Raw genomic sequence first — 115,343 nt, forward strand, 5'->3', positions numbered from 1 at the left:
AAGATGGCTCACAAGAGTTAACAGTGCAGATTCATAAAGCTGGGGAACCTACAAATCCTTAAATTTAGCAAACAATTATAGCAAAATAAACCCGTTACGTTTTTATAACATAACGGGTTTATTCTTTACAGTAAACATACTTTTTTTGAAAACAAATATTTACATTTGGTCTTTATAAAAAAGGTTAAACAAAATTAATTTATGTCAGATAACAAAGTTATTTTAGGTAGTGAAGAATGGTGTTCTTTTCCAGAATTAGGAATTCCTACTATTAAAGCCCGAGTAGATTCGGGAGCGAAAACATCCGCTTTACATGCTATAAACATTGCTCCATTTATCAAAAATGAAAGCAACTGGGTAAAATTTGACATCAACCCGATACAAAATAATCTAAAAACGGTGATTCATTGTGAAGCACCTTTAATTGATAAACGCATCGTTAAAAGTTCCAGTGGTTTTAGAGAACAACGCTATGTTATTCAAACAAATCTTCAAATAGGAAGCTCAAAATGGCCTATTGAAATGACATTAACCAATCGGGATTCAATGGGTTTCCGAATGCTTTTAGGTCGAGAAGCCATGAGCGGAAGAGTTCTTGTTGATCCGGAACAGAAATATCTTTTGGGACAACCTACTTCTGACATCTTAAAAGAATTATATAAAAATTCTGAGAAAGCGAGCTCTGGTTTACGAATCGGACTTTTAGCCAGTAATCCTGAATTGTACAGCAACAAGCGTATTATGGAAGCAGGAGAAATGCGTGGTCACGAAATGCACTTTCTGAATATCAAGGAATGTTACATGAAACTGGATGCAAAAACACCTGAAATTCATTATCGTGGCGGTAAAATATTAAATCAATTTGACGCTATTATACCTAGAATCAGACCAAGCATTACTTTTTACGGTTGTGCTTTGACCAGACAATTTGAAGCCTTAAAAGTATATTGCTTAAATTCATCTAACGCCATTACGCAATCGCGTGACAAATTATATTCTTTGCAATTACTGTTGAATCACGGTGTAGAAATTCCTACAACTGGTTTTGCAAATTCTCCATTGGATACCGATGATTTGATAAAAATGGTCGGAGGCTCTCCTTTAATTGTAAAATTACTGGAAGGAACACAAGGAAAAGGTGTTGTACTGGCGGAAACAAAAAAAGCCGCAGAAAGCGTTATTAATGCTTTTAAAAGCTTAAATGCAAACATATTAGTCCAAGAATTCATCAAAGAAGCCAATGGAAAAGACATTCGTTGTTTTGTAATTGACGGAAAAGTTGTTGCTGCCATTCAGCGTGAAGCGATGCCTGGTGAATTTAGAGCTAACATTCATCTTGGAGGAACTGCATCAATCATAAAAGTAACTGCAGAAGAAAAGAAAATCGCCATAAAAGCAACTAAAGCAATGGACCTGAAAGTGGCAGGTGTTGATATTATTCGTTCTTCAAAAGGGCCTTTATTATTAGAGGTAAATTCATCCCCAGGATTGGAAGGAATTGAAGGTGCTACCAACAAAGACATTGCAGGTGAAATGATAAAAGCAATTGAGAAAAATTTTAAACTGAAATAGTTTTCTGTCTGCAGATAAATTTTAAACTTTTTACTTTAAACCAAAAAAATGAACGAATATCTTGATATAATTCTTCGAAGTACAGCCGTTTATTTTTTCATGGTTATTGCCTTGCGTCTTTTTGGTAAGAAAGAATTGTCTCAACTGAACACTGCCGACGTGATATTGATATTGCTCATAAGCAACTCCGTCCAAAATGCTATGGTTGGCAGTAACACGAGCCTTTATGGCGGAATAGCTGCAGCAACTGTATTGTTTACCATCAATTTTATTTTAAAGAAATTGATGTATAAATACCCTAAATTTGGTGATTTCATGCAGGAAAAACCCGAAATTCTAATCCATAACGGAAATCTGGATTTTAAAGCATTAAGCAAATTAAATATTTCTTCTGATGAATTAAAAGAAGCCATGCGCGAACATGGTGTCGAATATTTCAAAGATGTAAAACTGGCAATGCTTGAGATTGATGGCAACATTAGCATTATATCGGGTGATAATAACCTTAGGCAAACCCATTACAAACGCAGACGAATTCATAAAAATTTAGGAGGAATAAATTAAACCTAAACACTCAAAAAATAATTAAAGGAGTTTAAAACAACCAAATTGCACCAATAAAGTCCTGAAACAATTATGCTCGATTCTTTCAAAACATACTTTCAATCTAAAACAAATTTAACGGACGAGCAGTTTCTTTCGATTACGGATACATTGCAATCCAAAAAAGTTGAAAAAGGAACCATTCTGCTCCATCAGGGTGATATTTGTCATCATTCTTTTTTTGTATCCAAAGGACTATTGCGTTCCTATACCATAGACGAAACCGGAAAAGAACATATCATTCAGTTTGCGGCTGAGAATTGGATTATTTCGGACAGAAGCAGTTCTTATTTCAACGAACCTTCTGAATTGTTTATTGATGCCATTGAGGATACTGAAATTGTGTTTATCGATAAAAACTTCATTAATGCCGCTGCAGAAATCAGCGTTTCTTTTCGGGAGCAGGACAATACTGCGTTACACAATCACATTCGACAACTTCAAAAACGAGTGAACTTATTATTGGGAGCAAATGCTGAACAACGCTATTTAGATTTCATAACCATTTACCCAAGTCTTACTTTGCGTATTCCACAATGGATGATTGCTTCCTATTTAGGCATTACACCCGAAACCCTGAGCAGAGTTCGCAAGGAATTAGCTAAAAGAAATTTTAAGCCGTATTAGTTCTTCTAAAATCATTTCTTATCCTACATCAATGCATCTGATTTTAATCCATAGTAAATTTGTACTATAATTAAAATAAGACATCGCAATGAAAACAAAAAATATTGAATTAGTATTGGCTCCACCTCCACCACACATGGTAGGTGACGGATTTAGAGTACACAATTTTATCCCGAGCGGATATCATTTAGACATGAAAAGAATGAGTCCATTTATCATGATGGATTATAATTCAAAATTTTATTTTCCGCCTACAGACCAACCCAGAGGCGTAAGTGTTCATCCACACAGAGGTTTTGAAACCGTTACGATTGCTTATAAGGGAAAAGTAGCGCATCATGACAGTTCTGGAAACAGTGGCATTATTGGAGAAGGAGATATACAATGGATGACAGCCGCTTCGGGAATTTTACACAAAGAATACCATGAAGAAGAATTTAGCAAAAATGGTGGTGATTTTCAAATGGTACAGCTTTGGGTCAACCTTCCGGCAAAAGACAAAATGTCAACACCAAAATACCAAGGGATTACAAACGACCAAATCAATAAATTGGAACTTCCTGAAAATGGTGGAGTAATTGAAGTTATTGCTGGAGAATATGAAAATTTGAAAGGTTCTGCCTCTACTTTCACACCAGTACATTTACAAAATGCCAAATTGAATAAAGGAGCAAAAGCATCTTTCCATTTTCCGGCAAATTACAACACCGGTTTATTGGTAATTGAAGGAAGCATAAAAGTGAATGACAGCGAAAATGTTCCTGCAGATCATTTTGCATTATTTGAAAATGAAGGCGAAGAATTTATCATTGAAGCAACTGAAAATGCCATCGTTTTAATTTTAAGTGGAGAACCTATCAATGAACCTATTGCAGCGCACGGACCATTTGTAATGAATACCCAAGCAGAAATCATGCAAGCATTCAATGATGTGAATATGGGTAAATTCGGTTATTTAGAAGAATAATTTCTTATTTTTATATTTTAAAACCCCTAAAATGTCAAACATAAAACTGATTATAGAAGAACGCCCAAGCAATATTGGTAACTTTATGGTTGGGCGATTGCTTCCCTTTCGAGAAAAAAGAATGGTTGGACCATTTGCATTCATCGATCATATGGGACCTACCTGCATGAGCGAATACGAAAATTTAGATGTTCCGCCACATCCACACATTGGACTTTCCACTTTGACGTATTTGTTTGAAGGAAGTATTATGCACAAAGACAGTTTGGGAACTGAAATGGAAATCAAACCCGGACAGATCAATTGGATGACCGCTGGAAAAGGAATCGTTCACTCAGAACGAACACCTGAATATTTGCGTAGTTCAAACAAAATGTTGCACGGACTTCAAATTTGGGTAGCATTGCCGAAGGAATTAGAGGAAATGGAACCTTCGTTTTTTCACGTTCCTGAAAATCAAATTCCAGAATGGAAAACGGATAACATTGCTTTTAAACTTATAGCTGGCGAAGTACTTGGCAAGAAATCACCCGTTCCAGTTTACAGTCCGCTGTATTTATTAGAACTAAAAAGCACTTCGCGTCAAACAGTGACTTTAGGCGAGCATTTATTTGGCGAAAGCGCTTTATACATTCTAGAAGGCAGTATTGAAAGTGAAGGAAATGTTTTTGGTCCAAAGCAAATTTTGATTGCCAAAGACAGTAAACTCTGCACCTTCGATATGGCAGAAAACACCACTATTTACATTTTTGGTGGTGATCCTTTTCCGGAAGAACGAATTATCTATTGGAATTTTGTTGCTTCAACCAAAGAATTGATTGAAAAAGCAAAAGAAAAATGGTTGGCACAAACCTTTGATAAAGTTCCTGGTGAAACTGAATTTGTTCCACTTCCAGAGCAAAATAAAAGACAATAATATGGGTAAAATAACAGCAAGTATCGGCACTGAACTTTATAAAACAGAAATACAATCAGAAACTAATTTCATCATTTCTGATGAACCTGAAAGTAGCGGAGGAAAAGATTTAGGCTTTGCGCCAAAAGAATTACTCGCTTCTTCATTAGCAGCTTGCACCTGCATCACTTTACGCATGTATGCCAATAGAAAAGGCTGGAATTTAACCGATGTAAAAGTTGAAGTCACTTTTGAAACTGATTCAGTAGAAAATAAATTCAAAATAAATCGTAACATTCAATTATTCGGGGATCTAGACACTGATCAAAAAGCCCGATTAGTAAACATTGCAGATAAATGTCCGATACACAAAATTTTAAGCAACCCAATCGAAATAACAACAGCATTAAATTAGAAACACATGACAATTGAACAAATAAACGAAACAAAAAACGGCTACTTTAGAGCCGTTGATAATGACATCGAAGCCGGAAAAATGACATATACTTGGGCAGGAACCGATAAATTTATTATTGACCACACCGAAGTTAATCCTGATTTTGCAGGACAAAGTGTAGGCAAAAAATTAGTGATGGAAGCTGTACAATATGCACGGGAAAATAATCTCAAAATTTTACCATTATGTCCTTTCGCGAAAAGCGTATTTGATAAAACGAAGGAAATACAAGACCTACTGTTTTAAAAAAATTAATTTTAGAGCATAAAAAAACCATTCGTTGACGAATGGTTTTTTTATGATTTTTATTTTAGCATTAAATAAAAATACTAAAGATATAGTAAATGATTGCTGCTAATATTGCTGAAATTGGAATGGTTAAAACCCAAGCCCATAATAAGCTAACAGTCATTCCCCATCGTACTGCAGAAACTCTTTTAGTAAGTCCAACTCCAATTATAGATCCAGTAATAGTATGCGTTGTACTTACAGGCACTTTAAAATGCTCTGTAAAATATAATGTCAATGCTCCTGCAGTTTCTGCAGCTACACCTTCAAAAGAAGTCACTTTTGTAATTTTCGAACCCATTGTTTTCACAATTTTCCATCCTCCACTTAACGTTCCGGCTGCAATAGCAGAATAACAAGCTAAAGGAATCCAAGCCGGCATTTTAAATGCACCTTCATCATTTGGCAACACAACATCTAGCCAAGCAGGTAACGATTCTTGAGCAACACCACTGGTGTGAATATAAACCGCAACTGCTGCTGCAATAATACCCATTACTTTTTGAGAGTCATTTCCACCATGTCCTAAACTAAAAGCTGCTGAAGACAGTAATTGCATTTTTTTCAACCATGCCGTAGCTTGATTTAAATTTAAACTACTGAATATTAAACAGAATGTGCTTATTGACAGGATTATAAATGCAACTAAAAACCATTTGATATTATGCGCTTCAAAAGCAACACTCCAAAAAGGAGAATCGAAACGAGGTTTTTCAATTTGATCATAATAAATCATTTGGCTTTCTACAAACCAAACTGTCAATATCATTAAAGAAGCTGTAAAAATCTTTGGATAAATGCTCTTTTTGGACGCATTAAGAAGCCATATCGACATCAAGTAAGAAATCAAAGCTCCTAACAATGGTGCCAATATAATAAAGGCAACAATAATTAAAACTCCTGAAGGCATACCACCATCTTTTCCTGCTTTATACCAAGAAACCACGCCAAAACCTGCATGAGCAATTGCTGCTCCGGCAAAACCACCAATTAAGGTATGAGAAGAGCTGGAAGGAATTCCTTGCCACCAAGTAAATAAATTCCAAATAATAGCCGCTATTACACCAGCAAGGATTACAACTAAGTTGATATCCATGGTATTGGCTGTTTTAGCAACAGTATCTGCTACACCAAAACCAAAAACCCAATACGCCAAAAAGTTAAAGAATGCCGCCCAAACAACTGCTTGAAAAGGAGTTAATACTTTTGTGGCAACAACAGTTGCTATAGCATTGGCAGCATCATGAAAACCGTTGATGTAATCAAATATTAAAGCCAGGACTATAATAACTATAAGTAGAGTAAATTCCATAATTATAATTTCAGAATAAAACCGATTGAATTAAGAATGTTTTACAGAAATTGATTCTAAAACACTAGCCACACTTTTACATTTATCAGCAGCAGTTTCTAAAACTGATAATACTTCTTTGTACTTGATAATGTTTTTCGCATCCGTTTCGTTTTCGAATAAATCAAGAACTGCTTTATCATAAACATTATCTGATTTATTTTCTAACTTGTTAATTCTAACACAAGCATCAGTAATATTCTTGATTTTTTTCAAATCTCTTAATTCTCTTACCGCAACATCAATGTTTTGGCAAGCTTCAAGATTGATTTCAGTCAACTTTCTGATTGATTTTGTGATTTTATCTACTTGATATAACTTCATTCTACTTGCTGCACCGTGAAGGTTATCCGCAACGTTATCTATTGAAGTAATCAATGAGTGAATGTCTTCTCTATCAAATGGAGTAATGAAGTTTCTACTCAACTCTAAATTTGTTTGACGAGTAATATCTTCTCCTTTTTGCTCTAAAGCATCAATTTTTTGAAAAAGAACTTCACGTTCCTTCAAAGGAAGATTTACAGCTTCGTGTAAGTTTGTAGCAATTTCAATTAAATTACTAGAAGCTTCCTCAAAAAGAGGAAAGAACTTTTTGTCTTTAGGAACCAAAAATTGGAAAAAATTATTTATGTTCATTTCATTAAAATTTAGTTCGGCAAAATTACTGCATTATTTAACCCTAATGTTAAGCTAATATTAACAAATCGTTTTCTATTTGAAAAGTATTTAAAAATGAAACCGTATTCTCAATATCATAATGCAAAATTCGGTCTTCTTTTATCAATGGCACTTCCTCACGATATGCACTTAAAAACATTTCAATAAAATCACTCGATAGCAACGGTCGTCTGTACTCAATAGCTTGCGAAGCATTCATTAGTTCGATTGCTAAAATTCGTTCCAGATTATCCAAAACACGTAACGCTTTTGTAGCAGCATTTGCTCCCATACTTACATGATCTTCTTGTCCGTTACTCGAAACAATACTATCAATACTGGCAGGAGTTGCCAATTGTTTGTTTTGACTGGCAATACTGGCCGCTGTATATTGTGGAATCATCAAACCAGAATTTAACCCTGGATTATCCACTAAAAATGCAGGAAGATTACGCAAACCAGAAATCAACTGATAGGTTCTTCGTTCTGAAATACTTCCTAATTCTGCCAAGGCAATTGCCATAAAATCTAATGCCAATGCTAATGGTTGTCCATGAAAATTACCTCCAGAAATGATTTGGTCACTTTCAATAAATATATTTGGATTGTCCGTTACCGAATTGATTTCTGTTTTGAAAACTTTCTTTACATAATCAAATGCATCTTTTGATGCACCATGAACTTGCGGCATACATCTAAAAGAATACGGGTCTTGAACATGTGTTTTCACTTGTTCAATTATTTCGCTTCCTTCCAAAAATCCTTTTACACGATTTGCCGTTACAATTTGTCCTTTATGAGGTCTGATAAAATGAATCAATTCATGGAAAGGTTCTATTCTTCCATCAAAAGCTTCCAATGAAATTGTTCCGATTAAATCCGCCAAATAAGAAAATTTGCTGACTTTCATCAAAATATGCGCTCCATAAGCACTCATGAATTGGGTTCCGTTCAATAAAGCCAATCCTTCTTTAGACTGTAATACAATTGGTTTCCAATCAAAATGTTTCAAAACTTCACTGGAATGCACTTTTTTCCCTTCAAAATACACATCACCTTCACCTAATAAAGGCAACGATAAATGCGCCAAAGGAGCTAAATCTCCTGAAGCTCCAAGAGAACCTTGCGTATAAATTACCGGTAGAATATCATTATTATAAAATGCAATCAATCGCTCCACTGTTTGCAATTGGATTCCGGAGTGTCCATAGCTCAACGATTGAATTTTAAGCAACAACATCAATTTCACAATTTCAGTTGGTACTTCCTCACCCGTTCCGCAAGAATGTGATTTCACTAAGTTTTCTTGTAGCTTTGATAAGTTCTCATTTGATATTTTTACATTACAAAGCGAGCCAAATCCTGTATTTATACCATAAATAGGATCTGAATGAGAAGCCATTTTTTTATCTAAATAATCCCTGCATTTTTGAATATTAACTTTGGCTTCTTCAGACAATGCCAATAATTTACCATGAGAAATAATCTCTTCTAATGTTTCAAAACTGAGTAATTGCGTACTTATATAATGTGTATTGTCCATTTTTACTTTCTAATTAAAGGGTAAAATTCAATAAATCTATATTAATAAACAACATTTATTGACGATAATTTAAAATTCAAACCTAAAACCAAACTAACCTTAAGTTTTATGCATAAAAAGTTACAAATTAATTGACTTAAAATGTGAGACATAAAGCACTAAGATTTAGTGCGAGTGCTACAATAAATTTCGGAATTAGTTCCTAAAGCTACTCAAAACGGCTTTATTGCAGGAATTAATTATTTCTATAAAGCTATAAAACGAATTCCAATTCGTTTAATTTTTTCACTAAAAATACGAATAGCTTCAACATAGACCTTGAAAACTAAACAATGTTCAATATTCCCTTGAATGAAATTGAAATATTAAAATATTCGCAAAAACGAAATTAAAGGTTTCCGTTTTTATAAAAAACTGTACTTTTGAAAAATCAAATGATAAACAACAGAACAACATATCACTCTTCGATTACAACTCAACTTTGGGTTGCTTCTTCTGTTACATTTACTACAACAACTACTACCCCTTAGGGGTATACATTTTACATATAATCCTATTATTATATTTTTTTTCTAAAGAAAGAAAGTTCTTGGGTATATAAGAAACATTTGCATTTTTTACATAAAATAAACAAAAATGAAAGTATTAAAATTTGGTGGAACTTCGGTTGCCAATGCACAAAATATAAAACTGGTTTTAGATATCATTATCAATAAAGCAAAAGAAGAGAAATTAATTGTTGTGGTTTCTGCATTTAGCAAAATTACCGATTTGCTCCAACTTGCTTCTCAAAAAGCAGCTGCCGGCGACGAAAGCTTTAAAGAAATCCTTGCCGATTTAGAGAAAAAACATTTAGACGCTTTAAAAGAACTTATTCCTGTAAGCGAGCAAAGCAGCTTGTTAAGTCATATAAAAAGAATCGTCAATCATCTTGAAACTCTGTTGGATGGTTGCTATCTTTTGGGGGAATTATCTCCTAGAACTTCAGATACTATTTTAAGTTTTGGGGAATTATTGTCTTCTTATATTATTGCCGAAGCATTAAAACAAAATCTAAAAAACAGTAGTTATAAAGACAGTCGTGAACTAATCAAAACCGACAATCATTTTGGAAAAGCCACAGTAAACTTTGAAGTTTCAAATCAATTAATTGCTGAATTTTTTGATTCGAATGAAGATCAAGTGGTTGTAATGCCCGGATTTATTGCCGCATCAATGGACGGAATCAATACTACTTTAGGTCGTGGTGGTTCTGATTATACTGCCGCTATTCTCGCTGGAGCATTAAACGCAACTGACTTGGAAATTTGGACAGACGTTAATGGAATGTATACTGCCAATCCAAAAATTGTAAAACAAGCCCAACCTATCGCCTTTATTTCCTATCAGGAAGCAATGGAATTGTCTCATTTTGGTGCCAAAGTTTTATATCCGCCAACTATTCAGCCCGTGTTGAGAAAGAATATTCCAATTCTTATCAAAAACACTTTCGAACCGGAAGCCGAGGGAACTTATATTTCAAATCAGGAAATGGATCACACTAATCCTGTAAAAGGAATTAGCCATATCGATAATATCACTTTGATTACACTTGAAGGACCCGGAATGATTGGTGTTACCGGTTCTTCCAAAAGACTTTTTGAGGTATTGTCACATGAAAATATCAATGTGATTTTTATTACGCAAGCTTCATCGGAACATTCTATTTGTATCGGAATTCTAAACTCAGATGCTGATGTGGCAGAAGATGCTATCAACCGCGCTTTTGAAGTGGAGATTTTACAAAACAAAATCGATCCTTGTATCGTTGAAAAAAACCTGTGCATCATTGCTTTGGTTGGTGAGAACATGAAAAATCATCAAGGTTTAAGCGGTCGCATGTTTAGTACTTTGGGTAAAAACAACGTAAACATAAGAGCGATTGCGCAAGGTGCTTCCGAAAGAAATATTTCGGCAGTAATCAACGAAAGAGATGTGAAAAAAGCTTTGAATTCGCTGCATGAAAACTTTTTCGAAGAAAACACTAAACAGTTAAACCTATTTGTAATGGGTGTTGGAAATGTGGGAGAGAAATTCATCGAACAGATTTACCAACAAAATAAATTCCTAAAAGACAATCTGAAAATAAATGTACGCGTTATTGCTTTATCTAATTCCAGAAAGATGCATTTTGACGAGGACGGAATCTCCTTAAAAAATTGGCAATCTGCTTTAGAAAATGGCGAAGAGGCTAATAAAGAAAAGTTTCTTTATAATGTAAAAGAGCTCAATTTACGCAACAGTATTTTTGTTGATATTACTGCAAACGAAAGCGTGTCTAAAACGTATGAGCAGTATTTAAAACGCAATATTGCCGTAGTGACTTGTAACAAAATCGCCTGTGCATCAGAATACGATAATTATAAAAAACTAAAAAAACTATCCCGACAGTTCAATGCTCCGTTTCTATTTGAAACTAATGTTGGAGCTGGGTTACCAATTATTGATACCGTAAAAAATCTGATTGCTTCAGGAGACAAAGTGAATAAAATTCAAGCCGTTTTATCAGGAAGTTTGAACTTTATTTTTAATAATTTCAATGAAAACAATACTTTTCATGACGTTGTTAAAGAAGCTGGTGTACAAGGATTTACAGAACCGGACCCAAAAATTGATTTGAGCGGAATTGACGTTGCCAGAAAGATATTGATTTTAATACGAGAAAGCGGTTATAAAATGGAAATTGACGAGATTGTCAATGAATCTTTTATGCCTGCTGAATGTTTGGACACTACAAATAACGAAGCTTTTTTCAAATCTTTAATAGAACACGCAGCTCATTTTGAAACTATTTATAAAGAAGCGTTGAGCAAAGATTCCCGATTAAAATACGTAGCGCAATTTGAAAACGGGAAAGCAAATGTTGGATTGCGTTTTATCCCGAAAGACCATCCTTTTTACAATCTGGAAGGAAAAGACAATATCGTATTGTTTTTTACGGACCGTTATGTAGACCAACCTTTATTGATAAAAGGAGCCGGTGCCGGAGCTGCTGTTACCGCTTCAGGAATATTTGCTGATGTGATTAGAATTGGAAACGTATAAGAAATAGTTTAAAGTTTTCTTTGTTTAAAGTTTCAAGTTCTACAACTAGCAACAACTTTAAACCTGAAACTTTAAACCTGAAACAAAAAATTATGAATGAAATAAAAATATTTTGCCCCGCTACAATCGCTAATCTTTCTTGTGGATTTGATGTCCTTGGACTGTGTTTAGAAACTGCGGGGGACGAAATGATTATTAGAAAATCAGATATAAAAGGGATTCGCATCACTAAAATTGTGGGTGCCGACTTGCCTTTGGAAACCGAAAAAAATGTTGCTGGAGTTGCGGCTTTGGCGATGTTGGAAGCCATTGAAACCGAATTCGGATTCGAAATCGAAATCTACAAACACATCAAAGCCGGTAGCGGAATTGGAAGCAGTGCTGCAAGTTCAGCAGGAGCTGTTTTTGGAATCAATGAATTATTAGGCCGTCCATTTACACGCAAAGAATTGGTTTTATTTGCCATGCAAGGCGAAAAATTAGCCAGTGGAAACGCTCATGCTGATAACGTTGCTCCTGCCCTTTTAGGTGGCTTTACGTTGGTGCGAAGTTCAAATCCGTTGGATATTATCAAAATTGAAAGTCCGTCGGAATTGTACGCTACTGTCGTTCATCCTCAAATTGAGTTGAAAACTTCGGATGCGCGTTCGGTATTGAAACAAACTGTTTCCTTAAAAAGTGCTATTACGCAATGGGGAAATGTGGGCGGATTAGTGGCTGGATTGTACACCAAAGATTATGAGTTAATAGGCCGTTCACTTCACGACGAAATCGTAGAACCGTTGCGCTCTGTCTTGATTCCGGGATTTGATTTAATCAAAAAGACGGCGTACGAAAACGGAGCTTTAGGTTCCGGGATTTCGGGTTCTGGTCCTTCTATTTTTGCTTTAAGCAAAGGGGAAGCAACCGCTAATAAAATCGCCAAAGCCATGAGCGCTGTGTACGACGCCATGAATTTACCCTACGAAATTCACGTTTCGAAAGTGAATGATGAAGGGATAAAAATAATTTAAGAATTATGACTAACGATTTTTGACCCGAGCGTCAGCGAACTGGCGTAGCATTTCAGATGTAACCTATGTTGCGAAAAAAAATCAAAAATCAAAAATCAAAAATCGTTAATCTTCAATCAAAAATCATAATGAAATATTACAGTTTAAACCATAACGCACCCAAAGTTTCTTTTCAAGAAGCAGTAATACAAGGATTAGCCACTGATAAAGGATTGTATTTTCCGGAAACAATTACCCCTTTAGCTCCTGCTTTTTTTGATACTATCGAAAATTTAAGCAACGAGGAAATTGCTTTTGAAGCGATTCAACAATTTGTAGGTGACGAAATCCCAGAAGCCACATTAAAACAAATCATTGCTGAAACCTTATGCTTTGATTTCCCTGTGGTCGAAGTCGAAAAAGGTATTTATTCACTTGAATTGTTTCATGGTCCAACGATGGCTTTCAAGGACGTAGGTGCGCGATTCATGTCACGTTGTTTGGGTTACTTCAATAAAGACAACAAAGACAGTAAAAATACGGTTCTTGTAGCAACTTCCGGTGATACTGGTGGTGCTGTAGCCAGTGGTTTCCTTGGTGTAACAGGTGTCGAAGTGATTATCCTGTATCCATCCGGAAAAGTGAGCGATATTCAGGAACGACAATTGACTACTTTGGGACAAAACATCAAAGCGCTTGAAGTGGATGGCGTTTTTGATGATTGCCAGGATATGGTGAAGAAAGCTTTTCTTGACGAAAGTCTAAAACATAAAAACTTGACTTCGGCGAATTCGATAAATATTGCGCGCTGGTTGCCACAAATGTTTTATTTTTTCTTTGCGTATAAAGCATTAAAGAAACAAAACAAACCGTTAGTTTTCTCTTGCCCAAGTGGAAATTTTGGGAATATTTGTGCGGGTATCATTGCCAAAAAAATGGGATTACCTGTTGAACATTTTGTGGCTTCCACGAATGTAAATGATACAGTTCCAAGGTTTTTAGAAAATGGAATTTACGATCCAAAACCTTCTATAGCGACAATTTCGAATGCGATGGATGTGGGGAATCCAAGTAATTTCATCCGAATTCAGGAAATGTACCACAATGATTTGGAGCAGTTCAAAAAAGATTTTTCTTCATTTACATTCTCAGATGCCGAGACCTTAGAAGCGATGAAAACCATTTATAATACTGACGGATATATCTCAGAACCTCACGGAGCGGTTGGTTATCTTGGTTTGAAAAAAGAATTACAAAACCACCCTAATGCGATTGGGATTTTCTTAGAAACTGCCCACCCAATAAAGTTTTTGGATACGGTTGAACCAACATTAAACGTAAAATTACCGATTCCAACACAAATTGAAAGCGTTTTAGGAAAGGAAAAAGTGAGCACAAAAATTAAAACGTACGAGGAATTGAAAGCTTTCTTGGGATAGCATTTCATTATCCAGACAAAAATACAAACCGACTGAGAAGTTATTTTCAGTCGGTTTTTTTATAGGAATTAGTTTTCTGTAAGTAAAATCATTAAGTTTGAAAAGAATAATATTAGAAAGCACTATGCAACATGAATAAAGAATTAAATGGATATGTAATTTATTGCAAAGACACTAACTCAGAAGTTGCATTCGGGGTTGTTTCTGATGACTATGAATGCATAGCCAATTCAAACTACATTCCAAATCGGCTAAAACATTATTTAGTTCAAATTGAGGACAAACGTTTTTTTGAACATAAAGGAATCGATATACGAGGAATTTCAAGGGCATTTGTTGAAAATCTAAAAGCTGGAAAAATTATCCAAGGAGGAAGTACAATTTCTCAACAAGTTGCAAGAAACATATTAAAGGATAATAGAAAAACAATTTCAAGAAAATTACGAGAGACCATTAAAGCTATACAACTTGAGTCAAATTATTCAAAAGATGAAATATTAAATCTTTATTTTAACAATGTATATTTCGGTAAAAATTTAAGAGGAATTAGAACTGCAGGATTATATTATTTCGGAAAGGAATTAGATAAATTAAATCAAGCTGAACTATTATACTTACTAACAATATTAAGAGGCCCAAATTATTATCTTAAAAGACCAGACAAAGCAAGAGAAAGATACATTTTTTTAAGTAATACTCTATTTGAAACAAAATTGATATCAAAAAATAGAAATCAAAAAAACATTAAATCGCAATTAAGCTTTAAGAATAATCAATTACAACCAATTAAGAGCGCATCAATTCCTTACATTATTGAAAAAACAGACAATGAACAACAGAAACTGACATCAACTATTGATATCAAAATTCAGAGTTTTGCCAAACAATTTGTTTCGAAATCAAAATATCCCTTATCAATTATTGCAATAAAAAACAATAAAGTAGTCGCTTTTGCTAGTAGTTATGGAACTGATTATCCTTTCATTTCCAAATCGAATGTTGGCTCTACATTAAAACCTTTTTTATATTGTCAATTACGCGATAGCGGAATTTCACAATTAGAAAATTTTGATGCAGTTAAGAATTCTTTAAATTGGGATGTTAGAGAAGCAGGTTACTACAAATCATACTTAAACTTAAGTGAAGCTCTTTATTATTCAAACAACAATGTATTTATTAATGCAGCTAGTAAAAACAATATTGATAATTCAATAGCTTTTTTAGCTGATATTTTTAAAAGAGATAAGAGTGAATTTTACCCTTCAAGTATTTTGGGAGCAACTAAAAAAGGTATTTCTCTTTTTGAGCTAGCTTCTGCGTATTCTTCATTCTTTTCCCTTAAAAATTTAACTGATAGTAGAAAAGAATGTTTAATAATTTTAAATAAAATTTTCATTGATAAACTTGGGTTTACTGTTGAAAATGCATTTCTTAAAACAGGCACTACAAACGACAACAAAGAAAGGTTTGCCATTTTAGGTAACCCTGAATTAACTTTTGCCGTTCTTAGAAATGAAAACGCAATAAATGATGAATCAAAAGAAGGAGGATTTATGAAAGAAATTTCAAGAAATTTTTCTAAATTCTTTAAAATAAATAAAAATTACTTATGGATTTAAAGACAATCTTAAATAGTGCAAATCCAGATTTAATCATTTTTCTTCTGACAACATTGATTGCATTTTTTTCTTGGCTGGTGAAAAGTTTAGTAGAAAAACCAATTACGGAATCCAAAAACACATTTAATAAATTTCTTGAAAAGAGAATTGAGATACTTACTGAAGTAAAAAATAGGCTTCATTTTATAGCATATTTTCCTCTAGGTAAAGAAAATTTAAATTATAAAAATCAACTTCAAGAAATTATTCTCAAAGATGGCAAGACTGGTTACTTAAATAAAGATACTTTTGAATCTATTTTAAAAATTGCAATAGACAAAAAAACTAATGAAAAATTGTTATTAGAAACAATAACTAAAATAGATGAAGATTTATATATACAAATTTCTAAAATTCAAGATGAGATTAGTTTTTATAGAAGATTTTCAAATTATAACCCACTTAAACGTTTCGTAGGTTTTACACTACTATCATTTCAGTACATATTTTCTCTATCTTTAGTAATTTCTATTCTGTTTTTTTTGATATATATATTTTTAGAAGCAAATAATTTCTGCAGAGTTATAACAATAATCGCTTTAGGATCTGGATTATACCTAATTGATAAATGGCTTAAAAAATGAGAGGATAAGGAATATTCCCCGCTCGTGACCACTAACAAAAGGAAATAAGAGATTACTAATTAAATTATCGAACAATCCTAAAAAACAAAATAAGCTACTGACCTAAAAGGATGTAGCTTTTTTTATACCTTGGTGCTACAATAAAAACCAAATAGAAAAACGATGAACACAACAGAGCAAGTACCAAAGCAATCAAAGTTCAGTATCAAGAACATTTTTCTTCCAGACTACGAAAACTACGAAGGCGTACGCAGAATTAATATTTATGTAATGCGGCTTTTCTTCGCGTTAATGTTTGTTTTTGTTGCCACTGATTCCTGGACCGTTATTCTTACCCATCAAGGGGAATGGGATCCTACAAGAGCTGTAGCTTGGTGCTGTTGGGCGGCTTACTCCACACTAGCGCTTTTGGGTGTATTCCATACGTTGCGCATGTTACCCATTATGCTTTTTATGATTTTCTACAAAGGACTTTGGCTTATTGTTGTTGCTTATCCTTTATGGTCAGCAGGAACGCTCAAAGGTTCACCAGCCGAAGGAATGGCGTATATGTTCTCCGGAATTATTATCCCAATACTTTTCATGCCTTGGAAATACGTATTCAAAAAATACATTTTATTTGAGACGAAAAAGAAATAATTATAGCATTTCAATATACCTACTAAAAACAAAACGGCTGAGAAATTTTCTCAGCCGTTTTGTTTTTATCACAAGTTATTAAACTTAAACTTCTGTCCGCCAATCGATGCCTCGTACATGAGTCCGCCCTTTTGCATGGTGAACACCATCACGCCATCGGTATATTTTACATTTGCCGAAGCGCCTTCAGTTACGGCAACCGCTGAAGCTTGTGCGGAAAACTCGAATCGGCTCTCTTTAAAACGGTTCATTTCGTTTTTTGTTTCAAAAAATATCACCTCGCGATACGCTTGTCCGCCAGCCTGAAATCCTATGCTCAATTGCGTTAATTTTGCCATTCCTATTCGCTTGTTTTGCTCATAGACCACACCGTTACCGGCTGCTCCTCCAACACCGATTCCTCCCTTTCCAATATTAGGAAAAATAACATAACCGTAGGCTTTATCAAAAAGTGCTTTCATCAACGGGTCACTTTTAATGAACTCCGCTTTTGCTGTTTTGCTGTCAGCAATAATTTTATTCTTTTTAGCGGTTGATTGCCCCAATACAGGCGCTATGTTTAGCACACAAGCCATCAGTATTACCCAAAAAATATTTAAATTTTTCATAATTGTATGTATTAAATTGTTGTACAGTTTCTTTGCTCAAAGGTAAAAAAAAATTCTTGCTTAATAGTTAAACATACTGATTATCAATATTATATAAATAATTTATTAAAAAAAACGAGTGATTAATCCCTTTTTTCTACCTTTGAAAAACATAAAGCAATAACCTTAGAATAGAAGTATTTTCCATGATTACAAAAGCAACAATAGAAGACGTTTCCTTATTAAATACATTAATCAATTCAGCTTATCGCGGCGAATCTTCTAAAAAAGGATGGACCACTGAAGCGAACATTTTAGAAGGACTCAGAACCACTGAACAAGAACTGATAGAAACGATTCAAAACCCAAAAAATACGATTCTGAAATTTACAGAGAATAACCAGATTATAGGTTGCGTATTGTTGATTGAAAAAGAGCAACAATTGTATTTAGGAATGCTGACGGTTTCGCCAGAATTGCAAAATAGTGGCGTTGGAAAAAAATTATTGCAACAGGCAGAAATTCATGCTTCGGCAATGGGATTACCAAAAATTGTAATGACAGTAATAGCTGTTCGGGAAGAATTAATTGCTTGGTACAAACGCAACGGTTATGTGGATACGGGAGCAAGAGAACCATTTCCGGCAAGCGATGTTCATATTCCAATTACGGAAGTGCCTTTGGAATTTATTGTATTGGAGAAAAGGGTTTAGAACTAGTATAATCAATCTTAAATCGAAATAAAATGGCAACTAATAGCAAAACACTTGTTGTAAAAGATTTAGAAGAAAAAACAATTCTGGTTTCCAGAACATTTTCTGCGCCACTTGAAAAAGTCTGGCGTGCGTATACTGAAAGTGAATTATTGGAACAATGGTGGGCACCAAAACCTTGGAAAGCAGAAACCAAATCGATGCACTTTTCTGTTGGCGGTTATTGGTTGTACGCGATGGTGGGGCCCGAAAATGAAAAGCATTGGGGACGAATGGACTATACAGCCATAACACCCCATTTAAGTTTTGAAATTAAAGATAGTTTTTGTGACGAAGAGGGAACTGTAAACACTTCGTTGCCGGTTGCTACAGGAACTATTGTTTTTACGACTACAGAATCCGGTACTTTGGTTGAATTCAAGATGTTTTATTCTAATGAAAAAGAGATTGAAACCATGATTGAAATGGGATTTGAACAAGGTATTACCGCTTGTTTGGAACAATTGGAAGCGTTATTTCAAGAAAATAAAATCTAGCGATTACCAAAGATTCTATCCGTTTTCGGGATGTTCGCGTAAGGGATTGCGGCGGCATCCTTTATTTTTTTTCTTTAAAAAAATAAAGATAGAGCCAAAAGCCCGACCCCAAAGCTGCAGTTGCGGGAATGGAAAAGGGAATTTTGTGCTTTGGGGTTACGCCCAAATAAGATTTCATGGTTTGGAAATTACTATGCTGCTTTTTGTCACTCTATTAAAAAGCAATATATTAGTGCTGTCAAAATTATATCCGAAAAACGGTATTGAAATACCCCAAACCAATCTCATTTATGAAAAAAACAGTACTATCCTTGCTCTTCGTTGGATTTTTTACCGCTTTGCATGCCCAGCCTTCAAAAACACCTACAACTCCTACCGCTCCAAAAGAAGAAAGTTCAGCCGCAAATCTTACTTTCAATCCGGATTCGCAAGTGGTGACGGAACATACTACAACTATCAAAGGTCAAAAAGTACCTTACAAAGCCACCACTGGTACAATGCCGGTTTGGGATGAAGACGGAAAAGCTATAGCCGGTTTATTTTATACGTATTACGAACGCTCCGATGTAAAGGATCGTGCCGCCCGCCCTTTGGTTATCTCCTTTAATGGAGGTCCAGGTTCGGCTTCGGTTTGGATGCAGATTGCCTATACCGGTCCAAGTTTAATCAATATTGATGATGAAGGCTATCCGTTACAGCCTTATGGAATCAAGGAAAATCCATATTCAATTTTGGATGTTGCCGATATTGTTTTTGTAAATCCGGTTAATACCGCGTATTCAAGAGCAACGAGCAAAGAAATACCAACCACTAAATTCTTTGGTGTAAATGCTGACATTAAATACCTCGCCGATTGGATTAATGGATTTGTATCCAGAACCAATCGTTGGGCTTCACCAAAATATTTGATTGGTGAAAGCTACGGTACCACACGCGTTTCGGGATTGGCGCTAGAATTGCAAAACAGCGAATGGATGTATCTGAACGGTGTTATTCTCGTATCGCCAACTGAACTGGGAATCACTCGTGGAGTCGCTTCTGAAGCGGCACTGAAACTGCCTTATTTTGCGGCTACTGCTTGGTATCACAAAATGCTGCCTGCTGATTTACAGAACAAAGATTTAACAGCCATGTTACCTGAAGTGGAAGACTTCACCATCAATGAGCTACTGCCCGCAATGAGCAAAGGAGGCGCATTAGACGACCAAAAAAGAAAAGAAATGGCCGCTAAAATAGCACGTTATTCCGGACTTTCGGAAAAAGTGGTTTTGCAAAATAATTTAGACGTACCGTATGATTATTTCTGGAAAGAATTATTGCGCGATCAAGGTTTTACGGTAGGAAGATTAGATTCCCGCTACAAAGGAATTGACCGTAAAGCGGCTGGTGACGGGCCTGATTTCAATGCCGAACTTACTTCGTGGCTCCACTCCTTTACTCCTGCCATCAATATGTACTTGCGTAATAATCTAAACTACAAAACCGATTTCAAATACAATATGTTTGGCTCCGTGAGACCTTGGGATGATTCCAATGATAAAACCGGAGAAAACCTGCGTCAAGCCATGGCACAAAATCCATATTTGCATGTTATGGTTCAGTCTGGGTATTATGACGGAGCCTGCGATTATTTTAACTCAAAATACAACATGTGGCAAATGGACCCAAGCGGAAGACTTAAAGACAGAATGTCCTGGAAAGGCTATAGAAGCGGTCACATGATGTACTTACGAAAAGTAGATTTGGAAACTGCCAACGAAGATATCAGACAATTTATAAAACAATCCTTGCCTAAAGCTGGAGAATCGGCGAAATATTAGGTTTAGCATTATTTTTATAAAAAAGGCTGTTCAAAATGATTTTGGACAGCCTTTTTTTGCTTTACAAATACAATACCGAATATAAAAATCCATATCAGCGTTAATGGGTAAAACAAACCGTATTTTTGCAGCGTGAAGAAATCAGTTTCAATTATTGGAGGAGGTCCCGCAGCACTTATACTCGCTGCATTACTCGATTGTCAAAAATTTACCGTTACCATCTACGAAAAAAATAAAACACTAGGAAGAAAATTTCTGGTGGCGGGAAAAGGAGGATTTAACCTCACCCATTCAGAACCAATTGCTGAGTTGATTGCGCGCTATACGCCACCCCATTTTCTGGAAAAAGCACTCCTTGATTTTGACAACGACGATTTTCGGAAATGGATTGATTCTATCGGTATTCCAACCTACATCGGCAGCAGCAAACGGGTGTATCCTGAAAGTGGCATCAAACCCATAACAGTGCTCAAAGCAATTCTGGATGTTCTGACTAAACAAGGTGTTGCTATTCAATACCAACATACTTGGAAAGGTTGGACCAGCGACGATGCTATTATTTTCAATACGGATACAGCAATACAATCAGATTATACCATTTTTGCCTTGGGCGGTGGGAGCTGGAAAGTAACCGGTTCAGATGGCACTTGGCTTGACTTGTTCGAAAAGCAAGATATTGCTATCGTTCCGTTTCAATCATCCAATTGTGCGTATCGTGTGAACTGGCCGGAAGATTTTATTTTGGAACATGAAGGCAGTCCGCTTAAAAATATCGCCATAAGCTGTTTGAATAAAAGACAAAAAGGCGAAGCGGTAATCACACGTTTCGGTTTAGAAGGGAATGCGATTTATGCCCTGAGTCCACAGATTAGAAAGGAATTGGAAAGCCAACAAAAGGCAACAATTTTTCTGGATATGAAACCAACGTTACGGTATGATGATTTGCTTCAAAAGATCAAAAAATCAACCTTTAAAAAGACGAGCGAAACACTACAAAAAGAAATTAAATTGAGTGCTGCACAGGTTGGACTTTTGAAAAAATACCTTTCGAAAGAAACCTACCTAAATCCGGAATTATTGGCACAAAACATTAAAAAACTGAGTATCGAAATCACCGGCTCTGCCCTATTGAACGACGCAATATCAACAACAGGCGGTGTTCAACTGCATGCTGTGGATGAAAATTTCCAATTTAAAAACAAGAAAAGTCATTATTGTATTGGCGAAATGCTGGACTGGGATGCACCCACCGGAGGCTATCTTCTTCAGGCTTGCTTTAGTATGGGCATGCATCTTGCGCGTCACCTGAATAGTATTTCTTAATTTTTAATGTTCTAATGTTGACTCCAAAAGAGTGTTTTGTTTGCGAAATGACTTTCCAACAGTTTTTCTTTTTCAATTTATTTATAATACCATTTCTTCAAACAAGCGTTGCGTTGTTTTTTCCAAATCATCACACAATCCCGGATGCGGTCTTGAGGTTTGAATGGCAGAGCTGCGAAGTGCTGTCAACCAACGGAAACGCGATGGAATATCAAATTGTCCTATTGGTCCACCTGATTTTTCGCCATGCGCCACTTTCTCAAATGCTTGTAAGTTTAAATGCAATTGTTCTAGATCTAAATCGGCTGAAAATAGTTGCAGTTTGGCTTCGTTCATCGAGCAAAGCACTTTTATAAACTTCGCTTTTTTACAAAAGAGAATAATACCCACATTGAGGAATTCTTCGCGTTCTACCCTTGGCACAACCCGGATTACGGCATACTCATATAAGTGCTTCTCTTGCATTTTGTGCTTCGTTTATAAAAATTTCGGAATGGTTCAAACGTATGGATAAAAACTGGAAATAGACTTCTCGAATGGCTTCCGGAGTTTCATCGGTATCTTCCCAATGGAGCCATACTTCCGGAATCAGATTCACGATATTTTGCAATACCTCTTTCGTCAATATTTTTTTGAATATTTCATCCGTTTCTGGCAATAAGGAAGCTTGAGGCAACAATACATGGTCTTTTATCAATGCAAAAGGGCTTTGTGCGTGCTTTTCCCAATTGGTCCACGAATGATGAAAATAAAGACTTGCTCCGTGATCGATCAGCCATAATTCTTTATGCCAAATCAACATATTGGTGTTTCTAAACGTTCTGTCCACGTTTGTGATAAAAGCATCTAACCAAACAATTTGGGATGCTAATTTTGGATCAACCAAAGTGACAACAGGGTCAAAATTTATAGCTCCCGATAAATAATGCAAAGCCAAATTGAGTCCTTGACTGCCTTGAAGTAAATCTTGAATTTCTTCATCAGCTTCTGAACGTCCAAAAGCTTCGTCGAGATTTGCGAAAACGAGTTCCGGCATTTTTAATTTTAAAACACGGGCAATTTCTCCGCCTATTAATTCGGCAATCAAGGCTTTTACACCGTGTCCGGCACCTTTGAATTTCAATACATATTTAAAATCATCATCGGCTTCAGCGAGCGCAGGCAAAGAACCGCCTTCCCGCAAAGGAGTGATGTATCGCGTAACATTTACGGTTCTAAGATGGGGTGTTTTTTCCATAATCGAATTGGATAAAGCAATTTTGCTTGGATACAAACTTACAAATAAGTAGGATAAAATTCATTTATGAGTACTATTTACTCCAATTTTTCTAAACTCAAAAAGGCTTTCCCAATATTCGCAATAACATCTGAAGCGATAAAAGATTGATATCCGGTTTCGGGTAATGCAATATCGGCAGTTAATCCGTGAAGATATACTCCAAGAATTGCGGCACTAATGGGTTCGTAAGATTGTGCCAATAAACTGGTAATCATTCCCGTTAAAACATCGCCACTTCCAGCTGTTGCCAAAGCGGCATTTCCAGTGGTGTTTTCGAAGATTGTATCACCATCAATTATGTGTGTCGGTGCGCCTTTCATTACAATTATAACATCATACTGTTTTGAAAAGGAGATTGTTTTACTCCTTTTTTCCTCTTCGGAATGCCATTTTCCAATTAATCGCTCCAGTTCTTTGGGATGTGGCGTTAAGATTGTTTTAGGCGGTACAAAAGAAAGCCATTCTTTGTTTTGGGATACAATATTTAACGCATCGGCATCGATTACCAAAGAATTTTTATTTGTTTTTAAAAACTGATGCACTGCATTTTGGGTTTCAATTTCCTGACCTAAACCGGGACCAATTCCAATGGCTTGTGGTGTAATTTCGAAAGTGATATTAGAAATTTTTTCCTCTTGAATATCTGTAAGAACCATAACTTCGGGAATGGCGGTTTGCAGAATTGTGTAGCCGCATTTTGGAATAAAAACAGTGACTAATCCGCAACCGGTTTTCAAACAAGCTTTGGCAGACAAACTTACTGCTCCTATTTTTCCATAACTTCCGCCAATGATTAAAGCGTGTCCCTGAATTCCTTTGTGAGTATGCTTATCTGGCTGTTTGTAGCGTTTCAGGATTTCTTTTTGGTTGATGTAAATGGGATTCGTCATTGAAATTTGTTTGTTTAAAATTACGAATTTAATAGGAAACAAATTCGTTAATTGGACCTAAATTCCCTAGCCCTGATAAAAGCGGCATCCTTTATTTAAAGCTTCCAACCTCTTGAAGGGTGAAAGCTTTAAATAAAGATATAGCGAATAGCAGGAATTAGCTCCTAAAAATACTTATTATAAATCCTACAGTACAGATTGTTTCGAAAACGTTTGAAACTTTAAACTTTGCTTCGCTCCGCCTTTGTCACCCGAAATAAAATCAATAAATTAGCGACTTCAAATTTTATATTAAAACACAATGAAAAATACTGCGCTTACGCACATACACGAGAGTTTGGGAGCAAAAATGCTTCCGTTTGCCGGATACAATATGCCCATTTTATATGAAGGTGTGAATGCAGAACATGAAACGGTACGTAATGCCGTGGGTGTTTTTGACGTTTCTCACATGGGTGAATTCTTGCTTACGGGTCCAAATGCATTGGCTTTGATTCAAAAAGTGACTTCGAATGATGCTTCAACTTTGACAATAGGAAGAGCACAATATTCTTGTTTACCGAACAATGACGGTGGAATTGTAGACGATTTGATTGTTTATAAAATGAAAGAGGAGCAATATTTACTAGTGGTAAATGCTTCGAATATTGATAAGGATTGGGATTGGATTTCGGCTCATAATGATTTGGGTGTAGAGATGAGAAACCTATCTGATGATTATTCTTTATTGGCGATTCAAGGACCAAAAGCGGTTGAAGCGATGCAATCATTATCGTCAAAGGATTTATCAGCGATTCCGTATTATCATTTTGAAGTGGGTGATTTTGCCGGTATCGAAAACGTAATTATTTCGGCCACAGGATATACGGGTTCTGGAGGTTTTGAGATTTATTGTAAAAATTCAGAAGTAGAACAAATTTGGAATAAAGTTTTTGAAGCGGGTGCCCCTTTTGGCATCAAGCCAATTGGTCTTGCGGCTCGTGATACATTGCGATTAGAAATGGGTTTCTGTTTGTACGGAAATGACATCAACGATACGACATCGCCACTAGAAGCTGGTTTGGGATGGATTACGAAGTTCACTAAAGAATTCACGAATTCAGAAAATCTAAAAAAACAAAAAGAAGCAGGAGTTACTAAAAAATTAGTCGCTTTTGAAATGCAAGAACGTGCAGTGCCAAGACATGATTACGAAATTGTGGATGCTTCAGGAAATGTAATCGGAATTGTAACTTCGGGAACAATGTCTCCATCAATGAACAAAGGAATTGGTTTGGGTTATGTAACTGTTGAAAACAGTGCTTTGGAAAGTGACATTTTTATCAGAATCCGTAAAAATGATGTTCCTGCAAAAGTGGTGAAATTACCTTTTTACAAGAAATAATAATAAATGAAGAAACTTTCACTTGTATTGTTGCTGACTACATTTTCACTTTTGGGTCAAAATGATGCAAAAACTTGTGAAACACTTTCTAAAATAAATGCGTTAATACAACGCGAACATTACCAACCTAAACCGGTAGACGACAGTTTATCGGTTTTTGTTTTTGATAGCTTTTTGGATGTTTTGGACTCTAACCGAAACTTGTTTACCAAGATTGAATATCAAAAACTATGTGAGCATAGACTTCAACTGGACAATTATATTTTACAGAATAATTGTTCTTTTATGAGTGATTTTGTTGCTGTTTATAAATTGGCTTTAGTTAGAAAAAAGAAAATTTTAGAAAAAATACAACAGGAGACATTTGATTACAATACGAATGACTCCGTGAAATTTTCGAAGAAAAACTTCCCTTTCGATTTGGTTTTAACGGATATCGAAAGAGTTTGGAGAAAGAGAATTAAGTATGATATTCTTGAAGACATTTCTAAATTGAGTTCGAATTTAGATTCACTGACGCAGAATTTTTCAAAGCTCGAAAAAACTTCTAAAGCAAAAATATTTGACACCAACTTATGCAAAGTAAATAGCATTCTTGGAGACACTAACAGATTAGAAAATGACCTTCAAAATAATTTTTTGAATATTTTTTGCACCTATTTTGATCCTCATTCCAATTATTTTTCAATGGATGCTAAATCCAGTTTTATGTCGGGTTTATCAACGAGCAATCTTTCATTGGGTTTAAATATTGGATTTAATGAAAAAGAGGAAATTATCATCGAAGAAATTGTCCCTGGTGGTCCAGCAGCCAAAACGGATAAGTTTGAAAAAGATGATGTAATCCTGAAAGTATCTAATACCAAAGGAGATGCATATTCTGTTTCCTGTTCTTCCATAGAAAAAATTGGAGAATTGATTTTTTCTGATTCGAATATAGAAATTGAGTTGACCATTCAGAAAAAAAATGGAACAGTACAATCTGTACGCCTGAGAAAGCAAGTAATGAAAGCCACTGAAAATGCTGTTTTCAGTTATATTGCCGAAGCAGAAACTAAAATTGGGTACATCAACATTCCTAGTTTTTATTCTAATTTCGACGGATATTCTATTCAAGGTTGCGCTGATGATGTTGCCAAAGAAATTGTGAAACTTCAAAAAGACAATGTTGAAGGTTTAGTAATCGATCTTCAAGACAATGGCGGTGGATCAATGGAAGAAGCCATTAAATTAGCCGGAATGTTTTTAGATATTGGTCCAGTATCAGTTTTGGTAAATAATAAAAATAAACAAACTATTTTAAAAGACGGGAATCGTGGCAGCGCATACAATGGCCCAATTGTGCTGTTAATCAACGGAAATTCAGCATCTGCAAGCGAATTTTTTGCGGCCTCAATGCAGGATTATAACCGGGCAATCATCATTGGCAGTACATCGTTGGGGAAAGCTTCCATGCAAACTATTCTACCATTGGACGAAAACAATCAACAGGGTTTTGTAAAACTAACTATTGAAAAATTCTACAGAATTACTGGCGACAGCCACCAGATAAAAGGTATTGTTCCAGATATTGCGGTACCGGTTTTATTTGACAGCATCATTCAGCGAGAAATTAGTTTTAAAACAGCTTTGAAATATGATATGATTACCACAAAAGCAAGATTTAATCCGTTTTCAAAAACCTATTTCCCTAAAATAGTCGAATTAAGTAATTCAAGAGTGAAAAACGCCTCTCGTTTCAATGAAATTAGTTTGGCTAACAAGCAGATAAATGCACTTTATAACAATCCAAAAAAACCGACTCGATTAGTTTTTAAAGATGTATTCAACGATATTCATGAAATTGATTCGCTTTGGAAAAAAGTCAAAAAAATTGTGGAAAGCGAAAGTAACAGTACAATCTCGAATAATTCCTTTGATTTAGAGCAATTAAAATTTGATGTTTTTCAACAGGATATTAATCGCTATAAAATCAAAGAGGTAAAAAACAATCCTTATTTAGAAGAAGCAATTGCTATAATAAACGATTATAAGAATTTAAATAAATAACCAACCAAAAAAAAATGAAACTAACCTTTACTTCGTTCCTATTTTTAATTACAATTACCTTTTCTAATGCGCAAGAATTCAAAAATCCTGTTGACTATTTGAATTACATTGGTAAAGAAACTGATGCTATTTCTCGAACAACATGGAAATACACTTCGGCAGTTGCACATAGTAAAAATGCCCGAAGAATTGATGTAACGCGTAAAACATTGGTAAAAAGTATCCAAAATGCCACTAAAAAAATAGAAGCTTTAAAAGATGGATATAAAGGTGATGTTGAATATAAAGACCAACTACTAGCTTATTTATCAATTTCTGAAAAACAAATCAATCAGGAATATGAAAAAATCATAAACATGCAGGAAGTGGCCGAACAATCCTATGATTTTATGGAAGCTTTTATTTTGGCAAGAGACTTGGTCAATACTAAAATCAATGAAGAAGTGGATAAATTGAATGCCAACCAAAAAATATTTGCAACTAAATATGGAATCCAAATTGGAGAAGATAAAAGTGAATTGGGTAAAAAAATGAAAATCTCCAATGAAGTTTTTGAAAATCATACCCAATTATTTCTGATTTTTTTCAAAGTAAATTTTACAGAATCTCTTTTGATGAATGCCATTGCTGAAAACAATTTGAATGCTATTCAACAAAACAGTAATGCATTAGAACAATATTCGAATGAGGGTTTGGATAAACTAAAAACATTTAAAGCCTACAATAATGATTTAATACTGGTAAATGCTACCAAAAAAGTATTGGAATTCAGTAAAAAAGAAGCGTTAGAATTTAGTCCTAAAGTAGTTGCTTTTATGATGCTCAATCAGAAATTTCAAGAGACTAAAAAAATAATGGATAACAAATCAGTCGCTTCCAGATCAAAGGAAGAAGTGGATAATTTCAATAAATTGGTAAACGAGTTGAATAAAGAAGTTGGTAATTATAATGCTAACAATAATAAATTCAATTCAGAGCGTGCAAATACAATCAATTTTTGGAATGTAACCGGTGATAGTTTTATTTCAAAGCACGTGCCAATTGATTAATAAAAATTTTTGAAAAAATAACTAATAACTGTATTTTTGCAGTTCAAAATAAAAAATAGAAATGGGAAGAGCGTTTGAGTTTAGAAAAGGTAGAAAAATGAAACGTTGGTCAGCAATGGCCAAAGCATTTACCAGAATTGGTAAAGATATTGTAATGGCCGTAAAGGAAGGCGGACCAAATCCTGAAGCCAATTCAAGATTAAGAGCCGTAATCCAGAATTCAAAGGCAGTAAATATGCCAAAAGAAAATGTAGAACGTGCCATTAAAAAAGCTACTGATAAAGACACCGCCAACTATAAAGAAGTTTTATTTGAAGGATATGCGCCTCATGGAATTGCAATTCTAGTTGAAACAGCTACAGATAATAATAACAGAACTGTTGCTAATGTTAGAAGTTATTTTAACAAATGCAATGGAACTATGGGAACTCAAGGTTCTGTTGAATTTATGTTTGATCACACGTGTAATTTCAGAATTCCGGCAAACGGAATCGACCCTGAAGAATTAGAATTAGAATTAATCGATTTTGGTGCTGAAGAGATTTTTGAAGATGAAGATGGTATTTTAATATATGCTCCTTTTGGCAGTTTTGGAACCATTCAAAAAGAATTAGAAAATAGAGGACTTGAAATTCTTTCTTCCGGATTTGAAAGAATCCCTCAAATTACCAAAAAACTTACAGAAGCTGAAGTCGCTGATGTAGAAAAACTAATTGAAAAATTAGAGGAGGATGATGATGTGATGAACGTATATCATACTATGGAAGAGGAATAGATTTTGATACAATTATACTTTAAACTCTAGCTTTGGCTAGAGTTTTTTTTGTTTCACAATTTATGAACTAACAATATTACCTCTGTGAGTTATTGTTTAAAGTATTCTTTGAGTTATTTTTTAAAATCAGCTGAAAACATATTTATAAAACAAACCAAGTAGTTTCTTGGAATTATATGTTTCCCTAAGGCTTTTACCTTTTTCTAAAATTTTCAAGCAATAAGTCAATAGTATATAAATAAGTTTTTAAAAGACATTTGCCTCCAAATTATTTTATAAATACCGTTTAAATTATTGACTTTATCTAAAAATAGAAGATTTAGCAAACGAGTATTATTTAATATCTTTTATACTGCTACCAAGTTTCTTATATTTGCTGACTTTTGCGAAATGCTACGCCTTAAAAACAAGCGAAACATCAAACCGTTAGGAGCACAATTATTTTTTGTTATGATCTTCTACAAAAATATAGTCCCTGATTGAATGAGTTTAGTTAGCAATGTAAATTTCCAAATACAGAGTATCGTTCTAAAGAACGTTTTAAATTACAACATCTATGACAAACAACATTCTAATTGAAAATCAATATAAAAGAACCAGTTTATTTGAAAAAGAAAATGTGAACTATTTAGTGCGCATTTTAAAAAGATTCAATACCGTACCAAAGATAAATAACATCAATATTATCACTTCAACCAGTGAGCCTACTGTTTTTAAAATTGTACCCAACAAATCAATTATAATTGGTTCCTCATTTTTAGACAAACCCATTTTAGCGTTAGTCTATTTAAGATATGGAATCGAATGGCAGCTATGGTACAAAGCATTGAACGCCGAGAAAAAAGATGTTGTTTTATGTGATATTGCAGCTCTCGAAGTGATTCGAATTTTTTATAATTTACTACCGAAAGATGATAAGGAAAAATTAGAAAATCTTGATTATATTCTAATTAACTTAATTAAAAATGATGCCTCTTTAAATACTGAATCTTCATTAATAAACGACGAGCTTCAATCTTTTCATGGTTTAAAAAATGCAAACACTGAACTCAAAGAATCTTGGAAACCAATTGTCGAAAATCTTGCAAAACCGACAGAATACATGTTGATGTCTGGTGGTGATCTTCGATTGAATATCGATGAGATTCATTTGCTAAACAAATACGGATGCCGTCCATTCCCAAGACCTGATGCATTTACCTTTGCATCGTCTACGGCGTCAAGTGTTTCTAATTTTGCTTTTGATAAAACAGATAAAGTGAGAAGTATATTGATTAGAAATAGTCTTAAGAAAGGTTTTCAAAATACTACAATCGAGTTTTCTGAATTGCTAAAAAATAATCTTAGACATATCTTTAAATTAAATGAGGAAAGTGAAATAATTTTTTCACCATCAGGTACTGATTCTTCACTCCAAATAGCAGCCATAACACAAATTATTTCTGACAAAGAAATTACACATATTTTGGTGGCCTCTGATGAAACTGGTAGCGGTGTAGCTGCGGCCTTAAAAGGGTGTCATTTTGAAAACACTACAGCTTTAAATTATCCAATTAAAAAAGACACTAAAATTGAAGGTTTTAGAGATGTTGATTTAATACAAATCCCTTTTAGAGATCAAAATGGCGCATTAAAAACGTCTAATCAATTAGATCAGGAAGTATTTGATGCCGTTGTTAAGACCAGAAATGAAGGCAGACATATAGTATTACATACTATGGACCAATCAAAATTAGGATATCAATCTCCCAGCGACGAATTTATTAAAAAACTAAATACACTTGAAGATTTATCAATTCAAATAATTGTAGATGGTTCACAGCTAAGATTAGATCCAAAAGACATACAAAATTATTTAAATAAAGGCTATATTGTCACCATAACGGGGAGTAAATTCTTTACTGGTCCTCCATATTGCGGTGCATTAATTTTACCTAAAAATGTCAATAAATTAATTCAATCTGTAAAAAACACATTACCCAAAGGATTAAACCAATATTATAATCGTTCTGATTGGCCGACTTCCTGGTTTTGTTCCAATGAATTATCTGAAGGCTATAACTATGGTTCCTATATGCGCTGGAATGCTGCGGTGGTTGAAATGGACAGGTATTACAAAACACCTATTTTATATCGAAATATGGGTATTGAGATGTTTTGTAATTTTGTGGATGATTCCATAAAAGAGGCCACTTTTTTACAGCCTATTTACGGGGATGAAACAAAAACTAAGATTTACAGCAGTAAAGAATTTGGAATAAGAAATATTCGTACCATTTTTCCTTTCTTTATTTTTAAAAACAATGAGGTCTTATCTGTTGATAAAGTAAAAAAATTATATACTTTATTAAATTCTGATTTATCTGATCAGTTTGAAGGTTCTTCTTTAGAAATCATTCGACTTGCTGCCCAAAAATGTCATATTGGTCAAGCAGTTAATGTAAAATATACTACAGAAATTGAAAGTGCTATTTTAAGAATTAGTTTAGGCGCAAGAGTTATTTCTGAAAGTTGGGTCAATAGAGATATTAGTCTCTTTTTTAGAAATATAGAATTACAAATGAGTCAGATCACAATCACTATTAAAAAAATTGAATTGATACTTAATAATTCTGAATTATTGGATTAAATAAAAAGTATTCAAATTTAATATTCAATAAAAAAGTCCCATTTACTGAGGTAAATGGGACTTTTTTATTGAATATTAAATTTATTTTATAAATTCTATTTTTTGAACTTCTTCTTCGTTGATGCTGTCAAAGAAACCTTGTTCGTTCATCCAATCATCGCTAAATACTTTACTCATATAACGAGAACCATGATCCGGGAAAATTGCTATTACATTACTATTAGCGTCAAATTCACCTTCTTCTGCATATTGTCTAATCGCTTGCATCACTGCTCCTGAAGTATATCCAACAAATAAACCTTCTTTTCTGGTAATTTCTCGTGCAGCATGAGCGCTTTCCTCATCGGTAACTTTCATGAACTTATCAATAATATCAAAATCAGTTGCAGATGGAATTAAATTTTTTCCTAGACCTTCTATTCTATATGGATAAATTTCGTCATTATCAAATTCTCTAGTTTCATGATATTTTTTCAATACAGACCCAAAAGCATCCACTCCAAGAATTCTAATAGTAGGATTTTGTTCTTTTAAATATTTTGCAGTACCTGAAATAGTTCCGCCTGTTCCACTACAAGCAATTAAGTGTGTAATTGCTCCGCTAGTTTGTTTCCAAATCTCCGGACCGGTAGACTTATAATGCGCATCAACATTCAACTCATTAAAATACTGATTAATATAAATCGAACCTTTCGTTTCTTCATGCAAACGTTTAGCGACGTTATAATAAGAACGCTCATCATCAGCAGAAACATGCGCCGGACAAACATATACTTTAGCACCCAAGCTGCGAAGCATGTCAATTTTATCTTTAGATGATTTAGAACTAACAGCAAGAATACAGTTGTAGCCTTTTATAATACTGACCATTGCTAAACTAAAACCCGTATTACCGGAAGTTGTTTCAATTATGGTATCACCAGGAGATAAAATACCTCTCCTTTCAGCTTCTTCAATTATGTATAATGCTATTCTATCTTTTGAAGAATGTCCCGGATTAAAAGCTTCTACTTTAGCGTAAAAATTTCCTTCTAAATTTTCAGTAACTTTATTTAGCTTAATAAGTGGAGTATTACCTATTAATTCTAAGACATTATTATAAGCAGTTATTTCTTTTTTCATAAAAAAATAGTTAGTCGTGGCAATCTTTCACTAAACACGAATGTTACAAATTTAACAAAAAAATCTAATTAGTTTTTAATTTCTTCTAAATCTAATAGAAAACTATATTCTTTTGCTAATTCCTTTAGGGCTTCAAAACGCCCAGAAGCACCTCCGTGACCGGCATCCATATTTGTATTAAGATATAAAACAGTGTCATTTGTTTTTTGAGTTCGTAGCTTTGCAACCCACTTTGCAGGCTCCCAATATTGCACTTGAGAGTCATGAAGTCCAGTAGAAACAAACATATTAGGATATTTTTGAGCCTTTACATTATCATAAGGTGAATAAGACAACATATAATCGTAATATTTTTTCACGTTTGGATTACCCCATTCGTCATATTCTCCAGTTGTAAGCGGAATAGTGTCATCAAGCATCGTAGTAATTACATCCACAAAAGGAACTTGAGCAATCACTCCGTTGTATAATTCAGGTGCCATATTTACTACTGCTCCCATTAATAATCCTCCTGCTGAACCGCCTTCGGCATATAAATGTTTAGGTGACGTATATTTTTCCTGAATTAAAAACTTAGAGCAATCGATAAAATCAGTGAATGTATTTTTCTTTTTCAATAATTTTCCGTCTTCATACCATTGTCTACCTAAATCTTCTCCACCGCGAATGTGTGCTATTGCAAATACAAATCCTCTGTCCAGAATAGACAAGCGTGTCGATGAAAAGTAAGTATCCATTGTAACTCCATAAGAGCCATATGCATAAAGCAATAAAGGATTGTTACCGTCTTTCTTTAATCCTTTTCGGTATACCAAAGAAATAGGCACTTTTGTACCATCGGTAGCCGTGGCCCAAACGCGTTCTTCGATGTAATTATTTTTATCGAATTTGCCTCCAAGAACTTCTTGCTCTTTCTTGATTTCTTTCTCTTTGGTTTTCATGTTAAAATCAATAACCGAAGATGGTGTTGCTAATGATTGATAGCTGTAACGCAAAATATCCGTGTCAAAATCAACATTTGTAGTTGTATAGGCATTGTACGTTTCACTCCCAAAAGGCAAGTAATACTCTCCTGCTCCACTCCATGGCATAATCCTGATATGATTCAATCCATTCGAACGTTCTTCAACAACCAAATAGTTTCTGAAAATCTCGATATCTTCCAGCAAAACGTCTTTTCTATGGGCAATTATATCTTTCCAATTTTCTTTTGCAGTAGCGTTCTCAGGCGTTTTCATCAACTTGAAATTGGTCGCCTTATCTTTATTGGTAAGAATGTAAAAAGAATCTCCAAAATGAGAAATACTGTATTCTAAACCACGAACTCTTGGTTGAAAAACTACAAACTCACCGTCTGGAGTATCAGAATTAAGTATTCTATATTCAGTAGTCAATGTACTTCCGGAACCAATGACAATGTATTTTCTTGATTTTTCTTTACTCACCGAAACGTTGAACGTATCATCCTTTTCGTTAAAAACCAAAACATCATCGGCAGCATCAGTGGATAATTTATGTTTGAAAACTTTATCTGACCGCAAAGTAACTTTGTCTTGTCTGGTATAAAAAATAGTTTTATTATCGTTTGCCCAAACTGAGTTCCCTGTAGCATTTTCGATTTTATCCGAAAGGATTTCTCCCGTTTCAAGATTTTTTATCTGTATGGTGTAAATTCTTCTTCCAACAATGTCTATTCCAAAACTTGCAAATTTATTGTCCGGACTCACACTCAAACCTCCTAATTGAAAGTACGAATGCCCTTTGGCCAAATCATTGCAGTTGAATAAAATTTCTTCATTGGCAGAAAGACTTCCTTTTTTTCTCGAATAAATGGGATAATCCTGCCCTTTTTCAAAACGGGTGATGTAGTAATAGCCGTTGTATAAATAAGGAACTGACTGATCATCTTCCTTAATTCTTCCTTTCATTTCCTCAAACAATTCTTTTTGAAAATCTTTAGTATGAGCAGTCATTGCATCATAATATGTGTTTTCCTTATTCAGGTAATCAATAACTTCGGGATTTTCTCTGTCATTTAACCAGAAGTAATTATCAATTCTTGTTTCATTATGTTTTTCTAATGATTTAGGAATTATTTTAGCTACTGGAATTGGACTTTTTTTTAACATTTGTTGTGCTTTTGTATTAGTAAATGAAGTTACAAAAATAACACAAAGAGAAGTTATGATGAGTCTATTTTTCATGAATATTTTGTTGAATATGACTATGCAATATACTAATTTTGTAATTCAATTAATTTAAAAAAATTAAAACATGGATTTAATGGGAATGATGGGCAAACTTAAAGAAACCCAACAAAAGATAGAAGACACTAAAAAACGTTTAGACACAGTCCTTATAGATGAGCAAAGTACCGATGGTTTATTGAAAGTGACACTGACTGCCAATCGCTCCATTAAATCAATTACTATTGACGATTCTTTGCTGGAAGACAAAGAACAATTAGAAGATTATATGATTTTGGTACTAAACAAAGCTATCGAAAAAGCTACTAAAGTAAATGAAGCTGAACTTGATGCTGTTGCTAAAATGGATATGCCCATGATTCCTGGAATGGATAATCTTTTTAAATAAAAAAGTTTAAAGTTTAAGGTTTACTGTTTTTTCATCGCGATAAAAACGTTAAACCTTAAACTTTAAACAAATTTTCCAAACAGAATTATACTAATTTTTGGAGTGTTTCCAAAACATAAGTATGCATCACTTCTCTATAATCAAGATGCGTTACAATTCTCAATTTTCCATGTCCCATCGAGCTGATTGAAATGTTTTTTTGTTTTAAAACTTCAATTAAATTCTTCTCGTTACAATTTGGTACCAATGAAAAAATCAAAATATTAGTCTCAACTGGTTCTACAGAAGCTACCCAACTTAACTTTTTCAATACTTCGGCAATTTCTTTAGCTCTACGATGATCTTCAGCAAGGCGTTCTATGTTGTTATCCAAAGCATAAATTCCGGCTGCTGCCAAATATCCTACTTGACGCATTCCGCCACCAAATATTTTTCGAACACGCAACGCTCTGTGAATAGTCGCTTTATCAGCCAATAAAACAGAACCAATTGGTGCTCCCAATCCTTTGGATAAACAAACCGAAATCGTATCGAATAATTTTCCAAATGCTTTTGGATCTTGCTTTTTGGCTACCAATGCATTCCAAATTCGGGCGCCATCCATGTGAAATTTCAAATTATTAGCATCGCAAACCTGTTTTATTCTTTGCAAGTCTTCTAGTTCGTAACAAGCGCCTCCACCTTTATTGGTTGTGTTTTCCACACAAACTAAACTCGTCAAAGGACTGTGATAAAATTCAGGATCATTAATTGCTCCCGCTACTTGTTCGGCAGTTATCATTCCGCGGTTTCCGTCTAATAAACAACAAGAAACTCCGCTGTTAAAAGAAACTCCACCACCTTCATAATGATAAACGTGCGCGTATTTATCCGCTATTAATTGTTCGCCGGGCTGTGTATGCAATTTTATCGCTGCTTGATTGGCCATTGTTCCTGAAGGGAAGAAAAGTCCTGCCTCCATACCAAACATCGCTGCGACTTTTGCTTCTAATTCAATAACTGTAGGATCTTGTTTGTAAACATCATCACCTACAACTGCTTTGAACATATATTGCAACATTTCGTTGGAAGGCTTTGTGATGGTATCGCTAATTAAATTTATTTCCATATTTTTTTATTATCAGTACGGGCAATTCTCGAATTGTCCCTTCGTAAAATTTTTCTATTTTTGTGCCACAAATTTACATAATACCGTTTGTTAATTCAAACTAGTTCAGTTAAAACTAAACTAAATATATTACACAACGGAATTTTTTGTAAATATTGAAAACAGACCTATCAAATTAATATAATTTTATGACAACTACCGAACAAATTAAAGGTATTGTGGAGCGCCTTGGTGCGTTGAGGAGGTATCTTTGACGTTGATGCCAAGCTAATTGAGATTTCTAATGAAGAAGAGAAAACTTTTGCTCCCGACTTTTGGAACAATGCAAAAGAAGCGGAACTCATTGTAAAAAATCTTAGAAACAAGAAAAAATGGATTGAAGATTACAATAAAGCTGTCGAAATGACGGACGAATTGCAACTCGCCTATGATTTTTACAGAGAAGGAGAACTTACCGGAGAAGAATTAGACGAACATTACAACGCCACTCAAGCTCATATTGAAGCTATCGAATTCAAAAATATGCTTTCGGATGAAGGTGATACATTGAGTGCAGTTGTGCAAATAACTGCCGGTGCCGGTGGAACGGAAAGTTGTGATTGGGCCGAAATGCTAATGCGCATGTACATGATGTGGGGCGAAAAATACGGCTATAAAATCAAAGAACTGAATTTCCAGAAAGGTGAAGCAGCTGGAATAAAAACCGTAACACTCGAATTTGAAGGCGATTATTCCTTTGGCTATTTGAAAGGCGAAAACGGCGTACACCGATTGGTTCGAATATCACCTTTTGACAGTAATGCCAAGCGTCATACTTCGTTTGCATCCGTTTATGTGTATCCGCTTGTAGATGATAGTATCGAAATTGACATTAATCCCGCTGATATCGAAATTACCACTTCGCGATCCAGTGGTGCCGGAGGACAAAATGTTAATAAAGTAGAAACTAAAGTACAATTGTTTCACAAACCAACGGGGATTCAGATACAATGTTCTGAAACACGATCACAACAAGATAACAGACAACGTGCGATGCAAATGTTACGTTCTCAATTGTACGAAATTGAGTTAAAAAAGAAACAGGCACAACGCGCTGATATTGAAGCCGGGAAAATGAAAATAGAATGGGGTTCACAAATCAGAAATTACGTGATGCAACCCTATAAATTAGTCAAAGATGTTCGAACCGGTCATGAAACCAGCAATGTTGAAGGCGTAATGAATGGAGAAATCGATGAATTCCTTAAAGCATATCTCATGATGATGGGACAAAAAGAAGAGTAAAAATATTCTACTATTAAATTTAATCCTACAGTAAGCTAAAGCTATATTGTAGGATTTTTTTGTTACTTTTGTTCCAAAATCATCACGTTACCATGAAAAAATTACTTGTATTATTCGTTTTATTATCGTCCATAACTTTTTATGCACAGAAAAAAGTATATTTTACAGAAGATTTCAAAGAATTACCATCTGCAGATAATGCCACTTATTATACTATTTATGAAGAGAGTCCAGAAGGAACATTGCGAACAACTTACTACCTCGATAATTCTCTTTTTACCAAAGATCATTTTTCAAATTACAAAAGACGAATTTTAAACGGCACATCTGAAAAGTGGTATAAAAATGGCACTAAACAAATGCTGGCAATATATATTAAAGGCAAACAAGAAGGCGTTCAAACTCGATATTTTGAAAACGGTCAAGTAAAACGTACCGAAAATTTTAAAAATGGAGAATTTGTTGATGGAAAATGTTTTGATGAAAACGGAACTGAAATAGCGTTTTTTCCTTACTACGTAAAACCTGAATTCCCTGGAGGAATGAAAGCTTTTTATGATTATGTAGCAAATAATTTTAAATCTCCAAACAGTGGTAGAGGGGAAATAAGAATTGGATTTTATGTTGAATTAGACGGAACTTTAAACCACTTCGAAGTTGTAAAAAGTATCAATAAAGAGATGGATTTGTCAGCTATACGATTATTAGTTAATGGCCCAAGATGGACTCCAGGTAAAATAGATGGTAAAGAAACACGTGTGAAATTTGGCATACCAATTACCGTTCTGTAGATATTTTTAAGAATTGCTCCTTTAAAATTTAAAGCCATTCTATCAAGGAAACCCCTACTCCAATAGTAGTTTGTAAATTATTATAATCAATCAGCGTTTCACCATATCCATGAGAGATTAGCAAGTATCCCTTAAGATTATCTTTTATGGGATACGACCAGGAAAAGGATGAATTGCCTCTTGTTTTGGAATTAAAATTTAGATTATGGCTGCCAATAAAAGAAAATATATTACCATTTTTGGTATAAATCACATTTATATCACCACGCCCAACATATTCTGAAATATCCGGATTATCATCTTTCTCTGCAGGCAGACGAAACCAAGGCCTAAGATAAACTGTCCAATTTTTTCGTTCTAATCCTGCATGAAGAATAACTCTATTCCAACTTCTTGAAAAAGGTTCGCTCTTCCCGTTAGACTGGTGATTGAAAGCCACTCCAACTATTCTGGCTTTAAAACCCAAAAAATTAAATTTAACAGGAACATTCAAAATAAGTTCCGGCTCGTAATTCACTTCTCTAAAGGGTCTTGAAAGATCATTATTATAGATTTGCCAATGTGATATTTGTGTATAAGCAACCCATAAATCGCCATGTCCCCAAAAAATTCCCTGCAAGACTTTGGTCTTGAAACTCAATTGGAATTTAGCTTCTATATTATTATAATCAACTCCATCAGGAGCAACATAATCAGGATCTACATTTCCTGAAATAGGTTGTTCATTTGGATTATTTGTCCATCGAACCGGTAAAACATACATTGGTTTATAAGGAGTCACCAAAAATGTCCCTCTAACAGAAGTGGTGTCTAATTCCCAGCGTTCAGTCAAATCCCGGAGTTGTGTTTTACTGTTAAATAAAGCCTGAATTTGTGCATTTGCAGAAAAACCAGAAAAGAAAAGTATAAAAACTGAAAATTTTATTTGAAATGATTTCATCAGGTACAAGCATACATTAGACAACAAAATTAATTTTTTAAGACTCCCTTTTGTTGTGAATTTATTTTTATTACTTATATAAATAACACTTTTTTATCTTGTTAAAGAATTTATTAAGATTAGGAATTTTAACCCTAAATTCTTTTATTTGATAATTATTAAACAACCAAATCCAATATATACTTAATGAAATCCTACACAATTCAAGAAATAAATGAGATTCTAAAAGGAGAAATAGTCGGGAATACTTTTCAAAGTATTACTGCGCCTGAACAACTTGAAGCCGCTAATGAATCTGAAATTTCATTTATTGGAAACAAAAAATACGAGAAATTTTGGTCTGCATCCAAAGCTTGTGTAGCGGTAGTCAACGAAGATATATCTATAGAACCTGGTGAAGATAGGGCTTTCATAAAAGTAAAAAATGCTGATTTAGCAATGTCTCAGGTATTGGAACTTTTTGCACCTCCAACACCAATATTTACAATTGACATTCACCCAACAGCAGTAATTGATTCAACTGCAACCATTTGTAATGGTGCCCGAATTGGTGCAGGATGTTATATAGGACCTAAAGTTATAATTGGAGACAATGCAACTATTTATCCAAATGTGACTATACTTGACGAATGTACAATAGGTAAAAACACCGTGATTTGGTCAGGAACAGTTATTAGAGAACGATGTCATATTGGGAATGATTGTATTTTGCATCCCAATGCAACAATTGGTGCCGATGGTTTTGGTTTTCGTCCTGACCCACAAAGAGGTTTAGTGAAAATTCCACAAATTGGAAATGTTATTATTGGTAACAGTGTAGAAATTGGTGCTAACTCGTGTGTTGATAGAGGAAAATTCAGTTCAACGGTTTTAGGAGATGGTTGCAAAATTGATAATTTAGTTCAAATAGGTCATAATAGTAAATTGGGCAAATTCTGTATTATGGCTGGAAACAGTGGACTTGCAGGATCAGTAACATTAGGAAATGGTGTAATCATTGGCGGAAGCGCTTCGATAAAAGACCACACCACTATTGGCGATGGTGCCATTGTTGGCGCAGGTTCCGGTGTTACAGGAGATATTCCAGCGGGGAAAACCATGTTAGGATATCCAGCTATTGAAGCTCGTGATGCATTAAAACAATGGGCAATTTTGAAAAGACTTGTCAATGAGTCAAAAAAATAAACACTTACTTTTTTATTAAATTCATAAAAAAACAGAGATAAACTTCTGTTTTTTTGTTTTAATAGTAAACATATATTCGATTTTCATCAAAATCCAATTAAAATAATAAAATTTATTTAGTTGGATTTTGTATTTTAGCACAAAATTTTTTTAACACTATTTCATCATGGATTTGAACTTCAACAAAAACGAAGACCACAATAAACTTTTACTTTCAGCATTGCGACAAAAATTAAGCGTAGTCAAATTAGGAGGTGGTGAAAAACGCATCCAAAAATTACATGGTGAAGGCAAAATGACAGCACGCGAGCGTATTGATTATTTATTGGACCCAAAAGCAAAATGCATCGAAATTGGGGCGTTTGTTGGTGAAGGAATGTATGCAGAACATGGTGGCTGTCCATCTGGTGGAGTTGTTGTGAAAATAGGATATATCAGAGGAAAACAATGTATTGTTGTGGCCAATGATGCGACTGTAAAGGCGGGCGCTTGGTTTCCTATAACCGCAAAGAAAAATCTGCGTGCGCAAGAAATTGCAATGGAAAATCGTCTCCCAATCATCTATTTAGTGGATAGCGCAGGCGTTTATTTGCCTTTGCAAGATGAAATTTTCCCGGATAAAGAACATTTTGGTCGCATTTTTAGAAATAATGCTCAAATGAGCAGCATGGGAATTACCCAAATTGCAGCTGTAATGGGAAGTTGTGTTGCTGGTGGTGCTTATTTGCCAATTATGAGCGATGAAGCGATGATTGTGGATAAAACAGGAAGTATTTTCTTAGCCGGAAGTTATTTAGTAAAAGCTGCCATTGGCGAAAGCATCGATAACGAAACGTTAGGCGGAGCAACTACACATTGTGAAATTTCGGGTGTTACAGATTACAAAGCCAAAGATGATAAAGACGCATTAGATAAAATAAAAAATATTGTTGACAAAATAGGCGATTTTGATAAAGCTGGTTATAGCCGAATTAAATCAGAAAAACCCGCATTAGACGAAAAAGAAATTTACGGTGTTTTACCAAAAGCCCGAAATGAACAGTACGATATGATGGAAATCATCAATCGTCTGGTTGATAATTCCGAGTTTGAAGCCTATAAAGACGGTTATGGTCAAACCATTATTACCGGTTATGCCAGAATTGACGGTTGGGCAGTTGGAATTGTTGCCAACCAACGAAAAGTAGTAAAAACCAAAAATGGCGAAATGCAGTTTGGAGGCGTAATTTACTCTGATAGCGCTGATAAAGCCACCCGTTTTATCGCTAATTGCAACCAAAAGAAAATTCCTTTGGTATTCGTTCAAGATGTAACCGGTTTTATGGTTGGATCCAAATCTGAACATGGCGGAATTATTAAAGACGGTGCCAAAATGGTAAATGCTGTATCCAATTCAGTTGTACCAAAATTCACGGTTATCGTAGGAAATTCATACGGTGCAGGAAATTATGCCATGTGTGGAAAAGCGTATGACCCAAGATTAATTTTTGCTTGGCCTAGTGCTGAACTAGCCGTTATGGGCGGAACGCAAGCTGCGAAAGTATTAGCACAAATTGAAGCTTCTTCGCTTAAAGCAAAAGGCGAACTGGTTGACGAAAGCAAAGAGAAAGAATTGTTTGATAAAATCAAAGCTAGATATGACGAACAGGTTTCGCCTTATTATGCAGCATCACGATTATGGACTGATGCAATCATCGATCCTTTAGACACCAGAACCTGGATTTCTATGGGTATTGAAGCGGCAAACCACTCGCCTATTGAGAAAAAATTCAACTTAGGAGTAATTCAAGTTTAACCACTCATTTACAGTAATTTAACTCTATATTTTGTATATTTATAATGCTTTTAGGAACTATATTAATGGTTCCTAAAAGCAGTTATAATGCCCTAAAAAATCTTAACCTAATTCATTTAATTATCTAAAATTAAAAGAAATGAAAAAGATTTTTGTTTTACTAACAACACTTCTATTGTTAGTGGGGCAGTTTACATATGCACAAAATAAAACTGAAAATACTATTTTTTCAAAGGATAAGAAACCTTTTTATCTCGAAACAGGAATCAACGCATCGCTGCCTGTACACATACAAATGTATCGAAGTCATAGACTTGCTCTAGGCATAAATGCCAGAGCTGGAAAAATAATTTCTAGAAAATTAGAACTCGGAATCCGATTTGATTATGATTATAGATTCATAAAGAAAGGCAGTCGAATACTGACTCCCGAAAGCACATTGACAGAAAGAGCTTTACATAGTAATTTTAGTTTATTCAGCATTAAACCAAATGTTCAGTTCAATTTAAACTCAAATTATTTTTTGGGAGTCGAAACCGGTTTAGGATATGCCCTTTCTGATGAAGATAGTAAAATTGGATTGGGTTTTGTATCTGAATATGCCAGTGACCAACAATTTGGATTGTGTTCAGGTCTGTATTTTGGAAAATCATTTGACATTGGTTCTAATAAAGACAAAATCAGTTTATCTCTTAATTTTAGTCAATTTTTAGCTCTTGGTCATGCAGAAAACAGCCTTGGTTTGCGAATAAATTACCTGTTCCTAAAGTAAATGAAAGTATTTCAAATTATTAAAAATTACTCAATCCTTTTTAAAATTTAACTTCTCTACTCTCGCTGTACTTATAAATTAAGACACCATTATTAGTAATTTATTCGCAAAAGCTACCGTACAATTCTTTTGAAGGAAGAAAACATTCAAAGTTTAGTTTTCTTTAACAATTATAAATTATTTAATTAAAAATCAGTAACTTAGTACTACATTTTTAAAACTATAGTATTATGAACAGCGTCAAAAATTTAAACAAATGGGCAAATACGCACACTTATTTAACCGTGGATTTGGTACGAATAGCACTTGGAGTATTTTTGTTTATGAAAGGAATCTCTTTTATAACGAATATCCAATATTTAAATGATCTGATATCTCCAATTGACAGAATTGGCGGTGGAATGTTTCTCGTTCATTATATTGCTCCGGCGCACATGGTTGGTGGTATAATGATTGCTTTTGGTTTATTGACAAGATGGGCAATAATAGCACAACTTCCTATATTAATAGGTGCTATTGTAGTAAATTTTATGGGAGAAATGCATTCCCAAAATTTACTTTTGGCATTACTGATATTAGGAATTTGTATCTTTTTCTTATTCTACGGAAGTGGAAAAAATTCAGCTGATTATTACTTTAAAATGGAGCAATAATTAAATAAAAAAGCTTCCAAAAGTAACGGAAGCTTTTTTATTAAAACAATTTAAATACTTTCTATAATTTCTTTGCGTTTTATCTTCCCGTTTTCGGTTTCAGAAAATTTAGAAACATAAAAAACTTCTTTTGGTTTTTCATATTTGTCCAAACCATCAAAAATACTGTCGTCCAATATTTGTTGTTCCCCTTCAATAACAATAACTAATTTTTCACCTAAAACAGCATCTTGTTTTCCGGTTACAAAAAATCTTGAGTTAATTTTATCCGATAACTTATCTTCAATTTTTTCAGGAATCAATTTGATTCCACCACTGTTTATTACATTATCAATACGACCTAAAAAAAGAAATTGATTTTCGCCTACAAGTTCCACTAAATCATTTGTGACAATAGATTCATTAGAAATTTTTAAAGCACCAATCACCAGACAATTTCTATCATCTTGGCTAATTTTAATATTTGGCAAAATTGAAAAAGTCTCCTCTCCTATTTTCTTAGCTGCAATATGAGTAATCGTTTCCGTCATACCGTAGGTTTCATACACTTCCGTTTTCAATTTAGAAAGTCCTTTTTCAAGAGTATTGTTCATTTTTGCACCACCAACAATCATCTTTTTTACATTCTTCAACTCTGATAAAGAGTTTTGAGCTTGCAAAGGAACCATCGCTACAAAATCATATTTGGTATCGTTTTGCAACATAGGATGAGAACTTGGCGCAACAAAATCAACATCAAGACCCAGAATAAAACCCCTCACAAACATCATTTTTCCTGCTATATATTTAGTCGGTAAGCAATGTAATACTTTGTCTCCAGGTTTTAAATCGAAAAAATCACCGGTAGCAATTGCTGAATTGACCATCGCTTGTTTATCGACACGAATCAATTTTGGAGTTCCGGTAGTCCCGGAAGTATTCATTTCTATATACGATTTGTTATCAAACCAATCGAGTACAAAATCTCCCACTGATTTCTCGAATTCGTCTCCTTCTTTTATAAAACTGTACGCTACTCTGCATAAATCATTTCGATTCAGATGAAACCCGTTTAACTTAAAGAGGTTGTGGACATTATGATATGTTATTGTATCAATCATGATAGGTTTATTTTAAATTATTGAACAGTTTTAATGATTAAATATTTCCAGTTAGTTTTTCTTTCCAATTGGTCCAATTGTATTTTTTACTAAAGATAAATAAAAGTATTGGGTAAATAAGAACCACCGGCACTATAACATCTAATCCGGCTGACGGTTCCGAAATATCTTTAAAAACAGAATTGGTTTGAAATGCAGACCAATCAGAAGTAACAAGTAAAGCACCTACTAAATTATTGGCAGCATGAAATCCTAAAGCCAGCTCCATTCCTTCATCCATCAATGTAATAATTCCCAGTAAAAGCCCCGTTCCTATATAATATACAAGTACTATATACCCTATTTTAGCCACTTCAGGATTAAAAATATGCATTCCTCCAAAGATAACCGAAGTCATCAATAAGGGAAACCATTTATTCTTGGCAAGATTAGCAAATCCCTGCATTAAGTATCCTCTAAAAATATATTCTTCAGAACTGGTTTGAATTGGAATTAGCACTACACCAATTACGACTAAAATTGCAAATGGTACAGGTTTAAAATTGATTACAAAATCGTTGGGATTAGAAAAATAGAATAGCAAAGTGGATACAATTGTAAAAACGGACCAAACCATAAAAGAAAATCCAACTCTTTTCCAATCTATTTTAGCTCTTGATGTTGTTACAGAAAGCATCGTTTGTCCGTGTAAATTACGAACTACCAACACAATGCCTAGCATAATAAAAACGAACGAAATCAGTATTAAAAACAAAGTCAGATTTGAGTCAAAAAAACGCATTACCGATTCATTATCTGTTGGATAAGGTTTTCCATTGAAAATTGTTTCATACAATATTCCTATTAAAAGTGGCAACTGACCAACAAATGAAGCGCAAATTATTATTATTGAACCTAAAATATATTTCCAAAAATGATTCTCTGATTTTATTCCCTGTTCTATAAACATATAATTTTCGTTTTATTTTTATACTTAATTAGTTTAGCAAATGCTATTTTTGTTACATCAATACTAATCCTTCAAATACCCATTTATAATAACCCAATAGTATTAACTATGATACAAATATACCATAATTCACGCTGTGGAAAATCCAGAAATTGCCTCGCATTTGTGGAAAACTCAAAAAAAGAGTTTGAAATCATCAATTATTTGACAAATCCACCTTCATTTGAAGAGTTGTCAGCTATTATCCAAAAATTAAACATAAAACCCATTGAATTAGTTCGCCAAAAAGAAAAAATTTGGATAGAAAATTTTAAAGATCAAAAATTGAATGACGAACAAATTATTCAAGCCATGATCTCGCATCCAATTCTAATTGAAAGACCAATTGTAATCGATGGAAACTCGGCTATTATAGGACGTGATTTAGAAAAAGTGGCCTCTTTTATTTTATAAAAACCCGGTTGTTTTAATTAACATTTTTTTGTGATTTGTAGTATTAAACCAAATCCTACTTTTGCAATCTAAAGTTTGTAACCAAAGTTTTTAAAAAATGAAAAAAATGAAATCCGTTTTAATTCTTGTTCTCTTTTTTACGACCCTGTTCAGTTTTGCTCAAGCTCAACAAGCTCAACAAGGTCCTGCAGTTCCAAAAATTAAAATAACAGGTAAGGTAATTGAGAAAATAAGTAAACAACCTCTTGAATACGCTACAATTACTTTTTTAATTCCAAACAATCCAAAACCAGTTGCTGGTGGAATTACAAATCCAAATGGGGAATTTGAAATTGAAGTTAAACCGGGTGTTTATGATATAAAAATTGAATTTATATCTTTTAAAATAAACGAAATTAAACAAAAGAACCTTCAAAAAAGTACGAGTTTAGGTTTAATCAGTTTAGATGAAGATGCGAATCAATTGAATGAAGTTGTTATTCGTTCTGAAAAAACAACTGTTGAAATAAAATTAGACAAAAAAGTATACAACGTAGGGAATGACCTTATGGTAAAAGGAGGAACTGTTAGTGATGTTTTAGACAACATCCCTTCTGTTGCTGTTGATGTTGAAGGAAATGTAAGTCTTCGTGGAAATGAAAATGTAAGAGTTCTTATTGATGGAAAGCCTTCAAATGCTATTAATATTGCTGAGGCATTGCGATTAATTCCAGCCGATGCGATTGACAAAGTAGAAGTTATTACCAATCCATCTGCACGATATGATGCCGAAGGTGGTGGAGGTTTGTTAAATATTATCTTGAAAAAAGGTAAAAATCAAGGTTTAAACGGAACTTTTATAGCTTCAACCGGATATCCTGAAACATACGGTTTAAGCGGTACCTTAAACTATAAATCAAAAAACTTTAATCTTTTTACAACTCAAGGATACAATGACCGTAGTAATCCCGGAAATGCATTTACAGATTCAAGATATTTAAATGCTGATAATTCTACTCGAAATTATGTAAATGAAACTAGAGAAAACGAAAGAGATAATAAAGGGTATAATGGGAATTTTGGAATGGAATGGTATTTAAGTGAAAGCCTTTCTTGGACCAATACCTTTAACTATAGAAAAAGTAATGGTATCAACGTTGATAACGTTTTCCAAAATAATTATGATTCAGGATTTAATTATGACTATACCCGTAATCGTATCAATTTAGAAAATAGCGATAGTGAAAACGTAGAATTTGCAACAAACTTCACTAAGAAATTTAAAAAAGACGGTCATAAATTAACCATTGACGGTTCCTTTTCTACTAATGATGACATCAACGATGCGTTAATTACAGACACTGCTACAAATACAAGTGTGATAAAATTTGATAACACTATCAACAATCAAACTCAAAGCAGAAATTTACTTCAAATGGATTATGTTTTACCTATTGGAAAAGGAAGCCAGTTTGAAGCAGGATATCGTGGTGATTTCTCAGAATTACTTACTGATTACAGAGTAGAAAATGATGGAGTAATCAATAACAACTTCACAAATACATTAGAATACAAGGAGAAAGTTAATGCGCTTTACACTCAATATGGTGTAAAAATTAATAAATTCTCAGCCCTTTTCGGATTGCGTTTTGAGGATTCAAATATTGAAATCAATCAATTAGCAACTAATGATTTCAACACTAAAAAGTACAACAACTTTTTTCCAAGTGCTTTCTTCACTTATGAAATATCAGACAAAAGCAGCGCTTCTTTAAGCTATAGCCGAAGAATTCAAAGACCTAGAGGAAGAATGTTGAATCCGTTCAGCAACTTGTCGAGTAACATCAATATTTTTGTTGGAAATCCAGATTTAGATCCTGCATTTTCAGATGCTATTGATTTTGGTTACATCAAAAGATGGGAAAAATTAACCTTCAATACTTCCTTATACGTAAATAAAACAACAGATGTTTTTCAATTTGCAAGAAGAGAATCGGGAGATTTCGTTAACGGAACACCAATCTTAATCAGTTCTCCTATCAACTTGGCAACTGAATATAGAACAGGATTTGAATTTACATTAAACTATTCTCCATACAAATGGTGGAAATTAAACAGTAACTTCAATTTCTTCAGAAACGAAACGCAAGGAGATTTTACCTATATTGATTTCAACAATAATGAAATTGTACAAAATTTTGATAACGTAGCGACATCTTGGTCAACAAGACTAACTTCAAAAATCACATTGCCATACAAAATCGACTGGCAGACTAATGCAACCTATAACGGTCCGCAAAATAATGCACAAGGAAGAAGCTTAGGAATTTTTGCAGCAAACATAGCATTCAGTAAAGATGTATTAAAAGACAAAGGAACACTTTCATTCAACGTAAGTGATGTATTCAATTCCAGAAAAAGAATCATGGAAAGTAATCTTCCGGGAATTGTAAGTTCGTACAGCGAAATGCAATGGAGAGAAAGACAGTTTAGCTTATCGTTCACGTATCGTTTTAACAAACAGAAAAACGAAAGAGAACAACAACCTAAGCGAAATCAAAATGAAAATGAAGGTGATTTTCAAGGATAAAAAAATAAGGACTCGTGAAAACGGGTCCTTTTTCTTTTTAGACAAAAAGTAAAATAGCAGAGTATAAAGCATAAAAAAAAGGGCCCATAAAATGAGTCCTTTTTTTATTTAACAAAAAGTTTAAACTGATTGTTCTTTCTTCGCTTTTCTTTCTTTATATCTTTCCCATAAAGCTCCACCAATCCAATATTGAACGAAACCTACAAGAAAAAACATCAACCAAAATCCTATAGTAAGAATGGTTAAGAAAAGTAAAAAGCCTAAGTACTGTGAAAATTCAAACATGTTTTCCGGAATTTTTGAATGTAGCCACAAATGTAAGTTTAATTCCTTTTCGTACCAATAAAAAAACATAAAAACTACCAATCAATTTTTATAAAAAAGGAATTATCCGTATTTTTGAGCTCAGAATTTGGAGCTGTTTCCCGCTGTTCACTCTAATCTTTTCTTTTTGGCAGCAAAAAGAAAAGGATTTCTCCCGAAGCTTCGGGATCATCGGGGCTAAAACGTAATAAACGACATAATTATTTTTAAATAACAAGAAATGAAATTCAGAATAGAAAAAGACACCATGGGTGAAGTGCAGGTTCCAGCTGATAAATATTGGGGCGCACAAACAGAACGTTCAAGAAACAACTTCAAAATAGGTCCATCGGCTTCCATGCCAAAAGAAATTATTGAAGGTTTTGCATATCTTAAAAAAGCTGCGGCTTACGCCAATTGTGATTTAGGTGTTTTGCCAATCGAAAAACGCGATGCCATTGGTGCTGTTTGTGATGAAATTCTAGCTGGAAAATTAGATAACGAATTCCCATTGGTGATTTGGCAAACTGGTTCAGGTACACAAAGTAACATGAACGTGAATGAAGTAGTTGCAAATCGTGCGCAAGTACTAAAAGGATTCAACATTGGCGAAGGCGAACAATTCATCAAAGCCAATGATGATGTGAATAAATCACAATCTTCAAATGACACTTTCCCTACCGGAATGCACATTGCAGCGTATAAAGCAGTTGTAGAAGTTACGATTCCCGGAGTTGAAAAATTAAGAGATACACTTCATGCCAAAGCGGTTGAATTCAATAATGTGGTTAAAATAGGTCGTACGCATTTAATGGATGCTACGCCACTTACATTAGGACAGGAAATTTCAGGATATGTAGCGCAATTGAACTACGGTTTGAAAGCGGTTAAAAATACTTTGGCACACTTATCAGAAGTGGCTTTAGGTGGAACTGCAGTAGGAACAGGATTAAATACTCCAGAAGGATATGACGTAAAAGTAGCGGAATATATTGCTGAATTTACAGGACATCCGTTCGTAACTGCCGAAAACAAATTTGAAGCGCTGGCAGCACACGATGCTATCGTAGAAACACACGGTGCGTTAAAACAACTGGCGGTTTCATTGAATAAAATTGCCAATGATGTGCGTATGTTAGCATCTGGACCTCGTTCAGGAATTGGAGAAATCCTTATTCCGGAAAATGAGCCAGGATCTTCTATTATGCCAGGAAAAGTAAACCCAACACAGTGTGAAGCATTGACTATGGTTTGCGCACAAGTTATGGGGAATGATGTTGCAATCTCTGTTGGTGGAATGCAAGGTCATTATGAATTGAATGTTTTCAAACCATTAATGGCTGCAAACTTCTTGCAATCAGCTAGATTACTTGGTGATGCTTGTATGTCTTTTGACGAACATTGCGCACAAGGTATTGAACCTAACTATAAACGTATCAAAGAATTGGTTGACAATTCGTTGATGTTAGTTACGGCTTTGAATACTAAAATTGGGTACTACAAATCAGCTGAAATTGCTCAAACTGCACACAGAAACGGGACAACGCTCAAAGAAGAAGCAGTTCGTTTAGGATATGTAACTCCTGAAGATTTTGATGCTTGGGTTAAACCGGAAGATATGGTTGGAAGCCTTAAATAATCAATGATGAATTGTTAATTATTAATGAGTTATAAATTAAAAAACCCTGCAATGTAAGTTGTAGGGTTTTTAATTTAATCTATTTTAAATAATTGAGCTTCTTAGATGAACTTACATGACTTATATGGTTTAAATTCATCAAAAAATAAGTTAATTTTAGTTTAAAAAACATCCGAAATTCTATTTCTTATTAATTGTATCCATTACTTCCTTCATGATTCGAATGCTTTTCAATTTATCTTCATGATTAAAAATCGGACTCGTAATCATCAATTCATCAATTTGCGTATATTCAATAAATTGCTTCAATTCGGTAACTAATTTTTCTTTGCTTCCTACAAATGAACAAGCAGTCATTTGGTTTACATGAAAATGTTCTTCTTCACGCATTATCCCATCAAGCGAATCAACTGGCGGTTGTAACGGCTTTCTATCATTCCGAATCAAATTCAGAAACATTTGAGTCAAACTCGTTGATAATTTTTCTGCTTCTTCATCTTTATCTGCAGCTATTGCGTTTACACAAGCCATTGTTTTGGGTTGGTCTAAATATTTTGAAGGCTCAAAGTTATCTCGGTAAAATTGAAATGCCTGATACATTTGTTTCGGCGCAAAATGTCCTGCAAAGGCATAAGGCAATCCATTGGCAGCAGCCAAAGCAGCACTATCCATACTAGAACCTAAAATCCAAATGGGAACATTAGTTCCTTCTGCAGGAAAAGCACGCACTTTTGCATTAGCATTATCCTCCGAGAAAAATTCCTGTAGCGCGGCAACATTTTGAGGAAATCGCTGCGATTGTTCGAAGAAATCTTTCCGAATCGCTTGTGCAGTTAAACCATCCGTTCCTGGTGCTCTTCCTAATCCTAAATCAATCCGATTGGGATATAGTGTTTCAAGTGTACCAAATTGTTCCGCAATAATTAACGGGGCATGATTGGGCAACATAATACCACCGGAACCTACACGGATATTCTGGGTTTGACTGGCAATATAACCAATCAAAACAACCGTAGCAGTACTCGCTACGTGCGCCATATTATGATGTTCGGCTAACCAAAAACGGTTGTAATCCAAACTGTCAGCCAGTTGTGCCAGTGCTTTTGTTTTTTGTAATGTTTCGCTTGCATTGCTATTTTCGGTAATTATCGCTAATTCAAGTAGGGAAATTGGAATATTTTTAGTCATTATAAATTTCAGATTTTGAACAAAATTAGGCAATTACACAAACTCATTAAATTTTGAGGTGTTAATTGATTTATAATATTTTAAAAAGAAGCAATTTTTTAACCAAGAAAATTTCCATAAAAAAACCTGCAACTTTAAATTGCAGGTCTATCTATTTTTAAAGAAACGGTATTTATTTCCCGTCGACATAATCTTGTAAATAACTAAATCTTGGAGTCAGTTTTCCGTTTTCAGCTATTTTGGCTCTTTGTAAGATTCCATCTTTATCTCCATTGAAAAATGCAGGAATTACATGCTCCATAAACATTTCTCCAAATCCTTCACTGGCATCTTTTGGCAATTCACAAGGTAAATTATCTACTGCCATCACCACAATTGCAGCCGGATGAAAAACATCTACTTCCTTATCTTCACTTGGTAAATATCCGTATAATGGTTCCGCAATTGTTGATGATCTCAGCGTGCAGGCTATTGGACCATTAACATCACAGGAAACATCGGCAACAATCTTAATTTTACAATCATTAGACTGAAGCATTTCACGGGTCAGAATTACTGGAGCTTCATTGGCATGAAAATGTCCTGTAATATAAATATCAGAGACTTTAGTAAATCGTTCAAAATCAGAAACGTATTCTTGTGGATTATCATAAAAATCTGTAAAATCCAACACTTGTCCGTCTTTACGTTTGTTGTATTCTAATACATCAATCTGAGTGTAAACGGGTTGTGTATAGTTTTTTGTTAAATAATTTTCAACTGAAACTTCTTTTATTTTTATGGCGTCCAAAATCTCTTTTGCCCCATTCCCTACTTTTCCTGTACCAGTAACCACAAATTTTAATGGAGGTAAAACCAATCGTTTTAAATGTGCAATTAAGGCTTCTTTACCGGAAAGCGTTTCCGCTTTTGGCAATTTAAACAATTCGAATTTTATTCCAAAAGCTCTTATACTATTGTACGCACCTACAATTCCAGCATAACGGCCAAAACCAATTAGCCTGTGATTATGAGGATTTACAATGGTTTCATGGTCGTATAAATCAATGTTTTTTTCTAAAACGGCTTGTAATAATTTTCTATTGTAAGGTTGCTTTTTTATGGTATGCGAAAAAAAGAAATATGCTTTATTAGGAATCAAATTTTCTACCGGAACTTCTTTTACCCCAAATAAAACATCACAATCACTGATATCATTGGTTACTTCAATTCCTAAATTTTTATATTGTTCATCCGTAAAAACCCGAATATCGGAACTTTCTACTTTTATAGAAGCACCTTGATACAGCTGTTTTAACCTAGCCAATTCATCAGGTGAGAAAATAACTCTTCTGTCAGGCGGGTTTTTTCTTTCTTTTAAAATTCCGAATTTCATATTTTTTTATGCTTTTGATTTGTTTTTATTATAACTTTATTTGGTTTATTTGTTACAAATATAACAATTTAAACGAAATTCAATTTATTTTTTTCATAAAAAAAACCAGCAAGAAACTACTATAAGCTGATGTACAAAATAATACAAAAATTGCTCTACTTTGTTACTGATAAAATAGTGTTAAGGTTTCAAAAAAACAACGTCTCAAAAGACATTGATTCTATATATTTGCCTTTCTAGCACTACAGAAATGAATTTTATAAAAAAAACAAATATACTACATATATTCCTCCTCTTTTTGGTTTTAAGCTCTTGCAATAAGGAGAAAAAGAAAATAGAATTAAGTGATGCTCAACTCCCAAAGAGTACATTACCTAAGATGAAGCCGTTACGCAAACCTGAGACAAAATTAACTGCCGAATACATCAATTCAAAAAAGATTTCCATTGACTCTTTTTATAAAAAAAACTGGCCCAACAATAGTGCAAACGGAAGTTTTCTGGTTGCTAAAAATGGTCAAATTATTTATGAAAAATACGAAGGCTACTCCAATTTTAGAGATAAAACATTAATTACTAAATCTACTCCGCTCCACATAGCATCTGTGAGTAAAGTAATTACGGCAACGGCTATTTTAAAACTAATAAATGCTAAAAGACTTGACTTAGATCAAAAGGTGAATACTATCTTGAAAGAGTTTCCGTATCCTGATGTTACGATACAAACCTTGTTGAATCACAGAAGTGGTATGCGTAATTATGCTTATTTTACGGATCGTGATAAAACCATCTGGGATAGACACAACATACTTACCAATCAAGATATCCTGACTATCATGGCAACAAAGGATATTGGTTTAGAATTCAAAACCGATACTCGTTTTAGTTATTGCAATACTAATTATGCCATGTTGGCATTAATAATTGAAAAAATCACAAAACTTCCTTACAAAGATGCCATGAAACAAATCATTTTTGAACCATTAGGCATGAAAAACACCTATGTTTTTGATTATGATAGAGATAAAGACACCGCTGTTACTTCCTACAAAGGCAATAAAGTCGAAATTGGAAAAGACTACTTAGATGCGATTTATGGAGATAAGAATATCTACTCTACACCTCGTGATTTATTAAAATTTGACAGAGCCAGAAACAGTTCAGCTTTCCTAACACCAAAATTGCTAAGTCTAGTATATAAAGGATACAGCAATGAACGCAAAGGCACTAAAAACTATGGTTTAGGCATTAGAATGGTCAATTGGGAGACTGGACAAAACTTTTATTTTCATAACGGTTGGTGGCATGGCAACACTTCCTCTTACATTACCTTGAGAAAAGAAAGCGTTACCATTATTGCGTTATCCAATAAATTTACCCGAAAAACATATGATGTTAGGAAGTTAGCCGTTTTATTTGGGGACTACCCGTTCAAATTAAAAGACGAATAAAAAAAGGAATGATTTTTGAAATAGAGTTGGAAGTTTAGCACTACTAATTCAAGTTTAAAAGTGTACATTTGCAAACTCAAAATTCGAATTTTGGATTTTGAAATAAAAAAGGGGTCGACTGGTTTTGACAGCGAGTCGAATTGAGAAGTAAGCACGTCGAGCATTGAGACCTTGCTCGTAAATATAAGATCTTACAATTTTACACGGCGAAAATAACTACGCTTTAGCTGCATAATCCGAATTATAGTACGATTAAGCCACGTTCCTATCAGATAGGAAAGCTGGATTCTCCTTGAAAGCCTTGGTTTGTGGCGGTCAATTTAGGGGAACCGTAAAAATAAACCTAGATTTCCATAAGCTTCGGGTGGATTTCGAAATTAAGAAGATAAGTATTGTGTGGCTGTTTCTGGCCTAGCACACTATCGAAAACCTAATCAGGAAATAAACGCGTAGAAAGCTTTTTAGTTGCTTGTTTGGACCCGGGTTCGATTCCCGGCGACTCCACAAAACCCGAAAATGGTTCATTTTCGGGTTTTTTTTATGTCTAAATTTCAGCGAAATCAAGACTTAACAATAATAGCAGAATCAAAACCAAATTTAAATCTGTTCTTATAAAACAAAAAAACAGTAGTAAACTTGTGCTCACTACTGTCTAAAAATGTTTTTTTATATCTGATTCGTAACGTACTGTTTTTTAGAAACTCAAATTAATTTATTTCCAACCGCCACCTAAATCCCTGTAAACATGAACCATAGCGTTGAGTTGCTCTTTTTTAGTCTCAATAAGTTCGAGCTTGGATTCCAAAGCATCGCGTTGGGTCATCAAAACTTCAAAATAATCTACTCTGGCAGACTTGAATAAATCACCTGCTACAGCAATCGAACGGCTCAAAGCATCTACTTGTTGTGCTTTCAGTTGGTAACTTTTTTCCAAATTATTGATTTTAGAAAGCTGGCTGGAAACCTCCAGATACGCGTTAAGAATTACACGCTCATAGTTGTACAAAGCCTGAATTTGTCTGGCATTCGCAGATTTATACTCCGCTTTTATTGCATTTCGGTTGATTAATGGTGCTGCAAAATCTCCCACAAATGAATACAATAATGATTCTGGCAATGTAAACAAGTACGATGTCTTAAAAGCATTTACACCTACCTTTGCCGTAATATCTAATGAAGGATAAAACTCAGCACGAGCTACTTTTACATCTAGTTTTGCTGCTTCCAATTCCATTTCGGCTTGTTTGATATCGGGTCTGTTCGCTAACAATTGAGAAGGAATCCCAGAATGAATTACCGGAGGCAATAAACTAATAAAATTAGATTTGTCTCTCTTTATTTCCTGCGGGTATTGCCCTAACAAGAAACTGATTTTATTCTCCGTTTCATTTATATTCTGAAGAATCTCAAACTCCATACTTTTGGAAGCCATTACCTCAGCCTGAAATTTCTGAACAGCCAATTCAGTTGATCGAGCGGCTTCTTTCTGAAATTTCACAATTTCCAAAGCGGTGCTTTGCAAGGCAATATTCTGTTTTACAATATCCAATTGGCTATCCAAAGCCAGTAATTCGTAATACAAATCGGCAACCTCAGCAATAAGATTGGTTATCACAAAATTCTTTCCTTCAACAGTTGCTAAATATCGACTTACAGCAGCTTTTTTAGAATTGCTCAATTTTTTCCAAATATCAACTTCCCAATTGGCATAAGCTGCTATTTTCAAATCGCCTAATGGTTCTGGCATTTCTAGGCCTGGTCTTATTTCAGTTGAAGCATCTCCGGCACCTTGGCTGGTATATCTACCCACTTTTTCAATTCCTGCTCCTGCTCCAATACCCACTTTTGGTAAAAGAGCCCCTTTTCGCACACGGATATCGTTTTTAGCAATTTCAATTTCCTGCAAAGTAATCTGTAATTCCTGATTGTTTTTTAAAGCAATTTCAATCAGGTTTATCAAATTGGGATCTTTAAAATAGGTTTGCCAAGGCATCGCAACTATATTGGTAGTATCCGTACTCTTGTTGAAAGATTCCGGAATAGCTTTGGCTTCAACCAAAGGTGCTAAAACTGGTGTACAACCTGCAACCGCCAAGCAAATACCTAGCGGGATAATATATTTATAATTCTTTATTTTAGACATGATTATCATCAAATTCTTCGGTTAATGGATTCTCTTTTTCATTTTTTACCAGTTTATATTTTTCAGCAATTCTGCCAAAAACATAATACAGTCCGGGGATCACAAATACCCCGCATATGGTTCCTATCAGCATTCCTCCTGCAGCTGCTGTACCAATAGTTCTATTACCAATTTTACCCGGTCCAGTAGCAAATACCAGTGGTATCAAACCTGCTATAAATGCAAAAGAGGTCATCAATATAGGACGGAATCTGGCTTTAGCACCTTCCATTGCGGCTTGAAGCACCGTTCTTCCGGAAGCGTGCCTTTGAATTGCAAATTCGACAATCAAAACTGCATTTTTACCCAATAAACCTATCAGCATCACCATGGCTACCTGAGCGTAGATATTGTTCTCCAAGCCTGTCAACTTCAATAAAAGAAAGGCTCCAAAAATTCCTGCCGGTAAAGAAAGAATTACTGACAACGGAAGAATGAAACTTTCGTACTGTGCTGCTAAAACAAGATAGACAAAACCTAAACAGATTAGAAAAATCCAAATGGCTTGATTTCCTTGTGAAACCTCATCTGCAGAAATACCCGCCCAATCAATACCAAAACCACGAGGTAATTTTGACTCTGCTACTTCCTGAACAGCTTTAATGGCAGCTCCACTACTGTAACCTGGTCCTGCTGATCCACTAATCTCAGAAGAATTATACATATTATGTCGGGTGATTTCTGATAGTCCATATACTTTTTCCAACTTCATAAAAGCGGAGAAAGGCACCATTTCGTCCCGATTGTTCTTCACATATAGTTTCAAAATATCTTCCGGTAAAGCACGGTATTCAGGAGCAGCCTGTACAATAACTTTGTAATTAAACCCGTATTTGATAAAACTGATTTCGTAATTACTACCCACCAATGTTGATAAAGTATTCATGGCGTTTTCAATGGAAACCCCTTTCTGTTGTGCCAAATCATTGTCGACTTTCATCATATACTGAGGAAAACTGGCACTGTAAAAACTAAATACAGATGCTAATTCTGGACGCTTATTCAATTCCTTAACGAAATCATTATTAACGCTTTCCATTTTCTTGTAATCCCCTGACCCAGCTTTGTCCAACAGACGAAGTTCAAAACCTCCTGCGGCTCCATATCCTGGCACAGCCGGCGGTTGGAAAAACTCAATATTGGCACCCGGAATATCTTTAGTTTTCTCTTCTAATTCGGTCATGATTTCTTGTACAGAATGCTTTCGCTCGCTCCATTCTTTAAGATTAATCAAACAAGTTCCGGCATTGGCACCCGTACCTTCCGTAAGAATTTCATATCCTGCCAAAGCAGATACCGATTGCACACCGTCGATGGTTTCGGCAATTTTCTGTAATTTTTCAGCAATATTATCCGTTCTTTCTAATGAGGAACCGGGAGGCGTTTGGATGATGGCATAAAACATCCCCTGATCTTCATTAGGAATAAATCCTGAAGGAACAGTACTGCTGATGAACCAAGTTCCTGCACAGAAACCTATAAGCGCAATAAAAGTGATGGTTCTTCTGTTTACAATGCGACTTAAAACGCTTTGATACTTCTCGGCAGTATTATTAAATTTAGTATTAAATCCATCTAAGAAGCGGTTTATTGGCGTTCTCTTTTTTGGTTTGCCGTGATTGCTTTTCAACATCATCGCACAAAGTGCCGGTGTAAGCGTTAATGCCACAATACCCGAAAGAATAATAGCAGTTGCCATTGTAATCGAGAATTGACGATAAAAAATCCCTACAGGCCCGGACATGAATGCCACCGGAATAAATACCGCAGCCATCAGGAATGTAATCGCTATAATTGCTCCTGCTATTTCATGCATCGCTTTTTTTGTAGCTTTTAGCGGTGAGAGATGGTCTTCCTCCATCTTGGCGTGCACGGCTTCGATAACCACAATGGCATCATCGACGACGACTCCAATGGCTAATACTAATGCAAATAAAGTAATAAGATTTAGTGTAATCCCGAATAATTGCATGAACATAAAGGTTCCAATAAGGGAAACAGGCACAGCAATGGCCGGTATAATAGTTGACCTCCAATTGCCCAAGAAAAGAAATACTACCAAACCCACTAAAATAAAGGCTTCGACCAAAGTATGAATTACTTTTTCGATAGAAGCATCCAGAAATTTAGATACATCATAACTGATTTCATAATCCATTCCTTTTGGGAAAGAATTTTTCTTGATTTCAGCTAATTTTAATTTTACATCTTTAATAACCTGACTGGCATTACTTCCGTAGGATTGTTTCAAAACAATTGCAGCAGAAGGTTTTCCGTTTAAGTTCGAATAAATATCATACATAGAACTTCCAAACTCAATATTGGCGACATCTTTTAATCGTAAAATTTCGCCGTCAGGATTCGACCTAAGTACTACATTTCCATATTGTTCTTTAGTAGTAAATCGGCCAGAATATTTTAGTACATATTCAAATGCTTGCGATCTTTTACCTGAACTTTCACCTGTTTTACCTGGTGACGCTTCTAGACTTTGATTGGCTAAGGCTTCCATAATTTCCTCTGCAGAAATTTTATAGGCTAACATTCTGTCTGGCTTCAGCCAAATTCTCATCGCGTATTCCCGATTACCCAAAACATCTGCAAATCCTACTCCATTTACCCTTTTTAATTCAGAGAGAATATTAATCTCGGCAAAGTTGTATAAAAACTTCTGATCCGTATTCTTATCCGTACTGTAAAGATTCACATACATCAACATACTCGATTCTTCACGCGTAATTTTCACTCCTTCTCTTACCACTAATGGCGGTAATTTATTGACTACTGAGGCTACACGGTTTTGAACATTTATCGCTGCTTGATTCGGGTCGGTACCCAAATTAAAAATTATTTGAATACTGGCTTCTCCGTCGTTACCCGCATCTGAAGTCATGTATTTCATTCCAGGAACTCCATTGAGTGCCTTTTCTAATGGTATGATTACGGACTTGATCATCAGTTCTCCATTTGATCCCGGATAATCTGCTATTACATTCACCCTTGGTGGCGAAATGGAAGGGAATTGAGTCACTGGCAAATTGGTTACCGCCAAGACTCCCAAAAAGACTATTATGAGCGATATTACTATCGACAAAACTGGTCTTTGAATAAATTTATTAAACATTATATTTATTTTTTATGGTTAAACCAAATTGAAAATTATAAACCTATTCCGTTTTTAATCGCAAATGAGCGATGACGTCTTTCGATTTTACAAAATCATACTTTATCTTTTCATCGTCTTTAACTTTCTGAATACCTTCCAGTAAAATTTTGTCATTTTCAGTAATTCCACTGGAAACAACATACAAATCGGGGATTTCACCAGTAATAATAATTTCCTTTGATTCCAGCACATTGTTTTTATTTACTAAAAAAACATATTTTTTATCCTGAATTTCATACGTAGCTTTTTGCGGAATTACAATAGCATTTTTAAGCGGAACATTCATTTGAACCAATCCTGTTTCTCCGTGTTTCAGTAATTTGTTTGAGTTTGGGAATCGTGCTCTGAAAGCTATATTTCCTGTTTCATTATTAAATTCACTTTCAATAACCTCGACATTTCCTTTAAATTGAAACACTTGGTTATTAGCCAATAGCAGACCTACTTTATTAGTTGCACGATCTTTTACATTGCTTTGATATTCTAAGTACTCCGGTTCTGAAACATTAAAATAGGCAAACATTTGACTGTTATCTGAAAGACTGGTTAACAGTTCCCCTTCATCAATCAGACTCCCTAATTTTAAGGGAATGCGATCAATAGTTCCGGCAAATGGCGCTCTGATTTCAGTAAATGATAAATGAAGTTTCGCCAAAGCCACTTCTGCTCTTGCCTGCTCTAATTTGGCTTGAGCCAAAGACTGCTCGTTTCTGGAAACTATATTTTTGTCGGCAAGGTTTTTGGCATTTTGTAATTCAATCTCAGCGCCTTTAGCTTCTGCTTGTGCCTTTAGCAATTCTGCCTGATACATTCCCGGCATAATTCTAAATAGTAGCTGACCTGCTTTTACATATTGACCTTCATCTACATAGATGTTTTGTAAATATCCTTTTTCCTGCGCTCGGATTTCAATGTTACGTACGGAACGAATTTGTGAAACATATTGTTTGGTAAACGAAGTATCAATTTTTATGGGATTGGTAACAATAAATTTTGTCTCTTCTTCTTTTTCTTCTTTTTTTGTTGTACAACTTGTTAGGCACAACAAGGCAATCAAGCCCTTGAACACGAGTATTTTATTCATGATATAAAATGGAAATTAAGCGATTAAATACTTGGAATTGGGAATTCCTTAGACATAAAAAGTCATCAGTTTCCAAAAAATATTGGAACTGCCATACCGTAAATGAAAGCCTAAAGCGTTCATAAAGTAAGCAATCTCATAAATTTAGTAACTGATTTCAGTATTAATCAAATTCTTAATACCTGCTGAATAATATAAATAGGATATGACTGGCCACAAAATGGCGCGAAGATTTTAAAATTCTTATTACAATAGTTTATGATAGACTGACAAGAAAATGTCTGATACCAAACTTTTGAAATGCCAAATTTTTCAGTAAAATTTTTGTTTAAATTTTTGTTTTTAAGAGAATCGCTGTTGGAGCATTCCTCTTCTAGATCAAAACAGTCAGCATTAATAATTATACTGCTCGAACCAGTCTTAGCAAATTTTACTTGATTCGCTTGTACAAGTTTGGAAATTAATGAGCTGTAAATATCGCTGTCATGCGAAGCAGCATGAACATAATTTCCTCCGCTTTGCAGATAGAAAAACAGGTATAAAAAAAATACAGTTACTCTCATTTGGAGGCCAAAAGTAATGAAAGTAATGAAAGAAAAAAACAATTTTAATTATGTTTAACAAGTAAAATAAAGCGAAAACGATTGAAGTTCTTTTAAAAACAGTATTAAATGAAATCCATTGATGAGTACATAATTCCTGTACCTCAATTGAGCCAAATAATATAACGAAAACTGGATTGATTTTTATACTTTTATACTTATATGAAAGCAACTGTGGAATTTCCCAATCCGGCATTAAAATCAATCCTAAAACAGAGGGGGTTTAAAATAAGCTGGAATAAAGTAAAAAAAAGCGGACCATCGGCGTTCGGGCGACGCCATTTTTACTTAATCCTGCTCAGCATAGGCAACAGTAAAATACATTATGACGACCGCGTAATTCATCTTGATGGAGTATATCTTTTTTTTGCCAATTCACGCATACCCTATGCGACTGAAATCCTTTCTGAAAAACATACAGGATATTCATGTGTTTTTACAGAAGAATTTATTAAGCCTCTTGAACGACTGGAAAACTTCCAAAAATCGCCTTTATTTCAACTAAACTCGAACCCGGCATTTAAACTCAACCCTGAACAGCAATCCAAACTTACAGAATTTTTTGATACTATGATTGCCCGTGACTCTAGTGAATATTTGTACAAAGACGATCTTATGCGTACTTATATAGAGTTAATTATTCATGAGGCGCTACAGATGCGACCTGCAGAACATTTTATACAATCAAAAAATGCTTCTTTAAGAATAGTTACCCAATTCATGGACATTTTGGAACGGCAATTCCCAATAGAAAACCTAAGTGAGCCATTAAAACTTAAAACCGCACAGGACTACGCAACCCTGCTTTCCATACATGTAAATTACCTCAATAGAGCTGTAAGGGAAATTACAGGTAAATCTACAACTGCCATTCTTGCTGAACGCATTACAGCAGAAGCAATAACATTACTGCGTCATACAGATTGGAGTATTTCAGATATCGCTTATACTTTAGGATTTGAATATGCCAACTATTTCAGTAATTTCTTTAAAAAAACAACAGGGAATATTCCTAAGTTTTATCGGGACCATTAGGTTTGAATTTTATACTTCTTGGTTTGAATCGTTTATATTTTTAGGATTATTCTTTCATAACTTTGTAATATTAAATTAATTGAATAACATAAAATTATATAGATATGAATAATATAGCTGAAAAAATGATTTTCAAACCAGCATTTGAATACATTGACAACGGAATTGAGCACGGAGTATTAAGTCCATTTGAAACCAAAGAAACCATTTTAAAGAAGGGAGAACAAATAGCACCTGGCTTTAAACCTCTTGGTTGTGATATCCGATTTCTGAAAGATGTTCCTGTAAAAATGCGTGATGGAATCATAATATATACAGATGTTTATCTGCCTGTTACTGAAGAAAAAGTTCCTACTCTGATTGCATGGAGTCCTTACGGAAAAAGTGCAGGAACAGCTCCTCGTTATGTTGGCTTATTCAATATGCTTGGAATGGGAAATGCTTGGGGTTCTGGTTTAACAAAATTTGAAGCTCCCGATCCAGCTTACTGGGTAGAACACGGTTATGCAGTTTGTAACCCAGACGCACGTGGAATTGCACATAGCGAAGGCGATATCACTATGATTGGTTCGCAGGAAGCAGAGGATGCTTATGATCTTATCGAATGGTTAGCAGCACAAGATTGGTCTAATAAGAAAACAGCATTATCAGGAACTTCGTATTTAGCTTTTTCACAATGGTTTATCGCTGCAGGTCAGCCGCCGCATCTTACTTGTATAAACCCAGTTGAAGGTTTACAGGATGCGTATCGCGATTTGGCATACATTGGCGGAATTCCTGATCCTAATTTTCTTCACCGTTTACAGGTAAATCACGTAAGCGCTACTGGTGCAAAAAGAGAAGATATGGTTGCTGAATTAGAAGCTTATCCACTGGCAAATTGCGATTTGTGGGAAGACAAAGTAGCCGATATTTCTAAAATTATGATTCCTGCCTATATTGTGGCAAGTTATTCTAATACATTGCACACAATGGGAACTTTCCGTTCCTGGCGTTCGATAGGTTCTAAAGAAAAATGGCTGCGAATTCACGATACTCAGGAATGGCCTGATTATTATGCTCAGGAATCGACTGAAGAACTTCGTAAATTCTTTGATTATTATTTGCTTGGAAAACAAAATGGATGGGAAAAAACGCCTACCGTACAATATTCAATTTTAGATTTTCATGGCGGTAATCGTACCGGAATTACTTCGGAAACTTTTCCACCAAAAGAATCAGAATTACAACGTTACTATTTGAATGGAAAAACACGAACTTTACAATTTACTGCCGATGAAAACGACTTTCCATTACGTTATTTCCCAGAGGCTATGCCTGTTCGTGTATCATTTCAGACTGTTTTTGATAAAGACACTACCTTTATTGGTTATCCAAAAGTCAAACTTTTTATGGAAGCAGAAAATGCAGATGATATGGATATATTTGTTTGGATACAAAAAATTGACAAATTAGGTAATGTATTGAGCGAATTTGTAGTACCTAATCGTAACGCTGCTTTGCAGGATTTTACACAAGACGGAGCTTCTGCATTGCGCTATAAAGGTCCGAGTGGGCGTTTGCGTGCATCACACAGAAATTTAGACCCAAAACTTTCTACAGACGAAGTACCAGCGTACAGTTTTGACCGAGTAGAAAAACTTTCTCCAAACGAAATCGTAGAATTAGATATTGTTCTTAGTCCACTTGGTTTGATTTATTATGCAGGCGAAACACTGCGAGTAATGGTAAGCAGCAAGGATGAAATTGGATCCGTCATGCCGGGAACTCCAGGCTGTACACCGAACAATAAAGGAATTCATGTTCTGCATACTGGCGGTAAATATGCAAGTTATTTACAGCTTCCTTTCAAATCGTAACGAAGTATATCGATTAGAAAATTAAGAAGTTTCAAATAGGCTGATAAATATTTTTTTTTAACCACTCTATTAATTTCATTTTTTAATAGAGTGGTTTTTATTTTAAAAGTCAACCAAGAAAAATCAAACTAATTTTAACTGTGTAGATAATAGACAAAATTAGACATGCATTCTTTACCTAAAAAACACAATTATTCTTAATCCTATTTGTAATCTACATCGCTTTTTTTTTAAATTAATTCATTTAATAATTTCCATAACTTTGCTTTAGCAGCAAAAATAAAAAGTTAAAAATCCTATAACTGCCCCTTGACTCAACATCTTCAAGATTCTTGTGGAAAATTTATAAAACAGCGAAAAATGATTATTGAATTATTAAACAGAGATAAACATATAATCCAAATTAAAAGCATTGATGAAATGCCTTCTGATTTATACGATATATGCAGCATACAAATCATTGATTACAACCAAGAGGATATTAAAAATCTTGAAAAGCTCTTTAATATAAATACCGCAATATTGAATAATAGTAAGGATATCGAAATAAGTTCTCATTATTTAGAAGAAGCGACTCAACTGGCATTTAATTTTTCATTCCCCTATTTTACTCCACAGGATAAAATTGAAGAAGTAGTAATATCTTTTATTCTAAAGGAGGAAATAATGTTTTCATTTATGGCTGTGAATTTTGAGCAATTTATACCTGAAAACAAAAAAAAGGAACATTTTGAAAACATAAAAACGTTGCCTTTTACTTTAGATTCATTCCTTTTAATGATGATTGGAATAGTTCCGGATTATTTTGCAGACTTAACAGAAGTGATGGCAAAAAACATTAAAACAATTTATTCTAATTTACAGAAGCAAAAAGATTTTTCTGAGCAGGAATTGGATGAAATTACAGCATTAAAATTCAATAATTTAATCGTTAAGGAATCTCTGGATGAATTTAGACGAATTTTACATTTGCTTAGAAAAAGCAAAAAATTAACTTCTGAAATAAAAGAAAATATTTTTTCTGAACTAAATGATTTAAATGTAATAAATGAATATGTTCAAAATAATTTTGAACGATTAAATGACCTCAAAGATTACGTGTCAAATAAGATTGACCTTGAACAAAACCGAATTTTTAAAACATTAACCATAATAACAACTTGTATTTCCCTGCCAATGCTTGTAGCTGGTTTCTATGGCATGAACTTTAAATATATGCCCGAATTGGAATGGAAATACGGGTATATTTACGTAATATTATTGCTGCTTGTATCTTTCGTTGGACCATTGATATGGTTTAAACGCAAAAAATGGCTTCGATAAATTCATCTAAATACCATTATTATTTTAATTTACTTATATGTTAAACTTTAATAAAAAAAATTAAAAAGCTTGGCATTTGTTAGGAGTCAGAAATTCGTCAAGGACAGAAATGGCAAACCTAAACAAAGTAAAAAAGAATCTTTAAATCCTTTATTTACCAATAATGAAAAGAGAGAATGCAAAAATAGAATTTTGCAAATCAAACTTATAAGTATAATCTTGAGATTAAATTTATTTCTTAAGCATTCAATTTTTAATATAAAAAAATCCATTTTACAGTTTGTAAAATGGATTTTTTTATATCTGTTTATATTAATCAAAAAATCATTTACCAAACAATATAAAGGCAATAATAAGTGTAATAATGATGTTGAACAACTGTGCAATTAAGAACGCATAAAGCGGTTTTTTACTGTTTTTGCTGAACAAATCTTTAAAATTGGTTTCTAAACCAATGCTCGTAAAAGCTAAAGCAAACCAAATTCCTTGTAAATTCTTTAATCCGTCTTTGACTGCATCCCGAGCATCAGATGTGAGTAAAAAAGAAAAAAGTAATGAAGCTGCAATAAACCCGATAACAAATTTTGGAAAACGTTCCCAAATCACTTTTAAAGTTGGTTTAGACACAGTAGCTCCATCAGATGCATTTTGAGTGTATGTCCAATAAACCGAAATAGCAAAAGCAGCTAAACCCAATAATACATTCTGAGAAAATTTAACGATAGTACTAATTTTTAAAGCTGTTTCTCCCACCAAGGAGCCCGAAGCTACTACTGCTCCAGAAGTATCAATACTGCCGCCTAACCATGCCCCGGTAACTTCTTCCGGGAAATTAAAGTATTTGGCAATTATCGGCATAAAAATCATCATTGGAATTGCAGTAACCAAAACCATCGAAATAACATATGAAAGCTTCTTTGAGTCTCCTTTTATCGCTCCTGATGTAGCAATAGCTGCCGAAACTCCACAAATGGAAACCGCGCTGGATATCATCATGGTCAACTCGTCATCTACTTTTAGTTTTTTACACAACCAAAAAGCAAAATACCAAACCGATAATACGACTATCAAAGCTTGTATCAATCCCAAAGAACCTGCTTTAAGAATATCTGAAAATATGACGCTGGTCCCTAATAATACCAATCCAATTTTTACAAAAATTTCTGTAGAAAGTGCTGTTCTAAACCATTCTGGAAGCGTAAAAAAATTACCTATAGACAAACCGATAATCAAGCTGAAAATTACAGCCTCTAAATTGAGTCCTTTTATCTCGCTGTTTCCTGCAATAATCAATGCAATAACGGTTAATAAATAAACGACAGGAAAACCCAGCAAGAAGTTTTTTACTGACTTTCCAATCAAAAAAGCACCAATACTCCCAATAGAAATAAGGTACACAAACTGCACCATAATGATTTGTAAATTCCCGTAATCAAATACATCGTTGCGTAAATCCGTACCATTTGACCACTTGAATACAGGAACCGAGGGAAGAAAAACAAAAAGGGATAACCCGATAATCAGGAAACCTAAGAGTACTACTGTCCAATCTTCATGAATTGTAAATTGCTTTGTTTTTTGTGACATTCTAATAAATAGTTATTGTTTTGGTGTCAAAATACAAATTTTTTATATGTGGATACTTAAACTTCGTTAATTTTTGTTGACTGCTCCAGGAATTACCTCATTTCCAGGTCTAATTTTGCTAAACTCTACAACTCCTGTTTTATCTGCCCAGACATAAATAGTATAATTCCAATTCAACAGGAAGGAATTTCAATATTCTTATAGTTATTACTACAAATATTAAAGCTCTTAAATAACACACTCAATATCTTACCATTAAATAAAATCAGAAATAAATATTTCATAAAACAATGTATTAAATACTTTGAAATAATATTAAACTCTACTATTTCTATAGAATTTATAAAATAAATCAATTTTTCCTTGGTGGAATAAAAATTAGTTTGCACATTTGCCTCAACAAAAGATAAAAAAAAATGAAATTAATCAATTGCAATATGTGTAAAATGATGCCGGAATTTTCCGCAGCGTTTCTATTATAATTAATTTTAAAAAGATAAATAGAACCTCTGCAAACCGCAGAGGTTTTTTTATATCCATAAACAAAACAAGAAAAAACACTAAATAACTCTAAAAATTAACGATCATGAGCACACAAAAATTTGAAACAAATGCATTACATGCAGGTCACGACGTAACAAAAAACGCAGGAACCAGAGCAGTTCCTATTTACCAAACCAGTTCTTATGTTTTCAATAATTCAGAACATGCCGCCAATTTATTTGGCTTAGCCGAAGCCGGATTTATCTACACCCGATTAAATAATCCAACCAATGATATTTTAGAGCAACGATTAGCCGCTTTGGAAGGAGGAATCGGAGCTGTGGTTACTGCCTCAGGAACAGCAGCAATTGCAACGACTTTTTTGGTTTTATTGAAAGCCGGTGATCACATAGTTGCGTCAAATAGTCTTTATGGCGGAACCTACAATTTATTAAAAGTGACCTTACCAAGATTGGGCATTACCACTACATTTGTAGATCCTACAGAGCCGTCAAATTTTACAAGTGCTGCCCAAGAAAATACCAAAGCCTTTTTTGTAGAATCATTAGGAAATCCAAAATTAGATGTGTTGGATTTAAAAGCAATTTCAACAGAGGCTAAGGCGTTTAAAGTCCCGTTTATTGTTGATAATACCGTTGCGTCTCCTTACCTACTCAATCCTATTGAATATGGAGCCGATATTGTAATTCATTCCCTGACAAAATACATTTCAGGAAACGGAACTTCACTTGGAGGCGTTATTATTGATGCCGGAAATTTTGACTGGTCAAATGGAAAATTTCCTGAATTTACAGAGCCTTCGGCGGGCTATCACGGGCTAATTTATCATGAAGCATTAGGCAATGCGGCTTTTATTGCAAAAGTGAGAATAGAAGGCTTGCGTGATTTTGGTGCCGCTTTGAGTCCTTTCAACGCCTTTCAGATCATTCAGGGATTAGAAACCTTACCGCTTCGAATACACAGACACAGCCAAAATGCATTGGCATTAGCTGAATGGTTAGCGCTTCAAGAAGAAGTCGCTTGGGTTAATTATCCAGGTTTAAAAACAAGTAAATATTATGATTTAGTTCAAAAATATTTACCAAAAGGACAAAGCGGTGTCGTTACTTTTGGATTAAAAGGGGGCTTTGAAGCCGCTAAAAAAGTAGCCGATGAGACTCATTTATTTTCACTTTTAGCCAATATTGGAGATACTAAATCACTTATTATTCATCCGGCAAGCACAACTCACCAGCAATTAACCGATGAGGAACAAATTGCAACAGGAGTTTCTAAAGATTTGATTCGACTTTCAGTTGGTTTAGAAGATATTGAAGACTTAAAAACAGATTTGAAAGTTGCTTTTGCAAGTATCAAAGAACTTCAAGAAATACAACAATACTAATTTTTGTTTTTTGGTTGAAAAGCGTGCCTTTGGTTTGTTTTTGGTTCCAAAGGCTGCTTTTCTAAAAACAAAAAACTACTTGAATTTTAAAACAGTAAAAAATGGAAAATATAGAAAAAATAGATCTTTTTAATTTTGATTTAGAAATAGGGAAACAGAAAACATATATTTCTTTATCCTATCAAGTTTTTGGTCCGCCCATTGGTCATGCACCAATAGTCGTGGTGAATCATTCTTTGACAGGAAACTCAACTGTTTCCGGAAAAAACGGCTGGTGGAATGGTGTTGTGGGAGAAAACAAATCCATTGATACTAATTATTTTACCGTAATTGTTTTTAACATTCCAGGAAACGGATACGATAACCAAGTTGGGAATTTAATAGACAACTACCGTGATTTCACCGTTCGTGACATTGCCAGAATTTTTTGGGAAGGCTTATTTTATTTAAAAATAGAAACTGTTTTTACAATCATTGGTGGAAGTTTAGGTGGTGCAATTGCATGGGAAATGGCAGCTTTACAACCCGAAAGAATTGAAAATTTAATTCCAATTGCCACTGATTGGAAAGCTACTGATTGGGTAATTGCGAATGTTTTAATACAAGATCAAATTCTCAATAACTCGGACGACCCAATTGTTGATGCACGATTGCATGCTACTTTATTGTACAGAACGCCCGAATATGTAAATCAACGATTTCAAAGAAACAAACTAGACAGTTCCTCCATTCTTCAAATCGAAAATTGGTTGCTCGGTCATGGAATTCAGTTAAAAAACAGGTATCGATTGGCGGCTTATAAGTTGATGAATCATTTGCTAAAGACGAATGATATTACCCGCAATAGACAAGATTTTTTGGCTGTAGCCAATACCATTCAATCTAACATTCATCTCATTACGATTGATACTGACTGTTTGTTCATCGCTGACGAAAGCCGAAAAACCTACCGTGGACTAAAAAATATAAAGCAAAATGTTTTTTACCATCAAATTCAATCTATTCATGGACATGATGCATTCTTGATAGAATTCAACCAATTAGCAGATATATTGAACCCTATTTTTTTAAATCATAAAACACAAAATTATGTCAGCGCTTAGAATTAACATAGTTCTTTTTGGAATTGGAAACGTAGGAGGCAGTTTAATCCAACAGGTTCTGGAAAGCCAGCATTTTTTTCAGGAAAAGTATACTATCGAATTGCGTTTCCCAATCATAACCAATTCCAGTTTAGCTTTTTTTGAAAAAGAGGGTTTGGCGAATACTTGGGAAGCAAATTTTGCACAATCAGCCATTCCTTTCAGAGTCGAAGATATTATAGAATATACCACAAATCAGGGATTAGAAAATTTGATTGCCGTTGATGCAACCAATAGTCCAGAAATTATAAAATCGTATATTTCATTGATACAAAATGGTTTTAATATAGTAGCGGCTAATAAAACGGCCAATATATTACATCATGATTTTTATACTGAAATTCGTAGAAATCTAAAAAAATTCGATAAGGACTATTTATATGAAGCAAATATTAGTGCGGGATTGCCAATTCTAAACACCATTAAAGAATTGCATTTTTCAGGGGAAAAAATCACAAAAATCAGAGGTGTATTCTCCAGTTCATTGAGTTATATCTTTAATAGATTTGGAAATGAAGACATTCCGTTTTCAAAAATAATTGAAGATGCTGAAAAATTAGGCTATACCAAAACTGATTCCCGTGAAGATCTTTCCGGAAATGCTGTAGCCGAAAAATTAGTAATTCTAGCCCGAGAAATAGAGCATAAAGCAGAATTGAAAGAGGTACAAATTATGCCTTTATTAATACCTACTCTCAATGAAACCCATACAAAGTCAGTATACAAAAACAATAAAAATTTATTAGATAAACCGTATAGAATTGCTAAACTGACTCAGAATGAGAATCATGTTTTACGATACGTTGGAGAGTTTGATATTGAAAGTGAAAAAATAGAGGTCAAATTAATTTCTGTACCTATTAATTCCGCGCTTGGTCAGTTACAAAACACTGAAAATTTAGTAGAAATTTATACTAAAACAAACAGTAAAAATCCAATTATAATCCAGGGAGCCGGATCAGGTAAAGAGATAGCCGCCAGAACTATTCTAAAAGACATTTTGAAAATTTCTAATCATATCAAACAAAAAGAAACCATCTGGTTGTAGTTTGATTATTGTTTATTGCCCAAAGACGCTATAGTGATTTGTTACATTGATTTTAATCTTTCCTGTCTTATTGATATCAATCTGTTATCGTAATCTAAATTCTAGTTCAGTATCTACTTATTATAGTTGAAAACAAAAAAACAGTAAAGAAATAATAAATTATTATTTCGGTTTCCTAAAAATCAATACATTTGCACCTTATCAAGAAAAAAATGAAACACTTAGTTAACATCATCATTGTCATTATTATAATTATCATTCGATAATTATGGCGAGGTGTTATATAAATAAGTAATCAATATACAATTTATGAAACCTCCCAAATCGGGAGGTTTTTTATTTTAAATATATATGAAAAATTTAGCAACAATTATTAGTATCGTAATTATCATTATTCGTTTCACATGACGAGTCAGGATTCTATTCTCTAATAAAGCCTTTCTCAGTTCAAATTGAGAGAGGCTTTTTTTTTAACTAAAAACAAACTATTCAGCAATGAAACAAGAATTTACAATAACACTTTTCAGTGAAAAACAGGAAGGATTAATCAATAAAGTGGTCCTTATTTTGACTCGAAGAAAAACAAATATAAATAGCTTCTCCGTATTTTTTTGCAAAACAGTAAATTTATATCGCTTTACAATTACGGTTATTGAAACAGAAGTAGCCGTTCAAAACATAGTGTATCAAATGGAAAAAGTCATTGAAGTTTTTAAATGTTATTTTCAGACTGAAGCTGAACTTTTTACTCATCAAATTCTACTATTTAAGTTTCCGAATTCCGATGAAAAAGAAAAACAAGTCGCATCAATTATCAATGCCTTTCCAATTATTCAGGAAACTGATTATTGCGTTTATACCAGTAAAACGCACAAAGAAATAATCCAACAATTAGCCCCAAAAATAGCCGAATTAGACCCCATGAATTCCTTTTAATTCCAAATTTTAAATTCCAAATACTAAAAAAATGACTTTATTTAAAACTATACAACAAGCACAAAAACAACTTCAAAACGTAGTCTCTCCTACTCCACTCATCGAAAACTTAAATTTATCAGAGGAATTTGGAACAACTGTTTTGCTAAAACGTGAAGACCTACAAGTCGTTCGATCCTATAAAATAAGAGGCGCTTATAATAAAATGTGTACACTTACCACTCCCGAAAAAGAAAACGGAATTGTCTGTGCCAGCGCTGGAAATCATGCGCAAGGCGTTGCTTTCTCCTGTCACCTTTTGAAAATAATGGGGAAAATTTATATGCCAAAAACCACGCCCAAACAAAAAGTAAAACAGGTTCAATTGTTTGGAAAAAACTATGTCGAAATTATCTTGACAGGAGACACTTTTGATGACGCTTACGCAAAAGCGGTAGCCGATGCCACACAAAATAACAAAGCGTTCATCCATCCTTTTGACGATGTAGAAGTCATTGCCGGTCAAGGAACTGTTGGGTTAGAAATTTTGGACACGTATAAAGAACCTATAGATTATGTATTTGTACCCATCGGTGGTGGCGGACTGGCTTCCGGACTTTCAACCGTATTCAAACAATTGAGTCCTAGTACTAAAATCATTGGTGTAGAACCGAAAGGAGCGCCTTCGATGAAAACTTCAATTGACAATGACAAAAACACGGCATTAGATATTATCGATAAGTTTGTTGATGGAGCTGCCGTAAAACAAGTGGGCGACCTGACTTTTGATATTTGCAAAAAAAACCTGGACGACATCATATTGGTTCCAGAAGGAAAAGTATGTACCACCATATTACGACTGTACAATGAAGAAGCCATGGTGGTCGAACCTGCCGGAGCATTAACCATCGCTGCATTAGATTTTTACAAGGACGAAATAAAAGGCAAAACAGTAGTTTGCATAGTCAGCGGCAGTAACAATGACATTGAAAGAACTGCCGAAATTAAAGAACGCTCATTACTCTACGAAGGATTAATGCATTATTTTATGATTCAGTTTCCGCAACGTCCCGGAGCATTAAAGGAATTTGTAAACGACATATTAGGCCCGGATGATGACATTACTTATTTTCAGTTTGCCAAAAAAAATAGCCGTGAAGTAGGATCAGTAGTTGTTGGGTTAGAATTGAAGAATCCAAATGACATTCAGTCCATCAAAACGAATATGAATACCAAAGGATTCGAATACCAATACCTTAATGAAAGACATGATTTATTTACTCAATTAATAGGATAACCAGCAACGCCAGCAATTTTATTCGAGATTCTTAGCGCTCACTAATTATTTTTTTATTGAAATCAAAAGTCTGTAAATACTACTATTTACAGGCTTTTTATTTCTCGTGATTATTACAAAGTGAAATCTAAATTTAATACTAAGCTAAGATTTAACTCATTGTCTAAAAAAAATTATAGTAAGTTTGTAAATGAATCCCGGTGAAATTTTTTAAAAAATACAATAATGAGTTTAAAAGATTTATTAGATAGTAGTAAAGACAAAAGCCTTTCTGGACAAAAGTGGCACATGCTAAGACAAGCAATCGTAAAACGATTATTGTCTGCCGGTAATGCTACAATAGCTGAATTAAGTTCTGAACTACAATCTAGTGTTCCAACGGTAACTAAAGCCGTTAATGAATTATTGTCAGAAGCTTACGTGATAGATCTGGGAAAAGTTACCAATAGTGGCGGAAGACGTCCTTCTTTATACAGTATCAATCCTACTTGTGCTTACTTTCTAGGCGTCGAAGTAAATATTGCCAGTATGTCCATTGGCTTACAAAACATTAAAAATGAATTTGTAAGTATTGAGTTAGGAACTTCCTTTGCATTACAAAACACTCAAGCGTCTTTATTGGAATTTTGTACTCTAATTAATTCATTCGTTGAAGACAGTTCTGTTGAAAAAAGTATGATTGTGGGAGCATGTATCAATTTTTCAGGTCGAATAAATTCAATGGAGGGATTTAGCTATAATTATTTCTTTAGTGAAAACAGACCTTTGACAGAAATCATTTCTGAGCAATTAGATTTGCCCGTTCATTTAGAAAATGATACTAGAGCAATGACTTTTGGGGAATATTCTGAAGGAGTTGTTGATGATGAACAGAATATCATATTTCTTAATTATAGTTGGGGTGTTGCTATAGGAATGATCACAGACGGAAAACTTTATTATGGTAAATCCGGTTATTCTGGAGAATTTGGACACAGTACTATCTTTGATAATGGGATTATGTGCCAGTGTGGGAAACTAGGATGTTTGGAGACTGAAATTTCAGGTTGGTCACTCGTAAATCAATTTAAGGCGGCTTTAAAGGAAGGCAAAGAATCAAAAGTAGTTCTTGATGATAATGCTTTGGCTTTACAGCATCATGCAATTATTGCGGGAGCTTTGACTTTAGAAGATACGCTATGTGTTGATTTGGTGACCAAGCAAAGTGAGAAAATGGGACGTTATTTGTCTATTCTACTCAATATCTTTAATCCTGATTTATTAGTAATTGGTGGGGATTTCGCTCAATTAGGGGATTACACACTATTACCTATTCAATCTGCATTAAAAAAATATTCACTAGGTTTAGTTAACCGTGATATGAAACTTAAAAAATCGACTTTAGGTCGTCGTGCAGGTGTCATTGGAGCTTGTTGCGTTATAAAAGAAAAGATGTTATCCCCATTAATAAATAATTAAAGATTACTTCAAAATTTTAATTATTAAAATATTTTAATAACTGTATTGCATTTATTAAATTTATTTATATATTTACGCCGTGATAATAAATAACACGGAAAAATTACATTTCAAAATTATTCTTTTACACTAATTTCTATTTACTATCCTACAAGGGATCAAGAACATAATTTAGTCCAAGAGAAAGCTCCGTGCAAAATTACTATTATAAAAAAAGAGGTTTTATATTTTAAAATTATTAATCTCAACACGCATTTTTGACTGTAATGCTCCTATTGATATGATTTTTTTTATTGGTAATGATTGTTCAAAACTAAGCCATAATTCATATTCTTAAAATATAAAGAACAGTATTTAGATTGCTAAAATAAAAAACAACAAAAATTGGGATTACCCTTTTTTATAAAATATTGATTTGTTATACCAAAAAAAAAGCCAGCATGTCCTCTAAACATTGCTGGCTGGTTCTTCACAAAAAGAACAATGGTTGGAAAAACAAATAAATAAACCAAGAAGGAAAATTATTACTAACCAAACCATTACAAAAGTATGGAATTACTACCAAAAAGCAAGCCAAAAAATCCTTGGCTTATGCCAAAATTCGGGAAAGTTATCAAATTAACGCCCCTGTTTTTAATACCTTTCACCATACAGGTATCGGCAGCAACACCTACCAGAACTGTTACTTTATTCGAAAAAAATGGACACGAGACAGTAGAAAATGAAAGAACTGCATTTAAATTATCTCTAATTGAAAAACAAATTAAGGGTAAAGTATTAGATGAATCAGGAAATCCTTTGCCGGGCGCAAATATAATTGTCAAGGGCACCAATATTTCGGCACAGACTGATTTCAATGGTAATTTTTCGTTAACTGCTCCTGATAATGCTACAAAGCTTGTTGTTTCTTATATTGGTATGGATCAACAGGAAGTAACTATTACTAGCGCTCCAATTACTGTTATATTAAAAGAATCTGGTCAGAAACTGGATGAGATTGTTATTGTGGGATATGGAACCCAAAAGAAATCAAAAATAACCGGTTCAGTATCAAAACTAGACAATAGAGTATTGGAAACGGGAGTACGCTCTAACCCTGCTTCGGCTTTGGCGGGTACTATTCCTGGTTTAAGAGTACAACAGGCTTCAGGACGTCCTGGTGCTGTACCCAATATTACATTACGTGGTGGTACAAACTATGATGGAAGTGGTTCTCCATTAGTAATGGTCGATGGTTTTTTAAGAGCCAGTTTTAGTGAAATTAACCCCGATGATATTGCTTCTATCGAAGTTTTAAAAGACGCTTCTGCAACTGCTATTTATGGTGCCAGAGCTAACAACGGAGTAATTTTGATTACAACTAAAAAAGGGAAAGCTGGTGTTTCAAACATTACCGTTAATACAAAATTAGGGATCAACACTTTAAATATTCCTTTTGAATTTTTAAATGCAAAAGACTATTTATATTGGTCCAGAAAAGCCATTCAAACTTCAGGTTCCTATGACCCTAGCCGTTTAAGCCAATTGAACTCCACTGGTCCTTTTGGTACTGGAAATCTTTACAAAGATGCAGCTGGAAACATTCTTGACGGAAACAAAAACTCGGCAGCTGTGTGGAGCCCTATGTTCAGAAATTCAGTGAATGAAGAATTATTAGGTCAAGGTTGGCAAAGTATGATTGATCCGGTTCGCACCAATGCTGCTGGAGCTTACGATCCAAACGGAACTAATAAAGAAATCATTTATAAAGATTTTAATTATAAAGACTACGCATTGAGACCCCAAGGTATAACCAAAGACCTTAATATATCCATGACTGGTGGTAACGAAAAAGGAAGTTATTATGCAGGTATTGGTTCTTATGACGAAGAAGGTTTGCCTATTAACACATTCTACAAAAGACTTACTTTTGTTTTTAATGGAGAATATAAAGTAAAACCATGGTTGACCTCTACTTCTAGTTTGAACTTTGCAACCGCTAAATGGAGAGATGCACAAACAAATGGTGAAGGAAATTATTTGACCCGTTCTTTGGGGGCACCACCTACTATGAGAGGAATAAATGCTAATGGTGAATTATTAGTAGGTCGTGATTTCGCCGATGGTAACCCTGCAGTTAATGATGCTAAATTTATTCGCAGAAACCAATCCGATAAATTTACAATGTCTCAATCTTTCAAAGCTGATTTATTAAAAAATTTAAGCTTTAGAACCAGCGCTAACTGGTTTTATAATGAAGGTTTTAATGAGTCTTTTAATAAAGATTTTTTATCGAGTCCTAACAATATTAATAAAACCCGTTCTTCATCCGCTTCATTTGGAAGATCATTGAGTCAAACCTATAATGGTACTTTAAATTTCAATACTGATTTCTTAGGGAAACACCATATTGATGCGATGGTAGGTACGGAGTATTATGACACCTATTCAAACGGATTGTCTGCTTCTGGTTCAGGAGCTCCATCTGATGATTTTATGGATTTACAATACACAAGCTCTGATAAAGACAAAAGAATTATTGACTCCTACCACACACGTCAACGTATTTTATCTTTTTTCTCTCGTGTAACTTATGACTACTACGAAAAATATTTAGTAACCTTTACTGTAAGACGTGATGGATACTCTAAATTATTAAACAATCGTTGGGGTAATTTCCCTGGAGTATCTGTGGGTTGGAATCTACATAAAGAAAATTTCTTAAGTGATTCTAAAATAGTTAACACCCTTAAATTAAGAGCAAGTTACGGCCAAAACGGAAACGTTAGTGATAACCTTATTGGACCTTATCAATTACAAGGATCTTATGGAGGAGGTAAATACGATGGAATTGTGGGTTATCAACTTAGCGGACTTCCTTTCCCTGATTTATTATGGGAACGTTCAGCAACGTATGAGTTTGGTTTAGAAACTCGTTTGTTTAATAGATTAGACCTTACCCTTGCTTACTATAACAGACAAACAAAAGACAAAATTTCAAGCTTTAGCTTACCGGCTACCTCAGGTTTAACTTCAATTACAACAAACTTAGGGAATATGCAAAACAAAGGTATAGAGGCGGAGTTAAATTATAGAGTAATTAAAACCACAGATTTCTCATTAGATTTCTCTGCAAATGCAGCCTACAATACTAACAAAATATTAAAATTACCTACAAATGGTTTGGAAAATAATAGAGTTGGCGGAAGCCAGGTTTACGATAAAAACGGTAATTTAATTTGGGTTGGCGGTTTACAAGAAGGTCAAGATCCAAACGTAGCATATGCTTATGTTGCCGAGGGTATTATTAGAACTCAAGCAGAATTAGATGCTTATGCATTAACCCTGAGAGATTTAATTGGTGCCAGAGTTTTGGTACACCCAACAGTATTTAACGCTATGACTCCCGCTGAAAAAGCATTGCATTATCCTATAGCATTAGGTGACGTGAAGTGGAAAGATGTAAACGGAGATGGCATTATTAATAGCTACGACAGGGAATACATGGGACGTACCGTACCAACAGTTACTGGTGGTTTTGGTTTCAATGCCAAATGGAAAGGGTTCTCATTTAGCTCTCGTTTTGACTACGCCTTAGGTCATGTTCAATACGACGGACCTAGAACTTGGTTCTTAAGTAACGCTCAAGGGACATTTAACACTACTAAAGAAGTACTTGATACCTGGACGCCTGAGAATCCAAATGCAAAATATCCAACCTACTACTGGGCAGATCAATTGTTTAAAAACAATACCTTCCGTACCTCAAGTATGTTCTATAATAAAGCCGATTATTTAGCATTCCGCGAAATTAGTTTAGCCTATTCATTGCCTGCTGATTTATTAACTAAGTTAAAAATTGAAGGAATTAAATTTACCTTAACCGGGCAAAATTTAGGTTATATGAGTAAATCAACTTTATTCACTCCAGAAGCAACAGATCAAGGGATAAATGTTACAGGAGGGTATCCATTACCACGTACAGTAATTTTTGGTGTTCAATTTATTTTATAAAAAACTATGAAAAAGATATTAATAGGATTTGCATTATTGACGTTATCAATTACGTTTAATGCTTGCGACAATCTGGATTTAGCTCCAGAAGATTATTACGCTAGTGAGAGCTTTTGGAAAACCCCTTCTCAAGTTGACGGGGCAATGGTTGGATTACACCAACAATTAAGAAACTATCAACTTACATTGTTTAACTTAGGGGAACTAAGAGGAGGCACATTAAGAGACGGAACCAGTTTTACAGGAACTGCGTCTTTAAACTCAGGATCTATAGTTCGTCAGGATTTAAGAGAATCTTCTCCCGGTATTTCAGGTTGGGCAGGGTTTTATGCTGCTATATTTCAGGTAAATAATTTAATTTATCAGGTAGAAAGAGCCGATTATTTAGTAGCTGCAGATAAGAGTTACTATTTAGGTCAAGCGTATGGTTTAAGAGCTTTTTACTATTTTCAATTGTATCGCACGTATGGCAGAGTACCCTTAGCAAAAGAACCAAAAGTAGCTATTAGTACTCCAACAACGGCTCAGGATGCCTATTTGCCACGTACTACAACAGAAAAAGAGACTTTAGACTTTATTAAAGAAGATATCAATAAATCTGTCGCTAATTTTTCTGGAAATTATACAACCAAAATGCAAAAAGCACAATGGTCTTTAGGTGCTTCTCAAATGTTACAGGCTGAAATCTATTTATGGTCTGCAAAGGTAAAGATTGATGGAGCTGCACCAACAAGTACAACTGCTGATTTAGCTGTCGCAAGAGCTGCCGTAGAAGCTGTTATCCCTAAATATAGCTTGCAATCGAGCTTTGCCAATGTGTTTAATTCAGCCGCTACAGCTGCAATTAAAGGGAACAACGAGATTATTTTTGCCATGAGATATGGTTTTGGAGAGGCAACAAATAGCTATGGACAATTTATTTACGCTATTACGGATCCATTAAGTGGCTATGTAGATGATAAAGGTGTAGCAATTCCTGCCGGCGACCCGCTGAAGGTAAATGGTGGTGGAACCATTATCCGTTATGAGTATAAATACGATTTATATCAAAAATACGATGCTGCAGATACCAGAGGAAATGTTACTTTCTTAAATTTTAACAAAGGAACAATTCATGCAACTAATTTGCGTAAGTTTATCGGTACTATTGTTGATGGTGCCCGAATTTTCTCGGATGACTTCCCTGTCTACCGTCTTTCTGAGGCTATCTTAATGTTGGCCGAGATTAAAAACAAACAAGGTCAAGATCCATCTGCTGAAATTAATGCAATCAGAACCCGTGCTTATGCAGGTGGTGGCGGTGTTGCCCCAGTATATGCAAATGGATCCTTCGAGCAAAACGAATTGGCTATTTTTGCTGAAAGACAAAAAGAATTTGTAGCCGAAGGAAAAATTTGGTATGACTTACGTCGTATGCAAGATGCTTCGGGAAATCCTTTAGCATTCAGAAAAGATTTACCATTAACTGGTGTATTGGACAATATTGCGGGTCAAAACCATAAATTGCTATGGCCAATAGACCTAAGTACTTTAACCAGTGATCAAACTTTAGGACTAGATGCCCAAAATCCAGGTTATAAAGGAACTTAATCCTTTTTTACTGACAAAACCGGCAAAGAAAACTTTGTCGGTTCTTTTTAAAATAATAATTCTAATAAATCGACTTCCTGCAAATTAGTTTTTAAATTAGTGCAGAAAATTTATTAGGAACCACAGTATCAACAACAATTGAAAAAAAGTAATAAAACTCAAATTTGAGATTTAAAGGTAAACCGGAAAATTCAACTGTTTCCTTACTGAAAAAAAATATAAAAACATATTCTCATGAAAATTGAACACTTACAAGGACTTATATCAGCTCCTTTTACGCCCTTTGACAGCAACGGAAAATTAGACGTTAGCCTAATTCCAGCCTACTATACTTTTCTTAAACGAAACGGAATAACGGGTGCTTTTATTAATGGCTCTACAGGAGAAGGCGTTTCTATTACCTTACAAGAGAAGAAAACGGTTGCTCAAGCTTGGGCAGATTGTTCTAACCATGATGCCGACTTTAAAGTAATGGTCTTCTTAGGCGGAACTTGTCTTACGGATTGCATTGACCTAGCAAAACATGCGTATGAAATAGGGTTGTATGCTGTTTCACTAACTGCTCCATTTTATTTCAAACCAGCTAATGTAGATATGTTGGCGCAAGCCTGTATCGAAGTTGGAAAAAGTGTTCCTAATATGCCTTTCTATTATTACCACATTCCAATATTGACAGGTGTAAACTTACCAATGTTTGATTTAGTGCAGGCCTTAGACGGGAAACTTCCGAATTTTGCCGGCATAAAATATACACACGAAGATTTCATGGATTTCCAAAGTTGTATGAGTTATGAAAATGGCAAATTTGATATGCTTTGGGGACGAGATGAGAATATGTTATCTGCATTAGTATTAGGTGCCAAAGGTGCTGTAGGAAGTACTTTCAATTATGCGGCTCCGTTATACTATGATTTAATTGCGGCTTTTAATGCAAATGATTTAGTTACAGCCCGTGCTTTACAGCAAAAATCAATCAATATGATTCGCTTATTGGGTAAATATGGAGGAATTTCAGTAGGTAAAGCCTATATGAAAGTGGTAGGATTGGATTTAGGTGCATTTAGATTGCCTGTTAAAAACATGAGTGCTGACCAATTTGAATTGTTCAAAAAAGATGTCGAAAATCTCAATTTTGAAGATTTCAAGTCAAAATAACTTCGTTCGTTTTATTTTAAAACAAATACTATGAATAACTATTTTTCTTCTTTAATCCTTTCCTTACTTATTATGTCGACAACAGATGCCCTTTCTCAAAAAAAAGCTGTAAACCATATTGAATGGAAAAAAGCAGCACAACTACAAAATGCTGATGGAAGTATATCATTGGGTTTTGCTGGTGCAATTAATGGTATTACTAACGATGTTTTAATTGTTTCGGGAGGCGCAAATTTCCAAGATAAAATGCCTTGGGAAGGTGGAAAAAAACACTATTCAAAAGAAATTCATGTATTGCAGAAATGCAAGAATAAATACAGTTGGAACAAAGATGTACAAAGTACATTGCCAGAACCTATCGCCTATTGTGGTTCAACTTCAACTGATTTAGGAGTAGTATATGTAGGTGGTGAAAATGAAAATGGACTTTCTAATAAAGCGTTTATCTTAAAGTGGAATGCATCCAAAAATGAGGTTGAAATAAAATCGCTACCTAATTTTCCGGTAGCTATTACAAATATTGGCTTAACACATATTGGCAATGTAGTTTATGCCATTGGTGGTGATGAGGCTACTAAATCTTCTAATGATTTTTTAAGCCTTGATCTAAATAGCAAAAATCCGGAATGGAAAACACTTCCGAAATTACCTATCGCTCTGGCAAATTCAGTTACGGTAGTTCAAAAAGACAAAAACGGAACCAATATTTATGTGATTGGCGGAAGAACCAAAACACCTACGGGCATCAGTGATTTACACAATACTACTTTTGTTTTTAACATTAAAAAACAAATCTGGGAAAGTCGTGCAAACATATCTGATGGAAAAAACACAACCAACTTTTCCGCAGGTGCAGGTGTTGCTGTAGGCAATCATTCAATCGTAATTGTTGGTGGTGATAATGGTGAGACTTTTCATAAAATTGAAACCTATTTGTCCCAAATTGCAAAAACTGATTCTCCAGAAGAAAAAGCAAAACTATCCGTAGAGAAGAATAAGTTGAATACAAATCATGATGGTTTTTATAAAGGAATTTTGGTATACAACACCCGTACAGATTCATGGTCTACCATTGGTGAACTGCCCTTTCTTACTCATGTAACTACAACAGCCACACTCTGGAATGACGACATTGTTTTATCAAATGGGGAAGTAAAACCAGGCATTCGTACTCCTGATGTTATGTTAGGAACAATAAAATAACGACACAAACAATTGGTTTTAAATTCTTTTGACGTTGAAAAAGAAAATTAAAACTAAAAAAAATAAAATATGAAAAATACAAAGCATTATCCTTGGATTGTAGTTGGTTTACTCTGGCTGGTAGCATTGTTAAACTATATGGACAGACAAATGTTGGCCACGATGCGTCCGTCAATGGAAGCCGACATCCCTGAATTAGTTTCCGGTGAGAATTTTGGCCGTCTAATGGCTATATTTCTTTGGATTTATGCTTTAATGAGTCCTATTTCCGGAATTATTGCTGACAAATTAAACCGAAAATGGTTGATTGTAGGCAGTTTATTTGTGTGGTCAGCGGTCACTTATGCAATGGGATATGCTACAACTTACAATCAGGTATATTGGTTAAGAGCGCTTATGGGAGTGAGTGAAGCCCTTTATATTCCAGCGGGTTTATCACTAATAGCCGATTATCATCAGCAAAAAACAAGATCGCTGGCTATTGGTATTCACATGACTGGACTTTATGTGGGTTCTGCATTAGGAGGTTTTGGAGCTACCATCGCAGCTACCTATTCTTGGCATACCACTTTTCATTATTTTGGAATCATTGGTGTTGTCTATGCATGCGTTTTGGTATTCTTATTAAAAGAGAAAAAAGCTACTGAAATAAAACCTATTGATATAGATTTGATAACAACAAGTGAAAAAAAATCGCTGTTTAAAGGTTTAGCACTTCTCTTCACGAACATCTCTTTCTGGGTTATCTTATTCTATTTTGCCATAATCAGTTTACCGGGCTGGGCTACAAAAAACTGGCTGCCTACCCTATTTTCAGAAAACTTAGCAATCCCTATGGAACAGGCAGGTCCTTTAGCAACTATCGCCATATCCTTTTCATCATTATTGGGAGTGATTTTCGGAGGTATTCTATCAGACAAATGGGTACAAAAAAATATAAAAGGCAGGGTTTATACCAGTGCGATTGGTTTGAGTTTAACGATTCCTGCATTATTGTTAATTGGTTTTGGAGATTCATTATTCAATGTTGTAGGTGCCGTACTTTGTTTCGGTATCGGTTACGGAATGTTTGATGCCAATAATATGCCCATTATATGTCAATTTGTTTCTTCAAAATACCGGGGAACGGCCTATGGTGTCCTAAATATGACCGGAGTTGGTTGTGGTGCATTAGTAACTTCATTATTAGGCAAATCATCGGATAGCGGGACTTTAGGTTACGGCTTTGCTTTGATGGCGGGAGTTGTTGCAATTGCATTAGTAGTCCAAGTCAGTTTTCTGCGTCCAAAAGTGAATGATTTTGTCGATGCCTAAAATACACTAGTATCGTTTACTAAGTTCAAAAATTTGTTTTAAGTTGGTTTTTGGTTTTTATCTGTTAAGGCGGAGCCTTGTGTTCCGCCTTGCGGATAATTTATGCCCATTTTTAATGATTTTTAAAAAAAATAAAAACATAAATACAATGAAAAGGAATCTATTTTTAGTGGTCTTTTTAATTTCAATAGTCACTCATTTTGAGTCAATTGCACAAAAAGCAATACTCAAAGTAGCTTGCATTGGGGATTCCGTTACAGCAGGTTATCTCCTGTCTGATGCTACCAATGAATCCTATCCTTCGCAGCTTCAAATCTTGATGGGCAGACAATATGAAGTGAAAAATTTTGGGCATAGTGGAGCAACACTTTTGAAAAAAGGAAGTAAGCCATATTCCAATACAACCGAATGTGCAGATGCCATTGCATACAGACCAGATATCGCTATTATTCATTTGGGTTTAAATGATACAGATCCAAGAAATTGGCCCAATTACAAAGAAGAATTTGATGCCGATTACACTTGGTTGATAGACACTTTAAAAAAACAAAATCCGGCAGTCAAAATTTACATCTGTCGATTGACACCCATATTTAATGAGCATCCTCGTTTTAAATCAGGAACCAGAGAATGGTTTTGGAAGATTCAATCACATATATCAAATATTGCAAAAGCAAATCAAGTGGGTTTAATTGACTTACATGAAAAGTTATACCATCGTCCCGATCTTTTTCCCGATGCTTTGCACCCTACAAAAGAAGGAGCAACTATTCTGGCCAAAACCGTTTATGAAAACATCACTCAAGATTTTGGTGGATTAAAATTAGCTGCTGTTTTCACGGACAATATGGTTTTGCAACGCAATCAACCCATTCCAGTTTATGGAACCGCTAATGGAGGTGATACTATAGAAGTAACTTTTAAACAACAAAAAAAGAACGTCATTGTCGACAAATATGGAAAATGGAAAATCACTTTTCCTTCTTTGAAAAAAGGCGGACCGTATGAAATGACTGTCAAATCTAAGGAAACAAACATTGTTTTGAAGAATATTCTAATTGGAGATGTTTGGTTTTGTTCCGGACAGTCGAATATGGCATTTCAACTTCAAAATTCAGAAAACGGTGCAGCAGAAGTAAAAAAAGCTATAGCAAATTCCACTATTCGATTATTCAATGCAAAAGCGATTTGTGATACTGATGAAACGGCTTGGGATGCTGCCACTTTGGTAAAAACCAATCAGCTGGAATTCTTTTCCGGAAGTTGGTCAGTATGCGATTCGATAAGTGCCAAAGATTTCTCGGCCATTGCCTATTACTTTGGTAAAAACATCGCTCACGAAGAAAATGTACCTGTAGGTTTAATTCAAGTTGCCGTTGGAGGATCACCAATAGAATCTTGGATAGACAGAAATACCTTAGAATATGACGACAAAGTAGTTGATGTATTAACCAACTGGCGCAAATCGGATTTTATCATGCCTTGGGTTAGAGAACGTGCTAATGTGAATTTGAAAAATGCAACAAATGTAAAACAACGCCATCCGTATGATCCTTCCTATAATTTTGAAGCTGGAGTGGAAACTTTTACAAAATTCCCGATAAAAGGTGTGATTTGGTACCAAGGCGAAAGCAATGCACACAACGTTGAATTATATGAACATCTCATGCCAAAATTAGTAGAAAGTTGGCGTAAAGCTTGGGACGCTAACCTACCCTTCTATTATGTTCAATTATCAGGTATTGAGCGACCAACTTGGCCAGCCTTCAGAGATATGCAAAACAGATTGCAAAATAAGATTCTAAACAGCGGAATGGCAATAAGTATGGATTATGGAGATGCTCTAAATGTCCATCCAATTAAGAAAAAAGAAGTGGCAGATCGTTTGGCGCTTTTGGCCTTGCGCTACACCTATGGAAAAGCTGTAATTGCGAATGGTCCTTCCGCTTTGAAAGCCATACAAAAAGGCGACACTATTCTAGTTTCGTTTGCATTTGCAAAACAATTAACTACGGCAGACAAAAAAGAGTTAATTGGTTTTGAATTGGTAAATGACAAAGGAATTCACTTTCAAAGTAAAGCCGAAATTGTAAAAAATCAAGTCATTATTACTATCCCTAAAGGAGAAAAAATAAAGACTGTTTTATATGCATGGAAACCTTTTAGCACAGCTAATTTAGTGAATGAAGCTGGTTTACCATGTTCCACTTTTAAACTTGAACTCCATGCAATTACCAAAAACTAAAAGAGATTCCGTAAGGCAGATAATCACATACAGTCAAATGTGTTTGACTAAATGACGTCCAAATTAACCCTAGTACAAAATAAAATATAGTAGTTACATAACATATAGTAAAGAAAATGAGTTATTCAAAAATAGATCTTCAAAACCTCAGAAACTTTTATCAGAATCAATTGTTAAATGACACCGTTCCCTTTTGGTTTCCACGCTCTATTGATACCGATTTTGGAGGTTATTTATTAATGCGTGATCAAGACGGAAGTTTAATAGATGATGATAAAGCCGTCTGGATACAAGGGCGTGCCGCTTGGTTATTGGCAACACTTTACAATACAGTTGAGCCAAAACAAGAATGGCTGGAAGGTTCAAAAACAGGAATTGATTTTTTGAACAACCATTGCTTTGATACTGATGGACAGATGTTTTTTCACGTAACACGAGATGGGCAACCCATACGCAAACGCCGTTATTTCTTTTCGGAAACCTTTGCGGTTATTGCCATGTCAGCTTACGCCAAAGCTAGCGGAGATGAAACAGTAGCTGAAAAAGCGCGATTTTTATTCGGAAAATGTATTGAATACTCTACTAATCCCGATTTATTAGAACCTAAATTCACCGCCACCCGACCGTCAAAAGGAATTGGCACACCTATGATTCTAATAAATACAGCGCAACAGTTACGAGAAAATATTGGAGATCCGCGTTGTGATGAATGGATTAGCAAATGGATTGCTGAAATTGAAACCTATTTTGTAAAAGATGATATTAAATGTGTGATGGAACAAGTGGCTCCAGATGGTTCTATTATTGATCACATTGATGGTCGTACCTTGAATCCTGGTCATGCTATTGAAGGAGCTTGGTTTATTTTGCATGAAGCAAAATACCGCAATAATGACCCGCACTTGATTGCTTTAGGTTGCAAGATGCTGGATTATATGTGGGAACGCGGATGGGATAAAGAACATGGCGGTATTCTCTATTTCCGAGATGTATATGACAAACCAGTACAGGAATACTGGCAGGATATGAAATTCTGGTGGCCACAAAACGAAGTGATTATCGCAACACTGCTCGCCTATACTATGACTGGCAATGAAAAATATGCCACATGGCACAAAATGGTGCATGATTATGGGTACACTAAATTCCATGATGCAGCAAACGGAGAATGGTTTGGCTATTTACATAAAGACGGAACCATTGCCCAAACGGCAAAAGGAAATATGTTCAAAGGACCGTTTCATTTGCCAAGACAGGAATGGTATTGTTTGCAATTACTTAATGAATATCTCAATGCTAATTACTATCATTGCTCAACGATCAATCAAATAAACAATTTCTAATTAAAACTGTATCAGTTAATAACCCAATAATATTAAAAAACATGAAAAAATCACTTCTTCTTTTATGTGCTTTTTACTTGTATGGAACCACATCGATTGGCCAAACAAATACACCCCAAATCAATAGTATTTCATTAATTCAAACTGAACTTCCAACTGGTTTGGGAGATACTGACCAGCGGATTTTGGCAGTAAAAGTTTCCGCAAACAGCGGTATTGGTTCAAATACCGTAAATGCAATGAAATTTACTATGGGAGGAACTACCAATATTGCCAATGTCACCAATATCAAAGTCTACTCAAGTGGAGCCAATGCTGTTTTTAATGCAGCAACCGCTACCTTATTTGGAACTGTAAAACCTGCAACAGGAAATCTGGTCGTAAATGGATCGCAAACATTAGCTTCAGGAGATAATTATTTTTGGATTACTTATGATGTTGCAGCTGGTGCAAAAGAAGGAAATGTATTAGATGCCACCTGTGAATCAATAGTAGTAAACAAAATCCCTAACAATATCACCATCAATAGCGTTGCCGGTAACAGAGTGATATTATTAGCAAATACACTTTTATTTTCACCTGGCGATGCCGGATCATTAAACTATCGTATTCCAGCAATCATAACTGCAGCCGATGGCTCATTAGTAACCGTAACGGATAAAAGATGGAATCATGCCGGAGATTTAGCCGCCAAAATTGATCCTGTAGTTCGTCGCAGTACTGATAAAGGAAAAACTTGGTCAGAACCACTGATTATTGCAAACTTTGGAGGACCAAATGGAGCCGGAGACGCCGCATTAGTGCTAGACCATACAAATGGAAATTTATTATGCATCCTTTCATCAGAAAGAGGATTTTTTCAATCTACAAATGCTGTCCCAGCTAAAGTTTTAATCGTTCGCAGTACCGATAATGGTATAACTTGGGGAACACCAGTTGATGTAACCAATCAAATTTATGGCCCTAACCCTAAATGGAAAGGTCTATTTGTTGCCTCGGGTAGGGCACATCAATTGCGCGATGGAAAAATTGTGGCAGCTATAGCAGTTCGTGAAGATATCGATGGAAAAGATCACATCAATAATTATATGATTAGCAGCAGTGACCACGGAATTACTTGGACAGCATCAACTGCCCGAGTTGAATTAGATGGTGATGAATCGAAAATAGTTGAATTAAACAACGGCGATTTGTTGATGAGTATTCGTAATAAAGGTTTGCGTCGCTTTAATATCTCTTCAGATAAAGGCCTCACTTGGAAAACAGCTTATAATCAATCTGATCTTCCAGACCCGAATTGTGACGGAGATATTATACGCTACACTTCAACTTTAGACGGATATAACAAAAACCGTTTGTTGCACACCATCCCATTTTCGGCAGACAGATCTAATGTTTCTGTTTTAATGAGTACTGACGAAGGAGCTACTTGGCCGATTAGAAAAACCATTTTTGCGGGAGCTTCAGCATATTCGAGCCTAACCGTATTGCCTGATGGAACTCTTGGGATTTATTATGAAAACGGAGAAAATTCTATCTACCAAATGTATTTCGTGCGTTTCAGTCTTGATTGGTTGAGTAATGGTTCAGACACTTTTGTTGAAAATAAGCCAACCAAAAAGGAAAAACAAAAAAATCGCAAGTAAAATACACTGATTGCATTTTAATGCTATACCATCAATCCTGAAACTAAATACCATTATGTCCTCTTTAAAAAAACACAGCCGACTTTATTTTCTAAGTATCCTCATTACACTGTTTGTTGCAGAAAATGTAAATGCCCAGCTGAAAAAAGTGACGCTGCCGGACAGCCTGTTCTCTACTTATTATCATCAGAGAGTTTCACATTTCAGAACTTTGCCTAAAACCAATAACGATATTATTTTTTTAGGTAACAGCATAACTGACGGGGCAGAATGGAGCGAATTATTTTCTGACAGCCGCATAAAAAACCGAGGAATCAGTGGTGACATTAGTACTGGAGTTCTTAATCGCATTGATGAAATAGCCTTCAGAAAACCGGCAAAAGTGTTTTTGATGATTGGAACAAATGACCTTTCAAGAAACACCTCAACAGACAGTATTTTTAAAAATATCACAAGAGTTGTCTCTTATTTAAAACAGGAAAGTCCATCGACAAAGTTATATGTACAAAGCGTATTACCTGTAAATAATGTATATAAAAAATTTGACGGACACACCAGCAAAGGAGAGCAAATAAAACTTTTAAATACAAAGCTGAAGCAAAATGCAACGACATTTCATTATACCTATATTGACTTGCACACTCCGTTTTCTGATACAAACGGAAAATTAGCTAAACACCTCACTAATGATGGTTTACATCTAAAAGGAGATGGTTATTTAGTATGGAAGCATTTGGTTTATCCTTATGTTTTTGACTTGGAATCCAAACCTTCTTTACTACCTAAACCTCAACAATTAAAATGGAATAACGGTTCTTTCCCTTTGTCCTCTTTAACAACAATTCTTGTAGATGATTCAGCATTGTTAAAAGAAGCTTTGGTTTTGAAAGAGACAATGGAACAGAAAGGATTGGAAGTAAAATTAGCCGATAAAGTATCGGGTAACGGAAAATACATTCAGCTTCGTTTAGGAAATGTTACTGCGCCACAAAATCAATCCGAGGCGTATCATCTGAAAACAACAACAGATAAAATAGTGCTTACCGCCAATACTCCTCAGGGAATTTATAGTGGGATTCAAACTTTATTGCAGTTAATGCATGACAATGTTTTTGTTGATACTTCTGAAATCACGGATTGGCCAGCTTTTGCGTGGCGCGGATTTATGGTCGATGCAGGAAGAAATTATCAATCCATTAAACTGTTAAAACAACAGATTGATGTGATGGCGGCTTATAAGCTAAATATTTTTCACTTCCATCCTACTGAGGATATTGCCTGGCGTTTGCAAAGCAAATTATACCCACAGTTAACAGATCCGGAATATATGCTTCGCGATAAAGGCGAATATTATACAGAGAATGATTTAAAAGAACTCATTAATTATTGCAAAGAACGTTACATAACCTTAGTTCCGGAAATTGATATGCCGGGTCATAGTGCCGCATTCAAAAGAGCTATGGGTGTGGATATGCAAAGTGATGCAGGCCTCGAAATTGTAAAAAACATAATTAAAGAGTTTTGTACCACCTATGATGTACCGTATTTGCATTTAGGTGCCGATGAAGTAAAAATCACCAATCAGAAATTTTTGCCAGAAGTTATTGCCCTAACAGAAAGTTTAGGTAAAAAAGTAATCGGATGGGAACCCGGCGGGAATTTTAGCGATGGGGTAATACGTCAACTTTGGATGGAAGGAGCAACAAAAGTCAGTAAAAGCAAAAACATAAAATATTTGGATTCAAGACATCTGTACTTAAACCATATGGATCCTTTAGAAAGTGTCGTTACCATTTTTAATCGTCAAATATGTAATTTAACCGAAGGCAATGAAAATGCTTTGGGCGGTATTGTATGCGTCTGGAATGATAGAGTTGTAGCCAATGAAGATGATGTTATGACAATGAATCCGGTGTATCCGGGCATGTTGACTTTTGCAGAACGCAGTTGGCGTGGTGGCGGTTATGCCGGTTGGACAGCAACCATTGGCGAACCGGAAACCGAAAGAGCAAATGCTTTTGCAGAGTTCGAAAACCGTTTATTGGACCAAAAAAAGCTCTATTTTAAAGGCTTAGATTTTAATTATGTGAAACAAGCTGATTTAGTTTGGGATATCTATGGACCTTTTGACAATAAAGGCGATTTAACCAAAACTTTTGCACCCGAAAAGATAAAATTTAATACATCAAAAGAAAAACCAATGTACAAAGCCACTGGAGGAACTTTGGTAATGAGACATTGGTGGGCACCGCAAATTTCGGGCATTATAGAGCAACCACAAGAAAATACGACTTGGTATGCTCAAACCCAAATTTGGAGTGATGAAGATAAGGAGCAAGAATTTTGGATTGGTTTTAATAATTTATCCCGTTCCATGAACACCGATTCGCCAAATGCAGGCACTTGGAATAATTTAAATAGTTTAGTTTGGGTAAATAATCAGTTGATTAGTCCGCCACTTTGGAAACATCCGAACCAAAAAGGAAACTTAGAAATTCCACTGATTGATGAAGGATATGAGTTTAGAGAACCAACAAAAATTAGTTTAAAAAAGGGATGGAATATGGTTAAGGTAAAATTACCAGTAGCTTCATTTAAAGGGCTTAATTGGCAAAATCCAGTAAAATGGATGTTCACTTTTGTTGAACTAAGAAAATAACACACAGGCATTTAAAACCTTTATAAATTGAAACTATAAAAAATGAAAAAAGCTATTATTAACGGAATCGTACATACTGGCGAAGAAATAATTAATGATGTCATTATTATAGAAAATGGAATAATTATTTCAGTTCAAAAAGAAATTCCTAATGATATTACCTTAATAAATTTACAGGGAAGTCATATTTCAGCAGGTTTTATAGACATACAAATAAACGGTGGAGAGCGACTTTATTTTAGTCAAAATCCAACAGAAGAAACCATTCAGGACATCTATGAAACTAGTTTAAAATATGGCACAACACATACACTTCCCTGTCTGATATCATCTTCTAAAGAAACCATTCTTCAAGGAATTGAAGCCATTCGCAATTATAAAGCAAAATATACTAACGGAGTACTGGGAATGCATCTGGAAGGTCCTTTTTTGAATTCTTTAAAACGTGGTGCCCATAGTATTAATCAGGTTCGTAAACCGACTAATTCCGAACTGGAAGAAATTATCCGCTATGGTAAAGACGTGATAAAAGTAGTTACAATTGCACCGGAATGTTTTACAGACGAGCAGCTGGATATGCTATTAGAAAGTGGTATCGTTATTTCTGCGGGACATTCGACGATGACCTACAAAGAAGCCCAATATTACTTTTCTAAAGGGATTAAACTGGTTACCCATTTATTTAATGCGATGACTCAATTTGGGCATCGGGAACCGGGTTTAGTGGGAGCAACATTCGAAAATGAGAGCGTTTATGCTCCTGTTATTTTAGATGGCGCGCATTGTGATTATGCCGCTGCTAGAGTAGCCTATAAACTAAAGCAAGATAAATTCTTTTTAATTAGTGATGCCGCTTTTTTAGGACGCAAAGTTTCCAGTTTTAAATGGGAGAATTTTGATGCACATCTGGAAAATGGTTTTTACAGAAATGAAGAAGGCAATCTTGCCGGTGCCAGCATTTCGATGGAAGAAGCAGTTCAAAATGCTTTCAATCATTTGAATGTATCGGCTGATGAAGCAATTAAAATGGCTACTTGTCGAGTGGCAAGTGCTATTAAGATGGAAAATCAATTGGGCAAAATAAAACCCGGATTTCCAGCAAGTTTTGTAACATTCAACGATAATCTGACAAGAATAGAAACCCTAAATTATAATCCGATTTAAGCAATCAACATTAAAAAACTACACAACTAACTCAAATAAAAAATGAAAATGAAAAGTGTTTTAGAAATCAAACCCGACATCAGTTATAAAAGTGCCGGCAAATTTGAAGAAACGAGATTCGAAAAAATCCACAATGAAATTTTCAAAAATTCTGTTGAAGCTTCAAAAATTGTTGCACAAGAAATAGCAGCATTAATTAGATCTAAACAAGCCAAAAATAAACCCTGTGTACTTGGATTGGCAACAGGTTCATCTCCTATAAAAGTCTATGAAGAATTGGTACGAATGTATAAAGAAGAAGAACTTAGCTTTAGTAATGTAGTGACTTTCAATTTGGATGAATACTATCCAATGACCAAAGAAAACCACCAAAGCTATCATTATTTCATGCATCAACATCTTTTTAATCATATCGACATCAAACCAGAAAACATCAATATTCCTGACGGAACGATAAGCATTGAAAACCTGAACCAGTATTGCGTTGATTATGAAATGAAAATAAAAAATGCTGGAGGGCTAGATTTCCAATTGTTGGGAATTGGTCGTACAGGTCACGTAGGATTCAATGAGCCGGGTTCCCATATCAATTCAGGAACCCGAATTATTACTTTGGACCACATTACCAGAGTAGATGCCTCTTCTGATTTCAACGGGATTGACAACGTTCCTAAAAGAGCTATTACGATGGGAGTTTCTACCATTTTGAGGTCTAAAAGAATTGTTTTAATGGCTTGGGGCCAAAATAAAGCTTCCATTATCAAGAGAACTATTCAAGGAGAAATAAGCCCTGATGTTCCGGCTACCTTTTTACAAAATCACAACAATACAACTTTCGTTTTAGACCAATCTGCCGCTTCTGAATTAACCCGATTTGATACGCCATGGTTGGTCGGAGAATGTGTTTGGACCAAGGAATTAAAACACAAGGCTATCGTTTGGCTTTGCCAAAAAACCAATCAATCCATATTAAAATTGACCGACAGGGATTACAACAACAACGGAATGTCCGATCTTTTGGCGCAAGAAGGTTCTGCTTATGATTTGAATATTAATATGTTTAATGTGTTGCAACATACCATTACCGGATGGCCGGGTGGAAAACCCAATACCGATGATTCCCACAGACCGGAAAGAGCCAATCCTGCCAAGAAAAGGGTGATTCTTTTTAGTCCGCATCCGGATGATGACGTAATTTCTATGGGAGGAACTTTTTCTAAATTGATAAAACAAGGACATGATGTTCATGTAGTATACCAAACTTCCGGAAACATTGCCGTTACAGACGATGAAGCACTAAAATTTGCCGAAGTTTGCAACGATTTTGTCGGTGAAAAAGATTTGGGAATTAACTTCCAGGAGATCATTGATTTCATCAACAACAAAACAGAAAACCAAATTGATTCTCTTGAAGTTCGAAAATTAAAAGGATTAATAAGACGTCGCGAATCGTATGCCGCAACAAGGTACATTGGATTGAAAGATGAAAATACACACTTTTTAGACCTTCCTTTTTATGAAACGGGTCGAGTAAATAAAAACCCATTGGGAGATGAGGATATAACCATTGTAAAAGATATTATTGCAAAAATAAGACCACACCAGGTTTTTGCTGCAGGAGATTTGGCAGATCCGCATGGCACACACGAAGTTTGCCTGAATGCTATTTTTGCCGCCTTAAAACAACTCAAACCGGAACCTTACATGAATGATTGTTGGTTGTGGTTGTACAGAGGTGCTTGGCATGAATGGGATATCCACGAAATAGATATGGCTGTTCCACTAAGTCCTGATGAGGTTTTACTAAAAAGACATGCTATTTTGTACCACCAATCCCAAAAAGACAGAGTGATGTTTCAAGGAAATGACTCCAGAGAATTTTGGGTACGAGCCGAAGATCGCAACAAAAATACAGCCAAACTGTACGACGATTTAGGTTTGGCCGAATATGAAGCAATTGAAGCTTTTAAACGTTTTGATTATTAAACGATTCAAAATAATATGATTGGATTAAGTGTTCGATTTTATTCTGCTCTTTACTAATTATTTTTTTATTGAAATCAAAAGTCTGTAAATACTACTATTTACAGACTTTTTTTGTTTGTACTATTCTGCAGAACATAAAAAAAATTGAATGTTTTTTCCAACAAAACAATAAGAAAACCTAAATATTCAACAACTCGTTCTCTTAAATATATCCTAAATAATTCATATTAAATTGGCATATCGGGAAAAGTCGATATATTTGCACTATGGATCATACAGAAATATTTAAAGCATTATCAAACAAGTCCAGACTACAAATACTGGAATGGCTAAAAGAACCTGAAATAAATTTTCCCGAACAAATGGCTGAATGTTATGAACACGGTGTTTGCGTAGGACAAATACAAGCCAAAGCGGGACTCACCCAATCAACAGTTTCAGAATATTTATCAATTCTTCAACGCGCAGGATTTATAGAATCTACCCGTGTTGGACAATGGACCTATTACAAACGCAACGAAAAAGCATTTACAGCACTGAGCAAAATAATCGAATCTAATCTATAAAACAATATGAATACTAATAGCTTATTTACGCCCTTCAAATTGAAGACGCTAAATCTTAAAAATAGAATTGTAATGGCGCCTATGACGCGCTCATTTTCTCCAAATGGAGTACCAACAGATGCTGTAGCAGCTTATTATCAAAAAAGAGCTGAAGGCGAAGTAGGTTTAATATTATCTGAAGGAACTGTGATTAACAGACCTTCTTCATCAAATGATGCCAATGTACCTCACTTTTACGGAGAGGAATCTTTGGCAGGATGGAAACAAGTGATTGATGGCGTGCATTCTGCAGGCGGACAGATGGGACCACAGATATGGCACATGGGAATTATGGACAATCACCATTCCGGTTGGGTTCCACCAGTACCTTTTGAAGGACCATCAGGATTAAACAGACCGGGTTTTAGCAATGGAACTACCATGACAATAAATGATATCGAAAATACCATTATTGCTTTTGGAAAAGCTGCTGCTGATGCCAAAAGATTAGGTTTTGACTGTATCGAAATTCACGGTGCTCACGATTATCTGATCGATCAATTTTTCTGGGATGCAACAAATCTGCGTACCGATAATTACGGTGGTAAAACCTTAACAGAACGTACTCGTTTTGCCGTAGAAGTGATTAAAGAAATCAGAAAACAAGTAGGTGAAGATTTTGCCATAATCATGAGACTTTCTCAGTTTAAACCTTCGGATTACAACTTTAAACTGGCAAAAACACCTCAAGAAATGGAAGCTTGGCTTAGTCCTTTGATTGATGCCGGTGTCGATGTTTTGCATTGTTCTCAACGTCGTTTTTGGGAACCGGAATTTGAAGACAATGACCTTAATTTTGCAGGATGGGCAAAAAAATTAACTGGAAAACCAACTATTACTGTAGGTTCTGTTGGGCTTTCTGGAGATTTCTTCGGAGCTTTTACAGGCGAAAGTTCACAGCCAACCTCCTTGGATGAATTAACCAGACGTTTAGACAGAGGTGATTTTGACCTTGTAGCAGTAGGAAGACCTCTTTTATCAGACCCGAATTGGGTTAGCAAAATAAAAGCGGGAGAAAATGACCAACTAAAAGGCTTTAGCAAAGAAGCTTTGGGTGAATTAGTATTGGAATAAATTAATGCAGTAAATTCCAAATGACTATTTTCTATAAACAAGTATATACGATTTTATCAATAGTCTTAATGACCACAACTAAGAGAGAAGTTTTAATCATTTCTCTCTTTTTTTATGATTACGAACAGCTTCATAAACATATTAGCTCATAATCTTTTAAAATTTGGTTATTTTATAAAATGGATAACATAATAAATTACCAATTTTATAAACGAAAATACACTCAAATAAGCCCTATAAAATTCCGTAATATTTGATTTTTCGAAAACAATATTTTTTTTATTATACTAGTAATCAAACTATTTACTAAATTTATTTAATTATAAATGACTCTGGAAAACAAAAAACTATAAATACTATTTTTTAATAAAACACTTTAAAAATGAACACAACTACAAATGTAAAAGCGTACGGTACAGTTGCCGTTGATGCCCCTTTAGAACAAATGGATGTCCAACGCAGAGATGCTACTGCAAAAGACATTGAAATCGAAATTTTGTATTGTGGTGTATGCCACTCTGATTTACACACTGCTAGAAATGATTGGGGATTTACCGCTTATCCTGCGGTTCCCGGCCATGAAATTGTGGGCAAAGTGACCAAAGTAGGAAACGAAGTTACTAAACTAAAAGTAGGTGATTTTGCTGCTGTAGGTTGTATGGTAGATTCATGCAAAACCTGCGATAATTGCAAACAAGACCTAGAACAATATTGCTCTAACGGTTTTATTGGTACTTATAATGGAGCAGACAAGCATTTAGGCGGAATGACTTTTGGAGGCTACTCGGAAAAAATTGTGGTAGACGAAGACTTCGTTTTAAAAGTGCCTGCTAATCTTGACTTGGCTGCTACAGCACCTTTATTATGTGCGGGAATAACCACTTGGTCACCGCTTCGCCACTGGAAAGTTGGAAAAGGAAGTAAAGTTGCCGTTGTAGGTTTAGGCGGATTGGGACATATGGCCATAAAATTAGCCAAAGGTTTGGGTGCCGAAGTTACCCTTTTCTCCAGAACACCAGAGAAAGAGAAAGATGCTTTCGAATTGGGTGCAGATGCTGTTGTCATTTCAACTGACGAGAATCACATGAAGGCTGTAAATGGAAAATTCGATTTAATCATTGACACCGTTCCTTATGTTCATGACGTTAATCCGTATGTAGGAACTTTAAACACTAATGGAACTTTGGTTTTGGTAGGTTATTTGGGTGGCTTGGAACCTATTTTGAATACTGTTCCGATGATTATGGGAAGGAAATCTGTAGCTGGTTCTTTAATTGGTGGAATTGCAGAAACTCAGGAAATGCTTGATTTCTGTGGAGAACATAATATTGTATCTGAAATTGAAGTAATCAAAATGCAGGATATCAACGAAGCCTACGAAAGAATGCTAAAAAGTGATGTTCGTTATCGTTTTGTAATTGATATGGCTTCGCTAAAAAGCTAAATTACGCTATACTTTTAGCCTTTTGCTATAGTCAGAATTGTAAAGAGAACGATGGTATTCAGTAGTATCATCGTTCTTTTTAATTTTAAAAAACATTATAAAACGTATCTTTTTACTCTGTTTAAAACCAATGTTTTTTTTCAAAATTTGAATTTTTTGATTTTAGTAATATATTATTTGAATTGTATAAATTTTAAATTATTAAATTCATTAACTTGCAGTAACAGATATGTTGATTTTCATTTACTTAAAAAATAATATTATATGGCAATAATTAATCTTAAAATCAATAGTAAGGATTATTCAATAGATGTAGATCCTCAAATGCCACTTCTTTGGGCAATCAGAGATTTTGTAGGGTTAAAAGGAACTAAATATGGTTGTGGTATCGCGCAATGTGGTGCTTGTACAGTTCATCTAAACGGTCAGCCGGTTCGCTCCTGCTCTTTGCCTGTAGCTGCTGTTGCAAATAAAAACATAACGACCATAGAAGGATTATCAGACGATAACTCGCATCCGGTTCAAAAAGCTTGGATAGAAGAGCAAGTCCCTCAATGTGGCTATTGTCAATCGGGTCAAATCATGGCTGCCGCAGCATTATTATCTAAAAATGCTTCTCCTAATGATGCCGATATTGATGCCGCAATGCAAGGGCATATTTGTAGATGTGGAACCTATCCGCGTATCAAACGAGCCATCAAGAAAGCATCAGAAAACAAGCCTTGAGAAGAGTACTAAAATAACCTATTCTTATATTTTATATGGACATAGATACTATATCAAGAAGAAAATTCTTAAAACTATCTGGTTTAACAGGAGTTGCTCTTACATTAGGATATTATTTACCTGCTAATGCTAAAGAACCTAAATTAATCACTGCTTTTGATGCTGAGAATCGAGGCATTGAGCTGAATTCATGGATATACATTGATGTTTTAGGCAAAGTTACGCTCTATAGTCACAGAGCCGAAATGGGACAAGGAGTCTATCAATCCATACCTCAAATAATCGCTGAAGAACTTCATGTAGATCTTGATAAAGTAAACATAGTTTTCGCTCCAGGCGATAATGTGAAGTATGGAAATCAAATTACAGGAGGTAGTTCCAGTATTAGAGGATCCTATAAAAACCTTTTGAATCTGAGCGCCACTGCCCGTGTAATGTTAATAAAAGCAGCCAGTAATAAATGGAATGTTTCTGAATTGGAATGTTATGCAGAAGATGGTCATGTAATTCACAAACCAAGTGGTAAAAAATTACACTACGGTGAATTAGTATTGGAGGCATCAAAACTTGATATTCCGAAAAATGTTGTTTTAAAGAAAACATCCGAATATAAATTAATTAGAAAACCTCTTCAAAGACAAGATACGCCTTTGAAAACAAATGGTACAGCCGTTTTTGGTATCGATAAAATGATTCCGGGAATGCTGTATGCCATGGTGGAACGAAACCCCAGACTTCGTGGTAAGGTAAAAAGTTTTGACGCTACTGAAGCGCTTAAAATTCCGGGAGTAAAACAAGTTTTTATAGTTCGTATGGGCGTTTTTAATACATTCAGAGAAGGTGTAGCAGTTGTGGCTGATTCTGTTTGGGCAGCTATGAAAGGAAAAAAAGCCTTAAAAGTGGACTGGGACGATACCGGATTTGAACATTTGAATACCGAGGATATTTATCGTCGGATGGAGGAAGCGCTTCAAAAAGATGAGGGACTTTCTTTTGTTTCAAAAGGAGATTCAAACGCCATTATAAAATCAGCAGAAAAGAAAATTGATGTCGTGTATACTACTCCATATCAATCGCACAGTTGTATGGAACCACTGAATTGTATTGCCCATTATCAAAAAGATAAAATAGAAATATGGGGGCCAATACAAGCTCCGGAATGGGTTCAAGATTACATCAGTAAAGAACTAGGAATTGCAAGGGAAAAAGTCATTGTGAATATGACTTTCCTAGGAGGTGGATTTGGCAGAAAAGCCTTTATGGATTACCCACATGAAGCCACGATGATTTCTAAAGAAATAAACGCCCCGGTTCAGGTTATCTGGTCCAGAGAAGACGATGCCACGCAAGGTCCGTACAGACCCGGCATTTCATACCGTTGTCAAGGTGTGGTTGCAAATAGTGAAATAAGTGCTTTTAAAGTATCTATTGCAGGTCAGAACAATAGTCATTGGAGAGGCGGAGCAAAAGATATTCCCAACAGAAGTGCCACGGAAGGATTTTTAAAACCATACGTAGACAACATTCAGAATTTAAGTATTGTTGATATACCTTTTGAAACACCAATACCTACTATGTGGTGGCGTTCTGTATATGCTTCTACCAATGGTTTTGCGTATGAAAGTTTTATGGATGAGCTCGCTGCTGAATCAGCGAAAGATCCAATAACTTTTAGAAGAACCTATCTTAAAGACGAGAGAAGTAGTGAGTTACTGGATAAACTGGAAGAGGTTTCCGGATGGAAAAACAGAACCAAAGGATATGGTGTCGCTATAACAGAATGTTTTGGCAGTACCGTGGGACAAATTGTGAAAGTTTCCAAAAACGCAGAAAATAAAATTCAAATCGATCAGGTTTGGGCAGTAATTGATTGTGGATGGTATGTAAATCCAGATATAATCAAAGCACAAGTAGAAGGAAGTATTGTTATGGCATTAGGTGCTGCAACGATTCATGAAATCACATTCAAAGATGGTAAAACGGTTCAAAATAATTTCAATACGTATAAAATGCCCCGTATAACAGATATTCCTCCTATTGAAGTGTATATCATGGAAAATGATGCCGATGCCGGAGGTGTTGGAGAACCTGGATTACCTCCATTTGCTCCAGCTTTAACAAATGCAATATTTGATTTGACAGGAAAACGTATTAGAAAGCTTCCTTTCGAATTAGCAAAAGTTTAATTTTAAAAATACAAAACAAATGAAAATAGTTTTTTCAATAGTAGTCGTTTTAATATTGGCAGTAACGCTGCAATCATTCAATCAGAATTTTGATTTGAAAGCAAGTATTGTACGCGGTAAATCGGTCTATAACACACAATGTGCATCCTGTCACATGGAAGAAGGTAATGGTATAGAAGGCGTTTTTCCAACATTGATAAAATCAGATTATTTTACAGATAAAAATCGATTGGTAAAAGTGGTTACAACTGGATTACGTGGACCAATAGTAGTTAATGGTGTAAACTATGATGGAGAAATGCCCGCTACTGATTTAACTGATGAACAAGTGGCTGATGTTTTAAACTATGTCAGAAATTCATGGGGAAATGAAGCTAAGGCAGTTTTACCAAGTGAAATACAACAAGCTAAAAAAGCTACTACTAAAGATTACAAAGCCTATTAATTTGTAACATTTTGAATTCGTTGCATAGAGAGAATTATAAATTCTAAATACTAACTAAATGGTATCAAGACGTCAATTTATTAAAAATACAGGTAAAGCAAGTTTTGCATTATGGTTAGGAGCTACTTCTAATGGTTTTGCAAACGCGGCTTTTATTACAGATGCACCCAGTAATTTTACTCCTTTTGTAAAAATCGAGAAAAACGGAAAAATAACAATTTTCAATACTAAGCCCGAAATGGGTCAAGGTACTTTTCAATCTGTTCCAGCTCTTATAGCCGAAGAATTAGAAGTTTCTCTTGATGCAATAACGATAGTTCAAACCAGCGGCGAGAAACAATTTGGCGGCGGCCAGGCAGCAGGAGGAAGTTCTTCAATCAGAGGAAATTATGATGCGTATAGAAAAATTGGCGCTGCCGCAAAAGAAATGCTGGTCAAGGCAGCCAGTGTTAAATGGGGAATTGGAATTGAATCTTGTTATGCCGAAAACGGAAGCGTACATTCTAAGCTATCAAAGGAACATCTTTCTTATGGCGATTTAATCGAAGAAGCTTCCAAATTAGAAGTTCCTAAAGAACCGAAACTTAAAAACAAAAGCGATTTTAAGATTATCGGAAAATCTATTCAAAGACCAGATGTACCTTTAAAAGTTTCCGGAAAAGCAGAGTATGGAATTGATGTAGAAGTTCCCAATATGGTATATGCAACTGTATTTCGTTCCCCGGTAATTGGTGGTACTTTAAAAAGTTTTGATGCTGATGCAACCTTAAAAATTCCCGGAGTCATTAAAGTTGTGGAAGCCAAAACAACTGTTGGAAAATATCAATATTCCGGAGTGGCAGTTATTGCTAAATCGTACTGGGCTGCCCTTCAAGGCAGGAAAGTATTGAAAGTGGAATGGGATACAAATGGATATGAAAATTTCAATTTATCCGACTATGAAAATAAGTTGCGAAACCTTTCTAAAGAAGCTGGTGTACTGGATAAAAATATAGGAAATGTAGAAAGCGTTAAAACGGAACCTGGAAATTCAGTGGAATCCTTTTATGAAACTCCTATGGTGGCTCACCATACACTCGAACCGATGAATTGTATCGCACATGTAAATGGTGAAATGCTAACTATATGGACCTCAACTCAGGTTCCTAGTGCTATTACCGGTTCAGGACCAAATGACCTTCATAGCCAAATTGGAATGAAACCAGAGAATATCACTTTACATTCCAAATTTATTGGAGGCGGATTTGGCAGAAGATTGTATACTGATTATGTTATAGAAGCCGTAAATATTGCAAAGCAAATAGAGCAACCCGTAAAAGTAATTTGGTCTAGGGAAGATACTACACAACATAGTGCCGTACGCCCTATGACTTTCTCACAGTTGAAAGGTGGTTTCTCAAAAGAAGGAGAATTAATTAGCTTTCAACATAAAGTGATAAGCCCTTCTTATTTTGATTCGGTAGGTCCAAATTTCGATAAAACAAAAGTAGATGCAATTATGATAGAGGGAATTGGAGAACAGGCTTATCAAATTCCAAATATTAAAACCTCATATGTGTATGCTGATTTTCATGTACCTGTAGCGGCATGGAGATCCGTAACCAGTTCAACTGTCGCTTTTGCCCATGAGTGTTTTATTGATGAATTAGCGCATAAAGTCAAAAAAGACCCTTTGGATTTTAGATTACAAATGCTAGACAAAGATTCCGATACCAAAAGAGTTTTATTGAAATTAAAAGAAGTTTCCAATTGGGACAAACCATTACCAAAAGGAAAAGGCAGAGGTGTTGCGCAATGGGAATTTTTTGCGGGATTGTGTGCCCATGTAGTCGAAGTATCAGTTACAAAAGACAATACTATAAAAATTGATAAAGTGTATGCCGTAATTGACTTGGGAGAAGTCGTAAACCCGGATAATGTAAAAAATCAAATTGAAGGATCCATCGTGATGGCTCTGACAGCGGCTATAAAAACGGGAATTACCATTGAAAACGGGAAAATAAAGCAAAGTAATTTTCACGATAATCCAATGATACGAATGCATGAAACGCCAGAAATTGAAGTACACATTCTTGCAGATGGCGGAAAAATAAAAGGCGTTGGTGAACCTGGCTTACCTCCTTTTGCACCAGCATTAGCAAATGCCATATTTTCAATTAGCGGAAAGCGCATTAAAAAGATGCCTTTTGACCTTAAATTATCCTAAATATTTATTTATAATTCCATTAATTTTCAAATGAAAGAACTTCAAGAAATTATTAAAAAATATGACGTTGCCAGTCAGAAAAATATAAAATCAGCACTAGTAACCGTAGTTCATTTAGATGGTTCCTCTTACAGAAGACCCGGTGCCAGAATGTTAGTGAATGATGACGGAAGAATTACCGGTGCCATAAGCGGCGGTTGTTTAGAAGGTGATGCCTTAAAAAAAGCCTTATTTGCCATTTCTGAGCAAAAAAATACTCTTTTTACTTATGACACTTCAAAAGAAGACGATTCAGAAATGGGAATTCATTTAGGATGTGAAGGCCTTATACAAGTATTATTCGAAAGCATCGATTCTGAAAAAGAAGAAAACCCAATACAATTGCTGAGTAAAGCATTAGCCGTTCGTCAAAAAGCAGTTTTGGTTACTTTATTTGATTTGGATAATAATCAAAATGTCCAATATGGCACTTGTTTGCTATTGGAAGAAAATGGAACTCTTTCCGGTAAAATACCACTGCAACAGTTTGAAGAAGCGGTCTTAAAAGACATAACGGATGTTATGCAGAATGGTGAATCTGTTTTCAAACAATACAAATCAGGTGACGTATCTGTAACCGCTTTTTTTGAATTCTTGCATCCACCAGTTTCCCTTGTGGTATTAGGAGCAGGAAATGATGCTATTCCGCTTATGAAGTTTGCAGATGTCTTGGGATGGGATTTTAGAATTGTAGACCGAAGAGATACACATGCCAACAAAGAAAGGTATCCTACCGCCTCACAAATTTTGGTAGCAAATCCAGATGTTGCCTTAGAACATCTTGCGTATGATAATCGTACTTTTTTTGTTTTAGTAACGCACAGTTACAAATGTGATTATTATATGTTAAAATCATTATGTGCCGCTGCTGTTCCTTACATAGGTATTTTGGGACCAAAAAAGAAGTTGCATCGCATGTTGGAAGAAATACAACATAATGAAGGCATTCATTTAAATGACGATAAAGTGGCAACAATTTATGGCCCTACAGGTTTAGATATTGGAGCAGAAACACCAGAAGAAATTGCACTCAGTATTATAGCGGAAATTCAAGCAGTATTGACTGGAAAAATGGGTGGCATGCTAAAAACGAAAAATGAAGTCATTCATTCCAGAGACTCATTAGACATTCAAATAGAAGATATCAAAATTTATAATGCATCATAAAATAAAGCAATGTGGCATAATTATTTTGGCAGCAGGTTCAAGCAGTCGCATGGGAAAACCCAAACAATTACTTGAATTTGATGGTATGACACTCTTAACACGGGTTTCAAAAATGGCTTGTCAATCAAAATTATATCCCGTGATTGCCGTTTTAGGTGCCAATGCTGATTTGATTCAAGCGCATCTCGATGTTCCAGAACTTGATATTGTACTTAATGAAAACTGGGAAGAAGGAATGGCCAGTTCTTTACGAAAAGGGCTTTTTTCCATGAATGAAATGCATCCTCATGTTGATGGCGTCATAATACTTGTTGGCGATCAACCTTACATAAATAATCAGCATATAGAACAACTGATTGATGCTCAAGACAAATCCGGATTGTCCATTTCTGCCTGTTCCTATGCCGGTATTATGGGAACTCCTGCCCTTTTTCACAAAACAATTTTTCCAGAACTGATGTTGCTTGAAGGAGATATTGGTGCCAAAAAAATCATCGAAAAAAGAAAACAGGATGTAGCTACAGTACATTTCGATAAAGGAGTTATTGATATTGACACAGTAGAAGATTATGAAAATTTACACAACGAAAAAGAATAAATATGCTTGTTGATACATCCAATAAAATCCATGATTACTTGCACATTTCGTTGATTTTATTTGCATCTTACGCCTATTAAAATTCAGCATAAATGGAAACAATGATTTCGGTACACAGCGCTTTGGAATTAATAACAAATCATGTCAAATCGCTACCAGTTGCAGTGATGCAATTAGAAAAAGCAAACGGATTGGTTTTGGCAGAAGACATTTATGCGCCTGAAAATGTGCCTGCATTTCCTCAGTCCAGCATGGATGGATATGCTTTTGCTTTTGACGATAATCGTTCAGATTATAAATTGGTGGGAGAAATTGCAGCTGGAAGCAAACAAACTTTTGAATTAAAGCAGGGCGAAGCTGTCCGAATTTTTACGGGAGCTGCCGTTCCGTTAGCTGCTGATACTGTTTTAATGCAAGAAAAAGCATTGGTCGAATCAGATAAACTAACTGTAAATGATGAAAATTTAAATAAAGGAACTAACCTCAGAAGTATTGGTTCTGAAATAAAAAAAGGAACAAAAGCACTTGAAAAAGGAACCGTTTTAAAACCGGCTACTATAGGTTTTCTGGCGAGTATGGGCATTGCTAAAGTCAAAGTATATCCTAATCCCAGCGTTGGAATTTTAGTCACCGGTAATGAATTACGATTGCCGGGAGAAGATTTAGAATATGGTCAAGTATTTGAATCCAATTCATTTACCTTGCAATCTGCATTAAATCAAATGAATATAAATAACGTAACTATTTACAGATCTGAGGATAATCTGAATCAATTACAGACTCTTTTATCACAAATATTGGAAGTAAATGATCTCGTTTTAATTTCGGGCGGTGTAAGTGTTGGAGATTATGATTTTACCATGAATGCATTAGAGAAATGTGCTGTAAATCCCATTTTTCATAAGATAAAACAGAAGCCGGGTAAACCATTATTATTTGGAATGAAAGCGGAAAAAGTTATTTTTGGTCTTCCTGGAAATCCAGCCTCGGTATTAACCTGTTTTTATGAGTATGTACTTCCCGCAATTGGAATTATGACCGAACGCAACGTAAAATTGCAAACTAAAAAAATGGTTCTTACACAAGAATATCAAAAGCAGGCAGGCATGACACATTTTTTAAAAGCGTCGCATAATAATGATTTAGTTTATCTTGAAACGGGCCAAGAATCCTATAAACTTTCTTCGTTTGCTAACGCTAATTGTCTGGCCATAATTCCAGAAAACGCATCGAAAATTGAATCAGGTCAGGAAATAGAAGTACATTTATTTCCTTTTTAAAATTACAAAATGACATTATCATTATCCTTTTTTTTATTACTGTTTATCATTGCATTTTTATATGCCTCCGTAGGTCATGGTGGAGCAAGTGGTTATTTAGCATTAATGGCTATTTTCAGTTTTGATCCAAATTTTATGAAACCAACAGCATTGGTATTAAACTTATTTGTATCGCTGGTCTCGTTTACGCTGTTTTTTCGCGAAGGACATTTCAAATGGAAACTTTTTCTCCCCTTTGCCTTAGCCTCAATTCCTTTTTCGTTTTTAGGGGGCATGATATCATTAGACGGAGATATTTATAAAAAAGTTTTGGGTTTAACTCTCTTAATACCAGTTATAAAATTTTTTGTATATCCAAATACGAATGATTCAGAGTTAAAAAAAAATACGCTTGCATTGACAATTATTATCGGTGCCAGTATCGGATTTCTTTCTGGCCTGATTGGTATTGGAGGAGGTATTCTACTTTCGCCAATACTTTTAATGTTGCATTGGTCAAACCAAAAACAAACTGCAGCTATTAGCGCATTATTTATTTTTGTCAATTCGGTATCCGGTTTAGCGGGACAATTATCTAAGGGTGTTAAATTTGAAAACGACATGCTTGCTTTTGTTGCCGTAGCCTTTATTGGCGGGATATTGGGTGCTTGGTTGGGTGCTAAGAAGTTCAATCAATCGGTCCTTAAATATATTTTAGCAACAGCATTATTAGTGGCTTCCATTAAATTATTATTTACCTGATTAATTTTATTTTATGAAAATAGAAGTGCTTTTTTTTGGACAATTAACGGACATTACCGGTAGCTCAAAATTAGTTATTGATTATGTCGACACTACTGACAACTTAAAAAAAATAATCCTAGAGAAATTCCCTGCTTTATCATCGTTGAAATTTGCAATCGCAGTAAATAAACAAATGGTAACAGACAATATTTCAATAGAAAAAAATAGTAGTATCGCCTTTATGCCTCCGTTTTCTGGTGGTTAAAAAAACAAAACATGAAACATTTACAGGAGCGATATCAACGTCAACTAATGCTAAATGAATTTGGATTAGAAGCACAAGAAAAACTTTCAAACGCTAAAGTATTAGTTATTGGAGCCGGAGGTTTAGGTTGCCCTATTCTACAATATTTAGTTGCTGCTGGTGTTGGGCATATTGGGATTGCAGATGATGATGTGGTAAGTTACTCCAATTTAAACCGACAGATTTTATTTGGACAACAAGATGTGGGACGTTTTAAAGTGGCTATTGCCAAAGAAAAACTCCTTTTGATGAATGACACAATTGATATTAAAACTTGGAAACTGCGCTTTTCGCAAAAGGATTGTATCAATCATTTCAAGGATTATGATATTATTGTTGATGCTACAGATAATTTTGCCAGCAGGTATTTGATAAATGACGCCTGTGTATTATTTGGCAAACCATTAGTATTTGGGGCAGTTTCAAAATTTGAAGGACAAGTGGCCGTATTTAATGTTCCAATAAACGAAAAGGAAAAAACAGTCAATTATAGAGATTTATTTCCTGTACCACCAAACAATAATGAAGTTTTAAACTGTTCCGAAGCAGGAGTTTTAGGAGTATTACCAGGTATGATTGGAGTTTTACAAGCAACGGAAGTAATTAAACTTATAACTGGCATTGGAAAACCATTAACAAACAGAATCCTGACATACAACGCATTAAATCAGGAGTTTTTCACTATGTATTTGACTCCAAATCCAGAAGCTTCCAACTATATCCCAGCTTCAGTTGAAGCCTTTGAAAATACAGATTATGAATGGTTATGCAACTATAGCCCAACTAATGTCAACGAGATTGAATTTGAACAATGGTTGGAAATTAGGGAAAACACTATTTTAGTTGATGTACGGGAACTTATAGAGAAGCCCCGTTTAGATTTCTATCCACATTTATCGATTCCTTTGTCCACGTTGCGTTCTAATTTAGATGATTTATTAGATAAAGAGATTGTATTTGTTTGTCAGTCTGGAAAAAGAAGTTTAAAAGCCGCATTACTATATTTGTCCGTGATGCCAAATGCAAAGGTATATTCACTAAAAGGCGGAGTTAATGAACTGGTAAAAAAGAAATTAATTTAATTTTATGGAGCATATAAAAGACAAAAATATTTTTGTTGATAGAGCAATACCCGCTTCATTTATTAGTGATAGTATTGTAAAACATGCTACAAAAAACACAATTGGTGGTGACAGTATATTTTAGGACAAGTAAGAGCTGATGAAATAAACGGTAAAAATGTAGCCGTAATTGATTGCTTTTGGTGTTTTATTGTCCAATGATTATTTACATCAATACCTACTTTAAATTATAAATTTTGTAGTTTTACCCGCCTATATTCACCCCTTCATGAAACTTAAACAGATCAACATACCTCCATTACCCGCCGTACTTTTAGCAATAATAAGCGTACAATCTGGGGCGGCTATCGCCAAAGGCCTTTTTCCTGCTATTGGTGCTGCCGGGACAGCTTCTTTAAGAATTGGCATCTCCGCATTAATATTATTGGCTGTTTACAGGCCAAACCTAAAAAAAGTAACTGCTGACCAATGGAAATTGGTTATTCCTTATGGTTTATCCTTGGGCGCAATGAATTTGATTTTTTATCTTTCCATTGAGAGAATTCCCATTGGACTTGCTGTTACACTGGAATTCATAGGTCCGTTATTAGTAGCTGTTTTTGGTTCAAAACGCATCATAGACTTTTTCTGGGTACTTCTTGCTGCGGCAGGAATCGTCTTAATTGCTCCATGGTCAAATAATGGATTAGATATTTGGGGGATGCTTTTTGCTCTTTTGGCTGGTGCACTTTGGGCGGCTTATATCGTATTAGGAGGGAAAATTTCAAAAATAATGAAAGGTGGAGACGCAGTTACCATAGGAATGCTATTTGCATCTATACTTATAGTCCCTTTTGGAATTCTAGGAAATGGCTTAAGTAATCTTACGCCTCAACTTTTAGGTTTAGGGGTAGCACTCGCGCTATTATCCAGTGCAATTCCTTTCACATTAGAAATGAAAGCTCTCGGACAACTTCCTGCACGTACTTTCAGTATTCTAATGAGTTTAGAACCTGCTGCAGCATCAATTTGTGCTTTTATATTTTTACAGGAATACCTTACTTTTAATGAAATTTTAGCGGTTGTTTTTGTGGTAATAGCTTCTGCCGGATCAACAATTACTTCAAAAACGCAAGAACATTAAAATTTTCAGTACTGTTTTAAATACTTTCGATGATTTAATTTAAAAACCTGCTGATTAAAAAAAAGGACTACTACAATATAAAAACAGCTGCTTATCACAAGCAGCTGTTTTTTTTTATAAATGATAAAAAAGCATTGCTCCTACTACTGATTTCCTTCTTATATTTTTTCCTTTTCTAATTTATTTTTTGAAAAAACTTTCCTGTGTGATAAATGTTACTGTACGTGGAATTTAAACTGACAATCTTTGCAGTATAAAATTTTACAACTTATGGAATATATCGGTTATTTTACATCAATACTCATTGGCGTTGCATTGGGATTAATAGGCGGTGGCGGCAGTATTCTTACCGTACCAGTTTTAGTCTATTTATTTGCTATTGAACCCGTTTTAGCAACTGCTTATTCCTTATTTATTGTAGGTCTTACAAGTGCTGTGGGCACTGTGGGCTATTTCAAAAAAGGGTTAGTAAATATCAAAACGGCAATTGTTTTTGGTATTCCGTCAATCATTGCGGTTTTTACCACAAGAGCTTTTATTGTTCCTGCAATCCCAAAAGAAGTGTTTTCCATTGGCGAATTTATAGTTACAAAAAACTTGTTGATGATGTTACTTTTTGCCGTAATTATGATTGCCGCATCGTATAGCATGATCAAAAAAGATAAAAAAATTATAAACGAAAAGTCCGAAGAACAAAAATTCAATTACCCACTCATACTTATCGAAGGTGCAATTGTTGGCGTTATCACCGGATTAGTGGGAGCCGGCGGCGGTTTCTTAATTATACCGGCATTAGTCGTATTAAGTAAGCTTCCTATGAAAGAAGCAGTTGGAACATCATTAGTAATTATAGCTGCAAAATCGTTGATTGGTTTCTTTGGAGAAGGAGGAGAAAATGGAATCAATTGGCAATTTCTGATTACCATTTCAACATTTGCAATTGTTGGAATTTTCATTGGCACAGCATTATCAAAAAAAATTAATGGAGACAAACTGAAACCCGCATTTGGTTGGTTTGTTTTAGTAATGGGAATTTATATTATAACCAAAGAGCTTTTTCTAAAATAAAATTTAATAAAAAATCGAAACTAAATTGAATTTTAAAAGTCACTTTAAAACAAAAAATCCTTCTCCTTTAATACTAAAATGAGAAGGATTTTTAGTTTCAATTGCATTTAAACTCAAAATTATCTATTCCAATTCAGAAGAAAAACATTGTAACAAGCCTATTTGGCAAAAAAATAATTAAAAAAAATATTTGTTTTAGTTCACTCATTCAGAGAACTATAAATGATTGAATAATCGCCAAAGCATTTTTTAACAACATGCAAAAAGCAACCTTTCATTCTCTTTGACATCCTTAGAGCAACAAATAAATTTAATAATTATGAAAAATTTCAGATTACAAGCAGCAGTCATTGTACTATTAATTTCAACAGCTTTCGTATCATGCAGCGATGATGACAACACACCAAATGCAGTGACTAAAAGTTCATTGGTAACAAAAGTAGAAGGTGCTGTAACCGGTGACATAAATGTTGAAGTTCCTTTAACTGTGACTTTTTCAGTGGACAACAATTGTGGGTCTTATAACAAGTTTATCGAAACTGCAGCTGCCAACACAAAAACGATTGAAGTGGAATCAAAGTATGAAGGAACAGGTTGTGGAACGACTCCAACAAGCAAAACTGTTGTTTACAAGTTCAAATCGACAGCTGTGGGAACTTACAATTTAAAATTCAAGAAAACGGCTACTGAGTTTGTAACACACACTATAGTTATTGATTAGTTTTTTGGGTTTGGTTAATTAATGATAGAAACACCAGTTGAATAGCTGGTGTTTTTTTATTTTTTAAAAGTAGTTATGCGTTGCAATTCCCACAAAACACAAAATTTATATTTTAAAAATTTACAATTATGGCAACTTTTTTTGTTATGTAACATTTGTCACTATCTTCCTTAAATTCATGCTATATCTTTGTATTATAATTTAATAAAGAAAAAATTTAAGAATATGAAAATAGAACAAATATATACAGGATGTTTAGCACAAGGTGCTTATTATATTACTTCAAATGGTGAAGCTGCCATTATTGATCCGCTTCGTGAAACTGAACCTTATATGGAAAGACTGGAAAAAGACGGTGTGAAATTAAAATACATTTTCGAAACCCATTTCCATGCTGATTTTGTTTCAGGACATTTAGATTTGAGCAAAAAAACCGGAGCCGAAATTGTTTATGGTCCCAATGCCAATCCTGAGTTTGAATTTATTTCTGCCAAAGACAACCAAGAATTTGCAATTGGCAACATCAAAATAAAAGTATTGCACACGCCAGGTCACACTATGGAAAGTACCACGTACTTATTAATAGATGAAAACGGAAAAGACCACGCCATTTTCTCTGGAGACACTTTATTTATTGGCGACGTTGGCCGACCAGATTTAGCTCAAAAAGCAGCACACATGACACAAGACGAACTGGCTGCCATATTATTCCATTCGTTAAGAGACAAAGTAATGACGCTGGCAGATGATGTAATCGTATATCCAGCTCACGGCGCGGGTTCTGCTTGTGGAAAAAATATGAGCAAAGAAACTGTTTCAACCATTGGTGAACAAAAAGCAACAAACTATGCTTTGCGCGCCAATATGACTGAGACCGAATTTGTACAAGAAGTTACCGAAGGTTTATTACCTCCACCAGCCTATTTTGGGATGAACGTTGCCATGAACAAAAAAGGAATTGAAAGCTTTGAAAATGTCTTTAATAACGGAATGAGAGCAATTAATGCAACTGAATTTGAAGCTGTAGCAGAAGAAACCGGTGCTTTAATCTTGGATACCAGAGACAATGGTAATTTTGCAAAAGGATATGTGCCACAGTCCATAAATATTGGTATCAATGGCGATTTTGCTCCTTGGGTTGGTGCTTTAATTGCCAATGTAAAACAACCGATTATTTTAGTGACTGAACCGGGACTCGAAGAAGAAACCGTAACGCGCTTAACACGAGTTGGGTTTGATAATTTAATAGGACATTTAGAAGGCGGCTTTGAAGCTTGGAAAAAAGCCGGTTTTGAAATCGATACTGTAAATCGCATCACTGCGGAACAATTTGCAGAAGAAGTGAAAATTGGCGAAAGCAAAATAATCGATGTCCGTAAAGAAAGCGAGTATGAGGCAGAACATGTTGATGAAGCTTACAGCCGACCATTAGCCTATATCAATGATTGGGTAAAGGACATCAATCCTGAAGAACATTTTTACATGCATTGTGCCGGAGGATACCGAAGTATGATGGCCGCATCAATTTTGCAAGCACGAGGATATCGAAACTTTACAGAAATTGAAGGTGGTTTTGGAGCGATAGCTAAAACTACAGTTCCTAAGACTGATTTCGTTTGTCAAAGCAAAGTATTAAAATCATAAAACAAATAATTATGTTCGGAATTTTTAAAAATATGTTTTCAAAAAAAGACACAACACAAATGGAAAAATTAGTAAAAGAAGGTGCGTTTCTAGTAGATGTTCGCACGCCTGCAGAATTTGCAGAAGGTCACGTAAAAGGATCCACAAATATTCCTTTGGATCAAGTACCGAATCAATTGGCTGAATTTAAAGGAAAAGAACACATTATTGTTTTCTGCCGAAGCGGGAATCGCAGCGGTCAAGCCAAAATGATTTTGGAACAAAATGGTTTTAAAAACGTAACAAATGGTGGTACTTGGATGGATGTAAATGAAGCGATAAGCAAATAAACAGAGGTGCAATTAAAGTAGTGTGCAGTTTAAA

At 34.8% G+C, this 115,343-nt stretch carries 92 protein-coding genes and 1 other RNA gene (1 of these 93 cut by a window edge); 73 read left to right on the top strand and 20 right to left on the bottom strand.

What is annotated here, in order from left to right; translation table 11 throughout:
- The 8 genes from Q1W72_RS02060 to Q1W72_RS02095 all read left to right on the top strand — a co-directional run.
- Positions 1–62, top strand: the end of a protein-coding gene (locus tag Q1W72_RS02060) for an ATP-dependent Clp protease ATP-binding subunit (protein ID WP_099715687.1). The gene continues 2,485 nt to the left of window position 1, outside the view; only the last 62 of its 2,547 coding nucleotides appear in the window; its start codon lies beyond the left edge, outside the window; it ends in the stop codon at positions 60–62.
- Between the two features lie 139 nt (positions 63–201).
- Positions 202–1,572 (top strand): 30S ribosomal protein S6--L-glutamate ligase, encoded by a 1,371-nt coding sequence (gene rimK, locus Q1W72_RS02065; RefSeq protein ID WP_099715688.1) that lies wholly within the window; start codon positions 202–204, stop codon positions 1,570–1,572.
- 48 nt (positions 1,573–1,620) lie between these two features.
- Positions 1,621–2,136 (top strand): DUF421 domain-containing protein, encoded by a 516-nt coding sequence (locus Q1W72_RS02070; protein WP_099715689.1) that lies wholly within the window; start codon positions 1,621–1,623, stop codon positions 2,134–2,136.
- A 72-nt stretch (positions 2,137–2,208) separates the two neighbouring features.
- Positions 2,209–2,802 (top strand): Crp/Fnr family transcriptional regulator, encoded by a 594-nt coding sequence (locus Q1W72_RS02075; protein ID WP_099715690.1) that lies wholly within the window; start codon positions 2,209–2,211, stop codon positions 2,800–2,802.
- 88 nt (positions 2,803–2,890) lie between these two features.
- Positions 2,891–3,769, top strand: a complete 879-nt coding sequence (locus Q1W72_RS02080) for a pirin family protein (protein ID WP_099715691.1) — start codon at positions 2,891–2,893, stop codon at positions 3,767–3,769.
- 31 nt (positions 3,770–3,800) lie between these two features.
- On the top strand, positions 3,801–4,685 hold the full coding sequence (locus Q1W72_RS02085; RefSeq protein ID WP_099715692.1) for a pirin family protein: 885 nt from the start codon (positions 3,801–3,803) through the stop codon (positions 4,683–4,685).
- A gap of 1 nt (position 4,686) precedes the next feature.
- On the top strand, positions 4,687–5,079 hold the full coding sequence (locus Q1W72_RS02090; RefSeq protein ID WP_121341916.1) for an OsmC family protein: 393 nt from the start codon (positions 4,687–4,689) through the stop codon (positions 5,077–5,079).
- A 6-nt stretch (positions 5,080–5,085) separates the two neighbouring features.
- Positions 5,086–5,367 carry a GNAT family N-acetyltransferase gene (locus Q1W72_RS02095; RefSeq protein WP_099715693.1) on the top strand — a complete coding sequence of 94 codons (282 nt, stop codon included), beginning with the start codon at positions 5,086–5,088 and terminating at the stop codon, positions 5,365–5,367.
- A gap of 70 nt (positions 5,368–5,437) precedes the next feature.
- Here the strand turns inward: Q1W72_RS02095 and Q1W72_RS02100 are convergent, their stop codons facing one another.
- From Q1W72_RS02100 to hutH, 3 genes are read right to left on the bottom strand one after another with little or no spacing between them, the layout of a single operon-like run.
- Positions 5,438–6,721 carry an inorganic phosphate transporter gene (locus Q1W72_RS02100; RefSeq protein ID WP_099715694.1) on the bottom strand — a complete coding sequence of 428 codons (1,284 nt, stop codon included), beginning with the start codon at positions 6,719–6,721 and terminating at the stop codon, positions 5,438–5,440.
- 30 nt (positions 6,722–6,751) lie between these two features.
- Positions 6,752–7,396 (bottom strand): DUF47 domain-containing protein, encoded by a 645-nt coding sequence (locus tag Q1W72_RS02105; protein WP_099715695.1) that lies wholly within the window; start codon positions 7,394–7,396, stop codon positions 6,752–6,754.
- Between the two features lie 49 nt (positions 7,397–7,445).
- A complete protein-coding gene (gene hutH, locus Q1W72_RS02110) occupies positions 7,446–8,960 on the bottom strand; it encodes a histidine ammonia-lyase (protein WP_099715696.1) in 1,515 nt (504 codons plus the stop codon).
- Between the two features lie 636 nt (positions 8,961–9,596).
- On the opposite strand from hutH, the gene thrA reads away from it, so the two are divergent.
- From thrA to Q1W72_RS02140, 6 genes are all read left to right on the top strand, one after another.
- Entirely contained in the window at positions 9,597–12,044 is a 2,448-nt protein-coding gene (gene thrA, locus Q1W72_RS02115) for a bifunctional aspartate kinase/homoserine dehydrogenase I (RefSeq protein ID WP_302137084.1), read from the top strand.
- 92 nt (positions 12,045–12,136) lie between these two features.
- Complete coding sequence (locus Q1W72_RS02120) at positions 12,137–13,057, top strand: homoserine kinase (protein WP_282716594.1); 921 nt, start codon at positions 12,137–12,139, stop codon at positions 13,055–13,057.
- 128 nt (positions 13,058–13,185) lie between these two features.
- Positions 13,186–14,475, top strand: coding sequence for a threonine synthase (gene thrC / locus Q1W72_RS02125; RefSeq protein ID WP_302137089.1), 1,290 nt, complete (start codon positions 13,186–13,188; stop codon positions 14,473–14,475).
- A 131-nt stretch (positions 14,476–14,606) separates the two neighbouring features.
- A complete protein-coding gene (locus tag Q1W72_RS02130) occupies positions 14,607–16,094 on the top strand; it encodes a transglycosylase domain-containing protein (RefSeq protein WP_302137091.1) in 1,488 nt (495 codons plus the stop codon).
- Positions 16,085–16,717 (top strand): hypothetical protein, encoded by a 633-nt coding sequence (locus Q1W72_RS02135; protein ID WP_302137093.1) that lies wholly within the window; start codon positions 16,085–16,087, stop codon positions 16,715–16,717. The genes Q1W72_RS02130 and Q1W72_RS02135 overlap by 10 nt, the downstream gene beginning before the upstream one ends.
- 162 nt (positions 16,718–16,879) lie before the next feature.
- Positions 16,880–17,356 (top strand): hypothetical protein, encoded by a 477-nt coding sequence (locus Q1W72_RS02140; RefSeq protein ID WP_302137095.1) that lies wholly within the window; start codon positions 16,880–16,882, stop codon positions 17,354–17,356.
- Positions 17,357–17,424: 68 nt separating this feature from the next.
- Here Q1W72_RS02140 and Q1W72_RS02145 read toward each other — a convergent pair whose 3' ends face one another.
- Positions 17,425–17,964: a YSC84-related protein gene (locus Q1W72_RS02145; protein WP_302137097.1), complete on the bottom strand. Its 540-nt coding sequence runs from the start codon at positions 17,962–17,964 to the stop codon at positions 17,425–17,427.
- Between the two features lie 185 nt (positions 17,965–18,149).
- Between Q1W72_RS02145 and Q1W72_RS02150 the strand changes: the two genes are divergently transcribed.
- The 4 genes from Q1W72_RS02150 (at position 18,150) to Q1W72_RS02165 (ending at position 22,335) form a co-directional block, all read left to right on the top strand.
- Positions 18,150–18,656 (top strand): GNAT family N-acetyltransferase, encoded by a 507-nt coding sequence (locus Q1W72_RS02150; protein ID WP_302137100.1) that lies wholly within the window; start codon positions 18,150–18,152, stop codon positions 18,654–18,656.
- Between the two features lie 32 nt (positions 18,657–18,688).
- Positions 18,689–19,192: an SRPBCC domain-containing protein gene (locus tag Q1W72_RS02155; protein ID WP_302137102.1), complete on the top strand. Its 504-nt coding sequence runs from the start codon at positions 18,689–18,691 to the stop codon at positions 19,190–19,192.
- A gap of 290 nt (positions 19,193–19,482) precedes the next feature.
- A complete protein-coding gene (locus Q1W72_RS02160) occupies positions 19,483–21,012 on the top strand; it encodes a S10 family peptidase (RefSeq protein ID WP_302137104.1) in 1,530 nt (509 codons plus the stop codon).
- Between the two features lie 132 nt (positions 21,013–21,144).
- Positions 21,145–22,335 carry a TIGR03862 family flavoprotein gene (locus Q1W72_RS02165; protein ID WP_099715704.1) on the top strand — a complete coding sequence of 397 codons (1,191 nt, stop codon included), beginning with the start codon at positions 21,145–21,147 and terminating at the stop codon, positions 22,333–22,335.
- A gap of 81 nt (positions 22,336–22,416) precedes the next feature.
- Here Q1W72_RS02165 and Q1W72_RS02170 read toward each other — a convergent pair whose 3' ends face one another.
- From Q1W72_RS02170 to Q1W72_RS02180, 3 genes are all read right to left on the bottom strand, one after another.
- A complete protein-coding gene (locus Q1W72_RS02170; protein WP_099715705.1) occupies positions 22,417–22,800 on the bottom strand; it encodes a DUF3037 domain-containing protein in 384 nt (127 codons plus the stop codon).
- Complete coding sequence (locus tag Q1W72_RS02175; protein ID WP_302137108.1) at positions 22,778–23,572, bottom strand: HipA family kinase; 795 nt, start codon at positions 23,570–23,572, stop codon at positions 22,778–22,780. Before Q1W72_RS02175 ends, Q1W72_RS02170 begins: the two co-directional genes overlap by 23 nt.
- A gap of 77 nt (positions 23,573–23,649) precedes the next feature.
- Positions 23,650–24,504 (bottom strand): NAD(P)H-hydrate dehydratase, encoded by an 855-nt coding sequence (locus tag Q1W72_RS02180; RefSeq protein ID WP_302137110.1) that lies wholly within the window; start codon positions 24,502–24,504, stop codon positions 23,650–23,652.
- 301 nt (positions 24,505–24,805) lie between these two features.
- On the opposite strand from Q1W72_RS02180, the gene gcvT reads away from it, so the two are divergent.
- The 5 genes from gcvT (at position 24,806) to Q1W72_RS02205 (ending at position 32,390) form a co-directional block, all read left to right on the top strand.
- The gene (gcvT, locus tag Q1W72_RS02185) at positions 24,806–25,888 is read left to right on the top strand and encodes a glycine cleavage system aminomethyltransferase GcvT (RefSeq protein WP_302137112.1); all 1,083 of its coding nucleotides are present in this window, start codon (positions 24,806–24,808) and stop codon (positions 25,886–25,888) included.
- A 6-nt stretch (positions 25,889–25,894) separates the two neighbouring features.
- Complete coding sequence (locus Q1W72_RS02190) at positions 25,895–27,937, top strand: S41 family peptidase (protein WP_282716626.1); 2,043 nt, start codon at positions 25,895–25,897, stop codon at positions 27,935–27,937.
- 14 nt (positions 27,938–27,951) lie between these two features.
- The gene (locus Q1W72_RS02195; protein WP_302137115.1) at positions 27,952–28,986 is read left to right on the top strand and encodes a hypothetical protein; all 1,035 of its coding nucleotides are present in this window, start codon (positions 27,952–27,954) and stop codon (positions 28,984–28,986) included.
- A gap of 61 nt (positions 28,987–29,047) precedes the next feature.
- Positions 29,048–29,761 carry a YebC/PmpR family DNA-binding transcriptional regulator gene (locus tag Q1W72_RS02200; RefSeq protein WP_099715711.1) on the top strand — a complete coding sequence of 238 codons (714 nt, stop codon included), beginning with the start codon at positions 29,048–29,050 and terminating at the stop codon, positions 29,759–29,761.
- 556 nt (positions 29,762–30,317) lie between these two features.
- Positions 30,318–32,390 carry a hypothetical protein gene (locus Q1W72_RS02205; protein WP_099715712.1) on the top strand — a complete coding sequence of 691 codons (2,073 nt, stop codon included), beginning with the start codon at positions 30,318–30,320 and terminating at the stop codon, positions 32,388–32,390.
- 81 nt (positions 32,391–32,471) lie between these two features.
- Here the strand turns inward: Q1W72_RS02205 and Q1W72_RS02210 are convergent, their stop codons facing one another.
- The gene (locus Q1W72_RS02210; protein ID WP_099715713.1) at positions 32,472–33,512 is read right to left on the bottom strand and encodes a PLP-dependent cysteine synthase family protein; all 1,041 of its coding nucleotides are present in this window, start codon (positions 33,510–33,512) and stop codon (positions 32,472–32,474) included.
- 68 nt (positions 33,513–33,580) lie between these two features.
- Complete coding sequence (locus Q1W72_RS02215; protein ID WP_121341884.1) at positions 33,581–35,716, bottom strand: S9 family peptidase; 2,136 nt, start codon at positions 35,714–35,716, stop codon at positions 33,581–33,583.
- A gap of 70 nt (positions 35,717–35,786) precedes the next feature.
- Between Q1W72_RS02215 and Q1W72_RS02220 the strand changes: the two genes are divergently transcribed.
- Complete coding sequence (locus tag Q1W72_RS02220; RefSeq protein ID WP_099715715.1) at positions 35,787–36,107, top strand: YbaB/EbfC family nucleoid-associated protein; 321 nt, start codon at positions 35,787–35,789, stop codon at positions 36,105–36,107.
- 85 nt (positions 36,108–36,192) lie between these two features.
- On the opposite strand, the gene Q1W72_RS02225 is transcribed toward Q1W72_RS02220, so the two are convergent.
- Entirely contained in the window at positions 36,193–37,215 is a 1,023-nt protein-coding gene (locus tag Q1W72_RS02225) for a low specificity L-threonine aldolase (RefSeq protein WP_099715716.1), read from the bottom strand.
- Positions 37,216–37,403: 188 nt separating this feature from the next.
- Between Q1W72_RS02225 and prfB the strand changes: the two genes are divergently transcribed.
- Positions 37,404–38,499, top strand: a protein-coding gene (gene prfB / locus Q1W72_RS02230) for a peptide chain release factor 2 (RefSeq protein ID WP_143394899.1) whose coding sequence is annotated in 2 segments (ribosomal slippage) — positions 37,404–37,466 and positions 37,468–38,499 — 1,095 coding nt in all. Because the reading frame shifts where the segments join, the coding sequence is not laid out codon by codon here.
- Between the two features lie 92 nt (positions 38,500–38,591).
- Positions 38,592–39,290 (top strand): energy transducer TonB, encoded by a 699-nt coding sequence (locus tag Q1W72_RS02235; RefSeq protein WP_302137121.1) that lies wholly within the window; start codon positions 38,592–38,594, stop codon positions 39,288–39,290.
- 28 nt (positions 39,291–39,318) lie between these two features.
- Here the strand turns inward: Q1W72_RS02235 and Q1W72_RS02240 are convergent, their stop codons facing one another.
- Entirely contained in the window at positions 39,319–40,230 is a 912-nt protein-coding gene (locus tag Q1W72_RS02240) for a phospholipase A (protein WP_302137123.1), read from the bottom strand.
- Between the two features lie 186 nt (positions 40,231–40,416).
- Between Q1W72_RS02240 and lpxD the strand changes: the two genes are divergently transcribed.
- The 4 genes from lpxD to Q1W72_RS02260 all read left to right on the top strand — a co-directional run bounded on the left by lpxD (position 40,417) and on the right by Q1W72_RS02260 (position 44,635).
- On the top strand, positions 40,417–41,415 hold the full coding sequence (gene lpxD, locus Q1W72_RS02245) for a UDP-3-O-(3-hydroxymyristoyl)glucosamine N-acyltransferase (RefSeq protein WP_302137125.1): 999 nt from the start codon (positions 40,417–40,419) through the stop codon (positions 41,413–41,415).
- A 166-nt stretch (positions 41,416–41,581) separates the two neighbouring features.
- Entirely contained in the window at positions 41,582–43,210 is a 1,629-nt protein-coding gene (locus Q1W72_RS02250; RefSeq protein ID WP_302137126.1) for an acyl-CoA carboxylase subunit beta, read from the top strand.
- Positions 43,211–43,349: 139 nt separating this feature from the next.
- On the top strand, positions 43,350–43,982 hold the full coding sequence (locus Q1W72_RS02255) for a hypothetical protein (RefSeq protein ID WP_302137127.1): 633 nt from the start codon (positions 43,350–43,352) through the stop codon (positions 43,980–43,982).
- A 230-nt stretch (positions 43,983–44,212) separates the two neighbouring features.
- Positions 44,213–44,635 (top strand): DoxX family protein, encoded by a 423-nt coding sequence (locus tag Q1W72_RS02260; protein ID WP_099715723.1) that lies wholly within the window; start codon positions 44,213–44,215, stop codon positions 44,633–44,635.
- A 50-nt stretch (positions 44,636–44,685) separates the two neighbouring features.
- On the opposite strand, the gene Q1W72_RS02265 is transcribed toward Q1W72_RS02260, so the two are convergent.
- Both Q1W72_RS02265 and Q1W72_RS02270 read right to left on the bottom strand, forming a co-directional pair.
- Positions 44,686–45,732: an AMP-binding protein gene (locus tag Q1W72_RS02265; RefSeq protein ID WP_302137910.1), complete on the bottom strand. Its 1,047-nt coding sequence runs from the start codon at positions 45,730–45,732 to the stop codon at positions 44,686–44,688.
- Between the two features lie 40 nt (positions 45,733–45,772).
- Positions 45,773–46,684, bottom strand: coding sequence for a CPBP family intramembrane glutamic endopeptidase (locus Q1W72_RS02270; protein WP_302137129.1), 912 nt, complete (start codon positions 46,682–46,684; stop codon positions 45,773–45,775).
- A 108-nt stretch (positions 46,685–46,792) separates the two neighbouring features.
- On the opposite strand from Q1W72_RS02270, the gene arsC reads away from it, so the two are divergent.
- Complete coding sequence (gene arsC, locus Q1W72_RS02275) at positions 46,793–47,137, top strand: arsenate reductase (glutaredoxin) (protein ID WP_282712843.1); 345 nt, start codon at positions 46,793–46,795, stop codon at positions 47,135–47,137.
- Between the two features lie 106 nt (positions 47,138–47,243).
- Positions 47,244–49,706 carry a TonB-dependent receptor gene (locus Q1W72_RS02280; protein WP_367881674.1) on the top strand — a complete coding sequence of 821 codons (2,463 nt, stop codon included), beginning with the start codon at positions 47,244–47,246 and terminating at the stop codon, positions 49,704–49,706.
- A gap of 120 nt (positions 49,707–49,826) precedes the next feature.
- On the opposite strand, the gene Q1W72_RS02285 is transcribed toward Q1W72_RS02280, so the two are convergent.
- Positions 49,827–49,991: a hypothetical protein gene (locus Q1W72_RS02285; protein WP_099716357.1), complete on the bottom strand. Its 165-nt coding sequence runs from the start codon at positions 49,989–49,991 to the stop codon at positions 49,827–49,829.
- Between the two features lie 259 nt (positions 49,992–50,250).
- Between Q1W72_RS02285 and fumC the strand changes: the two genes are divergently transcribed.
- Positions 50,251–51,648, top strand: coding sequence for a class II fumarate hydratase (gene fumC / locus Q1W72_RS02290; RefSeq protein ID WP_282716675.1), 1,398 nt, complete (start codon positions 50,251–50,253; stop codon positions 51,646–51,648).
- Positions 51,649–51,828: 180 nt separating this feature from the next.
- Here fumC and Q1W72_RS02295 read toward each other — a convergent pair whose 3' ends face one another.
- Both Q1W72_RS02295 and Q1W72_RS02300 read right to left on the bottom strand, forming a co-directional pair.
- Positions 51,829–52,836: an LLM class flavin-dependent oxidoreductase gene (locus Q1W72_RS02295; RefSeq protein WP_302137133.1), complete on the bottom strand. Its 1,008-nt coding sequence runs from the start codon at positions 52,834–52,836 to the stop codon at positions 51,829–51,831.
- A gap of 172 nt (positions 52,837–53,008) precedes the next feature.
- On the bottom strand, positions 53,009–54,211 hold the full coding sequence (locus tag Q1W72_RS02300) for an NAD(P)-dependent oxidoreductase (RefSeq protein WP_302137135.1): 1,203 nt from the start codon (positions 54,209–54,211) through the stop codon (positions 53,009–53,011).
- 250 nt (positions 54,212–54,461) lie between these two features.
- Between Q1W72_RS02300 and Q1W72_RS02305 the strand changes: the two genes are divergently transcribed.
- Positions 54,462–55,661, top strand: coding sequence for a serine hydrolase (locus tag Q1W72_RS02305; protein WP_302137137.1), 1,200 nt, complete (start codon positions 54,462–54,464; stop codon positions 55,659–55,661).
- Positions 55,662–55,771: 110 nt separating this feature from the next.
- Positions 55,772–56,168, top strand: a transfer-messenger RNA (tmRNA) gene (ssrA, locus tag Q1W72_RS02310).
- A 205-nt stretch (positions 56,169–56,373) separates the two neighbouring features.
- Here ssrA and Q1W72_RS02315 read toward each other — a convergent pair.
- Genes Q1W72_RS02315 through Q1W72_RS02325 form a run of 3 tightly spaced genes read right to left on the bottom strand, consistent with a single transcriptional unit; the run spans position 56,374 to position 62,093 of the window.
- Positions 56,374–57,804, bottom strand: a complete 1,431-nt coding sequence (locus tag Q1W72_RS02315; protein ID WP_302137138.1) for a TolC family protein — start codon at positions 57,802–57,804, stop codon at positions 56,374–56,376.
- Positions 57,797–60,967 (bottom strand): efflux RND transporter permease subunit, encoded by a 3,171-nt coding sequence (locus tag Q1W72_RS02320; protein ID WP_302137140.1) that lies wholly within the window; start codon positions 60,965–60,967, stop codon positions 57,797–57,799. Before Q1W72_RS02320 ends, Q1W72_RS02315 begins: the two co-directional genes overlap by 8 nt.
- Before the next feature lie 43 nt (positions 60,968–61,010).
- Positions 61,011–62,093, bottom strand: coding sequence for an efflux RND transporter periplasmic adaptor subunit (locus Q1W72_RS02325; protein ID WP_302137142.1), 1,083 nt, complete (start codon positions 62,091–62,093; stop codon positions 61,011–61,013).
- Between the two features lie 764 nt (positions 62,094–62,857).
- Here Q1W72_RS02325 and Q1W72_RS02330 point away from each other — a divergent pair.
- The 3 genes from Q1W72_RS02330 to Q1W72_RS02340 all read left to right on the top strand — a co-directional run bounded on the left by Q1W72_RS02330 (position 62,858) and on the right by Q1W72_RS02340 (position 66,912).
- The gene (locus Q1W72_RS02330) at positions 62,858–63,730 is read left to right on the top strand and encodes an AraC family transcriptional regulator (protein WP_302137143.1); all 873 of its coding nucleotides are present in this window, start codon (positions 62,858–62,860) and stop codon (positions 63,728–63,730) included.
- Between the two features lie 104 nt (positions 63,731–63,834).
- Positions 63,835–65,589, top strand: a complete 1,755-nt coding sequence (locus Q1W72_RS02335) for a CocE/NonD family hydrolase (RefSeq protein ID WP_302137144.1) — start codon at positions 63,835–63,837, stop codon at positions 65,587–65,589.
- 360 nt (positions 65,590–65,949) lie between these two features.
- Positions 65,950–66,912 carry a CorA family divalent cation transporter gene (locus tag Q1W72_RS02340; protein WP_302137146.1) on the top strand — a complete coding sequence of 321 codons (963 nt, stop codon included), beginning with the start codon at positions 65,950–65,952 and terminating at the stop codon, positions 66,910–66,912.
- A 324-nt stretch (positions 66,913–67,236) separates the two neighbouring features.
- Here Q1W72_RS02340 and Q1W72_RS02345 read toward each other — a convergent pair whose 3' ends face one another.
- Complete coding sequence (locus Q1W72_RS02345; RefSeq protein WP_099715747.1) at positions 67,237–68,499, bottom strand: YeiH family protein; 1,263 nt, start codon at positions 68,497–68,499, stop codon at positions 67,237–67,239.
- 586 nt (positions 68,500–69,085) lie between these two features.
- On the opposite strand from Q1W72_RS02345, the gene Q1W72_RS02350 reads away from it, so the two are divergent.
- The 35 genes from Q1W72_RS02350 (at position 69,086) to Q1W72_RS02520 (ending at position 115,309) form a co-directional block, all read left to right on the top strand.
- Positions 69,086–70,387 (top strand): O-acetylhomoserine aminocarboxypropyltransferase/cysteine synthase family protein, encoded by a 1,302-nt coding sequence (locus tag Q1W72_RS02350; protein ID WP_302137150.1) that lies wholly within the window; start codon positions 69,086–69,088, stop codon positions 70,385–70,387.
- Between the two features lie 101 nt (positions 70,388–70,488).
- On the top strand, positions 70,489–71,490 hold the full coding sequence (locus Q1W72_RS02355) for an alpha/beta fold hydrolase (RefSeq protein WP_302137151.1): 1,002 nt from the start codon (positions 70,489–70,491) through the stop codon (positions 71,488–71,490).
- Complete coding sequence (locus Q1W72_RS02360; RefSeq protein WP_099715751.1) at positions 71,477–72,577, top strand: aspartate kinase; 1,101 nt, start codon at positions 71,477–71,479, stop codon at positions 72,575–72,577. The genes Q1W72_RS02355 and Q1W72_RS02360 overlap by 14 nt, the downstream gene beginning before the upstream one ends.
- Positions 72,578–73,072: 495 nt before the next feature.
- Entirely contained in the window at positions 73,073–73,513 is a 441-nt protein-coding gene (locus tag Q1W72_RS02365; RefSeq protein ID WP_099715752.1) for an ACT domain-containing protein, read from the top strand.
- A 31-nt stretch (positions 73,514–73,544) separates the two neighbouring features.
- The gene (gene ilvA / locus Q1W72_RS02370) at positions 73,545–74,789 is read left to right on the top strand and encodes a threonine ammonia-lyase IlvA (RefSeq protein WP_302137154.1); all 1,245 of its coding nucleotides are present in this window, start codon (positions 73,545–73,547) and stop codon (positions 74,787–74,789) included.
- A gap of 225 nt (positions 74,790–75,014) precedes the next feature.
- Entirely contained in the window at positions 75,015–76,247 is a 1,233-nt protein-coding gene (locus Q1W72_RS02375; protein ID WP_099715754.1) for an ROK family protein, read from the top strand.
- Between the two features lie 549 nt (positions 76,248–76,796).
- Complete coding sequence (locus Q1W72_RS02380; RefSeq protein WP_302137157.1) at positions 76,797–80,240, top strand: TonB-dependent receptor; 3,444 nt, start codon at positions 76,797–76,799, stop codon at positions 80,238–80,240.
- Positions 80,241–80,246: 6 nt separating this feature from the next.
- On the top strand, positions 80,247–81,830 hold the full coding sequence (locus tag Q1W72_RS02385; RefSeq protein ID WP_099715755.1) for a RagB/SusD family nutrient uptake outer membrane protein: 1,584 nt from the start codon (positions 80,247–80,249) through the stop codon (positions 81,828–81,830).
- Positions 81,831–82,064: 234 nt separating this feature from the next.
- On the top strand, positions 82,065–82,985 hold the full coding sequence (locus Q1W72_RS02390) for a dihydrodipicolinate synthase family protein (RefSeq protein ID WP_099715756.1): 921 nt from the start codon (positions 82,065–82,067) through the stop codon (positions 82,983–82,985).
- Positions 82,986–83,015: 30 nt separating this feature from the next.
- Positions 83,016–84,188, top strand: a complete 1,173-nt coding sequence (locus Q1W72_RS02395; protein ID WP_099715757.1) for a kelch repeat-containing protein — start codon at positions 83,016–83,018, stop codon at positions 84,186–84,188.
- A gap of 69 nt (positions 84,189–84,257) precedes the next feature.
- Positions 84,258–85,502, top strand: a complete 1,245-nt coding sequence (locus tag Q1W72_RS02400) for an MFS transporter (protein WP_099715758.1) — start codon at positions 84,258–84,260, stop codon at positions 85,500–85,502.
- Positions 85,503–85,650: 148 nt separating this feature from the next.
- Positions 85,651–87,747: a GDSL-type esterase/lipase family protein gene (locus Q1W72_RS02405; protein WP_099716359.1), complete on the top strand. Its 2,097-nt coding sequence runs from the start codon at positions 85,651–85,653 to the stop codon at positions 87,745–87,747.
- 116 nt (positions 87,748–87,863) lie between these two features.
- The gene (locus Q1W72_RS02410) at positions 87,864–89,090 is read left to right on the top strand and encodes an AGE family epimerase/isomerase (RefSeq protein WP_099715759.1); all 1,227 of its coding nucleotides are present in this window, start codon (positions 87,864–87,866) and stop codon (positions 89,088–89,090) included.
- 41 nt (positions 89,091–89,131) lie between these two features.
- The gene (locus Q1W72_RS02415) at positions 89,132–90,736 is read left to right on the top strand and encodes a sialidase family protein (RefSeq protein ID WP_099715760.1); all 1,605 of its coding nucleotides are present in this window, start codon (positions 89,132–89,134) and stop codon (positions 90,734–90,736) included.
- A 55-nt stretch (positions 90,737–90,791) separates the two neighbouring features.
- Entirely contained in the window at positions 90,792–93,395 is a 2,604-nt protein-coding gene (locus Q1W72_RS02420; RefSeq protein WP_099715761.1) for a family 20 glycosylhydrolase, read from the top strand.
- Positions 93,396–93,437: 42 nt separating this feature from the next.
- The gene (gene nagA, locus Q1W72_RS02425; protein ID WP_099715762.1) at positions 93,438–94,559 is read left to right on the top strand and encodes an N-acetylglucosamine-6-phosphate deacetylase; all 1,122 of its coding nucleotides are present in this window, start codon (positions 93,438–93,440) and stop codon (positions 94,557–94,559) included.
- A 48-nt stretch (positions 94,560–94,607) separates the two neighbouring features.
- Positions 94,608–96,545: a glucosamine-6-phosphate deaminase gene (gene nagB, locus Q1W72_RS02430; protein ID WP_099716360.1), complete on the top strand. Its 1,938-nt coding sequence runs from the start codon at positions 94,608–94,610 to the stop codon at positions 96,543–96,545.
- Positions 96,546–96,811: 266 nt separating this feature from the next.
- Positions 96,812–97,111 (top strand): helix-turn-helix transcriptional regulator, encoded by a 300-nt coding sequence (locus Q1W72_RS02435; RefSeq protein WP_099715763.1) that lies wholly within the window; start codon positions 96,812–96,814, stop codon positions 97,109–97,111.
- Between the two features lie 6 nt (positions 97,112–97,117).
- Positions 97,118–98,224 carry an NADH:flavin oxidoreductase gene (locus Q1W72_RS02440; protein WP_099715764.1) on the top strand — a complete coding sequence of 369 codons (1,107 nt, stop codon included), beginning with the start codon at positions 97,118–97,120 and terminating at the stop codon, positions 98,222–98,224.
- Positions 98,225–98,606: 382 nt separating this feature from the next.
- The gene (locus tag Q1W72_RS02445; RefSeq protein ID WP_099715765.1) at positions 98,607–99,668 is read left to right on the top strand and encodes an NAD(P)-dependent alcohol dehydrogenase; all 1,062 of its coding nucleotides are present in this window, start codon (positions 98,607–98,609) and stop codon (positions 99,666–99,668) included.
- 264 nt (positions 99,669–99,932) lie between these two features.
- Complete coding sequence (locus Q1W72_RS02450) at positions 99,933–100,394, top strand: (2Fe-2S)-binding protein (RefSeq protein WP_302137192.1); 462 nt, start codon at positions 99,933–99,935, stop codon at positions 100,392–100,394.
- Positions 100,395–100,429: 35 nt separating this feature from the next.
- Positions 100,430–102,580, top strand: coding sequence for a molybdopterin cofactor-binding domain-containing protein (locus Q1W72_RS02455; protein ID WP_099715767.1), 2,151 nt, complete (start codon positions 100,430–100,432; stop codon positions 102,578–102,580).
- 19 nt (positions 102,581–102,599) lie between these two features.
- Complete coding sequence (locus tag Q1W72_RS02460; protein WP_099715768.1) at positions 102,600–103,025, top strand: cytochrome c; 426 nt, start codon at positions 102,600–102,602, stop codon at positions 103,023–103,025.
- A 58-nt stretch (positions 103,026–103,083) separates the two neighbouring features.
- Positions 103,084–105,231: a molybdopterin cofactor-binding domain-containing protein gene (locus Q1W72_RS02465; protein ID WP_099715769.1), complete on the top strand. Its 2,148-nt coding sequence runs from the start codon at positions 103,084–103,086 to the stop codon at positions 105,229–105,231.
- A gap of 30 nt (positions 105,232–105,261) precedes the next feature.
- Positions 105,262–106,437, top strand: a complete 1,176-nt coding sequence (locus tag Q1W72_RS02470; RefSeq protein ID WP_302137195.1) for an XdhC family protein — start codon at positions 105,262–105,264, stop codon at positions 106,435–106,437.
- Positions 106,427–107,035, top strand: coding sequence for a nucleotidyltransferase family protein (locus Q1W72_RS02475; protein WP_302137197.1), 609 nt, complete (start codon positions 106,427–106,429; stop codon positions 107,033–107,035). Before Q1W72_RS02470 ends, Q1W72_RS02475 begins: the two co-directional genes overlap by 11 nt.
- Before the next feature lie 92 nt (positions 107,036–107,127).
- Positions 107,128–108,315 (top strand): gephyrin-like molybdotransferase Glp, encoded by a 1,188-nt coding sequence (glp, locus tag Q1W72_RS02480; RefSeq protein WP_302137198.1) that lies wholly within the window; start codon positions 107,128–107,130, stop codon positions 108,313–108,315.
- Positions 108,316–108,324: 9 nt separating this feature from the next.
- A complete protein-coding gene (locus Q1W72_RS02485; protein ID WP_099715771.1) occupies positions 108,325–109,056 on the top strand; it encodes a sulfite exporter TauE/SafE family protein in 732 nt (243 codons plus the stop codon).
- A 13-nt stretch (positions 109,057–109,069) separates the two neighbouring features.
- The gene (locus Q1W72_RS02490) at positions 109,070–109,303 is read left to right on the top strand and encodes a MoaD/ThiS family protein (protein ID WP_099715772.1); all 234 of its coding nucleotides are present in this window, start codon (positions 109,070–109,072) and stop codon (positions 109,301–109,303) included.
- A gap of 11 nt (positions 109,304–109,314) precedes the next feature.
- Positions 109,315–110,424, top strand: coding sequence for a HesA/MoeB/ThiF family protein (locus tag Q1W72_RS02495; protein WP_099715773.1), 1,110 nt, complete (start codon positions 109,315–109,317; stop codon positions 110,422–110,424).
- A gap of 268 nt (positions 110,425–110,692) precedes the next feature.
- A complete protein-coding gene (locus tag Q1W72_RS02500) occupies positions 110,693–111,547 on the top strand; it encodes a DMT family transporter (protein ID WP_099715774.1) in 855 nt (284 codons plus the stop codon).
- Positions 111,548–111,817: 270 nt separating this feature from the next.
- On the top strand, positions 111,818–112,615 hold the full coding sequence (locus Q1W72_RS02505) for a sulfite exporter TauE/SafE family protein (protein ID WP_099715775.1): 798 nt from the start codon (positions 111,818–111,820) through the stop codon (positions 112,613–112,615).
- Between the two features lie 319 nt (positions 112,616–112,934).
- Positions 112,935–113,336, top strand: a complete 402-nt coding sequence (locus Q1W72_RS02510) for a hypothetical protein (RefSeq protein ID WP_099715776.1) — start codon at positions 112,935–112,937, stop codon at positions 113,334–113,336.
- Between the two features lie 225 nt (positions 113,337–113,561).
- Positions 113,562–114,980 (top strand): rhodanese-like domain-containing protein, encoded by a 1,419-nt coding sequence (locus tag Q1W72_RS02515; protein ID WP_099715777.1) that lies wholly within the window; start codon positions 113,562–113,564, stop codon positions 114,978–114,980.
- An 11-nt stretch (positions 114,981–114,991) separates the two neighbouring features.
- A complete protein-coding gene (locus Q1W72_RS02520) occupies positions 114,992–115,309 on the top strand; it encodes a rhodanese-like domain-containing protein (protein WP_099715778.1) in 318 nt (105 codons plus the stop codon).
- Positions 115,310–115,343 lie beyond the last annotated feature (34 nt).

It is taken from the genome of Flavobacterium sp. ZE23DGlu08, from assembly GCF_030505335.1.
In the GTDB taxonomy this organism is placed as follows: Bacteria; Bacteroidota; Bacteroidia; order Flavobacteriales; family Flavobacteriaceae; genus Flavobacterium; species Flavobacterium algoritolerans.

What these genes read in the sequence shown, in the direction of transcription:
- Q1W72_RS02095 (WP_099715693.1), top strand. Translation starts at nt 5,086, where the DNA reads ATGACAATTGAACAAATAAACGAAACAAAAAACGGCTACTTTAGAGCC.
- Q1W72_RS02335 (WP_302137144.1), top strand. Translation starts at nt 63,835, where the DNA reads ATGAATAATATAGCTGAAAAAATGATTTTCAAACCAGCATTTGAATAC.
- Q1W72_RS02240 (WP_302137123.1), bottom strand. Translation starts at nt 40,230, where the DNA reads ATGAAATCATTTCAAATAAAATTTTCAGTTTTTATACTTTTCTTTTCT.
- Q1W72_RS02475 (WP_302137197.1), top strand. Translation starts at nt 106,427, where the DNA reads ATGCATCATAAAATAAAGCAATGTGGCATAATTATTTTGGCAGCAGGT.
- Q1W72_RS02090 (WP_121341916.1), top strand. Translation starts at nt 4,687, where the DNA reads ATGGGTAAAATAACAGCAAGTATCGGCACTGAACTTTATAAAACAGAA.
- Q1W72_RS02155 (WP_302137102.1), top strand. Translation starts at nt 18,689, where the DNA reads ATGGCAACTAATAGCAAAACACTTGTTGTAAAAGATTTAGAAGAAAAA.
- hutH (WP_099715696.1), bottom strand. Translation starts at nt 8,960, where the DNA reads ATGGACAATACACATTATATAAGTACGCAATTACTCAGTTTTGAAACA.
- Q1W72_RS02460 (WP_099715768.1), top strand. Translation starts at nt 102,600, where the DNA reads ATGAAAATAGTTTTTTCAATAGTAGTCGTTTTAATATTGGCAGTAACG.
- Q1W72_RS02080 (WP_099715691.1), top strand. Translation starts at nt 2,891, where the DNA reads ATGAAAACAAAAAATATTGAATTAGTATTGGCTCCACCTCCACCACAC.
- Q1W72_RS02415 (WP_099715760.1), top strand. Translation starts at nt 89,132, where the DNA reads ATGAAAAAATCACTTCTTCTTTTATGTGCTTTTTACTTGTATGGAACC.
- Q1W72_RS02280 (WP_367881674.1), top strand. Translation starts at nt 47,244, where the DNA reads ATGAAATCCGTTTTAATTCTTGTTCTCTTTTTTACGACCCTGTTCAGT.
- Q1W72_RS02405 (WP_099716359.1), top strand. Translation starts at nt 85,651, where the DNA reads ATGAAAAGGAATCTATTTTTAGTGGTCTTTTTAATTTCAATAGTCACT.
- Q1W72_RS02500 (WP_099715774.1), top strand. Translation starts at nt 110,693, where the DNA reads ATGAAACTTAAACAGATCAACATACCTCCATTACCCGCCGTACTTTTA.
- Q1W72_RS02105 (WP_099715695.1), bottom strand. Translation starts at nt 7,396, where the DNA reads ATGAACATAAATAATTTTTTCCAATTTTTGGTTCCTAAAGACAAAAAG.
- Q1W72_RS02470 (WP_302137195.1), top strand. Translation starts at nt 105,262, where the DNA reads ATGAAAGAACTTCAAGAAATTATTAAAAAATATGACGTTGCCAGTCAG.
- thrC (WP_302137089.1), top strand. Translation starts at nt 13,186, where the DNA reads ATGAAATATTACAGTTTAAACCATAACGCACCCAAAGTTTCTTTTCAA.
- Q1W72_RS02340 (WP_302137146.1), top strand. Translation starts at nt 65,950, where the DNA reads ATGATTATTGAATTATTAAACAGAGATAAACATATAATCCAAATTAAA.
- Q1W72_RS02365 (WP_099715752.1), top strand. Translation starts at nt 73,073, where the DNA reads ATGAAACAAGAATTTACAATAACACTTTTCAGTGAAAAACAGGAAGGA.
- Q1W72_RS02205 (WP_099715712.1), top strand. Translation starts at nt 30,318, where the DNA reads ATGACAAACAACATTCTAATTGAAAATCAATATAAAAGAACCAGTTTA.
- Q1W72_RS02130 (WP_302137091.1), top strand. Translation starts at nt 14,607, where the DNA reads ATGAATAAAGAATTAAATGGATATGTAATTTATTGCAAAGACACTAAC.
- Q1W72_RS02085 (WP_099715692.1), top strand. Translation starts at nt 3,801, where the DNA reads ATGTCAAACATAAAACTGATTATAGAAGAACGCCCAAGCAATATTGGT.
- Q1W72_RS02250 (WP_302137126.1), top strand. Translation starts at nt 41,582, where the DNA reads ATGGATTTGAACTTCAACAAAAACGAAGACCACAATAAACTTTTACTT.
- Q1W72_RS02345 (WP_099715747.1), bottom strand. Translation starts at nt 68,499, where the DNA reads ATGTCACAAAAAACAAAGCAATTTACAATTCATGAAGATTGGACAGTA.
- nagB (WP_099716360.1), top strand. Translation starts at nt 94,608, where the DNA reads ATGAAAAGTGTTTTAGAAATCAAACCCGACATCAGTTATAAAAGTGCC.
- lpxD (WP_302137125.1), top strand. Translation starts at nt 40,417, where the DNA reads ATGAAATCCTACACAATTCAAGAAATAAATGAGATTCTAAAAGGAGAA.
- Q1W72_RS02175 (WP_302137108.1), bottom strand. Translation starts at nt 23,572, where the DNA reads ATGGAAAAAACACCCCATCTTAGAACCGTAAATGTTACGCGATACATC.
- Q1W72_RS02195 (WP_302137115.1), top strand. Translation starts at nt 27,952, where the DNA reads ATGAAACTAACCTTTACTTCGTTCCTATTTTTAATTACAATTACCTTT.
- arsC (WP_282712843.1), top strand. Translation starts at nt 46,793, where the DNA reads ATGATACAAATATACCATAATTCACGCTGTGGAAAATCCAGAAATTGC.
- Q1W72_RS02255 (WP_302137127.1), top strand. Translation starts at nt 43,350, where the DNA reads ATGAAAAAGATTTTTGTTTTACTAACAACACTTCTATTGTTAGTGGGG.
- thrA (WP_302137084.1), top strand. Translation starts at nt 9,597, where the DNA reads ATGAAAGTATTAAAATTTGGTGGAACTTCGGTTGCCAATGCACAAAAT.
- Q1W72_RS02210 (WP_099715713.1), bottom strand. Translation starts at nt 33,512, where the DNA reads ATGAAAAAAGAAATAACTGCTTATAATAATGTCTTAGAATTAATAGGT.
- Q1W72_RS02220 (WP_099715715.1), top strand. Translation starts at nt 35,787, where the DNA reads ATGGATTTAATGGGAATGATGGGCAAACTTAAAGAAACCCAACAAAAG.
- Q1W72_RS02150 (WP_302137100.1), top strand. Translation starts at nt 18,150, where the DNA reads ATGATTACAAAAGCAACAATAGAAGACGTTTCCTTATTAAATACATTA.
- Q1W72_RS02495 (WP_099715773.1), top strand. Translation starts at nt 109,315, where the DNA reads ATGAAACATTTACAGGAGCGATATCAACGTCAACTAATGCTAAATGAA.
- Q1W72_RS02450 (WP_302137192.1), top strand. Translation starts at nt 99,933, where the DNA reads ATGGCAATAATTAATCTTAAAATCAATAGTAAGGATTATTCAATAGAT.
- Q1W72_RS02180 (WP_302137110.1), bottom strand. Translation starts at nt 24,504, where the DNA reads ATGACGAATCCCATTTACATCAACCAAAAAGAAATCCTGAAACGCTAC.
- Q1W72_RS02350 (WP_302137150.1), top strand. Translation starts at nt 69,086, where the DNA reads ATGAGCACACAAAAATTTGAAACAAATGCATTACATGCAGGTCACGAC.
- Q1W72_RS02135 (WP_302137093.1), top strand. Translation starts at nt 16,085, where the DNA reads ATGGATTTAAAGACAATCTTAAATAGTGCAAATCCAGATTTAATCATT.
- Q1W72_RS02140 (WP_302137095.1), top strand. Translation starts at nt 16,880, where the DNA reads ATGAACACAACAGAGCAAGTACCAAAGCAATCAAAGTTCAGTATCAAG.
- gcvT (WP_302137112.1), top strand. Translation starts at nt 24,806, where the DNA reads ATGAAAAATACTGCGCTTACGCACATACACGAGAGTTTGGGAGCAAAA.
- Q1W72_RS02325 (WP_302137142.1), bottom strand. Translation starts at nt 62,093, where the DNA reads ATGAATAAAATACTCGTGTTCAAGGGCTTGATTGCCTTGTTGTGCCTA.
- Q1W72_RS02420 (WP_099715761.1), top strand. Translation starts at nt 90,792, where the DNA reads ATGTCCTCTTTAAAAAAACACAGCCGACTTTATTTTCTAAGTATCCTC.
- Q1W72_RS02395 (WP_099715757.1), top strand. Translation starts at nt 83,016, where the DNA reads ATGAATAACTATTTTTCTTCTTTAATCCTTTCCTTACTTATTATGTCG.
- Q1W72_RS02445 (WP_099715765.1), top strand. Translation starts at nt 98,607, where the DNA reads ATGAACACAACTACAAATGTAAAAGCGTACGGTACAGTTGCCGTTGAT.
- glp (WP_302137198.1), top strand. Translation starts at nt 107,128, where the DNA reads ATGGAAACAATGATTTCGGTACACAGCGCTTTGGAATTAATAACAAAT.
- Q1W72_RS02190 (WP_282716626.1), top strand. Translation starts at nt 25,895, where the DNA reads ATGAAGAAACTTTCACTTGTATTGTTGCTGACTACATTTTCACTTTTG.
- ilvA (WP_302137154.1), top strand. Translation starts at nt 73,545, where the DNA reads ATGACTTTATTTAAAACTATACAACAAGCACAAAAACAACTTCAAAAC.
- Q1W72_RS02360 (WP_099715751.1), top strand. Translation starts at nt 71,477, where the DNA reads ATGTCAGCGCTTAGAATTAACATAGTTCTTTTTGGAATTGGAAACGTA.
- Q1W72_RS02455 (WP_099715767.1), top strand. Translation starts at nt 100,430, where the DNA reads ATGGACATAGATACTATATCAAGAAGAAAATTCTTAAAACTATCTGGT.
- Q1W72_RS02510 (WP_099715776.1), top strand. Translation starts at nt 112,935, where the DNA reads ATGAAAAATTTCAGATTACAAGCAGCAGTCATTGTACTATTAATTTCA.
- Q1W72_RS02515 (WP_099715777.1), top strand. Translation starts at nt 113,562, where the DNA reads ATGAAAATAGAACAAATATATACAGGATGTTTAGCACAAGGTGCTTAT.
- Q1W72_RS02300 (WP_302137135.1), bottom strand. Translation starts at nt 54,211, where the DNA reads ATGAAATTCGGAATTTTAAAAGAAAGAAAAAACCCGCCTGACAGAAGA.
- nagA (WP_099715762.1), top strand. Translation starts at nt 93,438, where the DNA reads ATGAAAAAAGCTATTATTAACGGAATCGTACATACTGGCGAAGAAATA.
- Q1W72_RS02225 (WP_099715716.1), bottom strand. Translation starts at nt 37,215, where the DNA reads ATGGAAATAAATTTAATTAGCGATACCATCACAAAGCCTTCCAACGAA.
- Q1W72_RS02520 (WP_099715778.1), top strand. Translation starts at nt 114,992, where the DNA reads ATGTTCGGAATTTTTAAAAATATGTTTTCAAAAAAAGACACAACACAA.
- fumC (WP_282716675.1), top strand. Translation starts at nt 50,251, where the DNA reads ATGAAATTCAGAATAGAAAAAGACACCATGGGTGAAGTGCAGGTTCCA.
- Q1W72_RS02160 (WP_302137104.1), top strand. Translation starts at nt 19,483, where the DNA reads ATGAAAAAAACAGTACTATCCTTGCTCTTCGTTGGATTTTTTACCGCT.
- Q1W72_RS02375 (WP_099715754.1), top strand. Translation starts at nt 75,015, where the DNA reads ATGAGTTTAAAAGATTTATTAGATAGTAGTAAAGACAAAAGCCTTTCT.
- Q1W72_RS02485 (WP_099715771.1), top strand. Translation starts at nt 108,325, where the DNA reads ATGACATTATCATTATCCTTTTTTTTATTACTGTTTATCATTGCATTT.
- Q1W72_RS02120 (WP_282716594.1), top strand. Translation starts at nt 12,137, where the DNA reads ATGAATGAAATAAAAATATTTTGCCCCGCTACAATCGCTAATCTTTCT.
- Q1W72_RS02145 (WP_302137097.1), bottom strand. Translation starts at nt 17,964, where the DNA reads ATGAAAAATTTAAATATTTTTTGGGTAATACTGATGGCTTGTGTGCTA.
- Q1W72_RS02330 (WP_302137143.1), top strand. Translation starts at nt 62,858, where the DNA reads ATGAAAGCAACTGTGGAATTTCCCAATCCGGCATTAAAATCAATCCTA.
- Q1W72_RS02315 (WP_302137138.1), bottom strand. Translation starts at nt 57,804, where the DNA reads ATGTCTAAAATAAAGAATTATAAATATATTATCCCGCTAGGTATTTGC.
- Q1W72_RS02435 (WP_099715763.1), top strand. Translation starts at nt 96,812, where the DNA reads ATGGATCATACAGAAATATTTAAAGCATTATCAAACAAGTCCAGACTA.
- Q1W72_RS02075 (WP_099715690.1), top strand. Translation starts at nt 2,209, where the DNA reads ATGCTCGATTCTTTCAAAACATACTTTCAATCTAAAACAAATTTAACG.
- Q1W72_RS02295 (WP_302137133.1), bottom strand. Translation starts at nt 52,836, where the DNA reads ATGACTAAAAATATTCCAATTTCCCTACTTGAATTAGCGATAATTACC.
- Q1W72_RS02260 (WP_099715723.1), top strand. Translation starts at nt 44,213, where the DNA reads ATGAACAGCGTCAAAAATTTAAACAAATGGGCAAATACGCACACTTAT.
- Q1W72_RS02285 (WP_099716357.1), bottom strand. Translation starts at nt 49,991, where the DNA reads ATGTTTGAATTTTCACAGTACTTAGGCTTTTTACTTTTCTTAACCATT.
- rimK (WP_099715688.1), top strand. Translation starts at nt 202, where the DNA reads ATGTCAGATAACAAAGTTATTTTAGGTAGTGAAGAATGGTGTTCTTTT.
- Q1W72_RS02440 (WP_099715764.1), top strand. Translation starts at nt 97,118, where the DNA reads ATGAATACTAATAGCTTATTTACGCCCTTCAAATTGAAGACGCTAAAT.
- Q1W72_RS02215 (WP_121341884.1), bottom strand. Translation starts at nt 35,716, where the DNA reads ATGAAAAATAGACTCATCATAACTTCTCTTTGTGTTATTTTTGTAACT.
- Q1W72_RS02170 (WP_099715705.1), bottom strand. Translation starts at nt 22,800, where the DNA reads ATGCAAGAGAAGCACTTATATGAGTATGCCGTAATCCGGGTTGTGCCA.
- Q1W72_RS02100 (WP_099715694.1), bottom strand. Translation starts at nt 6,721, where the DNA reads ATGGAATTTACTCTACTTATAGTTATTATAGTCCTGGCTTTAATATTT.
- Q1W72_RS02465 (WP_099715769.1), top strand. Translation starts at nt 103,084, where the DNA reads ATGGTATCAAGACGTCAATTTATTAAAAATACAGGTAAAGCAAGTTTT.
- Q1W72_RS02390 (WP_099715756.1), top strand. Translation starts at nt 82,065, where the DNA reads ATGAAAATTGAACACTTACAAGGACTTATATCAGCTCCTTTTACGCCC.
- Q1W72_RS02200 (WP_099715711.1), top strand. Translation starts at nt 29,048, where the DNA reads ATGGGAAGAGCGTTTGAGTTTAGAAAAGGTAGAAAAATGAAACGTTGG.
- Q1W72_RS02355 (WP_302137151.1), top strand. Translation starts at nt 70,489, where the DNA reads ATGGAAAATATAGAAAAAATAGATCTTTTTAATTTTGATTTAGAAATA.
- Q1W72_RS02305 (WP_302137137.1), top strand. Translation starts at nt 54,462, where the DNA reads ATGAATTTTATAAAAAAAACAAATATACTACATATATTCCTCCTCTTT.
- Q1W72_RS02270 (WP_302137129.1), bottom strand. Translation starts at nt 46,684, where the DNA reads ATGTTTATAGAACAGGGAATAAAATCAGAGAATCATTTTTGGAAATAT.
- Q1W72_RS02070 (WP_099715689.1), top strand. Translation starts at nt 1,621, where the DNA reads ATGAACGAATATCTTGATATAATTCTTCGAAGTACAGCCGTTTATTTT.
- Q1W72_RS02490 (WP_099715772.1), top strand. Translation starts at nt 109,070, where the DNA reads ATGAAAATAGAAGTGCTTTTTTTTGGACAATTAACGGACATTACCGGT.
- Q1W72_RS02320 (WP_302137140.1), bottom strand. Translation starts at nt 60,967, where the DNA reads ATGTTTAATAAATTTATTCAAAGACCAGTTTTGTCGATAGTAATATCG.
- Q1W72_RS02235 (WP_302137121.1), top strand. Translation starts at nt 38,592, where the DNA reads ATGAAAAAATTACTTGTATTATTCGTTTTATTATCGTCCATAACTTTT.
- Q1W72_RS02380 (WP_302137157.1), top strand. Translation starts at nt 76,797, where the DNA reads ATGGAATTACTACCAAAAAGCAAGCCAAAAAATCCTTGGCTTATGCCA.
- Q1W72_RS02400 (WP_099715758.1), top strand. Translation starts at nt 84,258, where the DNA reads ATGAAAAATACAAAGCATTATCCTTGGATTGTAGTTGGTTTACTCTGG.
- Q1W72_RS02410 (WP_099715759.1), top strand. Translation starts at nt 87,864, where the DNA reads ATGAGTTATTCAAAAATAGATCTTCAAAACCTCAGAAACTTTTATCAG.
- Q1W72_RS02385 (WP_099715755.1), top strand. Translation starts at nt 80,247, where the DNA reads ATGAAAAAGATATTAATAGGATTTGCATTATTGACGTTATCAATTACG.
- Q1W72_RS02505 (WP_099715775.1), top strand. Translation starts at nt 111,818, where the DNA reads ATGGAATATATCGGTTATTTTACATCAATACTCATTGGCGTTGCATTG.